The sequence below is a fragment of the Streptomyces sp. NPDC052299 genome (assembly GCF_040679335.1).
Classification (GTDB): Bacteria; Actinomycetota; Actinomycetes; order Streptomycetales; family Streptomycetaceae; genus Streptomyces.
On the sequence record NZ_JBFAUP010000002.1, the window covers coordinates 1 to 114542 of the forward strand.

General features: G+C 73.1%; 97 protein-coding genes (1 of these 97 running past the window's edge). 54 read left to right on the top strand and 43 right to left on the bottom strand.

Going from position 1 to position 114542, the window contains the following annotated elements:
• A partial coding sequence (locus AB0L33_RS03200; RefSeq protein ID WP_365677390.1) for a methylmalonyl-CoA mutase family protein occupies positions 1–524 on the bottom strand: 524 nt, incomplete at its 3' end.
• A complete protein-coding gene (mutA, locus tag AB0L33_RS03205; protein ID WP_365677391.1) occupies positions 524–2380 on the bottom strand; it encodes a methylmalonyl-CoA mutase small subunit in 1857 nt (618 codons plus the stop codon). The genes AB0L33_RS03200 and mutA, both read right to left, overlap by 1 nt.
• A gap of 195 nt (positions 2381–2575) precedes the next feature.
• On the opposite strand from mutA, the gene AB0L33_RS03210 reads away from it, so the two are divergent.
• From AB0L33_RS03210 to AB0L33_RS03220, 3 genes are all read left to right on the top strand, one after another.
• Entirely contained in the window at positions 2576–3004 is a 429-nt protein-coding gene (locus AB0L33_RS03210; RefSeq protein ID WP_365677392.1) for a DUF6325 family protein, read from the top strand.
• Between the two features lie 49 nt (positions 3005–3053).
• Positions 3054–3344: an SHOCT domain-containing protein gene (locus AB0L33_RS03215; RefSeq protein ID WP_365677393.1), complete on the top strand. Its 291-nt coding sequence runs from the start codon at positions 3054–3056 to the stop codon at positions 3342–3344.
• A gap of 242 nt (positions 3345–3586) precedes the next feature.
• The gene (locus AB0L33_RS03220) at positions 3587–4390 is read left to right on the top strand and encodes a tyrosine-protein phosphatase (protein WP_365677394.1); all 804 of its coding nucleotides are present in this window, start codon (positions 3587–3589) and stop codon (positions 4388–4390) included.
• Positions 4391–4466: 76 nt separating this feature from the next.
• On the opposite strand, the gene AB0L33_RS03225 is transcribed toward AB0L33_RS03220, so the two are convergent.
• Complete coding sequence (locus tag AB0L33_RS03225) at positions 4467–5015, bottom strand: hypothetical protein (RefSeq protein WP_365677395.1); 549 nt, start codon at positions 5013–5015, stop codon at positions 4467–4469.
• The gene (locus AB0L33_RS03230; protein ID WP_365677396.1) at positions 5012–5587 is read right to left on the bottom strand and encodes a hypothetical protein; all 576 of its coding nucleotides are present in this window, start codon (positions 5585–5587) and stop codon (positions 5012–5014) included. The genes AB0L33_RS03225 and AB0L33_RS03230 overlap by 4 nt, the downstream gene beginning before the upstream one ends.
• Positions 5588–5799: 212 nt before the next feature.
• On the opposite strand from AB0L33_RS03230, the gene AB0L33_RS03235 reads away from it, so the two are divergent.
• Positions 5800–6204 (top strand): DUF1992 domain-containing protein, encoded by a 405-nt coding sequence (locus tag AB0L33_RS03235; protein WP_365677397.1) that lies wholly within the window; start codon positions 5800–5802, stop codon positions 6202–6204.
• A 45-nt stretch (positions 6205–6249) separates the two neighbouring features.
• Positions 6250–6741, top strand: coding sequence for a GNAT family N-acetyltransferase (locus AB0L33_RS03240; RefSeq protein WP_365677398.1), 492 nt, complete (start codon positions 6250–6252; stop codon positions 6739–6741).
• A 9-nt stretch (positions 6742–6750) separates the two neighbouring features.
• Here the strand turns inward: AB0L33_RS03240 and AB0L33_RS03245 are convergent, their stop codons facing one another.
• Both AB0L33_RS03245 and AB0L33_RS03250 read right to left on the bottom strand, forming a co-directional pair.
• A complete protein-coding gene (locus AB0L33_RS03245; protein WP_365677400.1) occupies positions 6751–7569 on the bottom strand; it encodes a VOC family protein in 819 nt (272 codons plus the stop codon).
• Positions 7570–7695: 126 nt separating this feature from the next.
• Positions 7696–8028 carry a DUF6479 family protein gene (locus AB0L33_RS03250; RefSeq protein ID WP_365677401.1) on the bottom strand — a complete coding sequence of 111 codons (333 nt, stop codon included), beginning with the start codon at positions 8026–8028 and terminating at the stop codon, positions 7696–7698.
• Between the two features lie 206 nt (positions 8029–8234).
• Here AB0L33_RS03250 and AB0L33_RS03255 point away from each other — a divergent pair, with 206 nt between their 5' ends.
• The 7 genes from AB0L33_RS03255 (at position 8235) to AB0L33_RS03285 (ending at position 17095) form a co-directional block, all read left to right on the top strand.
• A complete protein-coding gene (locus AB0L33_RS03255; RefSeq protein ID WP_365677402.1) occupies positions 8235–8627 on the top strand; it encodes a hypothetical protein in 393 nt (130 codons plus the stop codon).
• 92 nt (positions 8628–8719) lie between these two features.
• On the top strand, positions 8720–9286 hold the full coding sequence (locus AB0L33_RS03260) for a 2Fe-2S iron-sulfur cluster-binding protein (protein WP_365677403.1): 567 nt from the start codon (positions 8720–8722) through the stop codon (positions 9284–9286).
• Positions 9283–10269: a xanthine dehydrogenase family protein subunit M gene (locus AB0L33_RS03265; protein WP_365677404.1), complete on the top strand. Its 987-nt coding sequence runs from the start codon at positions 9283–9285 to the stop codon at positions 10267–10269. Before AB0L33_RS03260 ends, AB0L33_RS03265 begins: the two co-directional genes overlap by 4 nt.
• Positions 10270–10287: 18 nt before the next feature.
• A complete protein-coding gene (locus tag AB0L33_RS03270) occupies positions 10288–12387 on the top strand; it encodes a xanthine dehydrogenase family protein molybdopterin-binding subunit (RefSeq protein WP_365677405.1) in 2100 nt (699 codons plus the stop codon).
• A 168-nt stretch (positions 12388–12555) separates the two neighbouring features.
• Complete coding sequence (locus tag AB0L33_RS03275) at positions 12556–13083, top strand: ATP-binding protein (protein ID WP_365677406.1); 528 nt, start codon at positions 12556–12558, stop codon at positions 13081–13083.
• A 177-nt stretch (positions 13084–13260) separates the two neighbouring features.
• Positions 13261–14673 (top strand): NADP-dependent succinic semialdehyde dehydrogenase, encoded by a 1413-nt coding sequence (locus AB0L33_RS03280; protein WP_365677407.1) that lies wholly within the window; start codon positions 13261–13263, stop codon positions 14671–14673.
• 43 nt (positions 14674–14716) lie between these two features.
• Positions 14717–17095 carry a phosphoketolase family protein gene (locus AB0L33_RS03285; protein WP_365677408.1) on the top strand — a complete coding sequence of 793 codons (2379 nt, stop codon included), beginning with the start codon at positions 14717–14719 and terminating at the stop codon, positions 17093–17095.
• Positions 17096–17167: 72 nt separating this feature from the next.
• Here the strand turns inward: AB0L33_RS03285 and AB0L33_RS03290 are convergent, their stop codons facing one another.
• Positions 17168–18283 carry a chemotaxis protein gene (locus tag AB0L33_RS03290; protein WP_365677409.1) on the bottom strand — a complete coding sequence of 372 codons (1116 nt, stop codon included), beginning with the start codon at positions 18281–18283 and terminating at the stop codon, positions 17168–17170.
• Positions 18284–18432: 149 nt separating this feature from the next.
• Here AB0L33_RS03290 and AB0L33_RS03295 point away from each other — a divergent pair, with 149 nt between their 5' ends.
• Positions 18433–18999 (top strand): hypothetical protein, encoded by a 567-nt coding sequence (locus tag AB0L33_RS03295; protein ID WP_365677410.1) that lies wholly within the window; start codon positions 18433–18435, stop codon positions 18997–18999.
• A 33-nt stretch (positions 19000–19032) separates the two neighbouring features.
• On the opposite strand, the gene AB0L33_RS03300 is transcribed toward AB0L33_RS03295, so the two are convergent.
• Positions 19033–19851: an endonuclease gene (locus tag AB0L33_RS03300; protein WP_365677411.1), complete on the bottom strand. Its 819-nt coding sequence runs from the start codon at positions 19849–19851 to the stop codon at positions 19033–19035.
• A gap of 248 nt (positions 19852–20099) precedes the next feature.
• On the opposite strand from AB0L33_RS03300, the gene AB0L33_RS03305 reads away from it, so the two are divergent.
• Both AB0L33_RS03305 and AB0L33_RS03310 read left to right on the top strand, forming a co-directional pair.
• Complete coding sequence (locus AB0L33_RS03305) at positions 20100–20300, top strand: hypothetical protein (protein ID WP_365677412.1); 201 nt, start codon at positions 20100–20102, stop codon at positions 20298–20300.
• Between the two features lie 84 nt (positions 20301–20384).
• Complete coding sequence (locus tag AB0L33_RS03310; protein WP_365677413.1) at positions 20385–21527, top strand: methyltransferase; 1143 nt, start codon at positions 20385–20387, stop codon at positions 21525–21527.
• Between the two features lie 76 nt (positions 21528–21603).
• Here the strand turns inward: AB0L33_RS03310 and AB0L33_RS03315 are convergent, their stop codons facing one another.
• Both AB0L33_RS03315 and AB0L33_RS03320 read right to left on the bottom strand, forming a co-directional pair.
• Positions 21604–23040: an MFS transporter gene (locus tag AB0L33_RS03315; RefSeq protein WP_365677414.1), complete on the bottom strand. Its 1437-nt coding sequence runs from the start codon at positions 23038–23040 to the stop codon at positions 21604–21606.
• A complete protein-coding gene (locus AB0L33_RS03320) occupies positions 23037–24254 on the bottom strand; it encodes a M20 family metallopeptidase (protein ID WP_365677415.1) in 1218 nt (405 codons plus the stop codon). The genes AB0L33_RS03315 and AB0L33_RS03320 overlap by 4 nt, the downstream gene beginning before the upstream one ends.
• A gap of 103 nt (positions 24255–24357) precedes the next feature.
• On the opposite strand from AB0L33_RS03320, the gene AB0L33_RS03325 reads away from it, so the two are divergent.
• From AB0L33_RS03325 to AB0L33_RS03335, 3 genes are all read left to right on the top strand, one after another.
• Complete coding sequence (locus AB0L33_RS03325; protein ID WP_365677416.1) at positions 24358–25422, top strand: Lrp/AsnC family transcriptional regulator; 1065 nt, start codon at positions 24358–24360, stop codon at positions 25420–25422.
• Between the two features lie 95 nt (positions 25423–25517).
• Positions 25518–26453, top strand: a complete 936-nt coding sequence (locus tag AB0L33_RS03330) for an oxygenase MpaB family protein (protein WP_365677417.1) — start codon at positions 25518–25520, stop codon at positions 26451–26453.
• Complete coding sequence (locus AB0L33_RS03335) at positions 26435–28483, top strand: tetratricopeptide repeat protein (protein WP_365677418.1); 2049 nt, start codon at positions 26435–26437, stop codon at positions 28481–28483. The genes AB0L33_RS03330 and AB0L33_RS03335 overlap by 19 nt, the downstream gene beginning before the upstream one ends.
• 61 nt (positions 28484–28544) lie before the next feature.
• Here the strand turns inward: AB0L33_RS03335 and AB0L33_RS03340 are convergent, their stop codons facing one another.
• Positions 28545–30374: a serine hydrolase gene (locus AB0L33_RS03340; protein WP_365677419.1), complete on the bottom strand. Its 1830-nt coding sequence runs from the start codon at positions 30372–30374 to the stop codon at positions 28545–28547.
• Positions 30375–30550: 176 nt separating this feature from the next.
• On the opposite strand from AB0L33_RS03340, the gene AB0L33_RS03345 reads away from it, so the two are divergent.
• Positions 30551–32050, top strand: a complete 1500-nt coding sequence (locus tag AB0L33_RS03345; RefSeq protein ID WP_365677420.1) for an acyl-CoA synthetase — start codon at positions 30551–30553, stop codon at positions 32048–32050.
• Positions 32051–32071: 21 nt separating this feature from the next.
• On the opposite strand, the gene AB0L33_RS03350 is transcribed toward AB0L33_RS03345, so the two are convergent.
• Both AB0L33_RS03350 and paaK read right to left on the bottom strand, forming a co-directional pair.
• Positions 32072–32848: an SAM-dependent methyltransferase gene (locus tag AB0L33_RS03350; protein ID WP_365677421.1), complete on the bottom strand. Its 777-nt coding sequence runs from the start codon at positions 32846–32848 to the stop codon at positions 32072–32074.
• A gap of 99 nt (positions 32849–32947) precedes the next feature.
• Positions 32948–34243, bottom strand: a complete 1296-nt coding sequence (gene paaK / locus AB0L33_RS03355; RefSeq protein WP_365677422.1) for a phenylacetate--CoA ligase PaaK — start codon at positions 34241–34243, stop codon at positions 32948–32950.
• Between the two features lie 182 nt (positions 34244–34425).
• Here paaK and AB0L33_RS03360 point away from each other — a divergent pair, with 182 nt between their 5' ends.
• Complete coding sequence (locus AB0L33_RS03360; RefSeq protein WP_365677423.1) at positions 34426–35946, top strand: alpha/beta hydrolase; 1521 nt, start codon at positions 34426–34428, stop codon at positions 35944–35946.
• Positions 35947–35965: 19 nt separating this feature from the next.
• On the opposite strand, the gene AB0L33_RS03365 is transcribed toward AB0L33_RS03360, so the two are convergent.
• Positions 35966–37594, bottom strand: a complete 1629-nt coding sequence (locus AB0L33_RS03365) for an FAD-dependent monooxygenase (RefSeq protein WP_365677424.1) — start codon at positions 37592–37594, stop codon at positions 35966–35968.
• Between the two features lie 199 nt (positions 37595–37793).
• Here AB0L33_RS03365 and AB0L33_RS03370 point away from each other — a divergent pair, with 199 nt between their 5' ends.
• From AB0L33_RS03370 to AB0L33_RS03400, 7 genes are all read left to right on the top strand, one after another.
• Positions 37794–38915, top strand: a complete 1122-nt coding sequence (locus tag AB0L33_RS03370) for a SchA/CurD-like domain-containing protein (protein WP_365677425.1) — start codon at positions 37794–37796, stop codon at positions 38913–38915.
• Between the two features lie 75 nt (positions 38916–38990).
• Positions 38991–39425 (top strand): cupin domain-containing protein, encoded by a 435-nt coding sequence (locus AB0L33_RS03375; protein WP_361030151.1) that lies wholly within the window; start codon positions 38991–38993, stop codon positions 39423–39425.
• On the top strand, positions 39422–40681 hold the full coding sequence (locus AB0L33_RS03380) for a beta-ketoacyl-[acyl-carrier-protein] synthase family protein (RefSeq protein WP_365677426.1): 1260 nt from the start codon (positions 39422–39424) through the stop codon (positions 40679–40681). Before AB0L33_RS03375 ends, AB0L33_RS03380 begins: the two co-directional genes overlap by 4 nt.
• Positions 40681–41919: a beta-ketoacyl synthase N-terminal-like domain-containing protein gene (locus AB0L33_RS03385; RefSeq protein ID WP_365677427.1), complete on the top strand. Its 1239-nt coding sequence runs from the start codon at positions 40681–40683 to the stop codon at positions 41917–41919. The genes AB0L33_RS03380 and AB0L33_RS03385 overlap by 1 nt, the downstream gene beginning before the upstream one ends.
• Before the next feature lie 48 nt (positions 41920–41967).
• Positions 41968–42225 (top strand): acyl carrier protein, encoded by a 258-nt coding sequence (locus AB0L33_RS03390; protein WP_365677428.1) that lies wholly within the window; start codon positions 41968–41970, stop codon positions 42223–42225.
• Between the two features lies 1 nt (position 42226).
• Positions 42227–42706 (top strand): SRPBCC family protein, encoded by a 480-nt coding sequence (locus AB0L33_RS03395; protein ID WP_365677429.1) that lies wholly within the window; start codon positions 42227–42229, stop codon positions 42704–42706.
• Positions 42707–42726: 20 nt separating this feature from the next.
• On the top strand, positions 42727–43059 hold the full coding sequence (locus AB0L33_RS03400) for a TcmI family type II polyketide cyclase (RefSeq protein WP_018524503.1): 333 nt from the start codon (positions 42727–42729) through the stop codon (positions 43057–43059).
• A gap of 68 nt (positions 43060–43127) precedes the next feature.
• Here AB0L33_RS03400 and AB0L33_RS03405 read toward each other — a convergent pair whose 3' ends face one another.
• Entirely contained in the window at positions 43128–44189 is a 1062-nt protein-coding gene (locus AB0L33_RS03405; protein WP_365677431.1) for a methyltransferase, read from the bottom strand.
• Positions 44190–44224: 35 nt separating this feature from the next.
• Complete coding sequence (locus AB0L33_RS03410; RefSeq protein ID WP_365677432.1) at positions 44225–45298, bottom strand: right-handed parallel beta-helix repeat-containing protein; 1074 nt, start codon at positions 45296–45298, stop codon at positions 44225–44227.
• A gap of 108 nt (positions 45299–45406) precedes the next feature.
• On the opposite strand from AB0L33_RS03410, the gene AB0L33_RS03415 reads away from it, so the two are divergent.
• Positions 45407–45814 (top strand): ACT domain-containing protein, encoded by a 408-nt coding sequence (locus tag AB0L33_RS03415; RefSeq protein WP_365677433.1) that lies wholly within the window; start codon positions 45407–45409, stop codon positions 45812–45814.
• Positions 45815–45927: 113 nt separating this feature from the next.
• Entirely contained in the window at positions 45928–46428 is a 501-nt protein-coding gene (locus AB0L33_RS03420) for a hypothetical protein (RefSeq protein WP_026171499.1), read from the top strand.
• Positions 46429–46484: 56 nt separating this feature from the next.
• On the opposite strand, the gene AB0L33_RS03425 is transcribed toward AB0L33_RS03420, so the two are convergent.
• On the bottom strand, positions 46485–48698 hold the full coding sequence (locus AB0L33_RS03425; RefSeq protein ID WP_365677434.1) for a terpene synthase family protein: 2214 nt from the start codon (positions 48696–48698) through the stop codon (positions 46485–46487).
• A 348-nt stretch (positions 48699–49046) separates the two neighbouring features.
• Between AB0L33_RS03425 and AB0L33_RS03430 the strand changes: the two genes are divergently transcribed.
• Positions 49047–50378: a peptidoglycan recognition family protein gene (locus tag AB0L33_RS03430; RefSeq protein WP_365677435.1), complete on the top strand. Its 1332-nt coding sequence runs from the start codon at positions 49047–49049 to the stop codon at positions 50376–50378.
• Positions 50379–50459: 81 nt separating this feature from the next.
• On the opposite strand, the gene AB0L33_RS03435 is transcribed toward AB0L33_RS03430, so the two are convergent.
• A complete protein-coding gene (locus AB0L33_RS03435; RefSeq protein WP_365677436.1) occupies positions 50460–51599 on the bottom strand; it encodes an aminoglycoside phosphotransferase family protein in 1140 nt (379 codons plus the stop codon).
• 232 nt (positions 51600–51831) lie between these two features.
• On the opposite strand from AB0L33_RS03435, the gene AB0L33_RS03440 reads away from it, so the two are divergent.
• Entirely contained in the window at positions 51832–53325 is a 1494-nt protein-coding gene (locus tag AB0L33_RS03440) for a hypothetical protein (RefSeq protein WP_365677437.1), read from the top strand.
• A 55-nt stretch (positions 53326–53380) separates the two neighbouring features.
• Here the strand turns inward: AB0L33_RS03440 and AB0L33_RS03445 are convergent, their stop codons facing one another.
• Positions 53381–54805 (bottom strand): SpoIIE family protein phosphatase, encoded by a 1425-nt coding sequence (locus AB0L33_RS03445; RefSeq protein WP_365677439.1) that lies wholly within the window; start codon positions 54803–54805, stop codon positions 53381–53383.
• A gap of 343 nt (positions 54806–55148) precedes the next feature.
• On the opposite strand from AB0L33_RS03445, the gene AB0L33_RS03450 reads away from it, so the two are divergent.
• Positions 55149–55409, top strand: coding sequence for a type B 50S ribosomal protein L31 (locus AB0L33_RS03450; RefSeq protein ID WP_365677440.1), 261 nt, complete (start codon positions 55149–55151; stop codon positions 55407–55409).
• A gap of 121 nt (positions 55410–55530) precedes the next feature.
• Here AB0L33_RS03450 and AB0L33_RS03455 read toward each other — a convergent pair whose 3' ends face one another.
• The 3 genes from AB0L33_RS03455 to AB0L33_RS03465 form a co-directional block, all read right to left on the bottom strand.
• Positions 55531–56190: a YoaK family protein gene (locus AB0L33_RS03455; protein WP_365677884.1), complete on the bottom strand. Its 660-nt coding sequence runs from the start codon at positions 56188–56190 to the stop codon at positions 55531–55533.
• Between the two features lie 23 nt (positions 56191–56213).
• Positions 56214–57587, bottom strand: coding sequence for a deoxyribodipyrimidine photo-lyase (locus tag AB0L33_RS03460; RefSeq protein WP_365677441.1), 1374 nt, complete (start codon positions 57585–57587; stop codon positions 56214–56216).
• A 66-nt stretch (positions 57588–57653) separates the two neighbouring features.
• Positions 57654–59183, bottom strand: coding sequence for an SDR family oxidoreductase (locus tag AB0L33_RS03465; protein ID WP_365677442.1), 1530 nt, complete (start codon positions 59181–59183; stop codon positions 57654–57656).
• A 129-nt stretch (positions 59184–59312) separates the two neighbouring features.
• On the opposite strand from AB0L33_RS03465, the gene AB0L33_RS03470 reads away from it, so the two are divergent.
• The 6 genes from AB0L33_RS03470 (at position 59313) to AB0L33_RS03495 (ending at position 63443) form a co-directional block, all read left to right on the top strand.
• Positions 59313–59993 (top strand): VanZ family protein, encoded by a 681-nt coding sequence (locus AB0L33_RS03470; RefSeq protein ID WP_365677443.1) that lies wholly within the window; start codon positions 59313–59315, stop codon positions 59991–59993.
• A gap of 94 nt (positions 59994–60087) precedes the next feature.
• Complete coding sequence (locus AB0L33_RS03475) at positions 60088–60879, top strand: DUF4389 domain-containing protein (RefSeq protein ID WP_365677444.1); 792 nt, start codon at positions 60088–60090, stop codon at positions 60877–60879.
• Positions 60880–60921: 42 nt separating this feature from the next.
• Positions 60922–61437, top strand: coding sequence for a DinB family protein (locus tag AB0L33_RS03480; RefSeq protein WP_365677445.1), 516 nt, complete (start codon positions 60922–60924; stop codon positions 61435–61437).
• 79 nt (positions 61438–61516) lie between these two features.
• Positions 61517–62230 (top strand): DUF4230 domain-containing protein, encoded by a 714-nt coding sequence (locus AB0L33_RS03485; RefSeq protein WP_365677446.1) that lies wholly within the window; start codon positions 61517–61519, stop codon positions 62228–62230.
• A 116-nt stretch (positions 62231–62346) separates the two neighbouring features.
• Positions 62347–62793, top strand: coding sequence for a nitroreductase family deazaflavin-dependent oxidoreductase (locus AB0L33_RS03490; protein ID WP_365677447.1), 447 nt, complete (start codon positions 62347–62349; stop codon positions 62791–62793).
• 242 nt (positions 62794–63035) lie between these two features.
• Entirely contained in the window at positions 63036–63443 is a 408-nt protein-coding gene (locus AB0L33_RS03495) for a DUF6221 family protein (RefSeq protein ID WP_365677448.1), read from the top strand.
• Between the two features lie 17 nt (positions 63444–63460).
• On the opposite strand, the gene AB0L33_RS03500 is transcribed toward AB0L33_RS03495, so the two are convergent.
• Positions 63461–63649, bottom strand: coding sequence for a DUF6381 family protein (locus AB0L33_RS03500; protein WP_365677449.1), 189 nt, complete (start codon positions 63647–63649; stop codon positions 63461–63463).
• A 153-nt stretch (positions 63650–63802) separates the two neighbouring features.
• Between AB0L33_RS03500 and AB0L33_RS03505 the strand changes: the two genes are divergently transcribed.
• Both AB0L33_RS03505 and AB0L33_RS03510 read left to right on the top strand, forming a co-directional pair.
• Positions 63803–64795, top strand: a complete 993-nt coding sequence (locus tag AB0L33_RS03505; protein WP_365677450.1) for a helix-turn-helix domain-containing protein — start codon at positions 63803–63805, stop codon at positions 64793–64795.
• 104 nt (positions 64796–64899) lie between these two features.
• Entirely contained in the window at positions 64900–65523 is a 624-nt protein-coding gene (locus tag AB0L33_RS03510) for a cysteine hydrolase family protein (RefSeq protein ID WP_365677451.1), read from the top strand.
• Between the two features lie 19 nt (positions 65524–65542).
• On the opposite strand, the gene AB0L33_RS03515 is transcribed toward AB0L33_RS03510, so the two are convergent.
• The 3 genes from AB0L33_RS03515 to AB0L33_RS03525 form a co-directional block, all read right to left on the bottom strand.
• Positions 65543–66142 carry a DUF4232 domain-containing protein gene (locus AB0L33_RS03515; RefSeq protein WP_365677453.1) on the bottom strand — a complete coding sequence of 200 codons (600 nt, stop codon included), beginning with the start codon at positions 66140–66142 and terminating at the stop codon, positions 65543–65545.
• A gap of 189 nt (positions 66143–66331) precedes the next feature.
• The gene (locus AB0L33_RS03520) at positions 66332–67810 is read right to left on the bottom strand and encodes a hypothetical protein (RefSeq protein ID WP_365677454.1); all 1479 of its coding nucleotides are present in this window, start codon (positions 67808–67810) and stop codon (positions 66332–66334) included.
• Positions 67811–67863: 53 nt separating this feature from the next.
• A complete protein-coding gene (locus AB0L33_RS03525; protein ID WP_365677455.1) occupies positions 67864–68634 on the bottom strand; it encodes a uracil-DNA glycosylase in 771 nt (256 codons plus the stop codon).
• Positions 68635–68766: 132 nt separating this feature from the next.
• Here AB0L33_RS03525 and AB0L33_RS03530 point away from each other — a divergent pair, with 132 nt between their 5' ends.
• Together AB0L33_RS03530 and AB0L33_RS03535 are read left to right on the top strand one after the other, a co-directional pair.
• Positions 68767–68973 (top strand): DUF2945 domain-containing protein, encoded by a 207-nt coding sequence (locus AB0L33_RS03530; RefSeq protein WP_365677456.1) that lies wholly within the window; start codon positions 68767–68769, stop codon positions 68971–68973.
• 11 nt (positions 68974–68984) lie between these two features.
• Positions 68985–69509: a DUF488 domain-containing protein gene (locus AB0L33_RS03535; RefSeq protein WP_365677457.1), complete on the top strand. Its 525-nt coding sequence runs from the start codon at positions 68985–68987 to the stop codon at positions 69507–69509.
• On the opposite strand, the gene sigJ is transcribed toward AB0L33_RS03535, so the two are convergent.
• Both sigJ and AB0L33_RS03545 read right to left on the bottom strand, forming a co-directional pair.
• Positions 69491–70450: an RNA polymerase sigma factor SigJ gene (sigJ, locus tag AB0L33_RS03540; RefSeq protein WP_365677458.1), complete on the bottom strand. Its 960-nt coding sequence runs from the start codon at positions 70448–70450 to the stop codon at positions 69491–69493. The two genes, AB0L33_RS03535 and sigJ, sit on opposite strands and share 19 nt — an antisense overlap.
• Positions 70451–70639: 189 nt before the next feature.
• On the bottom strand, positions 70640–70810 hold the full coding sequence (locus AB0L33_RS03545) for a hydrophobic protein (RefSeq protein ID WP_365677459.1): 171 nt from the start codon (positions 70808–70810) through the stop codon (positions 70640–70642).
• A 224-nt stretch (positions 70811–71034) separates the two neighbouring features.
• Between AB0L33_RS03545 and AB0L33_RS03550 the strand changes: the two genes are divergently transcribed.
• The gene (locus AB0L33_RS03550; protein WP_365677460.1) at positions 71035–71916 is read left to right on the top strand and encodes an RNA polymerase sigma factor SigF; all 882 of its coding nucleotides are present in this window, start codon (positions 71035–71037) and stop codon (positions 71914–71916) included.
• A gap of 24 nt (positions 71917–71940) precedes the next feature.
• Here the strand turns inward: AB0L33_RS03550 and AB0L33_RS03555 are convergent, their stop codons facing one another.
• From AB0L33_RS03555 to AB0L33_RS03605, 11 genes are all read right to left on the bottom strand, one after another.
• On the bottom strand, positions 71941–72387 hold the full coding sequence (locus tag AB0L33_RS03555; RefSeq protein ID WP_365677461.1) for an Asp23/Gls24 family envelope stress response protein: 447 nt from the start codon (positions 72385–72387) through the stop codon (positions 71941–71943).
• Positions 72388–72522: 135 nt separating this feature from the next.
• Entirely contained in the window at positions 72523–72801 is a 279-nt protein-coding gene (locus AB0L33_RS03560) for a gas vesicle protein K (protein ID WP_365677462.1), read from the bottom strand.
• Positions 72798–73025 (bottom strand): gas vesicle protein, encoded by a 228-nt coding sequence (locus AB0L33_RS03565; RefSeq protein ID WP_073865453.1) that lies wholly within the window; start codon positions 73023–73025, stop codon positions 72798–72800. The genes AB0L33_RS03560 and AB0L33_RS03565 overlap by 4 nt, the downstream gene beginning before the upstream one ends.
• 2 nt (positions 73026–73027) lie before the next feature.
• A complete protein-coding gene (locus AB0L33_RS03570; RefSeq protein WP_365677463.1) occupies positions 73028–73822 on the bottom strand; it encodes a GvpL/GvpF family gas vesicle protein in 795 nt (264 codons plus the stop codon).
• Positions 73823–73841: 19 nt separating this feature from the next.
• The gene (locus AB0L33_RS03575) at positions 73842–74192 is read right to left on the bottom strand and encodes a gas vesicle protein (protein WP_365677464.1); all 351 of its coding nucleotides are present in this window, start codon (positions 74190–74192) and stop codon (positions 73842–73844) included.
• Positions 74185–75240 carry an SRPBCC family protein gene (locus AB0L33_RS03580; protein WP_365677465.1) on the bottom strand — a complete coding sequence of 352 codons (1056 nt, stop codon included), beginning with the start codon at positions 75238–75240 and terminating at the stop codon, positions 74185–74187. Before AB0L33_RS03580 ends, AB0L33_RS03575 begins: the two co-directional genes overlap by 8 nt.
• Before the next feature lie 6 nt (positions 75241–75246).
• The gene (locus tag AB0L33_RS03585) at positions 75247–76200 is read right to left on the bottom strand and encodes a histone protein (RefSeq protein ID WP_365677466.1); all 954 of its coding nucleotides are present in this window, start codon (positions 76198–76200) and stop codon (positions 75247–75249) included.
• A 7-nt stretch (positions 76201–76207) separates the two neighbouring features.
• Complete coding sequence (locus AB0L33_RS03590) at positions 76208–76462, bottom strand: gas vesicle protein GvpG (RefSeq protein ID WP_365677467.1); 255 nt, start codon at positions 76460–76462, stop codon at positions 76208–76210.
• A gap of 1 nt (position 76463) precedes the next feature.
• On the bottom strand, positions 76464–77213 hold the full coding sequence (locus AB0L33_RS03595) for a GvpL/GvpF family gas vesicle protein (RefSeq protein ID WP_365677468.1): 750 nt from the start codon (positions 77211–77213) through the stop codon (positions 76464–76466).
• 3 nt (positions 77214–77216) lie between these two features.
• A complete protein-coding gene (gvpJ, locus tag AB0L33_RS03600) occupies positions 77217–77654 on the bottom strand; it encodes a gas vesicle protein GvpJ (RefSeq protein ID WP_365677469.1) in 438 nt (145 codons plus the stop codon).
• A gap of 33 nt (positions 77655–77687) precedes the next feature.
• Positions 77688–78008 (bottom strand): gas vesicle protein, encoded by a 321-nt coding sequence (locus AB0L33_RS03605; RefSeq protein ID WP_365677470.1) that lies wholly within the window; start codon positions 78006–78008, stop codon positions 77688–77690.
• A gap of 124 nt (positions 78009–78132) precedes the next feature.
• Here AB0L33_RS03605 and AB0L33_RS03610 point away from each other — a divergent pair, with 124 nt between their 5' ends.
• Genes AB0L33_RS03610 through AB0L33_RS03620 form a run of 3 tightly spaced genes read left to right on the top strand, consistent with a single transcriptional unit; the run spans position 78133 to position 81390 of the window.
• Positions 78133–78795, top strand: coding sequence for a TetR/AcrR family transcriptional regulator (locus AB0L33_RS03610; RefSeq protein ID WP_365677471.1), 663 nt, complete (start codon positions 78133–78135; stop codon positions 78793–78795).
• The gene (locus tag AB0L33_RS03615) at positions 78792–80228 is read left to right on the top strand and encodes an MFS transporter (protein ID WP_365677472.1); all 1437 of its coding nucleotides are present in this window, start codon (positions 78792–78794) and stop codon (positions 80226–80228) included. The genes AB0L33_RS03610 and AB0L33_RS03615 overlap by 4 nt, the downstream gene beginning before the upstream one ends.
• 40 nt (positions 80229–80268) lie before the next feature.
• A complete protein-coding gene (locus AB0L33_RS03620) occupies positions 80269–81390 on the top strand; it encodes a peptidoglycan bridge formation glycyltransferase FemA/FemB family protein (RefSeq protein ID WP_365677473.1) in 1122 nt (373 codons plus the stop codon).
• Between the two features lies 1 nt (position 81391).
• Here the strand turns inward: AB0L33_RS03620 and AB0L33_RS03625 are convergent, their stop codons facing one another.
• Positions 81392–82945 carry an FAD-dependent oxidoreductase gene (locus AB0L33_RS03625; protein WP_365677474.1) on the bottom strand — a complete coding sequence of 518 codons (1554 nt, stop codon included), beginning with the start codon at positions 82943–82945 and terminating at the stop codon, positions 81392–81394.
• A gap of 143 nt (positions 82946–83088) precedes the next feature.
• Between AB0L33_RS03625 and AB0L33_RS03630 the strand changes: the two genes are divergently transcribed.
• Positions 83089–83616, top strand: a complete 528-nt coding sequence (locus AB0L33_RS03630; RefSeq protein WP_365677475.1) for a hypothetical protein — start codon at positions 83089–83091, stop codon at positions 83614–83616.
• 46 nt (positions 83617–83662) lie between these two features.
• Here the strand turns inward: AB0L33_RS03630 and AB0L33_RS03635 are convergent, their stop codons facing one another.
• Both AB0L33_RS03635 and thpR read right to left on the bottom strand, forming a co-directional pair.
• Positions 83663–84223, bottom strand: coding sequence for a hemerythrin domain-containing protein (locus tag AB0L33_RS03635; RefSeq protein WP_365677477.1), 561 nt, complete (start codon positions 84221–84223; stop codon positions 83663–83665).
• 136 nt (positions 84224–84359) lie between these two features.
• Positions 84360–84989, bottom strand: a complete 630-nt coding sequence (gene thpR / locus AB0L33_RS03640) for an RNA 2',3'-cyclic phosphodiesterase (RefSeq protein ID WP_365677478.1) — start codon at positions 84987–84989, stop codon at positions 84360–84362.
• A 557-nt stretch (positions 84990–85546) separates the two neighbouring features.
• Here thpR and AB0L33_RS03645 point away from each other — a divergent pair.
• The 5 genes from AB0L33_RS03645 to AB0L33_RS03665 all read left to right on the top strand — a co-directional run bounded on the left by AB0L33_RS03645 (position 85547) and on the right by AB0L33_RS03665 (position 109824).
• Positions 85547–85765: an MbtH family protein gene (locus AB0L33_RS03645; RefSeq protein ID WP_073969135.1), complete on the top strand. Its 219-nt coding sequence runs from the start codon at positions 85547–85549 to the stop codon at positions 85763–85765.
• Positions 85766–86173: 408 nt separating this feature from the next.
• Positions 86174–100435, top strand: coding sequence for an amino acid adenylation domain-containing protein (locus AB0L33_RS03650; protein ID WP_365677479.1), 14262 nt, complete (start codon positions 86174–86176; stop codon positions 100433–100435).
• A complete protein-coding gene (locus tag AB0L33_RS03655; RefSeq protein ID WP_365677480.1) occupies positions 100432–107940 on the top strand; it encodes an amino acid adenylation domain-containing protein in 7509 nt (2502 codons plus the stop codon). The genes AB0L33_RS03650 and AB0L33_RS03655 overlap by 4 nt, the downstream gene beginning before the upstream one ends.
• 107 nt (positions 107941–108047) lie before the next feature.
• Positions 108048–108497: a spore-associated protein gene (locus AB0L33_RS03660; RefSeq protein WP_365677481.1), complete on the top strand. Its 450-nt coding sequence runs from the start codon at positions 108048–108050 to the stop codon at positions 108495–108497.
• Between the two features lie 130 nt (positions 108498–108627).
• The gene (locus tag AB0L33_RS03665) at positions 108628–109824 is read left to right on the top strand and encodes a TerD family protein (protein ID WP_365677482.1); all 1197 of its coding nucleotides are present in this window, start codon (positions 108628–108630) and stop codon (positions 109822–109824) included.
• An 18-nt stretch (positions 109825–109842) separates the two neighbouring features.
• Here AB0L33_RS03665 and AB0L33_RS03670 read toward each other — a convergent pair whose 3' ends face one another.
• Entirely contained in the window at positions 109843–113040 is a 3198-nt protein-coding gene (locus AB0L33_RS03670; protein WP_365677886.1) for a TIM-barrel domain-containing protein, read from the bottom strand.
• A 276-nt stretch (positions 113041–113316) separates the two neighbouring features.
• On the opposite strand from AB0L33_RS03670, the gene AB0L33_RS03675 reads away from it, so the two are divergent.
• Both AB0L33_RS03675 and AB0L33_RS03680 read left to right on the top strand, forming a co-directional pair.
• Complete coding sequence (locus AB0L33_RS03675; RefSeq protein WP_365677483.1) at positions 113317–113910, top strand: VOC family protein; 594 nt, start codon at positions 113317–113319, stop codon at positions 113908–113910.
• A gap of 153 nt (positions 113911–114063) precedes the next feature.
• On the top strand, positions 114064–114542 hold the 5' portion of the coding sequence (locus AB0L33_RS03680) for an alpha/beta fold hydrolase (protein ID WP_365677484.1). The gene runs 250 nt beyond the window's last position; only the first 479 of its 729 coding nucleotides appear in the window; it begins with the start codon at positions 114064–114066; its stop codon lies off the right edge, out of view.

The window sequence follows — 114542 nt, forward strand, 5'->3', positions numbered from 1 at the left end:
AGTACGGCGCCGTTCATCGTCATCGACACCGACATCCGGTCCAGCGGGATGCCGTCGAAGAGCTGGCGCATGTCGTAGATCGAGTCGATCGCCACCCCGGCCATGCCGACATCGCCCGTCACCCTCGGGTGATCGCTGTCGTAGCCCCGGTGGGTCGGCAGGTCGAAGGCGACCGACAGGCCCTTCTGACCGGCCGCCAGATTCCGCCGGTAGAACGCGTTGGACTCCTCCGCGGTGGAGAAACCGGCATACTGCCTAATCGTCCAGGGCTGGTTCACGTACATCGTCGGATACGGGCCCCGCAGGTACGGCGCGATCCCCGGGTACGTACCGAGGAAGTCCAGGCCCTCCAGGTCGCGCCCGGTGTACAGCGGCTTGACGCCGATGCCCTCGGGGGTCTCCCACACCAGGTCGCCCACCGAGCTGCCGGAGGACTCCTTGACCGCGGCGCGCCACTGGTCCTCGGTGACCTCGGGGGCGCTGCCCGGCCCGAGCCCGATGTCGGAGAAGTCGGGGATACGCATTACGCCACACCCATCCGGTCGAGAAGGGAAGAGAGCACCGCCACCGCGTCGCAGCCGGCGAAGACGTACTCGTCCACACCGTCGTACGCGCCGGGGCGCCCCGCCAGATACACGCGCCGCGCGCCCGCCGAGACCAGCGCCGCGGCGACCTCCGCCGCCTGTTCGACGTAGAGCGCGTCGCTGGAGCACAGGCACGCCACGTCGGCGCCCGAGGCGGCGAACGCCCCGGCCGCCGAGGAGGCGTCCACCCGCACCGGCTCGTGCACCGGCTCGATGCCGCCCGCCTGGAACAGGTTGGCGGCGAAGGAGACCCGCGCGGTGTGCGCCGCCGCCGGGCCCAGCGCGGCGATGAACACGCGCGGCCTGCTCCCGGTCGCCGCCAGATGAGCGTCCGAGCGGGCGCGCAGCGCCTCGAACGCCTCGTCGCGCCGGACGACCGGAAGGCCGCCCCGCGCCGGGGCCGCCGGGAACGGCTCGCGCTCCACCGGGCGCTCGGCCAGCAGCGGGAACTCGCTCACCCCGGTCACCGGCTCCTTGCGCCGCGCCAGGTCCTTGCTGCGCGCCGCCCAGGTCGCCGCGATCCGCTCCGCGACGAGACCCGAGGCCAGCGCTGCCGCCTGGCCGCCCGCACGCTCGATCTCCTGGAAGAACGACCAGGCCGCCTCGGCGAGTTCGTCGGTCAGCCGCTCCACGTACCAGGAACCGCCCGCCGGGTCGATCACCCGGGCGAGGTGCGACTCCTCCAGGAGAATCGTGGAGGTGTTGCGCGCGATGCGCCGGGCGAACGCGTCGGGCAGGCCCAGCGCGTGATCGAACGGCAGCACGGTCACCGCGTCCGCCCCTCCGACACCCGCGCCCAGGCTTGCCAGCGTGGTCCGCAGCATGTTCACCCACGGATCGCGCCGCGTCATCATGACCGGCGACGTCACCGCGTGCTGCCGCTGCGCCCCGGCGCCCGGTGCCCCGCAGACCTCGGCGACCCGCGCCCACAGCCGGCGCGCCGCCCGCAGCTTGGCGATCGTCAGGAACTGGTCGGCCGTCGCCGCGTAGCGGAACTCCAGCTGGCCCAGGGCCGCTTCGACGCCGAGGCCGGCCTCCGTCAACGCCCGCAGGTAGGCGACGCCCGTGGCCAGCGAGGCGCCCAGCTCCTCGGCCGCCGAACCGCCCGCCTCGTGATACGGCAGCGCGTCCACGACGACCGCGCGCAGCCCGGGATACTCCTCGGAGCACCGCCGCGCCCAGCGGACGGCCTCCGACAGGTCGGGCTCGGTGCCCTCGCGCGCGGCCCGCCCCAGCGGATCGGCGCCGAGGCTGCCCCGCACCTGCTCGGCCGCGACACCGCGCTCGGCGTGCAGCCGCAGCAACTCGGCGGCGGCGTCGTCCAGTTCCGCCCCGGCGTCCAGGACGATCGGCGCCAGGTCGAGCAGGACGCCCTCGAGTGCCCGGCCCAGACCGGACACCGGCACCCCCGCGGTGCCCCCGACGGCCAGCCACAGCGAGGTGACGCCGTTCTCCAGGTCCGCGAGCAGGGCCTCGTTGAGCCGGGCGGGATCGGTGAACGCGTGCCGCTGGCGTACGCCCCAGCCGCCCGCCGTACACCCTTCGGGCTTGCCGCCCCGGGTGAACGGGGCGAAGCCCGGGAGACCGGCGTCGGGCGCGTCGTCGCGCGAGGTGTAGAGGGGCCGGGTGATGAGCCCGTCCTCCACCGTGGTGGACAGTGCTTCCTCGGCGGCCGGTCCCGACGCGTCCTTGCCCGATTTGCGCAGCACACCTTCGACAAGGCTCTGCCACTGCTCGTGGGCGGGCTCGGGGAATCCGGCGGCCAGCGGAAGCCCGTCAGCAGGCTGGACCGTCATGGCCCAGATGCTAGGACAGCTCCCGGGGGAGGAGCAGTGCGTCGGCCTGTGACCTTGCACTCCCCCAGTGCACTTGATCCTTTACGTACTGTCGCGTAGCCGTGCGCCTTGATTTTGCGGGACTTTGTCGCAGTGCGGGGGCTAATGCCCGAAGTTATGCTGCTGCCAATCCATTCATGCGGAGAGGACGCAGCCGTGACCGTGGGACCAGTGGAATACCTCGTCGTCGCGTTTCCCGGTAGTCGGTTCACGGGCGCCATCGCGCCCGCGCTGGCCGACGCGGTCGCCTCGAAGGCGGTGCGCATCCTGGACCTGACCTTCGTGCAGAGGTCCGAGGACGGCACCATCCAGGCCGTCGAACTGGACGATCTCGACCCGGACGACCTGGTCTCCTTCGAGCCGGTCGAGGGCGAGGTCAGCGGCATGCTCAGCAGCGAGGACATCCGGCTGCTCGGCGAACGCGTGCCGCCGGGGAGCTCGGCGGCCCTGATCGTCTGGGAGGACCTGTGGGCCGTCCCGCTGGCCGAGGCCGTCCGCGCGTCGGGCGGGCAGGTCATCGCCCACGAACGGATTCCCGCCGAGGTCGCCGAGGCCGCCGCCTCCGCCGCCGGCCACGAGAGCTGAGCCCGTACCGGAAGGGGAACACGCCATGCCGATCTTCCGAGGACCCGGAATGAACCGCCGCGGACCCGGCCTCATCGGGGCCGCCGCGCGCACCGCCGTCATCGCCGGCACCGCGTCCGCCGTCACCGGGCGCGTCCAGCAGCACCAGCAGAACAAGTTCGCCGAGCAGGAGGCGGAGCAGTACGCCGCGCAGCAGCCGGTGCAGCCCGCCCCACAGCCGGCCGCTCCGCCGGGCGAGGACATGATCGGGCAGCTGGAACGGCTGGCCGCGCTGAAGCAGCAGGGCATCCTGACCGAGGCCGAGTTCGAGGCCCAGAAGGCGCGGCTGCTCGCCGGGTGAGAAAGGGGGTACGGGGCGTCAGCCCGTAACCCCTTCCGCCTGCGCGCACGACGGCGACGCCCGGCCGGCGACCACCGCGAACGGTGCGTGCCGGGAGCCGTTCCGCGCGGCTCCCGGCTGCCCTCGCGGCCGTTCGATGATCCCCGGCGTTTTACTTTGTCGATGTGACGACATCATGCGACTTTTGATCCGGCCAGGCCGAAATCATTTCGGATGCGCGCCGGGAAAAGAGGAAATCCATCGTGCAAACCGTCAGGGCCGTCCCGACCGTTTCCGCCCTCAATCTGCGCGATCTCGGCGGCATCACGCTGGGCCCGGGCCGGCACGTCCGGCCGGGAGTGGTCCTGCGCTCCGGCCGGCTCGGCGGACTGGACCCCGTGGACGCGGCGGCCGTGGCCGCGCTCGGCATCCGCACGGTCGTCGACCTGCGCACGGCGGACGAGCGGGGCTCGGCCCCGGACTCACTGCCGCCCGGCGCCCGGCTCTTCGTCGCCGACGTGCTGGGCGACAACCCGGGCGTGACTCCCGCCCGGTTCCGCGCGCTGCTCGCCGACCCCGTCGAGGCCGAACGGCTGCTGGGCAACGGCAAGGCGGAGGAAGCGGTCGCGCGATCGTACCGGCAGCTGGTGCTCTCGCCGGGGGCCGCGGCCGCCTACCGCGCCTTCATCGACACGGCCGCCGATCCCGCCGCGCGGCCGGTCCTCTTCCACTGCGCCACCGGCAAGGACCGGGCCGGCTGGGGGGCCGCCCTGCTGCTCCTGATCCTCGGCGCCTCGCGCGATGTCGTGCGGCAGGAGTTCCTCGCGGTGAACCCGGTGCTGCGGGTCGTCGGACGGCCCTACGTGCAGGGCTTCCTCGACGCCGGCGGCGACCCGGACATCGCCTCGGCCATCATCGAGGTCCGCCCCCGCTATCTCGAAACGGCCCTGGCCGCCATGGACGAGCGCTGGGGCGGCCTGGACGGCTACGTACGCGACTGCCTGCGCGTGCCCGGCCCCACGCTGCGCCGGCTGCGCAGCGAACTGGTCGTCTACACCGGCCAGTAGCGCGCGGCTCCCTCTCCGGACAGCACGCTGCCCCGGCACGCTCGGTGCCGGGGCAGCGGTCGTCCCAGTACTTGTGTCAGACCTTCAGGAGCCGTTCCGTGAGGTCGCGGTAGTGCTGGAGCGTGATCCGCAGCTCCTCGGTCCGCGCCCCGGGGTCGCCCCCGTCCCCCTCGCCGACGTGCAGGGAGCCGCGGCGCTCCTTGAGCGCGCTGGTGAGTCCCGCGACCACGGCGTCGAACGTGGACTCGGCCTCCCGCACCGCCCGGTGCGGGCTCTCCACGAAATCGGTCACCGCCTGGTGCAGCCGGTGGGCCAACTGGTCCTGTTCCCCCGCCGGGAGCAGGCGGTCGGCGCCGTGAGCGGTGTGCGCCCGGCCGTCGCGGTCCGGCGTGTGCGGCCGTTCCGTGACGCCCGTGTCCCTGTTCCCGTCCTTGCGTCCGAGGTCCTTCTCGGCGAGCGGGACCGGGGCGGCCGCCGGGGGAGCGGGGGGCGCCGTCCGGGGCGGACGGGCCGAGGCGTCGTCGGAGAAGTACGGGGAGCCGCCCGGGGCGGACCGGTCGTCGGGGGCCGGACGGCCCGTGGGCGCGGCGGGGGGCCGGGGGGTGGAGCCGGTGTCCTTGGTCATGCCGTACCACTTCCTTCCGCGTGGTGCTTGTCCCGGCGGACCGGGCGGTCCGTGCCGTTGGATACGAGGACGTCGAAGAGGCCCCGGGCCTCGACCAGCGCCGTCCGCAGCTGCTCCGTGTCGCCCTCGCCGCGCTTGGCGGCGTGCACGCGCCGATAGCCCTGGACCTGCTCGGCGTGGTGGACGGAGAGCGCGTCGCTCTGCTCCTCGAAGTCCTTGCCGTCGGGGAAGCCCATGTCCCGGGCCAGCTCCGCGAGGAGCGCGTCGGCCTCGGCCACCGCCTGCTGCGGCGAGTCCACGAACCGGTCCTGGACCCGCGCCCAGCGGGCGAGGTAGCGCTCGCGCTCCTCGGGCGTCAGCGCGCGCTCGTCCAGCGAGCCGTGCCGCTTCAGCCGTTCGTTCAGTTCGTGTTCGGCGGCCTTGGTGTCGCCGTCGTGCCGGGCCACGACACGCTCGTACTCCGGTCCGAAACGCCGCCGCAGTCCATGGCCGCCGTTCCTCCGGCCGAGGACGAGGAACGCTCCGGCGGCCACCACCACGACGACCGCGAGGATGATCACGAGGGTCGTCATCGTCACCACCCCCGGCGGCAGTCGGTCCGCGGGTCACTGTGTTCCACTCCCACCACCCCTTCGGGTTCGCTGCCCGGCGTGCCTTCCGGCCGGGCGTGACGCTCGTCTACCCCGGCGAACGCCTTCGAGACGCGCCGCGTCCGATTTCCGTCGCGGGGCCCCTCGGTAGGGTGGGGAGAGCCGCCACAGGCGTACACCGAGAGGGGATCACGGTGACCGAGCGCAAGCCCGCGGGTGTCAGCTTCGAATCATGGGTGGACCAGCAGATCCGGGAGTCCGAACGGAAGGGCGACATCTCGAAACTGCCCGGGTTCGGCAAGCCGATCGACGCGCTGAGCGCCCCGTACGACGAGGCGTGGTGGATCAAGTCGAAGATGCAGCGCGAAGGGGTGTCGGTGCTGCCGCCGGCGCTGGCGCTGCGCAAGGAGGCCGAGGACGTCGTCGCCGGGCTGCCGGAGATCCGGACCGAGGCGGAGGTCCGCCGGGTGCTGGACGAGGTGAACGAGAAGATCCGCGCGGCCGTGCGCAGGCCGCCGCCGGGCCCGCTGCTGAATCTGCGCCCCTTCGACGTGGACGCCCTGGTGGCGGAGTGGCGCACCGGGCGCGCCGCCCGCTGAAGGGCCCGGGGCCGCCCACCGACGGGGATGCGTAATACTCGCCCCATGAGATCAAGTGTTACGCCGACGGGCCGCCGGGCATCCGGCGGCCCGGTCCGCGTCAGGCGGGCGACCGCGCGCGACGCCAGACGCCTCACCCGGCTGGTCCGGTCCTCGCGCGCCTACGAGGGCCCCTACGCGCCGATGGTCGCCGGGTACCGGGTGGGGCCGGACTACATCGAGGCCCACGAGGTCTTCGTGGCGGTGCAGGAGGCGACGGAACGTGTGCTCGGCTTCTACGCGCTCGTCCTGGACCCGCCCGAGCTGGACCTGCTCTTCGTCGCGGACGACGCCCAGGGCACCGGCACCGGACGGCTGCTGATCGGCCACCTGCGGGCGGAGGCGGAGGCGCGAGGGCTGCCCGGTGTCCGCGTCGTGTCGCATCCGCCGGCGGAGGGGTTCTACCTGACCATGGGCGCCCGGCGGACCGGCACCGTACGGGCCGCGCCGCCCGCGGTGATGTGGGACCGGCCCGAACTGCTCCTGCCGGTCGCCTGAGCCACGCCCTCAGCCCTTCGCCGCGCGGTGCGCGTCCGTGACGGTGAAGAGCCCGCCGTCCGGGTCCAGGAGCGTCGCCTCCCGGCCCTCGGCGCCCGACAGCTCCTCCACCAGGGAGCCCCCGTGCTCGCGGGCCCGCTCCACGGCGAGGGTCACGTCGTCCACCGGGAAGTTCACCTGCCAGTGCGGGCGGACCAGCGGATCGGGGGCGGCCTCGACCGCGCCGGAGCTGATCCGGGCCAGCTGACGGCCTCCGCACTGGACGATCACCTCGTCCCTCGCGTACGACACCTCGCAGGCCCCCGGCTCCCCGCTCGCCCAGTCCAGCACCTCGCCGTAGAAGATCGCGGCGTCGAAGGCGCTCCGGGTGCGCAGCCGCAGCCAGGCGTGCGCGTGGCCGTCCGGGGCGGGCGGCGACGTCGCCGGTGCGGTCCGCTCCCAGATGCCGAACCCGGCCCCGTCCCGGTCGGCGGCCAGCGCGCCGCGCCCCTTGCCGAGCGACAGCGGACCCACCGCCACCGTGCCGCTGCGCTCCCGGATGCGGGAGGCGGCCACATCGGCATTCCGGACGGCGAAGTAGGGCGTCCAGGCCACCGCGACCCGGAAGGCGGTGGCCACGGCCCCGATGCCGGCGACCGGCACATCGCCGCGGCGGGCCACCGCGAAGTCGTCGCCGAGCCGGCCCGGGCGGAAGCTCCAGCCCATCACCGGGCCGTAGAACTTCTGGGCGGACTCGAGATCGCGGGTCATCAGATTGACCCAGCAGGGAGCGGCGGACCCGGTCAGGGCCGCACGCGCGGGCGCCGTGCCGGAGGTGCTTGGGGTCATGGTGCCACTGCCTTCATGGGGGACGCGGCGGATGTGCCGACGGGCTTCGGGACCGTCACCCAGCCTCGCCGGGGGCGGCCGCTCCCGCAAACGCGACGCCGCCGCCCGCGCCCCCTCCGGGCCGGGTCAGTCGCGCTTGTCGTCGTCCTCGTGGCGGATCGGCTCGTTCCCGTGCTCACCGAGCTCGTAGGGAGACAGGCCGCGGCCGTCCGCCGGGAAGCGGTCGTCACCGTGGACGTCCGGCTTCTCCTCGTGGCTGCGGTGCTCGGGGCCGACCGGCTGCTCGTCCGGCCGGGGCGGGGGCAGTTCCTGGTCGTGCCGCCGCTTGCCCAGCAGGAAGGCGCCGATCAGCATGATCACCAGGAGCACGCCGATCACGCCCATCACGACGCCCGTCGCGCCGCGTCCGTCCGCGAGAGTGACCGCCAGGGAATTAAGGGCTCCATCCGAAACGTCCATGCTTGCCGCATACCCCAGGACACAGGCGTCACTCGGTCCGGCGATCGAATTCATGTTTTAAGTGGATATGGGCGCCGAAAATGTTTCGAGGGTGTGAGCCCGGGCCGCACCGGGCACGCGGGGGAGTCCCGGGCCGCTCCTGTCGCCGCCGCCCGCGCGCGGGGTCAGCCTGGTTATGACGGCAATGCTCTTCGGAAGGAGCCGCGGTGAACAGCGCACAGGACAAGCGACAGGCCCCGGAGGACCACCACGACCAGGAGGTGTCGGTCGTCCTCAGCGAGTGCCCGGAGGAGGACGCGCGCACCGTCTTCGACGTGCTGAGGGCCGCCTTCACCACCGACCGCTCCTCCGCCGACGTGCCCCACGAGACCGAGGGCAGGCGGCCCACGGCGTGGGCGGCGACCGTGGACGTGTCCGAGGCCCGGGTGGTCTCGGGGTCCGTGACCCTCGGCGTCCCCGTCACGCTCGATGTGCAGGGCGGCTACCACGCGGTGGACCGGCTCAGGGCCGGGCTGGCCGACGCCTTCGCCGTCCGGGTGGTGGGCACGGTGTCGGGGGACCAGGAGGAGGAAGTGCGGCTGCGCCTGGAGAACAAGTAGGCCGAACGCCGCGTGCGGGGCCGCGAAGGACCGGAGGCGCCGCCGCATCTGGTAGAAATCGGACAAAGTGACCTCGTCGAAAGGTGTCGCGCGTGGACCCGGCCAGTTCGTGGGAAGGCGGCGCCGCAGAGGCGCCCGGCGACCTCCCCTCCGCCACCCTGACCCTGCACATCAACGGCACCGAGCGCACCGTCACCCTCGACCACCGCACCACCCTCCTCGACGCCCTGCGCCACCACCTGGACCTCACCGGGGCGAAGAAGGGCTGCGACCACGGCCAGTGCGGCGCCTGCACCGTCCTCGTGGACGGCCGCCGCGCCAACAGCTGTCTCCTGCTGGCCGTCGCCCACGACGGCTCGCGCATCACCACGGTCGAGGGCCTGGCGGACGGCGACCGGCTGCACCCGCTCCAGGAGGCGTTCCTGGAACGCGACGCCTTCCAGTGCGGCTACTGCACACCGGGCCAGCTCTGCTCCGCGGCCGGCGTCCTCGCCGAGGCCGGCCAGGGCCACCCCTCACACGTCACCCCGCACGACGCACCCGTCGCCACCCCCGCCCGGCTCGGCCCGGAGGAGATCCGGGAGCGGATGAGCGGCAACCTCTGCCGGTGCGGCGCCTACCCGCGCATCGTCGAGGCCATCGAGGACGTGGCGTCGTGAAACCCTTCGCCTATCTGCGGGCCGAGACCGTCACCGACGCGGTGCGCGCCTGCGCCGCCCACCCGGGTGCCAAGTTCCTCGGCGGCGGGACCAACCTGGTCGACCTGATGAAGCTCGGGGTGGAGACCCCCGGCATGCTGGTCGACGTCAGCCGGCTGCCGCTGGACCACATCGCGGACACCGCCGACGGGGGCCTGCGCATCGGCGCCACCGTACGCAACAGCGACCTGGCCGCCCACCCCGTCGTACGCACCCGCTACCCCGCCCTTTCGCAGGCGCTGCTGGCCGGCGCGTCCGGGCAGCTCCGCAACGTCGCGACCACCGGCGGCAACCTCCTCCAGCGCACCCGCTGCCCCTACTTCCAGGACACGTCCAAGCCCTGCAACAAGCGCGAACCCGGCACCGGCTGCCCCGCCATCGAGGGCAGCCACCGCGACCTCGCCGTCATCGGGCACTCCGAGGAGTGCGTCGCCACCCACCCCTCGGACATGGCCGTGGCCCTCGCCGCACTCGACGCGGACGTGGTGCTGCACGGGCCGGAGGGCGAACGGACCGTCGCGGTGACCGACTTCCACCGGCTGCCCGGCGACAACCCCGACGCCGACACGGTCGTCCGGCCCGGCGAACTCGTCACCGACGTCCTGCTGCCGCCCCTGGCCGACGGCACCGTCAGCCTCTACCGCAAGGCCCGCGACCGCGCCTCGTACGCCTTCGCCCTGGCCTCCGTCGCCGCCGTCCTGTGCGTACGCGACGGACACGTCGAGCACGCGGCCCTGGCGTTCGGCGGGCTCGCCCACCGCCCCTGGCGGGCCCGTGCGGCCGAGGAGATCCTGCGCGGCGCACCCGCCACCGACGCGACCTTCCTGCGGGCCGCCGACGCCGAGCTGGCTGGGGCCCGCCCGCTGCGCGACAACGCGTTCAAGGTGCGCCTGGCCCGGCACCTGGCCGTCGACGCCCTCGCCGAACTCACCGCCCGCACCTGAAGAGCCGAGGAACCCGCCATGAGCCACGCCCGCCAGCCGCTCGGCGCGCCCGCCGTCCGCCGCGAGGGCCGCGCCAAGGTGACCGGCACCGCGCGCTACGCCGCCGAACGCGGCCTGCCCGGCTGCCTGTACGCCTGGCCGGTGCCCGCCTCCGTGCCGTCCGGCCGGGTTACCGCCGTCCGCACCGTCGACGCCCTCGCCCAGCCCGGCGTCCACAGCGTCCTCACCCACGACAACGCGCCCCGCCTGGCCGAGCCGGACGACCCGATCCTCGCCGTCCTCCAGGACGACCGGGTGCCCCACCGGGGCTGGCCCGTCGCGCTCGTCGTCGCCGACAGCCTCGCCAGCGCCCGGGCCGGCGCGGCCGCCCTGCACATCACCTACGAGACGACCCCGCACGACGCTGTGCTCACCGAGGACCACGCGGGGCTCTACACCCCGGAACAGGCCAACGGCGGCTACCCCGCGGTCCGTGAACGCGGCGACTTCGACCGGGCGTTCACGGAATCGCCCGTACGCGTCGACGTGACGTACACCCTGGAGCCGCTGCACAACCACCCCATGGAACCGCACGCCTCGACCGCCCACTGGTCGCCGGCCGGGCACCTCACCGTGTACGACTCCAGCCAGGGCGCCACCAAGGTGCGCGACAGCCTCGCCGCCGCCTTCGGCATCGGGGCCGACCGGGTCACCGCCGTATCCGAGCACGTCGGCGGCGGCTTCGGCTCCAAGGGCACCCCGCGCCCGCAGGCCGTGCTCGCCGCGATGGCCGCCCTGCACACCGGCCGGCCCGTCGAACTCGCCCTGCCCAGGCGGCAGATGCCCGCGCTCGTCGGTCACCGCGCACCCACCGTGCAGCGCGTCAGGCTCGGCGCCGGGGCGGACGGCACGCTCACCTCGGTCGCCCAGGAGATCATCACCCACACGTCCCGGATCAAGGAGTTCGTGGAGCAGGCCGCCGTGCCCGCCCGCGTCATGTACGGCTCGCCGCACAGCCGCACCACGCACCGGGTCGCCGCCCTCGACGTGCCCACCCCGTCGTGGATGCGCGCCCCGGGCGAGGCCCCCGGCATGTACGCCCTGGAGTCCGCGATGGACGAACTCGCGGTGGAAATCGGCATCGACCCCGTCGAGCTGCGGCTGCGCAACGACCCGGCCGACGAACCCGACTCCGGCAAGCCGTTCAGCAGCCGGGGGCTGGCCGCCTGTCTGCGCGAGGGCGCCGAACGCTTCGGCTGGCGGGACCGCGACCCCGCCCCCGGCGTCCGCCGCGAGGGCGCCCTGCTCCTCGGCACGGGCGTCGCCTCGGCCACGTACCCCGTCTACGCCAGTGCGAGCCACGCCTCCGCGCACGCGGCGCCCGACGGCACCTACCGCATCGCCGTCAACGCCACGGACATCGGCACCGGCGCCCGTACCGTCCTCGCCCAGATCGCCGCCGAGGCGCTGGGCGCACCGCTCGACGACGTGGCCATCGACATCGGGGACAGCGACCTGCCCGACGCCCCGCTGGCCGGCGGCTCGTCCGGCACCGCCTCCTGGGGGTGGGCCGTGCACAAGGCCGCCTCCGGGCTCGCGGAAGAGCTCGCCGCGCGCAACGGGCCGCTGCCCGCCGAAGGGGTGACCGTCGCCGCCGACACCACCGAGGAGACCGCGGAGACCTCCCCGTACGCCCGCCACGCCTTCGGGGCGCACTTCGCCGAGGTCGCTGTCGACACCCGCACCTGCGAGGTCCGGGTGCGCCGGATGCTCGGCGTCTTCGCGGCCGGCCGCATCCTCAACCCCCGTACCGCGCGCTCCCAGTTCACCGGCGGCATGACCATGGGCATCGGGATGGCCCTGACCGAGGGCTCCACCCTGGACCCGGTCTACGGCGACTTCACCGAGTGCGACCTCGCCTCCTACCACGTCCCCGTCTGCGCCGACGTGGCCGCCGTCGACGCGCACTGGATCGAGGAGGACGACCCCCACCTCAACCCGATGGGCAGCAAGGGCATCGGCGAGATCGGCATCGTCGGCGCCGCCGCGGCCGTCGGGAACGCCTTCCGGCACGCGACCGGAGTCCGGCTGCGCACGCTTCCCCTCACACCCGATCGGGTGCTCACCCACCTGGCCTGACGCGAAAGCGCCGGTCACGCCGGGTGCCCGGCCCGATATGTTGCGCGACCGGCCCAGCCGGGTCACCCTGTGGAGTGACCCAGAAGAGACATCTGCTCACTCTTCGTATTCGGGGGTCGTTGGTTCAACGAGGCGAAGTCGTGGGCCTCGATGTGAGGAGCCTCGACGATGACCGTTCCACTCGACCGGCACTATCTGGTCGAACTCCAGGTGTCCGCAGAGCGTGTGGACCAGCTGCGACGCATAGTCGCGGCCCACCTGCGCCACTGGAGTCTCGAACTCCACGTACGGCCCGTGTGCCGTGCCGTGGAGGAGCTGCTGACCAATGTCCACCGGCACGTCGGTGACGACAACCGCTGCGTCGTCGAACTCCGGTGGTCCGGGCGGCACCTCACGGTCTCCGTCGCCGACAACGGCTCCGAGATGCCGCGGCTGCTCCACGAGGGCGGCGGCCTGAGCCGGGTCATGGCCCTCAGCGACAGCTGGGGCACCTGCCGGACCGCGGACGGCAAGGTCGTCTGGTTCACCCGGTACGCCCAGGAGCCCCAGCACATCGAGCTGGTGCCGCTGCCGCCGCTGCCCGGTGTCCGCGAGTCCCGCCGCCCGCCGGCCGCGGTCGCGGAGATCCCCGAGCCGGTCCCGGCCGCGGCCGACGAGACCGTCCCGGTCCCCGACGCCGCCCCGGCGCTCGTCTGAGACGCACGCCCCAGCCCCACCGCAGGCCCCCGTCCGGCGCGGATCGCATGTCCCGAGCATGCATGATCCGCGCCGGACGGGTATGCGGTGGCGGGGGCCGCACCCGGGCACGGCCCGCGTTGCGGGCGGGCCCGCCGCGCGGCACGGTCGAAGTACCGAGGCAAGGAGGCCACAGTCATGCCCATCGCGACGGTCAATCCCGCGAACGGCGAGACGCTCAGGACGTTCGACGCGCTGGAGGACGACGAGATCGAGCAGCGGATCGCCGCGGCCGACACCGCCTTCCGCGCCTACCGCACCACCACGTTCGCCGAACGGGCCCGGCTGCTCAACCGGGCCGCCGACCTCCTGGACGAGGACCAGCAGGACATCGCCCGCACCATGACCCTGGAGATGGGCAAACCCGTCAAGGCCGCCCGCGCCGAGGCCGCGAAGTGCGCCAAGGCCATGCGCTGGTACGCCGCGCGCGCCGAGGAACTGCTCGCCGACGAGCACCCCGCGGCCGCCGATGTGGAGGACTCCGGCGCGGTACGCGCGTACGTCCGCTACCGGCCGCTCGGCCCGGTCCTCGCCGTGATGCCGTGGAACTTCCCGCTGTGGCAGGTCGTGCGCTTCGCGGCCCCCGCCCTGATGGCCGGCAACACGGGCCTGCTGAAGCACGCGTCGAACGTGCCGCAGACCGCGCTGTACCTCGGTGACCTCTTCCACCGCGCCGGCTTCCCGGCCGGCTGCTTCCAGACCCTGCTGGTCGGCTCCAAGGCCGTCGAGGGCATTCTGCGCGACCGCCGGGTGGCCGCCGCGACGCTCACCGGCAGCGAACCGGCCGGCCGCTCCGTCGCGGCCATCGCCGGTGACGAGATCAAGCACACCGTCCTCGAACTCGGCGGCAGCGACCCCTACCTGGTCCTTCCCTCGGCGGACGTGGCCAAGGCCGCCCGCACCGCCGTCACCGCCCGCGCCCAGAACAACGGCCAGTCGTGCATCGCCGCCAAGCGGTTCATCGTGCACACCGAGGTGTACGAGGAGTTCGCCGAGCGCTTCACCGTCGGCATGCGCGAGCTGACCGTGGGCGACCCGCTGGAGGAGTCCACCGACGTCGGGCCGATCGCCATGGAGCAGGGCCGCGCGGACCTGGCGGAGCTGGTGGACGACGCGGTGAACAGGGGCGCCGAGACGCTGTGCGGCGGCGGACGCCCCGAGGGCCTGAGCGGCGGCCTGGAGAACGGCTGGTTCTACGCGCCCACCGTCCTCGCCGGCATCACACCCGAGATGCGCGTCCACCGCGAGGAGACCTTCGGCCCGGTCGCCACGCTCTACCGCGTGGACAGCCTGGACCAGGCCGTCGAGGTCGCCAACGACACGTCCTTCGGGCTCAGTTCCAACGTCTGGACCCGCGACGCCGACGAGGCCGAACGCTGCGTCCGGGACCTCCAGGCCGGCGGCGTCTTCTTCAACGGCATGACCGCATCCCACCCCGCGCTGCCCTTCGGCGGAGTGAAGCGCTCGGGCTACGGGCGCGAGCTCGCCGGACACGGCATCCGTGAGTTCTGCAACGCCACCACCGTCTGGTACGGCGCCGAGCCCCGGTGACCGTACGCGCGACGCCCCCGACCGGCCCCGCTGAGAGGTGACCATGAGCGACGCCCCACCGCCGTCCGGCCCGTCCGACCAGGAGCTCGACGCGCTGGACGCGCACTGGCGGGCCGCCAACTACCTGGCCGTCGGGCAGATCTACCTGATGGACAACCCCCTGCTGACCCGGCCCCTCGCCCCCGAGCACATCAAACCCAGGCTGCTCGGACACTGGGGCACCTCACCCGGCCTCAACCTCGTGTACACCCACCTCAACCGCCTCATCGGGGCGCGCGGAACACCGGCGCTGTGCATCTGGGGCCCCGGCCACGGCGGCCCCGCCGTCCTCGCCGGTTCCTGGCTGGAGGGCAGCTACTCGGAGGCGTACCCGGACGTCAGCAGGGACGCCGAGGGCATGGGCCGGCTGTTCAAGCAGTTCTCGTTCCCCGGCGGAGTCCCCAGCCACGTCGCCCCCGAGACCCCCGGCTCCATCCACGAGGGCGGCGAACTCGGCTACTCCCTCGCCCACGCCTACGGTGCCGCACTCGACCACCCCGAACTGCTGGTCACCTGCGTCATCGGCGACGGCGAGGCGGAGACCGGACCGCTCGCCGGTTCCTGGCACGCCAACAAGTTCCTCGATCCGGTCCACGACGGGGCCGTCCTGCCGGTGCTCCACCTCAACGGCTACAAGATCGCCAACCCCACGGTCCTCGCCCGCCTGCCGCACACCGAGCTCGACGCCCTGCTGCGCGGCTACGGACACGACCCCCTGTACGTGGAGGGCGACGAACCGCGCGCCGTGCACCGGGCGATGGCCCTCGCGATGGACCGCGCCGCCGACCGCATCGCGGAGATCCAGACCGCCGCCCGCACAGACGGCGAGACGGACCGGCCGCGGTGGCCGATGATCGTGCTGCGCACTCCGAAGGGCTGGACCGGGCCCGCCGACGTCGACGGGCTGCCCGTCGAAGGCACCTGGCGTGCCCACCAGGTCCCGCTGCCCGGCGTCCGCGACAACCCGGACCACCTGCGCCAGCTGGAGGCGTGGCTGCGGTCGTACCGGCCGGACGAGCTCTTCGACGCCGAGGGCCGCCCGACCGAACAGGTGCTGGCCTGCGTCCCCGAGGGCGCCGCCCGCCTCGGCGCCACCCCGTACGCCAACGGCGGCCTGCTCCTGCGCGATCTGCCCGTCCCGGACCTCGACGGATTCGCCGTCCCCGTGGACCGGCCGGGCACCACGCTCCGCGAGCCCACCCGCGTACTCGGCGGTCTCCTCGAAGCGGTGATGGCGGCGACGGCGCACCGCAGGGACTTCCGTCTCGTCGGTCCCGACGAGACGGCGTCCAACCGGCTCGACGCCGTCTACGAGGCCAGCGGCAAGGCATGGCAGGCCCGCACCCTCCCGACCGACGAGCACCTGGCGCGGGACGGCCGGGTCATGGAGGTCCTGTCCGAGCACCTGTGCCAGGGCTGGCTGGAGGGCTATCTGCTGACCGGGCGGCACGGGCTGTTCTCCTGCTACGAGGCGTTCGCGCACATCGTGGACTCGATGGTCAACCAGCACATCAAGTGGCTGCGCACGTCGCGCCGCCTCGCCTGGCGCCGCCCCATCGCCTCGCTCAACTATCTGCTCACCTCGCACGTCTGGCGCCAGGACCACAACGGCTTCTCGCACCAGGACCCGGGGTTCGTGGACCACATCCTCAACAAGAGCCCCGAAGTCGTACGCGTCTACCTGCCGCCCGACGCCAACACCCTGCTCTCGGTCGCCGACCACGCCCTGCGCAGCCGGGACTACGTCAACGTCATCGTGGCCGGCAAGCAGCCCGGCTTCGACTGGCTCACCCTCGACCAGGCCCGGGTGCACTGCGCGCGCGGCGCCGGGCTCTGGGAGTGGGCGGGCACGGAGGACGGCAGCCGCGAGCCCGACGTCGTCCTCGCCTGCGCCGGTGACGTACCCACGCTGGAGACCCTGGCGGCCGCCCAGCTGCTGCGGCGCCATCTGCCGGAGCTCGCCGTGCGGGTGGTCAACGTGGTCGACATGGCCCGGCTCATGCCGCACTCCGAGCACCCGCACGGCATGACGGACTCCGAGTACGACGCGCTGTTCACCCGGGGCAGGCCGGTCATCTTCGCGTACCACGGCTACCCGTGGCTGATCCACCGGCTGGCCTACCGTCGCACCGGCCACAGCGAGCTGCATGTGCGCGGCTACAAGGAGGAGGGCACGACCACCACCCCCTTCGACATGGTCGTCCGCAACGACCTCGACCGCTACCGGCTGGTCATGGACGTCATCGACCGGGTCCCCGGCCTGGGCGTGCGGGCCGTGGCGGTGCGTCAGGAGATGGCGGACACCCGGACCCGCCACCACGCCTGGATCCGCGAACACGGCACCGACCTGCCCGAGGTCGCCGACTGGTCCTGGGAGGGCTGACCCGCCCCAGGCCGTACGCCGAGGGCCCGGACGGGAATCCCGGTCCGGGCCCTCGGCGTGTGCCGCGGGAACTCAGAAGCGCAGTTCGGCCGCGATCCGGCCGTGCCCCTTGAGCGAGTCGTCCGCGACGAAGAACACCTCCGCGCCGCTGTCCAGCGCCGCCTCGACCAGCTCGTCCACGATGTCCTCGCGGACGCTCGCGTCGGTCGGGTCCACCACGTCGTCGGTCACCGGCTTCAGGTGCTCCTGGTCGACCCGTACCGTCTGCTGGTAGTGCTCCTCCACGGCCACCAGACCGGCGCGGCCCTCGCGCACCGCGGCCCACACCTCGTCCAGGCCGCCGGCGAACGCCTTGCGGCCGCGCGCCGAGTCCAGCCGTCCGTCGATCTCCTTCGCGAAGTGCGCGCGCCGGGCGTCCAGGGCCGGGCGCAGCTCGGTGAGCAGGTCGCGGGGCGCGTTGTCGGCCGGCGCGCCCTTGGTGACCCGGCCGACCGCGTCCTTCGCGCACTCGCTGACCTCGTCGAAGAGGGCGAGGGCCGGTGCGATGCCCACCAGGTACAGCGGGCGGGGATCGGTGGCCAGGACGGCGCGCAGCTTCTCGTCCACCGTGCGCAGGAAGTTACGGGTGTCCTCGCTGGCGAAGTTGCTCGCGGTGTCCCCGATCCGTTCCATGCGCTGCGGGTTGAACTCCTCGCGCGGGGCGGCCAGCGGGAAGCCGCCGGCGTGGGCCTCCTGCGCGGACTCGGTGGTGCCGCTGAAGAGGGCGGCGTGGTCGGCGGCCACGGTCAGCGCCCAGAAGGGGCGGGCCTGCGCCTTCGCGGCGACCAGGTTGCGGGTGAGGTAGCTGTCGCTCAGCACCACCCGTTCGGGTGTGGTGCGCGGCAGCCGCCAGATCTGGTACTCGTCGGCGGTGGCGAGCAGGACGAGCGCGTCCAGGGCCCGGCGCTGGTCGAGTTCGCCGAGCGCGCGGTCGAGCTGCTGCTTGATCGCGGCGCACGCCTCCCGGCCGACCTCCGGATCGGCATCCAGCCGGTTGTGGGCCTCGGACAGCAGGTTGCGCAGGCGTACGGCGTCCTGCGCGTTGTCCGGGGCGCGCCGGTGGGTCGGCATGGTCAGGGACAGGGCCGGATAGGGCCTGGTCCGGCGGAGCTCCTGCAGCAGGCCGGCGGTCAGGGCGTCCGTGTCCATCAGTTCCCTCCCGGGGAATCGCGCACTGCGTGCGGAGCGGGTGATTCAACGAGTCAATTCATACCTTTTGATCCTAATATGGGCGAGTTGGTCATTCCGGGTGCGGGAAGCGCTGCTTCCTCGTGCCCGCTTCAGTGGACGGAGCGTTTGTGAACCGGACCGGTCCCGCGCACAGCCCCTTCCGAGGCCGCGCCATCCGCAGCCTGACTCCCGCCGCACTCGTCGCGGTGCTCGTCGCCGGGGCGGCAGCCTGCGGCGACTCCGACACGTCGTCGGCCGGTACGGCCAGGAGCACCCGCACGATCTCCGCCGAACCGACGGCGAGCCCGAGCGCGACCCGTAGCGAGCGCACCCAGGACGAGTTCGCCGCCTCGGTGTCCGCCGACGTCGAGCGCAACCGGCAGAAGGCCGTGGCGACCCTCAAGGGTGTCGACGGCAAGGGCAACGCGATGGACGACGTCTCCGTCAACGGCATCGCGGTCCGGCCGGGGGAGCGGTTCCGCAGCGCGCTGGTGCGCGTGACCAACGGGAGCGACAAGCCGGCGTTCTTCGCCGTGCGCGTCGAGTTCGTGGACGCGTCGGGCAAGGTGCTGGACTCCGTGGTGCTCGGCTTCCCGGACGCGCCGACCGACAAGACCGTCAGCCAGCACGCCAACAGCCGCAAGGCCGCCGGCGTCAAGTCGTTCCCCTGGATCGCCCAGGCGGAGCGGAGCTGACGGCCGGCGGCCGGAGTCAGGGACGCGCGGTCCTCACCAGATGGCCTCCACCCACTCGGGGTGGTCCACGAACGGGTTCCGGTTGTGTTGGTAGTCCTCGTATATGACGTCGTTGCGCCGCTTCTCGAAGGCGTCCGGCGGGTCCTGCTCGCTCCAGGCCTTGAGCACGGAGAGCCGGCCGATGTGCGGTGAGGAACCGTTGGACACGCTGTCGTTGGGTTCCAGGTCGGGGAACGCGTCGTCGCCCTCGTAGCGCACGGCCATGTAGAGGATCATCCGCGCCACGTCGCCCTTGACCGCGTCGCGCGGTTCGAAGGAGTCGGAGTCGGTGTAGTTGCCCGGGGCGTCGCTCAGCTCCGTACCGCCGTTGTCGAAGTCCTTGTTGCCGCGGGTGGAGTTGACCTGGACGTCGGACGGACGGAGGTGGTGGATGTCGGTGCCCGGACCGGTGGCCGTGCCGAAGTCGCCGTGGGACTTGGCCCAGACGTGCTCGCGGTTCCACTGGCCGACGCTGCCGCCGTTGTTGCTCTTCGGTTCGGAGCGCCCGGTGTACAGCTCGATGATGTTCGAGGAGTCGGCCGGGTCCTCGTCGGTGTCCTTCAGGGCGTCCCAGACCTGGCTGTAGGTGAGCTTGCTCTGGTCGCTGATGATCGTGTGCAGGGCGCTCTTCAGTGCGGCGCCGGTCTTTCCGGTCGCGTCCTCGTAGTACGTGTCGTCCAGCGCCGAGAGCGCGGAGGCGGCGGTGGGCGGTGGCGTCGCGACGGGTGCGGCGGCGGCCGTGCCGCTGAACAGGGCCAGTGCGGCGAGCGCGGCCGGCAGTGCGTGGCGGGCGGGAAGGTGACGACGGGACATGTGGGGTGTCCTCTCCGGGAATACGCGCGCCGCGGCGCCGTCACGGGGTGGGGGACGGCTCCGCGGTGGTCGTGTCCGCTATGTGTACGCGGGAGCCTTCCATGCGGACCGTCACGATGTGTGAACCCCGCGTATCTATCATGTGCAGGTCAAGTGAGGGCCCGGAACCCGTTCCGGGACCCCGCCCCGGTCTCGGATGCGGGAGCGCCGGGGGCGGGCGAGAATGACGGGAAGGACAAGGAGGCGGCATGAGCGACGAGTCCGATTCCGTATCCAGCACCCGGGGCCTGACTCCGGACGACCTCTTGCACACCGGCGCCACCGACAACCCGTCCGCGGAGGACCTGGTGCTCGCGTCGGGCCGGGACCTGACCCCGGAGAACCTCAAGTGGGCGGAGCGCACCCTGGCCAGGGAGGGCCGGGCGGCCATCGACAAGCGACTGCCGTAGACAGCGGTACGGCGCGGCGGCCCCTGCCGTCGCGCCCCTCGCGGGTTCGGGTGCCGGGCGCCGCTCGGTTAGCCTGAACGCACAATGAACCGTTTGACGACGTCAGAGGGCGGTTACGACCTCGCCCGCTTCCCCGAGGACCCCCGCGACCCGTTCCGTGCCTGGGATGCGGCCGACGCCTATCTGCTCCAGCACCTGGAGGACGCGGTCGACGTCTCGGGCCACGTCGTCGTGACCGGCGACCGCTGGGGGGCCCTGAGCACGGTCCTGGCCGCGCACCGCCCCGTACAGATCAGCGACTCCTACCTCGGGCAGCGCGCCACCGCCGCGAACCTGGAGCGGAACGGGCTGCCCGCCGATTCGGTGCGCCTCCTGTCCCCGCGCGACACCCCGCCGGACCGCGTCGACGTGCTGCTCGTACGCGTCCCGAAGAGCCTGGCGCTCCTGGAGGACCAGCTCCACCGCATCGCGCCCGCCGTGCACGCCGGGACCGTCGTCATCGGCACCGGGATGGTCAAGGAGATCCACACCTCCACGCTCAGTCTCTTCGAGCGCCTCATCGGCCCGACCCGGACCTCCCTCGCCGTCCGCAAGGCGCGGCTCATCCACTGCACCCCGGACCCCGCCCTGCCCCGCACCCCCAGCCCCTGGCCACTGCGTTACGAGCTGCCGCCGGACGCGGGGGCCGCCGCCGGGCGCACCGTGACCAACCACGCCGGGATCTTCTGCGCCGACCGGCTCGACATCGGCACCCGCTTCTTCCTCAAGCACCTGCCGGACCGCAGCGGGCCCGACCGCGTCGTGGACCTCGGCTGCGGCAACGGCGTGCTCGGCCTCGCCGCCGCCCTCGCCAACCCCGACGCCACCCTCACCTTCATCGACGAGTCGTACCAGGCCGTCGCCTCGGCCGAGGCCACCTTCCGCGACAACACCGCGCCCGACGCCCCGGCGCGCTTCGTCGTCGGGGACGGTCTGGCCGGAGCCGAACCCGGGAGCGTGGACCTCGTCCTCAACAACCCGCCGTTCCACTCCCACCAGGCCACCACCGACGCGACCGCCCGGGCCATGTTCCACGGGGCGCGGCGCGCGCTGCGCCCGGGCGGCGAGCTCTGGGTGGTCGCCAACCGGCACCTGGGCCACCACACCACCCTGCGGCGCGTCTTCGGCAACTGCGAGACGGTGGCGGGCGACCCGAAGTTCGTCGTCCTGCGCGCGGTCAGGCGCTGAGGGCCGCCCACCCCGGAAGCGGCTCCCGGGCCGAGGACGGTGCGTCGGCCATCCTCGTGGTACGGCAGGGCTTCCGTCAGTCCGCCGCCCCGCGCCGCGCGGCCGCCGCCGCCATGGCCGCACCCGCGGAGAGCAGCGCGCACAGCAGCCAGACCGCGACGTACCCGGACTCGCTCGCCGCCTCCTGGGTGTCGGAGACGGTGCTCCCGGTCTCGGGCGCCGGGGTCGCCAGGATGACGGCGATGACCGCTCCGGCGACCGCCCCGCCCAGGGTCTTGACGTTGTTGTACAGCGCCGTGGTGATCCCCGTACGGGAGGGTGCGCCGGCCTCCGCGATCACCGTGGGCAGCGCGCCGAGCGCCACGCCGATCCCGGCACCGGCGAGCACCTTGGCCGCCACCAGCTGCCAGAGCGCCGTGTGGAACGCGGCGGTGGACAGGAAGCTCACGCCGATCAGGGCGAACGAGGCGATCAGGGCGGGGCGGTAGCCGACGCGCCGAGCGACGTGGGCGGTCAGGGAGGAGCCCACGACGGCGGCCACCCCGGCGGGCAGGGCGATCAGCGAGATGGCGAGGGCGGAGAGCCCGAAGCCGTAGCCGGTCCGCTCCGGGTCCGCCGCGAGGAACGTCGAGTCCGGAGCCAGGCTGCCGAAGTACACGACGCCGAACGCCGCCGCGCACAGGAAGTACGGGGCGACGCTGCGGTCGGCCAGCGCCCGCAGGTCCACCAGCGGATCGGGCACCCGCAGCTCGCGCACCGCCCAGACCGCGCCCGCCAGCAGGGCGAGCGGCACCGGGACCAGCACCGCGCCGGAGAGCAGGGGGCCGGTCTTCGCCGCGGAGATCCCCGCCAGCAGCAGGAGCACCGCCAGGCTCAGCAGGCCCACGCCCGGCCAGTCGAGCCGGGCGCCCGGCGTCCGGGTGGACTCCGGGATCGCGAGGAACGAGACCGGGACGCAGAGCAGGGCCAGCACGGCCGGGAGGAGCAGGGTGATCCGGACATCGCCGGTCGCCTTGTGCGCCAGGCCCATGACCACCCCGCCGAGCAGCGTGCCGAGGGTGAGCGCGCCGACCAGGCGCGCGATGGCTCCGCGGGCGCGTTCGACGGAGAGCCGGTCGCGTACGAGAGCGATCTCCAGCGGCAGCAGGGCGGCGAGCGGGCCCAGCAGCACCCGGCCGGCCAGCAGCACGGGCAGCGAAGGGGCGAAGGCCACGAGCAGCGAGCCGACGGCGACGCACACCAGCGAGACCCGCAGCATCCGGCGGTGCCCGTACACGTCACCGAGTCGGCCGAAGGCGGGCACCGAGACGGCGGCGGCGAGCAGTTGGGCGGCGACCACCCAGTTGAGGTCGGCGTCCGCGATCCCCAGCTCCGTGCCGATGTCCGGCAGCAGCGGGGCGATCCCGCCCTGAAGGAATCCGCTGGTCAGCTCGAAGAGGACGAGCAGGCCCACGACCGCGCCGACGGACACGGTCTCCGTGGGGGCGGATCTGCTGGACTCGGTCGTGCTCATGACGGCTGCTCCGTGCGTTCGGCCGCCTCCTGGAGGCGCCGCGCCGCGAGCCCGGCCAGCAGGGCGGCGGCGTCCGCCACCGCTCGGTCGTCGTAGACCGCCTGCGCGGAGTGGTTCATGGGCGCGGCCGACGGATCGAGGCCGGGCGGGCACGCGCCGAGGCCCACGTAGGCGCCCGGCACCTCGTGCAGCACGTACGAGAAGTCCTCGGAGCCGGCCATCGGGCGCGGTGCCTCGAAGACCTGCGCGGCACCGAGGACCTCGCGTGCGGTGCGCAGCGCGAACGCGGCCTCGGCGGCGTCGTTGACGGTGACCGGGTAGCCCTCGCGGTAGTCGGTCCCGGCGGTCAGGCCGTGCGCGTCGGCGATCCCCCGCACGGTCCGTTCCAGGGCGGCCCGGACCCGGGCGCGGGTCTCCTCGGAGAACGTCCTGATGGTGGCGGTGAACTCGGCGGTCCCCGGGATGACGTTGCCGGCCGAACCGGCGTGCAGCGAGCCCACCGTGATCACGGCCGGGTCGAAGATGTCGACGGTGCGCGTGACCAGGGTCTGGAGCGCGGTGACCATCTCGCAGACGGCCGGGACCGGGTCCTTCGCCAGGTGCGGCGACGATCCGTGGCCCCCTGCGCCCACGACGCGGACGGTGACCTCGTCGGAGGCGGCGAGCATCGGGCCGGGCCGTACGGCCGCGGTGCCGACGGGCAGCACCGCGGAGGTGACGTGGAGCGCGTACGCGGCGACGACCCGGGTCCCGGCCGCGTCGAGCACGCCCTCCTCGATCATCAGCCGGGCGCCGCCCATGCCCTCCTCGCCCGGCTGGAACATGAACACCACGTCGCCCGCCAGCTCCTCGCGCCGCCCGGCCAGCAGGCGCGCCGCCCCCACCAGCCCGGCGGTGTGCACGTCGTGGCCGCAGGCGTGCATCCGACCGGGCACCTCGGAGGCGTACGGCACACCGCTGTCCTCCCGCACGGGCAGCGCGTCCATGTCTCCGCGCAGCAGTACGGCGGGGCCGGGCCGGCCACCGCGCAGCACGGCGGTCACCGAGCTGAGCTGCCGGCCGGTCGTGATCTCCAGGGGCAGTCCGGACAGGGCGTCCAGAACGGCACGCTGGGTGCGGGGGAGGTCGAGGCCGAGCTCGGGCTGCCGGTGCAGCTCGTGGCGCAGCCGGACCAGGGAGTCTTCGACGGAGAGGGCGTCAGTGCGTGCGAACATGCCTGGTATGGTGCCGATCCGGCCGTTCGGGGCGCGCGTGATGCCGGTATCCTCCGATTCAGACAGATCATCTGCAGGAAACGGTCACCGGGAGGGCGGCCCCGTGCTGGACGAACTCGATCTGCTCCTCGTCACCGCGCTCCAGATCGCGCCGCGTGCGGACTGGCGGACCATCGGGGACGTGCTCGACATCGACGCCTCGACGGTCGCGCGGCGCTGGGCCCGGTTGACCCAGGCAGGCCACGCCTGGATCGGCGTGCACCCCTCGGTCGCGGCGAGCGGCCCGCACACCTGGACCCTCGTCGCCTTCATCGAGGTCGACTGCGTCTCCGGGCGGCTGCACGAAGTGGCCGGACACATCGCCGACGACCCGCACGTGTTCAATCTGGAGCACGTCAGCGGCAGCCGGGACCTCCTGGTCACCGCGGTCTTCACGGACCACGCCCAGCTCGCCCGGTACGTCGGCTTCCGCCTCGGCGCCCTCGACGGCGTCGCGGCCTCCCGCACCCAGGTCGCCACCACCCTGCACACCGAGGGCAGCCGCTGGCGGCTCGACCGCCTCACCGAGGAGCAGCGCCGCAGGCTCGCCCCGCCCGCCCCGAACCGGCAGCCCACCCACACCGTTCCCGAGCGCGACCTCGAACTCGTCCGCGTTCTCGGCGAGGACCCGCGCAGGCCCGTCGCCCACATCGCCGAACGCACCGGGCTCAGCCCCACGACCGTCCGCCGCCGCCTCGACCGGCTGGACGCCGACCGGGCGCTCGCCTACCGCTGCGAGGTGGCGCGGTCGCTCTCCGGCTGGCCGGTCTCGGTCTCGTACTGGGCGGCGGTGCCGCAGAGCCGGGCGCCCCAGCTCGCGAAGAGCATCAGCCAGATCCGCGAGATCCGGCTCTGCGCCTCGCTGACCGGTCCGCACAACCTGCTCCTGGCCGCGTGGCTGCGCTCGGTGGACGACATCGGCGCCTTCGAGTCCCGGCTCACCGCCCGCCACCCCGAACTGACCGTCGCCGACCGGGCGCTCACCCTCTGGCCGATGAAACTCGCCGGTCACCTCCTCGACCCGCAGGGCCGCCATCTGCGAGCCGTCCCCCTGGCCAGCTGGGAGGGCACGCACTCCGACACCGCGGAGGCGGCCCTCCTGGACCGCCTCCGGACACCGCCGGCCTGACGAGCGCCGAGGGGTGCCCGTCGCACCCGTCCCCGGCCACACTGGGGGAGTCGGGCGACTCCGCGTCGGACGCCCCGAGCGGGAGGGACACGCGCATGACGGAAGCCGACCCGGGGCTCTTCGGCCCCTCATCGGTCACCTGGCAGCTGCACGGTGACCCGATGATGTGGATCGCCGGGGTGCGGGCCCTCTACCTCCAGGCGCTCCACCCCCTCGCCGTGCGCGGCGTGATGCAGAACTCCGACTTCCGCGAGGACGCCTGGGGCCGGCTCATGCGCACGGCCGGCTTCGTCGGCACGATCACGTACGGCACCACCGAGGCCGCCGAGAAGGCGGGCGCCCGGGTCCGGAAGATCCACGCCCGTCTGAAGGTCACCGACCCGGAGACCGGGCGCGTCCACGGCGTGGACGATCCCGAGCTGCTGCTGTGGGTGCACTGCGCCGAAGCCGACTCCTACCTCCAGGTCCTGCGCCGCTCCGGCTACCCGCTCACCGCCCGGCAGGCCGACCAGTACATCGCCGAGCACCGGCACGGCGCCCGGCTCGTCGGCCTGGACCCCGCGGACGTGCCCGCGACGACCGCCGAGCTGGCCGGCTACTTCGCCCGCACGCGGCCCCGGCTCGCCCGGACCCCGGAGGCACTGGACGTCGACGGCTTCCTGCGCCGCCCGCCCGTGCCGCCGCTCCTCGTCCCCGCACGCGACCTGCTGTGGCGGCGGGTCGCCACCCTCGCCTACCAGTCGCTGCCGCCGTTCGCCCATGAGCTGTACGGGAGGACGGCGCCGCCGCCCGCCGCCGTGGACCGGCGGCTCCGCGCCGCCGGGGTGCTCCTCCGCGCCGTTCCGGCACGGCTGCGCTGGCGGCTTCCGCCCGGTCACATCATGAACGCGATGGCGCGGCTCGGACCCGGCAGCCGCCCCACCCCATACACACTGAAGAGGCAGGCAGCCATACTGGACGGACCTGGGAGGGTGCGGCGACAGCGGGCTGAACGACGGGGGCGGCAACAGGGATGGCGGAAACCAGGCTGATCCAGAGCCGGTACCGGCTGCTCGACCTGATCGGTCGCGGCGGGATGGGCGAGGTGTGGCGCGCCCGCGACGAAGCGCTGGGCCGCCAGGTCGCCGTCAAATGCCTGAAGCCCATGAGCGCCCAGCACGACGAGGACTACACCCGCATCGTCCGCGAACGCTTCCGCCGGGAGGCCCGGGTCGCCGCCGCCCTCCAGCACCGGGGCGTCACCGTCGTCCACGACTTCGGCGAGTACGAGGGCGTGCTCTACCTCGTGATGGAGCTGCTGGACGGCCGCAACCTCAGCCAGCTCCTGGAGGACAACGAGCAGCACCCGCTGCCGGTGGACGACATCGTGGACATCGCCGAGCAGGTCGCCGACGCCCTCGGCTACACCCACCAACAGGGCATCGTCCACCGCGACCTCAAGCCCGCCAACATCATGCGGCTCTCCGACGGCACGGTGAAGATCTGCGACTTCGGGATCGCCCGGCCGGGCCACGGCATCCCGGTGACCTCCCGGCTCACCGGCGTGGGCATCGCCATGGGCACCCCGCACTACATGTCGCCGGAGCAGATCAGCGGCGGCCAGGTCGACCACCGCAGCGACCTCTACTCGCTGGGCTGTGTGCTGTACGAGATCGCCACCGGCGCCCCGCCCTTCGACCTGGAGGACTCCTGGGGCATCCTCGTCGGCCACCGCGACACCCCGCCCGAACCGCTGCGCTCCCACCGCGCCGAACTCCCCGGGTTCTTCGACCGGGTCGTCCTCGACCTGCTCGCCAAGACCCCCGAGGAGCGCCCGGCCGACGCACACGACCTGCGCCGCCGCATCGCCGTCGGCCGCACCGGCGAGCAGCCCTCCCTCGGCCCGGCCGGCGAAGCGCCGCCCGCCCCGGTCACCCTCTCCGGCCGGACCCCCGCCGCGCCGCTGCCCGCCTGGGCGCGCTCGATGACCGGCGGCCACAAGGCGACGGGCACCGCGCACCCCGCGGTCCCGCCCGACCACTCGGCGGGCCTCACCCTCGCCTGGACCACCGGAACCGCCCCGCCCGGCACCCGGGAGGTCCTGAGCCCCGGCACCACCCGCAAGGGCCGCGCCGAGAACGCGCTGCGCGAGTTCGGCCGCATCGCCGAGGACCGCGCCCTCGCCCTCGGCCCCGAGCACAGCGAAACGCTCGCCGCCCGGCAGCAGATGGCGTACGCGCTCGGCCGCCTCGGCCGGCACACCGAGGCCCACGAACTGCACACCGCCGTGCTCGTGTCGCGGGAGCGCGCGCTGGGCCCCGACCACCCCGACACCCTGCGCTGCCGTCACAACCTGGCCTTCAGCCTCAGCAGACTGGGGCGCCTGGAGGACGCGTACCACCTGGCCCGCGACGTGGCCGCCGCCCGCGCCCGGGTGCTGGGGCCCGACCATCCGGACACCCTGGTCACGCTCTACGAGGTCGGTTACACGCTCGGCCGGATCGGCCGGTGGACGGAGGCCCTGCACACATACCGCCAGGTCGCCGAGGCACGGACCCGGCTGCTCGGCTCCGACCATCCGGACACCCTCGCCACCCGCTACGAGGTCGGCATCAGCCTGGGCCGCCTCGGCCGCAGCGCGGACGCCCTGGAGCTGTACCGCGCGCTCGTCGCCGACCGCACCCGGGTCAACGGCCCCACCGACCCGGAGACCCTGCGCGCCCGCCACGGACTGGGCGTGAACCTCGGCCGGCTGGCCCGCTGGGACGAGGCCCTGGCCGAGGCGCGGATGGTGTGCGGGGCCCGGGAACACGTCCTGGGCCCCGATCACCCCGACACCCTCGTCAGCCGCCGCGAGGTCGCCGTCGCCCTCGGCTGGCTGGGGCGCTGGACGGACGCGCTCGCGCTGTACCGGCAGGTCGCCGACGCCCGGACCCGGCTGCTGGGACCCGCCCACCCGGACACGCTCGCCGGCCGCGACGACGAGGCGCACTGCCTCGAACAGCTGGGCCGCGCCCGGGAGGCCGCCGACCTCTACCGCGAGGTGGCGGCCCTCCGGCAGCACGGCCACGCTGCGTCCTGACGGGGCCACGGGCGCCGCGGCGGGACGGCCGGGCCCGCCCCGCCGCGCGTCCCGGGGCGGGTCAGTCGGCCGACGCCGTCCAGCCGGTCGCCTCGATCCGTCCGGCGTCCGACGGCCGTCCCTCGTCGAAGACCGTGCGGCCGCCGTCCTCGACCTTGATGGCGTCCACGTACACGCCCCGGCCCACGTACAGCTGGTCCGTCGTGTAGCGCCACCTGAGCAGGACCCCGGCGCCGCGCACCCCGGCGAGACCGGCGTCCAGCCGGTGCCAGACCCGGCCCGACCAGCCGGACAGCGAGCCGTCCGGGTGGTCCTCGGGCCGGGAGCGCCCGCCCTGCCCGGTCGGCGTCGTGGTGAACGGGACGGGCCGCCAGGTGGCACCGGCGTCCGTCGAAGCCTCCAGGCGCAGGAAGTCCGAAGCGGGCTCGGTGTCCCACCACAGCGCGCAGCTCAGCCGGGCCCGCGAGGAGGCGAGCGACAGGGCGGGGAGCGCCAGGGTGGCCGTGGACGCGCTCGCCATGCCGGAGAACCAGGCCGTACGGCCCCGGGCCGGGCGGACGGCGACGGCCCTGGCCATCTGGTTGGCGGTGGCCACCCGCGGGGCGCTGCCGGACCGCCAGCTGCGCACCGGGTGAACGGAGTTGCCCAGCACGATCAGGAAGGAGTCCGTGGTCGGGTCCAGGACCAGGCTGGTGCCGGTGAAGCCGGTGTGCCCGGCCGTCCGGGGCGTGGCCATGGCCCCCATGTACCAGTGCTGGTAGAGCTCGAAGCCCAGACCGTGCTCGTCCCCGGGGAACGCCGTGTTGAAGTCGGTGAACAGCAGGTCGACCGACTCCTCCGAGAGGATGCGGGCCCGCCCGTAGACCCCGCCGTTGAGCAGGGTGCGGGCCAGGACCGCGAGGTCCCAGGCGCAGGAGAACACCCCGGCGTGCCCGGCGACCCCGTCCAGGCTGAACGCGTTCTCGTCGTGCACCTCGCCCCAGACCAGACCGCGGTCGAGCCCCGACCAGGGGAGCCGGGCGTCCTCGGTCGCGGCGATCTTCGGCTTCCAGGAGGCGGGCGGGTTGTACCGGGTGCGCCGCATCCCGAGCGGTCCGGTGATCCGCTCGCGCAGCAGGACGTCCAGGGTCCGCCCGGTCAGCTTCTCCAGGACGAGCTGCAGCGAGATCAGGTTCAGGTCGGAGTAGAGGTAGACCGTGCCGGGCGGGTTGGCCGGGACCTCCTTCCACAGCAGCTCCAGCTTCCCCTCCCGGGTCGGCGCGCTGTAGAGCGGAATCCAGGCGGTGAACCCCGAGGTGTGGGTGAGCAGCTGACGGATCGTGATGTCCTGTTTGCCGCCGCCCGCGAACTCCGGGAGATAGGAGGCGACCGTCGCCTCCAGCTCCAGCGTGCCGCGCTCGATCTGCTGCACGGCCAGGATCGAGGTGAACAGCTTCGAGACCGACGCCAGGTCGAAGACCGTGTCCTCGGCCATCGCGATCTGCTGGTCAGCGGGGAACTCCACCCCGGTGTCCGTCTTCTCGTCGTACGCGGAGTAGCGCACGGCCTTGCCGATCGGGTGGTGCAGCGCCACCGTCCCGCCCCGCCCCGCGAGCAGCACCGCGCCCGCGTACCACGGGTGCTTCGGCGAGGCGGCCAGATAGCGCTCCGCCTCGGTGACCAGCTGGTCGAGCGGTTCCTGCAACAGCCCGGCGCGGGCGGCCGGTCCGCGCCGCAGCGTCGGCTTCGCGCCCCTGCCCGCGTGCATCTGTGACGACCCCGTCCCCGGCTCCGTGGCGGACGCCGTGCCCGCGAACGGGATCGGCGCCAGGGCGAGTGCCCCGCCCAGGGCCAGCATCCCACCGCCGAGCTTCCGCCGGCTGATCTCCCCGGCCGCCGTGTCCTCCGTCATGCACAACCCCTTCTCGCTGCCTGAAAGTAACTTTCGAAATATCTTCCGAGTGTGAAACTTCCTGCCGAGCAGAGAGTACTGTCAGGCTCCGCCGTGCCGTAGGGGTGGGAGCGGGAAAGAATCTGATGTCGCGTCAGGCCCTTGACCGCGGCGTCCCGGCCGCCCAGGATCACGCCATGAACGGTGTACGCAGCAGCACAGTCGACGGCGTCCTGACCCGCAGCGCACGGCGCACCCCCGCACGGACCGCCCTGCGCTACGCCGGCCGGGCCTGGACCTACCGCGAGCTGGACGAGGCCGTCACCACCGCGGCCGCGGCCCTCACCGAGGGCCACGCCTTGCGCCCGGGCGACCGGGTCGCCGCCTACGCCCACAACTCGGACGCGTACCTGATCGCCTTCCTCGCCTGCGCCCGGGCCGGGCTCGTGCACGTGCCCGTCAACCAGAACCTCACGGGCGACGACCTGGCGTACATCCTGCGCCAGTCGGCCAGCTCACTGGTCCTCACCGACCCGGCCCTCGCGGACCGCGTCCCCGAGGGCTTCGCCGTACGGGCGCTGCGCGACGACGAGGGGTCGCTGCTGGCCGAGCTGGGCACCCCGCGCCCGTTCACGCCCGTACGCGAACCGGCCGCCGACGACCTCGTGCAACTGCTCTACACCTCCGGGACCACCGCGCTCCCCAAGGGCGCGATGATGACGCACGGCGCCCTCGTCCACGAGTACGTCAGCGCGATCACCGCGCTCGGCCTGCGCGCGGAGGACCGGCCGGTCCACGCGCTGCCGCTCTACCACTCGGCGCAGATGCACGTGTTCCTGCTGCCCTACCTCGCGGTGGGCGCCGAGAACACGGTCCTGGACGCACCGGACGCGGACCGGATCTTCGACCTGGTCGAGTCGGGGCGGGCCGACAGCCTCTTCGCCCCGCCCACCGTCTGGATCGGCCTCGCCAACCACCCCGACTTCGCCGCCCGCGACCTCGGCGGCCTGCGCAAGGCCTACTACGGGGCGTCGATCATGCCCGTCCCCGTGCTGGAACGCCTCCGCGACCGGCTGCCCGGGCTGGCCTTCCACAACTGCTTCGGGCAGAGCGAGATCGGCCCGCTGGCCCTCGTGCTCGGACCGGACGAGCACGAGGGCCGGATGGACTCCTGCGGCAGGCCCGTCCTCTTCGTCGAGGCCCGGATCGTGGACGAGCACGGCAAGGAGGTCCCCGATGGCACCGCCGGCGAGGTGGTCTACCGCTCGCCGCAGCTGTGCACCGGCTACTGGGACAAGCCGGAGGAGAGCGCGGAGGCGTTCCGCGACGGCTGGTTCCACTCCGGCGACCTCGCCGTCCGGGACGCGGACGGCTACTTCACGGTGGTCGACCGGGTGAAGGACGTCATCAACTCCGGCGGCGTCCTCGTCGCCTCCCGGCAGGTCGAGGACGCCCTCTACACCCACCCCGCCGTCGCCGAGACCGCCGTCGTCGGGCTGCCCGACGAGCGCTGGATCGAGGCCGTCACCGCCGTCGTCGTCCTGAAGGGCGAGGCCACCGAGGACGAGCTGATCGCCCACGCCCGCGAACGGCTCGCCCACTTCAAGGCGCCGAAGCGTGTCGTGTTCACGGACGCCCTCCCGCGCAACGCCAGCGGCAAGATCCTCAAGCGGGAACTGCGCGACCGCCTCGCCTGACGGCGTCCGGGCCGCGCGTGCCTACCCGCGCACGCGGCCGACCCCCGCGTAGATGGTGTCGGGGATCTGCCCGTGTTCCGGTGCGGGCACCCCGTGCCAGCGCGGGGCGGCCACCAGACCGGGTGCGACCAGGTCGAGCCCGTCGAAGAAGCGGGCCACCTCCGCACCGCTGCGGGGCTGCAGCGTGATGCCGCTCGACCGGTAGCGCGCCAGGGCCTCCTGGTGCCCGGCCAGGAAGTCCACCGTGAAGTGGGAGAGCACCAGGCAGCTTCCGGCGGGCAACGCGTCGACCAGCGTGCGGGTGACGCCGTACGGGTCGTCCTCGTCCGACAGGAAGTGCATCAGGGCGATCATCGAAAGCGCCACGGGCCGATCGAAGTCCAGCACCGTACGGGCGTGTTCGAGGATCTTCTCCGGCGACCGCACATCGGCTTCCAGATAGTCGGTGACGCCCTCCGGCGTGCTGACGAGCAGCGCCTCCGCGTGCCGCAGGACGATCGGGTCGTTGTCCGTGTAGACGATCCGGGCCGCCGGGTTGATCTCCTGGACGATCTGATGGAGATTCGGCCGGGTCGGGATGCCGGTCCCGATGTCGAGGAACTGGTCGATGCCCTCCCGCGCCGCCCAGTCGGCCGCCCGGTGCATGAAGGCCCGGTTCTGCGCGACCCCCACCTTCGCCGGCTCCGGCATCTGCTCGCCGAGCTCCTGGTCGACGGGGTAGTGGTCCTTGCCGCCCAGGAGGTAGTCGTAGACGCGGGCCGGATGCGGCCTGCTGGTGTCGACCGGGCCTGCTGTCATGATCTGCTCCCCACCCCTCGGCCGGAGAACACGAGTCCCTCCGGCGGACAATCGCTCACGCGGGTTCATCCTGCCACAGCAACCCCAAGACGCAGCAGGTCAGTTGGGTGCCGACCCGCGCTCGTCCACGATCCGCCGGAACTTGCCCACCGAGCGCTCCAGCGTCTCCGGATCCAGGATCTCGACGCCCACCGACACTCCGATCCCCTCCTTGACCGCCGCCGCGACCGAGGCGGCGGCCGCCGACCGCTGCTCCGGCGTCGCACCGGTCCTCGCCTCGGCACGCACCGTCAGCACGTCGAGCCGGCCCTCCCGGGTCAGCCGCAGCTGGAAGTGCGGCGACACCCCGGGGGTGCGGAGCACGATCTCCTCGATCTGCGTCGGGAAGAGGTTCACCCCGCGCAGGATCACCAGGTCGTCGCTGCGCCCGGTGACCTTCTCCATCCGCCGGAACACCCTGGCCGTGCCGGGCAGCAGCCGGGTCAGGTCCCGCGTCCGGTAACGGACGACCGGCATCGCCTCCTTGGTCAGCGAGGTGAACACCAGCTCGCCCCGCTCCCCGTCGGGCAGCACCTCGCCGGATACCGGGTCGACCACCTCCGGATAGAAGTGGTCCTCCCAGATGTGCAGCCCGTCCTTCGTCTCCGCGCACTCCTGGGCCACTCCCGGCCCCATCACCTCGGACAGGCCGTAGATGTCGACCGCGTCGATCGCGAACCGCTCCTCGATCTCCCGCCGCATCTCCTCCGTCCACGGTTCCGCCCCGAAGATCCCCGCCTTCAGAGAGGTCGTACGCGGATCGATGCCCCGCCGCTCGAACTCGTCCAGGATGGTCAGCATGTACGACGGCGTCACCATGATGACGTCGGGCCTGAAGTCCTGGATCAGCTGGACCTGGCGTCCCGTCATGCCCCCGGACGCCGGAATCACCGTGCAGCCCAGCCGCTCCGCCCCGTAGTGCGCCCCGAGGCCGCCGGTGAACAGCCCGTAGCCGTACGCCACATGGATCTTGTGGCCCGGCCGCCCGCCCGCCGCCCGGATGGAACGGGCGACCACGTCGGCCCAGGTCTCCAGGTCCTTCGCGGTGTAGCCGACGACGGTCGGACGGCCCGTCGTCCCGCTGGAGGCGTGGACCCGGCGCACCTGGTCCTCGGGGACCGCGAACATCCCGAACGGGTAGTTGTCCCGCAGATCCGCCTTGGTGGTGAAGGGGAAGCGGGCGAGGTCGGCGAGCGAGCGGCAGTCCTCCGGCTTCAGTCCCGCCCGGTCGAACGCGTCCCGGTAGTGCGCCACGTTCTCGTAGGCGTGGCGCAGGGTGGCCCGCAGCCGTTCGAGCTGAAGCGCCGCCAGCTCGGTGCGGCTCATCCGTTCCGCCGTGTCCAGCAGAGCCGTCATGTCGGGCCTCCCTCGTCCGTGCGCGCCGAGCGGGCGACCGATCATTCGGTCGCTGTCTCCGGGAGCAGTAATTCAGGATCTTGCGCCCCCTGGCAAGAGGGGGGACGCATCCGGCCCGGACGGCGAATACGCCCGTACCGAACACGGCTGCGTCACCCGGACGGCCCTGTTTGGATGGGGGCATGCCGACCTTCCACACGTACGACGGAACCGAGCTCGCCTATCACCTCGTGGGGGAGGGGACCCCGCTGATCTGCCTGCCCGGCGGTGCCATGCGGGCGAGCGCCTACCTCGGCACCCTCGGCGGCCTCGCGTACCGCCGGCAGCTGGTCCTCCTCGACCTCCGGGGCACCGGCGGATCGGCCGCCCCCGAGGACCCCGCCACCTACCGCTGCGACCGGCAGACCGAGGACGTCGAGGCCCTGCGCGCCCACCTCGGCCTCGACCGCGTCGACCTCCTCGCCCACTCCGCGGCCGGTGAACTCGCCGCGCTCTACGCCGCCCGCCATCCGGACCGGCTGCGCAACCTGGTCCTCGTCACCCCCACCACCCGGGCCGTCGGCCTCCCCGCCCCGGTGCGCGAGTCCCGCGAGGCGGCGGCACTGCGTGCCTCGGAACCGTGGTACGAGGACGCGCTCGCCGCCCTGGAAGAGGTCTGGGCCGGCCGGATGACCGACGAACTGCGGGCCAGGACAAGGCCGTTCTCGTACGCCCGCTGGGACGCCGCCGCCCAGGAGCACGGCGCGGCGTCGCCCGCGCAGATCAACGCCGAGGCAGCTGCGTGGTACGCCGGGGATGGCGCCTTCGACCCGGCCGCGACGGTCCCCGTCCTGCGCACACTGGCGGCTCCGGTCCTCGTCCTGGCGGGGGAGTACGACACCATCACCACGCCCGACCGGGCCGCCGGACTGGCCGCCCTCTTCCCGCACGCGGAGTTCGCCGTGCAGCGCGGGGCCGCGCACTTCCCGTGGATCGACGACGCGGGGGCGTTCGCCCGGACCGTCGAGGCGTTCCTCGATCCGGGGGTGCACAGCGTCCGGGCCGGCGGGACGCGGCTCGCGTACCGGGCGTGGGGCGACCCGGCCGCCCCGCCGGTCGTCCTGGCCCACGGCCGGTGCGGCAACAGCGACGACTGGGCGGACGTCGCAGCCCGACTGGCCACCACGCACCGGGTGTACGCCTTCGACTTCCGGGGCCACGGGCTCAGCGACTGGCCCGGCCGCTACAGCTTCGAGCTGTTCCGCGACGACCTGCACGGCTTCCTGGAGGCCCGCAATCTCGCCGGCGCCACCGTGGTCGGGCACTCCATGGGCGGGGCCGCCGCCTGTCTGCTCGCCGAGCGGCACCCCGGGCTGATCGGCCGCCTGGTCCTCGAGGAGGCGCCCCCGCTCATCCCGCTCGACCCGCCCCGCCCCGTGCCCCAACGCCCCGACGAAAAGCTGGACTTCGACTGGCCGCTCGTCCCCGCCATCGACGCCCAGCTCAACGACCCGGACCCGGCCGGCCGCGAACTCCTGGGCGACATCACCGCCCCCACCCTCGTCATCGGTGGCGGCCCCAGCAGCCAGATCGCCCAGGAGGACCTGGCCCGGATGGCCCACGCCATCCCCGGCGCCGAGTTCGTCACCATCGACGCGGGCCACCTCGTACACACCGAACGACCGGAGGAATTCGTCGCCGCCCTCCGGTCGTTCGGCATCTGATCACCTGGCTGACGAACCGTCAGTCACGGTGCAGCAGCGTCACCAGGACGTCGTGCAGCGTCGCCTCGGCGTCCGCGGACCCCGACTCCGTACGCCAGGCGACGAAGCCGTCGGGGCGCACCAGGACCGCGCCGTCCCGGCCCGTCCCGTGCGCCTCGGCCCAGTCCACCCCGTCGTCCGGCTCCAGCTCGGCGCCCGGACCGATGCCGAACGCGTCGAGCCGGACCCCGAGCCGGTCGGCCACCCGGGCCGCGGCCCGCCGCCACACCGGGTCCGCGCCGTCCGTCAGCAGCACGAACGAGCGCTCGTACAGATCCAGGGTCGAGATCCGCTCCCCGGCCCGGCGCACCCAGAGGTGGGGCGCCCTGCTGCCCGGTTCGCCCGTCAGTCGCATCCCCTCCGGGACCACCGGCGCGTCCGGCGCCACACCCAGCACCGCACCCGCCGTGTAGCGGTAGCCCAGCGCCACGTTCAGCATCCCGCCCCGCTTCCCGCCTCCCACCGAGGGCGGGGGAGCGTAGCCGGGGTGGCTGTGCTCCTCGGACCGGGCCGACGCCCGCTCACTCGTCGCCCGGGCCACCGGCAGCCGCTCCTGCCCGTACGTCTCCAACAGCCCGCGGCCCGCCTCGCCCCGCAGCACCGCGGCCAGCTTCCACGCCAGGTTGTGCGCGTCCTGGATGCCGGTGTTGGAGCCGAAAGCCCCGGTCGGCGACATCTCGTGCGCCGAGTCACCGGCCAGGAACACCCGCCCCCGGGCGTACCGCTCGGCCACCCGCTCCGCCGCGTGCCACGGCGCCTTGCCGGTGATCTCCACGTCGATGTCCGGCGCGCCGACGGCGGTACGGATGTGGCGGACGCACCGCTCGTCCGTGAAGTCCTCCAGCGTCTCGCCCCGTTCCGGCTGCCACGGGGCGTGGAACACCCACTCGCGCTCGTTGTCCACCGGCAGCAGCGCGCCCTCAGCCTGCGGGTTCGTCAGGTAGCACACGATGAAGCGCCGCTCGCCCAGCACCTCCGCCAGCCCGCGCGACCGGAAGGTGATGCTCACGTTGTGGAACAGGTCGCCGGTCCCCGACCGGCCGATGCGCAGCTGCTCGCGGACCGGGCTGCGCGGCCCGTCCGCCGCGATCAGGTAGTCCGCCCGCACCGTCGTGTGCTCGCCGGTCTCCCGGTTCTTCAGAGCCGCCGTGACCCCCGAGGCATCCGGGTCGAACGACATCAGCTCCGTGGAGAAGCGCAGGTCGCCGCCCTGCTCCCGGGCCCGCTCCAGCAGGACCGGCTCCAGGTCGTTCTGGCTGCACAGGCACCAGCCCGTCGGGCTGAACCGGGCCAGCGCCCCGCCCGGGTCGATCTCCTTGAACAGCCACTCCTGGTCCTCACCGGTCAGCGAGCCCGCCTGGAGGATGCCGTGGTTGTCCGCCAGCACCGAAGCGGCCGCCCGGATCTCCTGCTCGACACCCGCACGGCGGAACACCTCCATCGTGCGGACGTTGTTGCCGCGGCCGCGCGGATGGGTCGACGTGCCGGCGTGCTTCTCGACCAGCAGGTGCTCGACGCCGAGCCGGCCGAGGAAAAGGGACGCGGACAGACCCACCAGCGAACCGCCCACGATGAGGACCGGTACATGGAGGTCGACGTTCTCGTTCATCAGTTGCTCCAGCTCCGACGCCGTACAGATGCTCTGTCCATGCCCGGGCCGGAGCGGGGTCGGAGCCCTTCGGACGCGTGCTCACCTGAACGGTTCATAAATCTCGCGTCGGGCGGACCAGCGTTTCACGATCGGTCACGGAGACGGCCGGGTCTCCCCGCACAGCTGCTCTCCCCCCACCGTCGAAGGAGTTCGCCAGATGACCACCACCCTTTCGGAACGGATCTCACAGTCCGCCTTCGACGGATCCCGGCTGCGCGTCGTGCTGCTGCTGGACCTGCACGAGGGCGCCCAGAAGCAGTTCCTGGAGGCGTACGAGCACATGCGCAACCAGGTCGCGTCCATCCCGGGGCACATCAGCGACCAGCTGTGCCAGTCCATCGAGAACCCCTCCCAGTGGCTGATCACCAGCGAGTGGGAGAGCGCCCCGCCCTTCCTCGCCTGGGTGAACAGCGAGGAGCACGTCGCCACCGTGCAGCCCCTGCACAGCTGCGTACGCGACACCCGGTCGCTGCGGTTCAGCGTGCTGCGCGAGACCGGCAAGGGCTTCGAGGCCGTCCCCGAACCGGTCAAGGGGGGCCTCCAGACGTCCCCGCGCCTCGGTGACGGCGTCGTGCGCCACGCGCTCACCTTCACCGTGAAGCCCGGCACCGAGGACATCGTCGCGGGGCTCCTCGCCGACTACGAGTCGCCCCGCTCCCGCGTGGACGACCACACCCGGCTGCGCCGCACCTCGCTCTTCATGCACGGCAACCGCGTCGTGCGCGCCGTCGAGGTCGAGGGCGACCTGATGGCCGCGCTGCGGCACGTCTCCCGCCAGCCCGAGATCCGCGCCGTCGAGGAGGCCATCAACCCCTACCTCGAACAGGACCGGGACCTCGCCGACCCCGACTCCGCCCGGATGTTCTTCACCCGCGCGGCCCTGCCCACCGTGCACCACGTCTCGGCCGGCCGCCACGCCCCCGAGAACCTGCGCCGGCACGCCGTGTTCTACCAGGCCAAGGAGGGCTGCGGCATGGCCCTGGCCCGCCTGCTGGCCGGCCACGACGAGGAGGCCGCCGACGACACCGGCAGCCCCATCGACAGCAGCACCATCTTCCAGCGCGACGACGTCGTCGTACGCCTCCTGGAAGCCGACGGCCCGCTCGACGCACAGCCCGCCCAGGCCCTCGGCATCCACGGCCCCGGCAAGGCGGCCCGTCTGGCCCGCCTCCTCGACGGCGAGGCGAACACCGTCCCCGCCACCGACGAGGACGCCGCGCGCTTCCTCGCCCGGTCCGAGATGCGGCTGATCACCGACCGGCGCGCCGCGGATTCCTGAACCGCGCTCCGGCACCCGGGCCCTCGCCCGACCCGTCACCACCACGCGCCCTGCGCCCCAGGAGGAGAAGCAGAGATGACCACCCACCGGCCACGCATCGTGGACCTCAGTGAGACCCAGCCCAACACCAGGCGCGGAGGCGACCTGCGCGCCATGCTCACCCCCACCGCGGTGGGCGCCACCAGCGGCTTCATGGGCCTCGCCCTCGTCGACCCCGGCGACCGCATCGGCGAGCACTACCACCCGTACTCCGAGGAGTTCGTGTACGTCGTGCAGGGGCACCTGGAGGTCGACCTGGACGGGGAGACGCACACCATGCGCCCCGACCAGGGCCTGCTCATCCCACCGCACGTGCGCCACCGCTTCCGCAACGTCGGCGACACCGAGGCCCGCATGGTCTTCCACCTCGGCCCGCTCGCACCCCGCCCCGAACTCGGCCACGTCGACACCGAGGTGACCGAGACCGCCGAGCGGGGTGCCCCGCCAGAACGAACCGAGGCCGCCTCATGACGCGGCGTGTGGCGGTCACCGGAGTCGGCGTCGTGGCCCCCGGCGGCATCGGGGCCCCGGCCTTCTGGGACCTGCTCTCCAACGGCCGCACCGCGACCCGGGGCATCACCCTCTTCGACCCGGCGGGCTTCCGCTCCCGGATCGCCGCCGAGTGCGACTTCGACCCGGCCGCGCACGGGCTGGACGACGAGGACACCGCACGCGCGGACCGCTATGTGCAGTTCGCGATGGTCGCCGCCCGCGAGGCGCTGGCCGACGCCGGGCTGGACCCGGAGCGCACCGACCCCTGGCGGATGGGCGTCTCCCTCGGCACCGCGGTCGGCGGAACCACGCGCCTCGAGCACGACTACGTCGCCGTCAGCGAGAAGGGCGCCCGCTGGGACGTCGACCACCGCCGGGCGGGCGCCCATCTGGAACGCGCCTTCTCGCCCAGCTCGCTGGCCTCCGCCGTCGCCGAGCAGGTCGGCGCCCACGGCCCCGTGCAGACCGTCTCCACCGGCTGCACCTCGGGCCTGGACGCCATCGGCTACGCCTTCCACTCCATCGAGGAGGGCAGGGTCGACGTCTGCATAGCCGGTGCGTCGGACTCGCCGATCACCCCGATCACCGTGGCCTGCTTCGACGCCATCAAGGCGACCTCCCCCAACAACGACGACGCGGAACACGCCTCCCGTCCCTTCGACGCACGCCGCGACGGCTTCGTCATGGGCGAGGGCGGAGCCGTACTCGTCCTGGAGGAACTGGAACACGCCCGGGCCCGCGGGGCGACGGTGTACTGCGAGATCGCCGGCTACGCCACCTTCGGCAACGCCTACCACATGACCGGGCTCACCCCCGAGGGCCTGGAGATGGCCGAGGCCATCAACCGCGCACTCGGCCACGCCCGGATCTCCCCGCAGGACATCGACTACGTCAACGCGCACGGCTCGGGCACCAAGCAGAACGACCGGCACGAGACCGCCGCCGTCAAACGGGCCCTCGGCGCACACGCCCACAAGGTGCCGATGAGCTCCATCAAGTCGATGGTGGGCCACTCCCTCGGCGCGATCGGGGCGATCGAGATCGCGGCCTGCGTCCTGGCCCTGGTCAACCAGACGGTGCCGCCGACGGCCAACTACGAGTCCCCGGACCCGGAGTGCGACCTCGACTACGTGCCGCGCACCGCCCGCCCCCTGAAGCTGCGCAGCGTCCTCTCGGTCGGCAGCGGCTTCGGCGGCTTCCAGTCCGCGGTGGCCCTGACCCGAGGGAGGACATGATGAGCACCGGAAAGGCCCGGCGCACCGTTGTCACCGGCATCGGCGTCGTCGCCCCCAACGGCACCAGCACCGAAGCCTTCTGGAAGCGCACCCAGGAAGGCATGAGCGTCCTGGACCGGGTCACCCGCGAAGGGTGCGAGCAGCTGCCGCTGCGCGTCGCCGGCGAGGTCCGCGGCTTCGACCCGGTCGCGCTCATCGAGGAGCGCTACCTCGTCCAGACCGACCGGTTCACGCACTTCGCGATGGCCGCCGCCGACATGGCGCTGGACGACGCCCGGCTCGGCCGCGCCGACTACGAGGACCGGCCGTTCGGCGTCGGCGTGGTCACCGCGGCCGGCTCCGGCGGCGGCGAGTTCGGCCAGCGCGAACTGCAGCGGCTGTGGGGCCAGGGCTCCACGTACGTCGGCCCCTACCAGTCGATCGCCTGGTTCTACGCGGCGAGCACCGGCCAGATCTCCATCCGCGGCGGCTTCAAGGGCCCCTGCGCGGTGGTGGCCAGCGACGAGGCGGGCGGCCTCGACGCGCTCGCGCACGCCGACCGCTCCGTGCGGCGCGGCACCGACGCGGTCGTGGTCGGCGCCGCGGAGGCCCCGCTCGCGCCGTACTCCGTGGTCTGCCAGCTCGGCTACCGCGACCTGAGCGCGGCAGAGGACCCGACGCGCGCCTACCGCCCCTTCACCTCGGACGCCTGCGGCTTCGTGCCCGCCGAGGGCGGCGCGATGTTCGTGGTCGAGGAGGAGGAGTCGGCCCGCGAGCGCGGTGCCCGGGTCCGGGCGGAGATCGCGGGCCACGCCGCCACCTTCACCACGGCCGCCCACTGGGAGGAGTCCCGCGAGGGCCTCGCCCACGCCATCGAGGGCGCGCTGCGGGAGGCCGGCTGCGCCCCCGACGAGGTCGACGTCGTCTTCGCGGACGCGCTCGGCTCGCCGGCCGCCGACCGGGCCGAGGCGCTGGCGCTGGCCGACGCGCTCGGCCCGCACAGCCGGCGCGTCCCCGTGACCGCCCCCAAGACCGGCATCGGCCGGGCCTACTGCGGGGGTCCGGTCCTGGACGCCGCCGCCGCCGTCCTCGCCATGGAGAACGGCCTCGTCCCGCCCACGCCCAACGTCTTCGAGGTCTGCCACGACCTCGATGTCGTCACCGAACGGGCCCGCCCCGCCGAACTGCGCACCGCCCTCGTGCTCAGCCGCGGCCTCATGGGCTCGAACGCGGCCCTGGTGCTCCGGCGCCCCGCGTGAGCCCGTCCACCCCTCGCGTCCACCCCTCGTGAGAAGGAGAAGTCCCTCATGACCGAACGACTGACGTACGAAGAACTCGCCGCCCTGATGAAGAAGGGCGCCGGCCTCTCCGTCGACCCCAAGGAGATGGAGAACCGCTCCGACGCCGCCTTCGACGAGTACGGCCTCGACTCCCTCGGGCTGCTCGGCATCGTCGGCGTACTCGAGAACCGGCACGGGCGGCCGCTGCCCGCCGACGCGGACCGGTGCAAGACGCCCCGCGAGTTCCTCGACCTCGTCAACAACAGCCTCATGACAGGAGCCTGACGTGTCCGGACACACCGAGAACGAGATCGTCATCGCCGCCCCCCTGGACCTCGTCTGGGACATGACCAACGACCTGGAGAACTGGCCGCAGCTCTTCAGCGAGTACGCGGCCGTCGAGGTCCTGGAACGGGACGGCGAGCGCACCACCTTCCGCCTCACCATGCACCCCGACGAGAACGGCAAGGTGTGGAGCTGGGTATCGGAGCGCACCACCGACCGCCCCGGCCGCACCGTGCGGGCCCGCCGCGTCGAGCCCGGACCGTTCCAGCACATGGACATCCGGTGGGAGTACGCCGAGGTCCCCGGCGGCACTCGCATGCACTGGCAGCAGGACTTCGCGATGCGCCCCGACGCGCCGGTGGACGACGCCTGGATGACGGACAACATCAACCGGAACTCCAAGGTCCAGATGGCGCTGATCCGGGACAAGATCGAGCAGCGCGACCGCGAGCGCCGCTCCGCCACCGTCCCGGCCAACTGACCGGCAGAAGGGCACCACCCATGCACCACGCACTGATCGTCGCCCGGATGGCGCCGGGGTCCGCCCCGGACATCGCGGAACTGTTCGCCGCGTCCGACAACAGCGAACTGCCGCACCTGGTCGGCGTCACCCGCCGCAAGCTCTTCCAGTTCGGCGACGTCTACCTGCACATGATCGAGTCCGAGCGCCCGCCCGGCCCGGAGATCGCCAAGGTGACGGAGCACCCGGAGTTCCGGGCCATCAGCGAACGGCTCACCGCCTTCGTCAGCCCGTACGACCCCGAGACCTGGCGCGGGCCCAAGGACGCCATGGCCCAGGAGTTCTACCGCTGGGAGCGCGGCGCCACCGCGTGAGCGACGCCAACCGCCCCGGTCCCCCTCCGCGGAGGGGGACCGGGGCGGTTTTCGCGCACGCCCGGAGGTCAGCCGGGCACCACGCACTCGAAGGCGTGCAGATACGGATTGACCGGCCGGACGCCCTCGATCCGCAGCCCCGCCTCGGAGAGCCGGTCCACCAGACTCTGCCGGGTGTGCTTGGCGCCGCCCACGTTCAGGAGCAGCAGCAGGTCCATGGCGGTCGTGAACCGCATGGACGGGGTGTCGTCCACCAGGTTCTCGATCACGACGACCCGGGCACCGGGACGCGCCACCCGGACGACGGCGGCGAGCGCCCGGCGGGTGGACTCGTCGTCCCACTCCAGGATGTTCTTGATGATGTACAGGTCGGCGGCGACCGGAATGCCCTCCCGGCAGTCCCCGGCCACGATGGACGCCCGCCCGGCCAGCGCGCCGCCGTCGCGCAGCCGCTCGTCGGCCCGGGCGATCACCCCCGGCAGGTCCATCAGGGTGCCGCTCACCGACGGGTGCTTCTCCAGCAGGCTCGCCAGCACGTGCCCCTGACCGCCGCCGATGTCGGCCACCGAGGACACACCGGTGAGGTCGAGCAGGGCCGCGACGTCCAGCGCCGACTGCACGCTGGAGGTGGTCATCGCCGCGTTGAACACCTGCGCCGACTCGTGGGCGTCCTGGTGGAGGTAGTCGAAGAACTCCTTCCCGAACACGTCCTCGAAGACGTTGCCGCCGGAGCGCACCGCGTCCTCGAGACGGGGCCAGACCTCCCAGGTCCAGGGCTCGGTGCACCACAGCGAGATCGCCCGCAGACTGTCCGGGGCCTCCTCCCGCAGCAGCCGGGACATGTCGGTGTGCGCGAAGGTGCCGTCGGCGTTCTCCGTGAAGACGCCGTAGCAGGCCAGTGCCCGCAGCAGCCGCCGCAGCGGCCCGGGCTCGCACCCCACCGCCTCGGCCAGCCGCTCCGCGGTCTCGGGGGTGTCCCCGAGCGCGTCGGCGACACCCAGCCGGGCGGCGGCCCGCACGGCGGCGGAGCGGGCCGCGCCGAACACGAGCTCGCGCAGCCGCATCGCCGGCTGCGGGGTGGGAAGGGGCTGGACGGGAGTGGTGCCGGGGGTGGTGCTCACGGTGGTCATGCCGTCTCGCTTCTCCTCGTGCGGGGGGTCACCGGTCAGCACATCCCGGCCGGTGCGGAGGTCGTGCAGACATTGCCGGTGAACCGGTTGCCCGTACCGGTGTCGCGGTTCGCCAGGTCCGCGGGCTGATTGCCGAGGACGACGTTGCCGCTGACGGTGTTGTCGGTGTTCTTCGCGCCCACGAAGCTCTTGAACAGCACGACACCGCCCGACAGCGGGGTCGCGCCCACGTTGTCGCGGATCACGTTGTTCCGCACCTCGGTGGACGCGGTGCCGGTCAGCACGATCCCGGAACCCTGGATCGCGGGCAGCCGGTCGGTGGCGGCGCAGAACTTGTTGTTCCCGGTGATCCGGTTGGAGCGGACCGACATGGCACCCGCCTGCGGGGTGCCCTCGTCGCCCACGACGAACACCCCGCTGCAGTTCGCGGTGAAGGTGTTGTCGCGCACCGACAGGTTGCGCACCCGCCGCGCGGTGAACCCGATCCGGTTGCCGGTCAGGGTGTTGCCCCGGACCCGGGTGCCGCCGGTGTCGGTGGCACCGCCCTCCTCGTCGACGCTGTTCGCGACGAAGACGCCCGCGTCCCCGTTGGAGCGGGCGGTGCTGTCCCGGATGTCGGAGCGGGTGGACCGCTGCTGCGCGATGCCCCAGACACCGTTGGCGTCGGCGGTCACCGAGCGGACGGACAACCGGTCCGTCCACGACGCCCACAGGCCGCTGCGGGCGAAGCCGGTGACGCGCAGGGACCTGACGGTCACCCCGTCCACGGTGCCGTCCGCCGTTCCCAGGACGCAGATCCCGTTGCCCGCACCCGCGCAGTCGTCACCGGAGGCGGCCCGGCCGGCCGCGGGCATGATGACCGTGTCGTCCCCGGAGCCGCGCAGGGTCAGACCCGGTGTGCTGATCCGGACGCTCTCGCGGTAGGTCCCGGGCCGGACGACGACGGTGTCCCCGGGCCGTGCGGCGTCCACTGCCGCCTGGATGGACTGCCCCGGTGCCACCACGCGCGTACCGGCCGCGGCGGCCGGTACGGGCGGCGCGGCCGCGACCAGTCCGGCGGCCGACGCGGCTGCGATGCTCACGAGGTGTGTGATGTGTCGTTTCCTCATGAGCCGAAGCTATGGGCGATCCCGGCCCGGTGCCACGCACGGTGACCGGTTGAGCGCGGGACGTGCCCGAATGGCTCACGCCCGCACCCCCTCGCTAGCGTGGTGACCGTGACAGCCGAACGTGACCTCCGAGTCCTGCTGAGCGACCTGAGCCCCGAGCGCCGCCCCGGCCGGTACGTGTACGCCACGGTGCCCGACGGCACCCTGCCCGGCGGTGTCGCCCCCGTCGTCACGGTCCGCGAGAGCGAAGGGCTCACCCTCGTGCTCCTCGAGGCCGAGGCCGCGGCGGCCGGGCTGACGTACACCTATGTCGCGGGCTGGATCACGCTGCGGGTGCACTCGGCGCTGGAGGCGGTGGGCCTGACCGCCGCGGTGTCCCTCGCGCTGACGGATGCGGGGATCAGCTGCAACGTGGTCGCGGGCTTCCACCACGACCACCTCTTCGTGCCGTACGAGCGGGTGGACGACGCCGTCGCCGTGCTGGAACGGCTGGCCGCCGAGTCGCGCACCGGGTGAGAGGTGTGCCCACGAGGTACGTGCGTGGTGTACGGAGGTGTGCCCCCGGGCCTGGGCATATGCCGGTCCGGGCCCGGCTCTGCGAGGTGAGCTGGGACACGTAACATATGTGCATGTCCTTCCTCCGCCGCCGCAGCGCCGCCACACCCGCGGGCCCCGACTTCGACGTCCTGGCCATGGACCCCGGTGACTGGCCCGGCAACCTCGGCGCCGGTCTGCTCCCCGCACCCGACGGCAGCTGCCAGGGTGTGTTCCTCCGGTACGACCTGTTCGGCGGGCGGGGCCCCGCGATGATCATCGGCAACCTGCCGGAGGGCTCGCCCGCGCGCGAGACCGAGGAGGGGCAGGTTCCCTTCGAGGTGGCCCAGCTGCTGCTGGCGCTGGAGAACGACGAGCCGGTCGAGGTCACCGGCACCGAGGACATGCCGGTCATGCAGGGCGACAACCTCATGATCGTGCGCCGGGTGAAGCTCTCGGAGAGCCGCATCTCCTGTGTGCAGTTCGACCGCAGCGACGGTGTGCTCGTCACCATCGCCAGCTGGGACCGGCCCATCACCGACGACCTCTACGCCCTCCTCAAGCCACTGCCCGCCGAACTCTTCCAGCAGGGCTGACCACCCGCCCCGGTCACCGCGCCACGCCGCCCGGTGACCGGGGCACACCGGTGGAGCTACACCTTCACCGCCGGCGGCCGGCCGAACAGGGCCGCCACCTTCGACGCCGAAGTGCCCAGCCCTGTCGGGCCGTTGAGGTGCCACGGGGCGCCGGTGCCACGCCGCAGATCCTCCTCGCGGTACCGCCGGCAGCCCCGGTGCCAGATCAGGATGCCCGCGAGCCAGTGCTTCAGCTCCTGCACATAGCCCGCAAGGGTTTCCCTCGCCTCCGCGTCCAGGCCGAAGTCGTCGTACAGCACGGGCAGTTCGTTCTCCGCGACATGCAGGAACTGCCGCAGCCGCGACTTCATCAGGTCATAGAGGATCGCCATCCCCGTCGGGTAGTCCACCCCGAAGAAGTTCTGCACCACCAGGACCCCGTTGTGCACCTCACCCTCGTACTCGATCTCCTTCTGGTACGAGAACAGGTCGTTGAGCAGCGCCGCGTAGTCGGCCGCCGCGTTCTCCAGGGAGCGCAGCGGGCCGCTCTCGTAGATCTCCCGCGGCACCTTGCGGCCGTGCCCGATCCGGCACAGGCTCATCGTCAGGTCCGAGCCGAACGTCATGCGCCGCATCTCGACGTAGTCCACCGGGTCCGGAATCCGGTGCTGCGCCTGGTTGGCCAGCTCCCACAGCCAGCTCTCCGTCATGTCCTCGACCGACTTGCGGAAGGCGCGCCGCCCGGCGTCGTCCATCGGGCCCGCCGTACGCTCCCAGAGGTCGCCGAGCCCCCGCTCCAGCGCGTTGACCGGCTCCGGCACCGGGCTCCCGTCCAGCGGCATGAACAGCGACAGGCGCTCGTTGGCCAGCCGGGCCCCCGCCAGATCGCGCGACCGTCCGTGCACCACCGGGAACCAGTCGTCGCCGTACGTCCCCCAGGCCAGCCACCCGGAGGACAGGTCGAGCCCGTCCGGCGTCGCGTCCGGGTGGATGCCGGCCGCACACAACGGCAGGTCGATCGCCCGCAGCCGCTCCTCGTCCCAGATGTGCGAACCCGGCACCCCGGGCTGCGGCCCCAGGATGCCCATCCGGTCGGCCCAGACCACCATCCGTTCCCGGGCACCCTCCAGATGCGGGCTCAGCGTCGTGTCGAAGGGCAGATCGAAGTCGGGCAGCAACGACGGACCCACGTGCTGGAAGAGCACGTGGCTGTGGCTGCGCAGCCGGGCCGACTCGGAGCGCCGGGTGAAGCGGATCGACGCGGCGGACATCCCGAAGCCCGGCTCCGCCTCACCGGCCCCGCCGTCGTTCATGTACCGGCTGGAGCGCATGTGCCACTCATGGCCGCCGGACTGCCAGTCCTGCAACCCCTTCACATACGCCCCGACCGCGGCCGTCTGCGCCGCGTCGAGACCCCTGGCCGCGCAGAGCGGGCCCACCTCGGTCAGCGCCGTGTTCTCGAACTGCTGGAGCCTGGACGTCAGCAGGTCGTTCACCGCCTCGGCCGCCTCCTGGGTCGAGCAGCCGAGGAAACGCTCAAGGACCAGTACCCCGTTGCTGTTCTCACCCTCGTCCTCCACCTCGCGCTGGTACGAGAAGAGGTCGTTGCGCAGATGGACCCCGTCCGAGAACGCGTCGCGCAGCACCCGCAACGCCCGTTCACCGGCGACCGCCTCCGGCACCTCCGCCCCGGCCGCGTACTCCACGAGACCGGCCGACCAGGGGGCCCCGCCCACCTTGCGGCGCATCTCGATGTACTCGACGGGGTTCGCGATGCGGCCCTCGTTGATGTTGGCGAGCTCCCACAGCGACTCGTTGAGCAGGTTCCGCGTCGACTCCGCGAACCGCACCCGCCACGCGTCCGACATCGCGGGCACCGTACGCGCCCACAGATCCGCGAGCCCCGCCTCCACCGGGTTCTCCGGCTCCGGCACCGGCGCGCCGCGCTCCATCGGCATGAAGGCGGGCAGCCGGTCCAGATACCGCTTCCCGCCCTCGCGGTCCGGGGTCCGTTTGAACAGCTCCAGGAAGTGGTCGTCGAAGAAGAACACCCACACGTACCAGTCGGTGACCAGGGACAGCGCCTCCGCCGAGCAGTCGGGATGGGTGTACGCGCACAGCAGCGCGTAGTCGTGCGCGTCGAGGTCCTTCTCCTCCCAGATGCCGGACCCCTCCAGCATCCCCATGGACCGCGCCCACGCCTTCGTGTGCTGCCGGGCCTCCTCCACATGGGGGTTGAGACGCGCCGGATACGGAACATAGAAGTCCGGCAGGGTGAACGGCTGAGCCATGTGCGTCCGGCCTTTCCGAGAGCCATCGCGTGAGTCCCACGCGCATCGGTCCTGTCGGCGCCAGCACTACCCTTGGTCCGTTCGGGGCACGCACAGCCGCGATTAGTCACACCGCAGAGCGCCCGTTCGAGGGACACCCGTGCCGGTCCTGACGCGTAAAACCCTGGTAACGCGTCGGCGCCACACCCCGCCCGTTCCCCGCCCTTCGCAGGTCACAGGCCCTGTCAGTGGTCTGGTCCAGTGGCTCAACGCGCGTCCCGCCCAACACTCTTGACGCCCCTTCACCTCAGGTCACAGAGTGTGCGCGCACGTCCGCAACGGCTCCACCCGGCTCTACGAAGGGTTGTCATGACGTCCAAGCAGAGGACCAGGCTCGCACTCGCCTTCACCACCGCCGGGGCACTGAGCCTCGCGCTGCTCAGCCCGGCCGCCCAGGCCGGCGCGGACGGGGTCCGGCCCGAGTGCCCGCGCGGTCTCGCCTGCGACTGGGTCCCGGCCGCCTACCAGCAGACCGGCGACCCGGCCGACAAGGAGACGTACGGCAACTACGACACCGCCGACCGGCCGCACACCAACAAGATCAAGTTCATCGTGCTGCACGACACGGAGGAGGACTTCGACACCACGCTGAAGATCTTCCAGAACCCGCTGAAGCAGACCTCGGCCCACTACGTCGTACGCTCCGCCGACGGCCACGTCACCCAGATGGTCAAGAACAAGGACGTCGCCTGGCAGGCCGGCAACTGGTACGTCAACAGCCACTCCATCGGCATCGAACAGGAAGGCGTCGCCGTCGACGGCGCCCAGTGGTACACCCCCGAGATGTACCGCTCGACCGCCACCCTCGTGCGCTACCTGGCCGCCAAGTACGACATCCCGCTCGACCGCCAGCACATCATCGGCCACGACGGCGTCCCGCCCACCAGCGCCGCCGGAACCAAGAACATGCACTGGGACCCGGGCCCCTACTGGGACTGGAACCACTTCATGACGCTGCTCGGCAAGCCCACCGTGCCGACCGCCCGCCCCGGCAGCCAACTGGTCACCGTCAGCCCCGGCTTCGAGAAGAACAAGCAGGCGTTCCGCGACTGCGAGAAGAAGGTGGACCTGCCCGTCCAGGGCTCCAGCGCCGTCCCGCTGCACACCGCCCCCTCCGACGACGCGCCCCTCTTCTCCGACCCCGGCATCCACCCGGACGGCTCGCCCGGCACCAACTGCGCGGCCGACTGGGGCAGCAAGATCAGCGCCACCCAGCAGGCCGTCGTCGCCGACCGCGCCCCCGGCTGGACGGCCATCTGGTGGTACGGAGAGAAGGCGTGGTTCCGCACCCCCGCCCACACCCGCACCACCGTCCCCACCTCCGGCTACGTCGTCCGCCCGAAGGCCGGCAGGGCCGAGGTGCCGGTGTACGGGGTGGCCTACCCGGAGAAGTCGGAGTACCCGGCGGACTTCGCCGACAAGCGGGTCGGCGCGCCCCTCCAGTACACGATCAAGGCGGGCCAGTCCTACCCCGGCGGCGGCGAGGCGCCCACCGGCTTCTTCTACGCACCGACGATCGACGCCTCCTACCCGCTGGACCACTCGTACTTCCAGGGCAAGGAGAAGTACGTGACGGTCCAGATCGGCCACCGCGTCGCCTTCGTCAAGGCGTCCGACGTGGACATCGTGCGCGCCGGCTGACCGGCGCCCGCACACAACAGCGCGCCGCGGGCCCGGTGTGTCGGCACCGGACCCGCGGCGCGCCCCGCGGGGGCCGGCCGGTCAGCGCGTGCCGACCGCCGCCCGCACGGCGTTCCGGGCCATCGCGCAGTCGTCGTGCAGCCGGCGCAGCAGCAGCCGCTGCTCCTCGCCCGGCGCGAGCGCGCCCGGCCGCTCCTGCACGGCTGCCCGGGCCGGCCCGGCCTCCCGCATGGCCCGCTGCACGGCCGTCTCGTACCGGCGGATCTCCCGCGTGAGCACGAGCATCAGGTTGACCAGGAACGCGTCGCGAGCCGCCGGGCCGGCGACCTGCGCCAGCTTGCTGATCTCGCGCCGTGCCACCGGGGCGTCACCCAGCACCGTCCACAGCGTCGCCAGGTCGTACCCCGGCAGATACCAGCCCGCGTGCTCCCAGTCCACCAGCACCGGTCCCGTGGGCGACAGCAGGATGTTGGACAGCAGCGCGTCGCCGTGGCAGAACTGCCCCATCCCGTGGCGCCCGCCGGAGTGGGCGATCCCGTGCAGCAGCTTCTGCAGGTCGCCCAGGTCCCGGTCGGTGAAGAGACCCAGCTCGTGGTAGCGGTTGATCCGGGCCGCGTAGTCCAGCGGCGCCTCGAACAGGCCCGCCGGCGGACGCCAGGCGTTCACCCGCGCGACCGCCCCGAGCACGGCGCGCAGGTCCGCGCGGGGCGGCGCCTCGGCCGGGTGGCGCGTCAGGGCGGCCACCCGCCCCGGCATCCGCTCGATGACCAGCGTGCAGTTCTCCGGGTCGGCGGCGATGAGCCGGGGCACCCGTACCGGCGGGCGGTGCCGGACGAACGCCCGGTATGCCGCTATTTCGTGCCGGAACCGCTCCGACCACGCGGGAGAGTGGTCCAGTAAACACTTCGCGACCGCCGTCGCGCGCCCTGTGGAACCGACCAGCAGTACCGAGCGCCCGCTGCGCCGCAGCACCTGCACCGGATTGAACTCCGGGCAGATCCGGTGCACGGACGCGATCACCATCCTCAGCTGGGCGCCCTGCGGGCCCGACAGGTCCAGCCGTCCGCCGAGCGAGGGGGCACCGGGCCCACCCGGCCGCCGGGGCCGCCCGATGCCGGGGGCCGGGAGGGTGGCGCGCGGGTCGAGATACGGTCCGCCGCCCGCCTGGAGGGGACGGAGCGGCCGGGGCGGGGCGGACACGGAGGACGATGCTGTGTACATGGGCGATACAGATCCCTTCGTGCGCCGACTAGTTGCGTGCGCCACCCCGGCCGGCGGCCGTTCGGCACCCTGGGGAGTACCTAGGGCTGCCGGGCGGGGTTGCGCTTTCCTACCTGACACCGGGGAGCGGGTGTCTCTCGACATAGCGCACCCTGGCGAAAGCCTGGCGAATAGTCGCAAGGCATCTGACACGGGGTTACTGTCAACACAGCCGAGAACCTGGGGGCTTGACGTGACCGGAGAACCCAACACCCGCCTGTCGGACCTGTTCGGCCTTGCCGGCTGGTCCAAGGGCGAACTCGCGAGAATGGTGAACCGGAAGGCGGCGGCCATGGGCCACCCGCAACTGGCCACCGACACCTCGCGCGTGAGGCGCTGGATCGACATGGGGGAGTCCCCCCGCGATCCCGTTCCGAGGGTGCTGGCGGCTCTGTTCACCGAGCGGCTCGGTCGTGTCGTGACCATCGAGGACCTCGGGTTCGGCCGACGCGGGCGTGCGGGGAAGCGGCGAGAGGCCGGGACGCAGGACAATCCCGAGCAACTCCCGTGGCCGCCCGAACGGACGGCAGCGGTCCTCACCGAATTCACGGGAATGGACCTCATGCTCAACCGACGCGGCTTGATGAGCGCGGGCGCCGTGCTCGCCGCCGGCTCCGCCATCGCCGGCCCCATGTACGACTGGCTGCACACCGACCCCGCACTGGCGGCGGGGGCCCCGCACACCGGAGACCCCCTGCACGCGGATCCGGCCGGCTTCGACCGGTACGAGGCAGCCCCCATCGGCTCCGAGGAGATCGAGGCCCTGGAGCGGTCCGTCGAGGTCTTCCGCGCCTGGGACGCCTCCCGGGGCGGCGGCCTCCAGCGGAAGGCCGTGGTGGGCCAGCTCAACGAGGTGGGCGGCATGCTCGCCTACCACCACCCCGCCCACCTCCAGAAGCGGTTGTGGGGCGTCGCCGCCAACCTCGCCGTCCTGGCGGGGTGGATGTCGCACGACGTCGGCCTCGAACCCACCGCGCAGAAGTACTTCGTCATCGCCGCGCACGCGGCACGCGAGGGCGGCGACCGCCCGCGCGCAGGGGAGGCCCTGTCCCGCGCGGCCCGCCAGATGGTCCACCTGGGCCGGCCCGACGACGCGCTGGACCTGATGAAGCTCGCCAAGTCCGGCTCGGGCGACGCCGTCCTGCCGCGCACCCAGGCGATGCTCTGCACCATCGAGGCGTGGGCGCAGGCGTCCATGGGCCGGGGACAAGCCATGCGGCGCACCCTGGGCCGGGCCGAGGAGCTCTTCGTCTCGGACAAGGCCGATGTGCCCCCGCCCAGCTGGATGCAGATGTTCGACGAGGCCGACATGCACGGCATGCAGGCCCTCGCCTTCCGCACGCTCGCCGAACACGACCCCTCGGCGGCGGTCATCGCCCAGCGGCACGCGAAGCAGGCCCTGCAGCTGCGGGTCAACGGCCGCGAGCGGTCCAAGATCTTCGACTACATCTCGCTCGCCTCGGCGTGCTTCATCGCCGACGACCCGGAACAGGCCGACCGCTATGCGCGGCTCGCCCTGGTCACGATGGGGGAGACCTCCTCCCACCGCACATGGGACCGGCTGCGCGAGATGTACCGGCTGACCGGGCAGTTCTCCGGCTACGCGAAGATCGAGGACCTGCGCGAGCAGATCCAGCTCGCCGTGCCGCCGAGCCAGCGGAAGAAGTCGGGGAGCGCCGAGATCTGAGGAGCCCGGGGACGCGACGAGCGCCGGGTGGCCGCCACAGGCGTCTGCCGCTTCCTCACGCCCCGACGCGGGCGATCAGCAGGCAGGCGTCGTCCAGTCGCTCGGCCGCGCCGAACGCCTCGACGACGATCCGTACGCACTCCCGCGCCGAGCGGGCCTCGGCGAAGCGAGGGGCCAGCCCCAGCAGCGTCTCCGTGCCCGGGCGCGCACCGCCGTGCCCGGCGGCATCGTTGCGCGCCAGTCCGTCGGTGTGCAGCACCAGTACGTCGCCGGGGAGCAGGTGTGCCTCGACCTGTTCGTAGGCGACCCCGGAGGCCGCGCCGAGCAGGACCCCGTCCGGCAGCGGCAATGGGCGTCCGGTGCCGTCGCGGAAGAGCAGGGGTGCGGGGTGTCCGGCCTGCGCCCAGTCCAGGGTGCGGGTCGCCGGGTCGAACGTGCCGCACACGGCGCTGCCCAGCGCCGGCTGAATGGAGGTGTCCAGCAACTGGTTGAGGTGCCCGAGGAGGGCGCCGGGCTCGATGCCGGCCATCGCCATGCCGCGCACCGCGCCCATCACCACCGCCATGGCGGAGGTGGCCTGGACGCCGTGGCCGGTGAGATCGCCCACGGTGAGCATCGTCCTGCCGTCGGGCAGCTCCATGGCGTCGTACCAGCCGCCGCCGACCAGGGCGCTCGTCTCGGACTGCAGATAGTGGGCGGCGATGTCCAGGGCGCCGGGCCCGCTGTCCGGGAGGCGGAGGGAGGTCTGCCACGGCGGGAGCACGGCTTCCGCCGGCTCCGCCGCGGCCCGGTGCCTCGTGCCGGGCCGTTCGCGGCGCAGGGAGTCATGGGTGCGGCGCACCACCTGCTGGCTGCGCCGCAGCGCGCTGACGTCCCGCAGGACGGCCCACATGGAGGCGGTGCAGCCGTCCGTGTCGAGCACGGGCTCGCCCATCATGTGCAGGGTCCGGACGCGCCCGTCGGTGTGCCGGATGCGGAACTCGCCGTCTATCGGCTTGCCGTCCACCAGGCAGTCCGTGACGAGCGCGGTGAGTAACGGCTGGTCCTCGGGGAGCAGCAGGGAGGGCAGGGCGTCCAGCGAGAGCCCGCCCGCCTCCGGGTCCCGGCCGAAGATCCGGAACAGCTCGTCGGACCAGCTGACCTCGTCGGTGAGCAGATTCCACTCGGCGCTGCCGACCCGGCCGATGAGGGAGCCCGTGGGCTCGTCGGCGGTGTCCGCGGGCCGGGCGGCGGGCTCCGCCGGCAGGCCGTCCCGGAGCTGTCCCAGATGTGCGCCGAGGTCGTCCAGGTGGTGCACCGCCAGCTCGCACAGCGCCCGCTGCCACCGCGTTTGCGGGTCGTCCTCGTCCACGCGCACGGCGTCGCGCCGCACCGCGTCCACATCGCCGCGCAGCCGGCGCGTGCGGTGGATCAACGCGTCGACGGCATCGCGTTCGGGTGGTTGCGGGGCGGATCGGTCCGCGGAGAGAGGGGACGGCATGTCGTACTCCGATGCAGGGCGGTACAACCAGTGACGAAGGGTGGACCGCATACGACTTTCGCACAGCCGGAAGAGGCCCGTAAGTGGTTTGGCAACACTCGATGCGTTCTTGCATCCGGCATATGCCAGCGGCTGACTGTAGCCCATCTCATTTCGAACAGCCTTGCTGTTGGCGGCGGTTGGTGCAAGTCGCGAGGCGAGCGGCGGGCGGGAGCGGGCGGGGAATGCGGGGGAGGGGTGCCGTGTTGTACGGGCAGAACGAAAACGAATCCCGTTCCCGTGAAGGTTCGGAGTCCGTGATCGTCGCCCCGTACGACCGTCCGCGTCCAGGAAGGAACGCCACATGAAGTCCCGTATCCACCCCGTCTCCCGTCCGGTGGTCTTCCGCGACCGCGCGGCCGGGACGGCCTTCCTCACCCGTTCCACCGCCGACTCCGAGCGGCGCGTGACGTGGGAGGACGGCCGCAGCTATCCCGTCATCGACGTCGAGACCTCGTCGGCGAGCCACCCCTTCTACACGGGGGCCCGGCAGGTGCTGGACACGGCGGGCCGGATCGAACGGTTCCGGCGCCGTTACGGCCACGAGGCCCCCGGTGCCCGGTGACCGGGCACCCGCGGGTCGTCCGCCCGTGCCCTGGATCACAGTCCGGGGCACGGATTGCGGGGAACAGACCGTGATGGTTTATCGTTCATCTATATGCGGATGACGCCCTGAGCGCCCGCGTTCAAGCCGCCCCGGCTGGATTCCCCCGATCCGGCCGGGGCTTCCCCTTTTCCGCCCCGGGCACCGCCTGCCCCGGTCCGGCCGCGGCCTCCAGCAGCAGCGCGGCCACCGCCGGCGCCACGGCCGCCACCGCCCCGCCCTCGGGCCACAGCCGCACGGCCAGCGCCGCGAGCGCTGCCCCGGCCACCACGGCGGCCAGCCTCCCCGCGGCCCAGCCGTCGTCGCCCCGCCCGGCCCTCACCACGAGGCGGCCGATGAGCGACGTCAGTGTGCCGGTGAAGTAGTTCGTGGGCGTCGCCCGCACCCGCCCCTGGATGCCCATCGCGAGACCCATGAGCACCAGCAGACCCAGCCGGTCCGCTTCCGACGCCACCAGCCCGGCCGCCCACAGTCCCGCCCCCGCCGCGAGCAGCACCACCTCGGCCAGCAGCATCAACGGCACCCGCCGCCACATCCGCTCACCGGCCAGCGCGGCACCGGCCACCCCACAGCCGTACGCGACCAGCGCGGTGACGACGCGCAGCGCCACGCCCTCCTCGCCCGCCCCGGCGGCCGAGGCGCCCAGCAGCACCAGGTTCCCGGTCATCACCCCGGCGAAGACCTGGCCCACGCAGAGGAAGACGAACGCGTCCGCCGCCCCGGACGCCGCCGACAGCAGCAACAACGCCACGCGCTCCCGCCGTGTCACTCCAGCCCACGCGCCTGCCGGAACCGGGCCAGGCCCTCGGCCAGCCGCACCACGGGCTCCGGGTAGTCCAGCCGCTCCCGCTCCTCGTCGGGCAGCTTCCACGGCTCGTGCACGGCGGACCCGGAGACCGGCGAAAGCTCCGGCACCCAGCGCCGGACGTACTCCCCGTCCGGGTCGAGCCGCTTGCCCTGCACGACAGGGTTGAGCACCCGGTTGGGGCGGCTGTCGGTGCCCGTGCCCGCCATCCACTGCCAGTTCATCTGGTTGTTGGGGATGTCGCCGTCCACCAGGAGGTCCAGGAAGTGCCGTGCCCCGACCCGCCAGTCCACGTACAGCGTCTTGGTCAGGAAGGAGGCGGTGAGCAGCCGGCCCCGGTTGTGCATCCAGCCCTCGTGGCGCAGCTGGCGCATCGCGGCGTCGACCATCGGATAGCCGGTCCGCCCCTGCCGCCATGCCTCGACCTCGTCGGCCGCGTCCGCCTCGGACCGCCAGCGGTCCTGCTTGTCGCGGTAGTTCACGTGCGAGGAGGCGGGCCGCGCAGCGAGGACCTGGTAGTGGAACTCCCGCCAGCACAACTGCCGCACGAACGCCTCGGCCCCCGCGCCGCCCGCCTCCCGCGACCGGTGCACCAACTCGACGGGGGACAGGGTGCCGAAGTGCAGATGCGGGGAGAGCCGGGAGGTGCCGTCGGCCGCCAGGTCGTCGTGCCGGTCCTCGTACGCGTCGAGCCCGCGCCGCCGCCAGGCCGCGAACGCCTTGCGCCCCGCCTCCTCGCCCCCATCGGCGAGCCCTTCCGACACACCCGGGACGTCGTCGCGGGAGGGCACCTGCTCGGAGCGCGGCCCCTCCGGGACCCGGACCGTGCGCGGTGCGCCGAACACCTCGCGCAGCCCTTCCTGCGACCAGCGCCTGAAGTACGGCGTGAAGACGGCGAAGTGGTCCGAGGAGGCGGGCGTCACCGCGCCGGGCGCCACCGCGGTGATCACGCCGTCGTGGACGCGCAGCCGGCGCCCGTCGGCCTCCAGTGCCTCCCGCAGCCGCTCCTCGCGGCGACGGGCGTACGCGCTGACGCCCGCCGCCACGTGCACCTCGTCGGCGCCGGTCTCCGCGGCGACCGCGCACACCGCATCGGCCACGTCCCCGGACCGGATGACCAGCCGCCCGCCCCGCTCGCGCAGACCGGCGTCCACGTCGCGCAGACAGTCGGCGAGGAAGGCGCGCCGGTTCGGGGCGTCGAACCCCGCCTCCTCGATGGCCCTGTCCCGGACGAACAGAGGCACGATCTCATCGGCCGACGCGAGTGCGGCGTGCAGCGGCGGATGGTCGTGCAGACGGAGATCGGCGGTGAACAGGACGACCGCAACGGCCATGGCGCAACTCCAGATGAGGCGGGGACAGCCATGCTGCCGTCACCCGGCCCGCCCGGGACGCACCGCTCAGGGCGACACCGCCGGTATCGCCCGTCCGGGTGACGTCCGGCTCTCCGCCGCCCGCGCGATGTTGCGCGCCATCCCGCCGAACACCACGGCGTGGAACGGCGAGACGCTCCACCAGTACACGTGCCCGAGCAGCCCGCGCGGATGGAACAGAGCCCGCTGCCGGTAGCGCGACCGGCCCTTCCCGTCCCGCTCCACGTACATCTCCAGCCAGGCCGGGCCCGGCAGCCGCATCTCCGCCCGCAGCCGGAGCAGGCGCCCCCGCTCGATCTCCTCGACCCGCCAGAAGTCCAGCGAGTCGCCCACCCGCAGCCGGTCCGTGTCGCGCCGGCCGCGCCGCAGGCCGACCCCGCCCACCAGCCGGTCCAGCCAGCCGCGCACCGCCCAGGCCAGCGGGAACGAGTACCAGCCGTGCTCCCCGCCGATGCCCTCCACCACCCGCCACAGGGCCTCCGGCGACGCGTCCACCGCGCGCTCACGCACATCCGTGTACAGGCTGCCGCCCGCCCAGTCGGGGTCCGTGGGCAGCGGGTCGCTGGGCACGCCCGGCACCGAGGCGGAGGACCACCGGGTGGTGACCCGGGCCTCCCGGATGCGTTGCAGAGCCAGGCGCAGCGCCGTGTCGAAGGGGAACGGCTGCCCCGCCCCGTCGGGGACGTATCCCGCGATGTCGTGCTCCCGGCACACCACCTCGTACCGCAGGGACTCCGCCAGCGGCCGGGCGATCGACGCGGGTACGGGTGTGATGAGCCCGACCCAGTGGCTGGAAAGACCCGGTGACAGCATCGGGACGGGCAGGATCAGCCGGTGCGGCAGCTCCGCCACCTCCGCGTAACGCTGCATCATGTCCCGGTACGTGAGGACGTCGGGACCGCCGATGTCGAACGAGCGGTTCACGTCCCGGGGCATGCGGGCGCTGCCCACCAGATAGCGCAGCACATCGCGGACGGCGATGGGCTGGATGCGCGTCGACACCCAGCTCGGCGTCACCATCACCGGCAGCCGCTCGGTGAGGTAGCGCAGCATTTCGAAGGACGCGGAGCCCGAGCCGATGATGACGGCGGCCCGGAGCGCGGTCGTCGGCACTCCGGAGTCCAGCAGGATGCGTCCGACCTCGGCCCGGGAGCGCAGATGCGGCGACAGCTCCCGCTCGGACACGCCTTCGGGGGTGAGGCCGCCCAGATAGACGATGCGGCCGACCCCGGCGGCCCGTGCCCGTTCCGCGAAGGCCGTGGCGGCCCGCCGGTCGGTCTCCTCGAAACCGGCCCCGGTCGTCAGCGCGTGCACCAGGTAGTACGCCACGTCGATGCCGTCCATGGCCGGGTCGAGCGAGGCCGCGTCCGTGACATCGCCGCGTACGGTCTCCACCTCGCCGGCCCACGGGTGGTCGCGCAGCTTCTCCGGGGTGCGCGCCAGGCAGCGCACCCGGTGCCCTGCCGCCAGCAGCTCCGGGACCAGGCGGCCGCCGATGTAGCCGCTGGCTCCGGTGACCAGGCAGTTCAGGGGCGCGTCGGCGTGGTCGTCCGTCATGGGACCTCCGCATCGGTCCGGATGCGCCGGGCCGTGCGGGACCGGCCTGTCGCGACCAGTCTGACGCCGGGAGGCCCGCCCCGCACGGCGCGCGGGTGTGGCCCGGCGCTCGCGGGGCATCCGTGGCCCATGGACGCAGCGGCGGCAAGACCTCAGCGGGACACGGCCCGGCGCAAGGGATGGGGGCGGCTCCTGCTGCGCGTCTCCATCCTGGTGCTGGCCTTCGTGGCCATGGTCGGATTCTCGGTGGTGCTGGCGAAGGTGACGCTCACCCCGTCGCCCGCCTCCGAGGAACTCGTGAAGTCGAACCTGCACCCGGGCCGCTCGCTGCGGCAGTACGCCGAGGACTACACGTTCCTCGCGGCGTGCAAGCAGGCCGGCGGCAACCTGATACTCGGCATGCCCTTCGGCATCCTGCTGCCCATCCTCGTCCCGCGACGGCTCCGGATGCTCCGCATGTTCCTGCTGACCGTGGCGGTCATCGTCCTCGTGGAACTGGTGCAGGGAGCGGTCGTGCGGGGCCGCGCCTTCGACGTGGACGACGTCATCCTCAACACGGCGGGCGCCCTCCTGGCCTATCTGCTGGTGGGGCGGCGCCTGAGCCACCGCTACCACGTCCTCGCCGAGGCCCCGGAGCGAGAGGCGGTGAACCGGCCGAAGGCCGCGCCCCGTGCCAAGGCCGCCGGGACGAAGCCGAAGCCCCGTCCCAAGGCCGCGCCCCGCCGCACCGGCCGGTCCGCGTCCGTCTGGTCGCGGCTGCGCCAGGGCGTCCGCCGCAGGGCCGCGCGCGGCCGGCTCCGCAAGCGCTGACCTGCGGCGGTACGGCTACCCGATCGGCCCGTGGCCGATTGCGGACCGGGTCCGGCGGGCCGACGGTGGAAGGCCACCGCCGAAGAGGAGCGACATGAGCGACGCCCAGTGGAGCCCGGGGCCGCGCGCCGGGGACGCCGACGAGTTCCGGCCCGTGCTGGACGTCGTGGAACCCGCCCGCCAACGGCGGCTCACCGTCCTCTTCCGGCTGCTCCTGCTGATCCCGCACTTCATCGTGCTGTTCTTCCTGGAGATCGGGGCCTTCTTCACCGTCGTCTTCGGCTGGTTCGCCGCCCTGGCGCTCGGCCGGCTGCCCGGGCCCGTCTACCGCTTCCTCGCCCAGGTCCTGGCCTACCGGACACGCGTCGGCGCGAGCGCCATGCTCCTCGTCGACCGCTATCCGCCCTTCAGCCTGTCCCAGCCGCCCGACCACCCCGTCCGCATCGACGTCCGCCCGACACGGCTGAACCGGCTCGCGGTGTTCTTCCGGCTGATCCTGGTCATCCCCGCCGCCGTCGTGCAGGGCCTCGCCACGTCCGGCTGGTCCGTCCTGGCCGTCCTGTGGTGGCTCATCACCCTGATCCTGGGGCGCATGCCCCGCCCGCTGTTCGAGGCCACGGCGGCCACCCTGCGCTACGAGATGCGGGTCTCCGCCTACTTCTCCCTGCTCAGCCCCGCCTACCCCAAGGGCCTCTTCGGCGACGACGACCTCTCCGTACCTCCGGGACAGCCGCGCTCCGCCACCAGGCCGCTGGTCATGAGCACCGCGGGCAAGGCGCTGGTGGTCCTCTTCCTGGTCCTCGGGCTCGTCGGCGGTGCCACGACCTCCGTGACCCGCTCCGGTTCGGACGGCGACGACTACGGCATGAGCGCGATGGGCGCGTAAAACCACTCGTACGAACAGCCGTTCAGGGTGCATGATCGCCGGATGACCTGGACCGCACCCGCTGCCACCCGTACGCCCGGCTCGCTCGTCGCCGCCGAACGCGAGATGCTCACCGGCTATCTCGGCTGGTTCCGCTCGACCCTCCTCCAGAAGTGCGCCGGACTCACCGGTGAACAGCTCGCCGAACGGACGGTCGAGCCGTCGAACCTGTCCCTGCTGGGGCTCGTACGCCACATGGCCAAGGTCGAACGCACCTGGTTCCGGCAGCGGTTCGCCGGGCAGGAGCTGGAGCCCCTGTACGACCCGGCCAAGGGCAAGGACGCGGATTTCGAGGACCTGGACCCCGCCACGGCCGCCGAGGACTACGCCCGGCTGATCGAGGAGTGCCGGCTCGCCGACGAGATCGTCGCCGGCGCCTCGCTGGACGACACCTTCACCCACGACGGGGAGGTGTACTCGCTGCGCCTCGTCCACGTCCACATGATCGGGGAGTATGCGCGCCACATCGGCCACGCCGACCTGGTGCGCGAGCGGCTGGACGGGGTCACCGGGGCCTGAGGGGCCCGGGAAGTGCCGGGAAACGGGCCGGGCGCGGACCGTCCTGCGTGAACCCGGCGGGGCGGGTCATACGGACCCTATGACGTCCACCGACCCGGCGACAGAACCGTCCACGAAGCCCGGCCCGGCCGACGACGGCCGGCGCCGCCGTCACTGGGGGCGCGCCGCCGCCTTGTGCGCGGCCGCGCTCGCCCTGCTGCTCCTCGGCACCCGCCTCAGCCTGCTGCCCGGCCTGGGCGACCTCTTCGGCGAGGAGGCCCACGACCGCACGGGCCCGGCGGTGCTCAAGTCGATCCAGGACATGAGCAGGTACGAGGCGGCGGCCGGCAATTTCCAGGTCGTGGTCGACCTGGAGAAGGACACCAAGTACGTCCCCGACGTGATCCGGGGCAGCCGCACGCTGTACGTCGGCGCGGGCACCGTGTCCGCGTACGTCGACCTCGGGCGGGTGACGAGCGGGGGAGTGGTCGTGAACGAGGACCGCACCACCGCCGAACTCCGGCTCCCGCACGCGGTCCTGGGCAAGCCGGCGCTCGACCCCGACCGCTCCTACGCGGTGTCCAAGCAGCGCGGCCTCCTCGACCGGCTCGGCGACTTCTTCTCCGACAACCCCGGCAGCGAACAGGCCGTCAACAAGCTGGCCGCACGCCACATCGGGGACGCGGCGAAGGAGAGCGGCCTGGCGCGGCGCGCCGAGAGGAACACCACCGCGATGCTCAAGGGCCTGCTCGAGTCCCTGGGCTTCGAGCAGGTCACGGTCCGCTACGGAACCGAGGGCACCGGCCGCTCCTGACCGCGACACGACGGCCGGGGCGGATTAGCCCGGCCGCAGAAGTCGTTGAAGCCATGATGAGATGCCGCGGCCGACGAGGTGCCACGGCCGGACAGACCGACGACGGGACAGAACACATGCCTCTCCAGGGCGAGTACGAGCCGAGCCCCTCCCAGTGGGTTCGCGACCAGGTCGAGCAGTACGAGAGCTCGGGTGGCACGGAAGGGACGACGATGCGCGGCATGCCCGTCATCGTCCTGACGACCGTGGGCGCCAAGAGCGGGAAGATCCGCAAGACGCCCCTGATGCGCGTCGAGCACGACGGCCGGTACGCGGTGGTCGCCTCCCAGGGCGGCGCCCCGACCCACCCCGTCTGGTACCACAACCTCAAGGCCGACCCGCGCGTCGAGCTCCAGGACGGCCCGGAGCGCCGTGACATGACGGCGCGTGAGGTCACCGGTGCCGAGAAGGAGCAGTGGTGGGAACGCGCGGTCGACGCGTTCCCCGACTACGCCGACTACCAGAAGAAGACGGACCGGCAGATCCCCGTGTTCGTACTGGAGCCGGTGGACGGGAGCCACTGAGGCGCGAGGGCGTGTCCGCGAAGTCCCGTCCGGCCCGCGACGCCTGGCACGCACTCTCGCGCACCGGCCGAAATCCCAAGTACATCCAGTACGGGGGATGTCGGCCGGCACGCCAAGAGCAGGCACCAGACGCCGCAGGCCACGCCCTTCGGGCGTACGACGGGACTTCGCGGACACGCCCTCGGGATAGTGTCCAGCTCGGCCCCCAGGGGGTGGGGCCGAGCGGAAGGATGCGAAACCAGATGACGACAGACAACTCCGACCTCGTCGCCTTCGTCAGGGCGCGCCTCGACGAGGAAGAGGACCTCGCGCGGGCGGCCGGCGGCGAGGCATGGCGGTGCCCCGCCGAGTCGCCCGGCGAGATCCACGACCGGGGCGGCGCGATCGCCTTCACCCTGCGCACGCACGGCCACGCCTACGACCGGCACATCGTCCGCCAGGACCCGGCCCGCACGCTCCAGCGCATCGAGACCAACCGGGTCCTGCTGGACGAGTACGCCGAGGTGGCCGCGCTCGACGTGGACCGCCCGCAGCGCGACTTCGCCTCCGGCCGGGCCTTCGGCCTGGGCTTCGCGGTCCGGCAGCTGGCCGCCGAGAACGCGGGTCACCCCGACTACCTGGTGAAGTGGCTGCCCCGGTTCACCCAGTAGCGGACGGGCCCGCCGGCTCAGAGCGCGTTCGTCCCGTGGTCGCCCTTGGTGGTCACCTGGTCGCTCCGCTCCTGGAGCCGGCGGGCCTTGTCCCGCAGGCGCTGCCGCTCCTGGGGGTCCGATGTGCGCTCGGCGGTCTCCCGCATCTCCTCGGCCTTCGCCCGGATGCGCTCGGCCCGGCCGCCGGTCTCGTCCGCAACGCTCATGATCACTCCAGGTTCTCGGTGGAGAGCCGTCCATCCCAGCGAACCAGTGCGCCCGCGCGCCCGCATCTCGGACGCGGGGCGGACCCCGCCGATGTCCGAATGTGACAGGGAACCGTCATTGCGGCCATCCGCACGGCTGACGAGGATGGAGACATGTCCACCACACACCGCGTCGTCATCGCGGTCTTCCCCGGCGTCGATCTCCTCGATGTCTCGGGCCCCGCCGAGGTCTTCGCCCTGGCCAACAGGGTGACCGGGGGCCGCGACCGCTACCGGGTCCGGCTCGCCGGTCCCGAGGCGGGCGAGGTCCGGACCTCGGCGGGGGTGCGGCTGCTGACCGACCTCACCTTCGACGAGGTGGGCCGGGAGGTCGACACCCTGCTGGTGCCCGGCGCGGTCGACCTCACCGACGACGGGCCCGTCGCCCGGATCGACCCGGACATCGTGGCCTGGGTGCGGCAGACGGCCCCGCACGCCCGCCGGGTGGCGTCCGTGTGCGTCGGCGCGCATCTGCTGGCCGCCGCCGGGCTCCTGGACGGGAAGACGGCGACCACGCACTGGTCGACCGCCGCCCAGCTCGCCGCCGCGCACCCGGAGGTCACGGTCGACGCGGACCCGATCTTCGTACGCGCCGACCGGGGGCGGGTGTGGACCGGCGCCGGCATCAGCGCCTGCCTGGACCTCGCGCTCGCCCTGGTGGCCGAGGACCTGGGCGAGGACACCGCGCTCGCCGTGGCACGCCAGCTGGTGATGTACCTCAAGCGGCAGGGCGGACAGAGCCAGTTCTCCGTCCCCCTGAGCAGACCGGCCGCCTCCCGGCGCGAGATCGACGTGCTGCGGCTGTGGATCGCCGACCACCTCGACGAGGACCTGTCCGCACCGGTGCTCGCGGCGCGGATGTGCCTGAGCGAGCGCCACTTCGCCCGGGTCTTCAAACAGGAGACCGGGGTCTCACCGGCCGCCTATGTGGAGTCGGCCCGCGTCGAGGCGGCCCGCCGGCTCCTGGAAACGACCGACGACCCGCTCGACCGGGTGGCATCCGCCGCCGGACTCGGGTCGGCGGAGACCCTGCACCGCGTGTTCCGGCGGCAGATCGCCACCACACCGGCCGCCTACCGCCGCCGCTTCCGTACCCACGCGGCCTGACCGCTCGAACACTCCGACAACCCCGCCGGGCAGGGCGGAGGCTCCGCCCTGCCCGGAGACCTTCCGGCGAACCCCGGAAGACAACCCCGAGAAAGGCACCACCCATGACCACGAACCAGCCTTCCGCGACCCTTCGCGAGGTCTCCGGCCTCGACGCCCGGCTGCCCCGGCTGAGCGAATCCGTCCTGATCCTCATCGACGTCCAGAACACCTACCGGACCGGCGTCATGGCCCTGGAGGGCGCCGAGGAGGCCGTCGCCGCCTGCGCGCGTCTTCTGGACCGGGCCAGGGCCGCCGGCACGCCGGTGATCCATGTCATCCACGACGGCGGCGAGGGCTCCCCGTACGACATCCGCGAGCACATCGGCGCCCTCAGCGACGAAGTGGCGCCCCGGGAGGGCGAGGCGGTGGTCGTCAAGCAGTTCCCGAACTCCTTCCACCGCACGGAGCTGGAGAAGACCCTCACCGCCCTGGGCGCGGAGCCCGGCAGCGGCAAGGACCTGGTGCTCGCCGGATTCATGGCCCACATGTGCGTCACGCACACCGCGCAGGGCGCGTTCAACCTCGGCTACCGGCCCACTGTCGTCGCCGAGGCCACGGCCACCCGCAGCCTGCCCGCGCCCGACGGCACGGTCGTCCCGGCCGGAACGCTCAAGACCGCCGCGCTCACCGCCGTGGGCGACCTCTTCGCCCCCGTCGCCGCCACGGTGGACGACATCCCCGCCTGACGGGCCCCGGGCGGAGGCGTCAGCGTTCGACCGACGTGGTCGTGAAGCGGTCGCCGCAGACACGGATCTGCGGGTCCCGCAGGGTCAGCGCCTCCTTGGAACCCGGCGGGTACACCCGCAGGTAGTCGCCCTGCTTCCAGCAGCCGCCGTCCGCGATGCCCTGGTTCAGCGTGTGCAGCACGACGTGCGCCGTCCTGCCGGGAGCCAGGGTCGTCGCCCCGTGCGAGGCGCCGTCACGTTTGGCCGGCGCGCCGATGACGGCGCCGTCGCGCTGGATCAGGGACACGCCGGGGAAGCCGTTCAGGACGCAGGAACGCCCGGACTTGTTCACGAACGTGAGCTCGTAGTAGACCTGCCCGGCTCCGCCGTCGCCCCGCTTCACGCTCATGCCGAGGCCCCCTGCCGTGCACCGGCCGGTACCGGAGGCGTCGGCCCCCGAGCTGCCGGCCGCGGCGGGGGAGGACGGCGCCGCCGCCGGGGGCGAGGAGGCCGGTCCGGACGGCTGCGGCGAGGTCCGGGCGGGGCCCGTCGTCCCGGCTTGGGCCGCGGGTGACGCCGCGCCCTCCGGTCCGGAGCCGTCGTCGTTGCAGCCCGCCGCGACGAGGGCGAACGACATCATCGCGACGGGCACGATGAGGCGTCGGCGGAGCGTTCGCGCTCTCCCGGCCGCCTTGCGCCCTCGCGGACGGGGCGCGGGTCCGAACGGTGCGGGGGTCGCGGTGGTGCGAGAAAGTGAGCCCATAACGGACGCGTGCTCGATTTTCTGTGGATCCAACCTGATGATCTGGCAAAAAATAGGCGGGAAACGTCAGTCGTCCTCGAACTCCTCCGCGTCCTCGTCCTCGTCCAGCCCCTCCAGGTCCGCCAGGAACTCCGCGGCGGCCGCCGCCGCGAACGCCGGGCAGGTCCAGACCTCCACGCGCAAGGGCTCACCGCCCGCCGGGAACTCCTCGGGGGCGTAGAAGTGCGGCAGCCCGGGCACGAACGCGGCGTCCGCCACCGAAGGGTGCCCGCCCTCGTGCCCGCACACCGGGGGCAGGGGCGCGGCGGTCACGTCACGCAGGACCGCGAGTACGTCCCGGGCCACCGGAAGCGGCGGGTCCGGGTACGCGTTCTTCAGCGCCTGACCGGCGGCGAGCAGCAGCACCGCGCGCTCGCGGCCCTCCGCCCGCCCGAGCCGGCGGGCCGCCCACATGCCCAGGTCGTTCGCGTACTCCTCGTTCCGGCTCTCCGGGGCGAGCCGTTCCGCGATCGTCGCCACGTCGAGCCGCCCGTCCGGGCGCAGGTACACGGCGTCGAGCCCCGTGGTGTCCCGCTCCCCGAACAACTGCTCGCGCTTCTCCCGGAGCAGCTTCAGCGAACCGGCCGCCGTCTCCGCCATGAACGCCGGGCACACCACGGTCTCCAGCGCCGCCGTCCGCCCCGCCCGGTGCCTGCGCTCGTACAGTCCGCGCCCGCCGCGGCTGCTCAGCATGATGCCCAGCTCCGCCGCCTCCGGACCGCTCCGGGGCAGCTCGGCGTGGAACTCGTGGGCGCACGTGGCGTCGGCGAAGAACGGCAGGGTCCGCTCCAGCGCCTCGACCAGGTCGTCCAGCACCGACTTCTTCCTGACCATGCCGGAGACGGCGTACCAGGTCACGGCCCGCACGGTCAGGAGGTGCCCGGCGCGGTCCTCGGGCGCCGCGGTCGACAGGCCGAACGCCTGCCAGGTGATCTCGTCGTACACGTCCGTCCACGGCTTCGGATAGCCGTGCAGCAGGGCCGATACGTCGGCCATGGTGTCCACGGCCTCCAGCGGCAGCCGCGGCGGCACGTCCGGCACGGACCCCGGCTCCACGATGTCCAGGGCGATCCTGGCGAACCCGGCCGTGTTGAGCGGGCACAGCCACTCCTCGCGCGGGCGGTCGTCCGGCCACCCCAGCGCCGGGTCCGCGAGCGGCACCGCCCGCCCGGCCAGCGCGCGGTCGTCCGCCGCGTCGTGCTCCTCGTACGGATGGGAGGGGTGCGGGCAGGGCCCCTCGCGCAGCGACGCGTCGGCCGCCCGCAGCGCCTCGGTCACTCGGGGGACGACCCCCTCGCCCGGCCGGTACGTGAGGTAGGGGGCCATCAGGACCAGCCCCAGCGCCCACACGGTGGCGGGCACACCCGGCGGTGCGGCGGCGAGCCGGGCCGCGCAGTCCAGGGCCTCCCGGTCGTAGCGGTCGTCCCTGGCGGCCCGGGGATTCTTCCGGACGCCGTCCCAGAGGGCGACGAGTCCGGGCAGACGGGCGGAGTCGGTGTCGTGCATGCCCACGACGACGCGTGGGGGGTGACCGTGGTTCCTGGGCGTCCCGGGCCGCGTCACTCCGGACCCGGCCGGACCACCGGCAGCCCCGCCGTGCCCGCCGCCTCGGTCAGCACCTCGCGGAGCATCGCCGGGGTGAGCCGGCCGGTGAAGACATTGCGCTGGCTGACGTGGTAGCAGCCGAACACCGTCAGCGGGCCGCCCGCCCCGTCGGCCGGTTCCAGCACCGTACGGGCGCCGTGGCCGAACACCGGCCTGGGCCGGGGCACCCGCCACCCGGCCTGTTCCAGGGCGGCCAGGGTCGCCTGCCAGCCGAAGCCGCCGAGCACGACGACCGACCGCACCGTGGGCCGCAGCAACTGGAGTTCCCGGGCCAGCCACGGCCGGCACGTGTCGCGCTCGCCCGGCGTGGGGCGGTTGGCGGGCGGCGCGCAGTGCACGGGGGAGGTCACCCTGACCCCGTACAGCTCCAGCCCGTCGGCCAGGTCCGTCACCGTGGGGCGGGAGGCCAGCCCGAGCTCGTACAGCGTGGCGTACAGCAGGTCCCCGGCCCGGTCGCCGGTGAACATCCTGCCGGTCCGGTTCCCGCCGTGCGCGGCGGGCGCCAGGCCCGTGATGGCCAGGGAGGCATCCGGGGGCCCGAAGCCGGGTACGGGACGCGCCCAGTACTCCCAGTCGCGGAACGCGGGACGCTTGACCCGGGCCGCCTCCTCGCGCCACTCCACGAGGCGGGGGCAGGCGCGGCAGGCGACCAGCCGCCCGTCGAGCCCGGCCAGGGTGCGGGAGCGGGCGGCGGCCCGTAGGGGGTAGTCCTCGGCGGTGCTCATGATCGACCCGCTTCCGCGTTCCTGATTCCCGCCCGGTGGCGCGCTCACCGGAATGAGCGTACCCAGGGCGCAAGGGACCACGGCCGTGGAAACGGCCCGGTCCACGACGAGAAACGAAAGGAAACCCGGACCATGAAGGACTTCGCCGTCGGGGACCACGTGCGATGGAACTCCGAAGCCGGTCACGTCGAAGGCGTCATCACCCGGAAGCACACCAGCGACGTCGAATTCAAGGGCCGCACCCGGCACTGCAGCAAGGAGGAACCGCAGTACGAGGTCGAGAGCGACAGGACCGGCCACCTCGCCATGCACAAGGGCAGCGCGCTGAAGAAGACCTGAGGACCGGCGCCGTGCACCGGATCTGCACGATCGGCCACTCGACCAGGGAGTTCGGCGAACTGGTGGAACTGCTGCGCCGCAACGACGTCACCCTGCTGGCCGACGTGCGCTCGTATCCGTCGTCGCGGAAGCTTCCGCAGTGGAACCAGCGGAACATCGTCGATTCGCTGCCGGCCGGCATCGGATACCGGTGGCTCCCGAAGCTGGGCGGCCGGCGGCACACCCCCAAGGGCGTTCCGACCGAGAACGGCGCCTGGCGGGTGAAGGCATTCCGCGACTACGCCGACTACATGGCGACGGACGCATTCCGGGAGGGGCTGGACGAACTCCTGGAACTCGCCGAGCACACCCGGCCGGCCATCATGTGCAGCGAGGCCGTGCCGTGGCGCTGCCACCGCAGACTGATCACCGACGCGCTGATCGTCGCGGGCGCCGAGGTCGTGGACATCCTGTCGCCCACCTCGACGCGGCCCGCGGTCCTGAACGAGGACGCGCGGGTCCGCGGCGGACGGCTGACCTACCCGCCCCACGACTGAGAGGGCGCACCCGGTCCGCCGTGCCCGGGCCACGGCCGCAGCTTCTCCGGATTGCGCACCGCCCAGATGCGGTGCACGCGGTCCCCGGCGACGCCGAACGCGGCCACGGTGACGGTGATTCCGGCGTGCTGGGCGACCAGGCCCGGCCGCCCGTTCACCGTGCGTTCCAGCAGCAGGAGTTCGGGCACCCTGTCCGCGAAGTGGACCAGGTACTGGGCGACCCGCTCGGCGCCCTCGACCGGGCGAAGGGCCGCCCCGGCGAGGCCGCCGCCGTCGGTGACCATCGCCGCCTCCGGGTCGAGGAGGCCGATCAGTGCGCCGATGTCCTTGGCCTCCCAGGCGTCCTTGAACGCCCGCACCAGGACCGCCTGCCCGGCCACCGGGGCCGCCTCGGCGCGGGCGTCCCGGAGGCGCCGGCGGGCCGAAGCGGCGAGCTGCCGGCAGGCCGGGGCGCTCCGGCCGACGATGTCCGCCACCTCGGCGAAGGGGTACCGGAACACGTCGTGCAGGACGAACGTCACCCGCTCGGCCGGCGTCATGGACTCCAGCACCACCAGGAACGCCATGTTCACGGACTCGTCCAGGGTGACCCGGTCCGCGGGGTCCACACGGTCGGCGCGGTCGCCGGCGGCCCGCCCGCCGCCCCACTCGGAGCGGTCGGGCAGCGGCTCCGGTATCCACTCGCCGACGTAACGCTCCCGCCTGACCCGCGCCGAGCCCAGCACATCGAGGCAGACCCGGCTGGCCACCGTCGTCAGCCACGCCCCGGGCGACGCGACGGCGTCCCGTCGCGCCGGTGGCATCGCGTACCACCGCGCGTACGTCTCCTGCACGGCGTCCTCCGCCTCGGCGACCGAACCGAGCATCCGGTAGGCGAGGTTCATCAGCTGCCGCCGCTCGCCGATGACGGCGCCGAGGTCCGGCTCGGAAGGTGTGCTCATGTACGTGACCGCCCCTGACTGTCTTCCGTGGATCCACGTCGTCGGATCGTGGAGACAGTACCGAGCCGCCAGGAAGACAGGGGAGCGGTGCGCAGCGAAGAAAGGGCCGTACGCAAAAGTGAGGGTCGGCCGGGAATTCCCGGCCGACCCTCACTCCATGTGCCGCTGCGACGTATCGCCCGGCCGTATCTACCAGCGATACCAGCGGCCTCGCTTTCCACCGCCGCCCGCCGGGCGGACGACGAACCCGAGCAGCCACACCACAAGTACGGCGACGGCTATCCACCACAGGGCCTTCAGGGCGAAACCCGCCCCGAAGAGAATGAGCGCAAGCAGAAGAACCAGAATCACGGGAACCATGGGTATCAACCTCCGAAGCATCGGATGCCCCGGCCCTCCGCCTCTATTCCTGAAAAACTCCTGAGCTTTCCGGGCCGAGCCGGCGACCGACGAGGACGGTGCCTGCCTCCGCGCCTGACGGGGGACTCGTCACGGCTTCTGTCGCACAGGTGTGTGTGGAACGCGTGGCTCCGGGTAGTCGCAGCTTCGCGCACGCGCAAGCAGTCGCTGTCCGACGGAAGGGAATGATCGCCATGCCGACATCCGTATCTGCGCAGGTGCCGGGGACCACGACTGGTGCTCCGGCCGAACTCCCGCAGATCGCCGATCCGTTGAAGGTCGCGCCCAAGGACGCCCGGGCACTCAGCAAGCTGTTCTTCGACCGGTTGCAGACCCTCGAAGAGGGTACGGCGGAGTATCAGTACGCCCGCAATACGCTCATCGAAATGAACCTCACCCTGGTGCACTTCGCCGCGGCCCGGTACCGAAACCGCGGCAACGGCCAGATGGAAGACATCATCCAGGTGGGAACCATCGGCCTGATCAAGGCCATCGACCGCTTCGAACTCAGCAGGGAAGTCGAATTCACCTCGTTCGCCATTCCCTACATCGTCGGTGAGATCAAGCGCTTCTTCCGGGACACCACCTGGTCCGTCCACGTGCCCCGGCGGCTCCAGGAACTCCGGGTCACCCTCGCCAAGGCCAAGGAGGAACTGGCCACCTCGCTCGGTCGGGAGGCCACCGTCGCCGAACTCGCCGAACGGCTCGGCATCAGCGAGGAGGAGGTCATCGAGGGCCTGGTCGCCTCCAACGGCTACACCGCGCACTCGCTGGACGTGCCCCTCGACGGGGCGGAGTCCGACAGCCCCAGCGGGGTGAGCCGCACCCACGCGGACATCACCGGCGAGTGCGACCCCGGAATCGAACTGGTCGAGAACCTGCACGCCCTCGCGCCCCTCCTGGAGACGCTGGACGAACGGGAGCGCGCCATCGTCCAGATGCGCTTCGGTCAGGAGATGACGCAGTCCCAGATAGGTGAACGGCTCGGACTGTCCCAGATGCACGTCTCACGGTTGATCGCCCGCATACTGGCCAGGCTGCGCGAAGGCATCCTCAGCGAGGACTAGGGGCCTTTAGCCGGGCAGGGCTCGTCACTGGACGCGCGAACCGCGCGAGGACGATTCGTCCTCGTCCTCGTCGTCCGACCCCGGCACGCGGACGTCGGTGACGTTGATGTTGATCTCGACCACTTCGAGACCGGTCATCGTCTCGACCGCGTCCGTGACGTTCGTACGAAGGCTGCGTGCGGTGTCCACGATGGGTGCGCCGTACTCCACGACGATGTCGACGTCGATGGCGGTCTGCTTCTCGCCGACCTCCACCTTGACGCCCCGCCCCGGGTCACTGGAGCGGGAGACCTTGTCCTTGACGGCTCCGAGCGCTCGCGACGGGCCCTTGCCGACGGAAGCGACCCCGTCGGTCTCCCGTACCGCGATGCCGGCGATGGTCGAGACCACGTTGTCCGCGATGGTCGTCGTGCCTCGCGTGCCGCCTGCCGAGCCGCCGTCCAGTGTGGTGCCGCTTTCGTTGGTCGCCATGAGTTCCTCACACGGAAAGAGCTGGGTGGGATGGGGGGCGCCCGGCGGAAGCCGTTCCGCCCCTCATCCCACTCTCCTCCGGCTCCCGCGGCCCCGCCATTCGGGTGATCGGCGTCCCAGGGGGAGACCTCCGGCTCAGTCGCGCGGGAGCAGCGTCCCCAACGGCCCGAGGTCCAGATTCAGGTCCTCGGGCCGCACCCCGTGCTGCTCGCACAGCTCCGTCATCCGCTGCTCCAGGAGCATCAGCGTCGTGCCGATCTCCTCGGTCTGCTCCTCGGTGAGGTCGCCCTCGTCGATGCGGCGGATCGCCTGGCGCTCCATCAGCTGGCGCAGCAGCTCGACCACGGTGAGCACCAACGTGACCAGGTCCTGGCCCACCTTGCCGGAGTCCAGATCCACTCGCGCCCCCGTCACAGCGGCCCCCCGTCGGCCCAAGGAGCCGGCACCCGCTCGCTGACCGACGACAGCAGCGCGTGCAGCGACAGACGTACGAGGGGCACATCGGCGATCGCGATGACCAGGTCCCCGCTGATGACCACCCCGGTCGCCAGCACCCGGTCCAGCAGATCGACCAGAGGCACCCCGATCGGCCCGCTCAGCGGTTCGGGCTCGTCCCACGGCACGACGGAACGCTCCACCTCTACACCTCACCGACGAAGGAGTACGGGACCCAGGGCCCCGACAGCTCGACCTGTGCCCCGGTCCGCTCGCGGAGGCTCTGCGCCAGCCGCGCCAGCTCCGCCGCCCGGTCCTCGGCCACCAGATACGTGGCGTTGAGCACCTGGGTGCGCCGCTCGTCAGGAACCCGGGCGCCGTGCGAGGGCAGCCTGCGCGAGGCGGCGGCCAGGCCGCTGACGTCCGCGTCGACCACCTCGGCGATCCGGAGCGCGTCCGTCCGGTGCCGTTCGCGTCGGTCCCGCAGGTTCCGTTTCCGGTCGAGATAGGCGCGGCCGGCGCCGGGCGCGGGCCGCCGCGCTTCGGTCTCCGCCGGCTCGCGCGCCGGTGCGTCGGCCACGTACACCTTGACGCCCCACTCGGAGTGGTGCGCCGTACGTTCCAGCGCGGCGTGGAAGCGTGGCGCCTCCTTGGCCAGCGCCGCCCGGGCCCGCTCCTCGTCGTGGTACAGCGTGGCCAGGGGGAGGGGCACCGTCGGGTGCCGGGCGGCCGTCGCGCACACGACCTCGTGATGGGCCCGTGCGTACCGTTCGAGTTCGGGCTCGTCGGCGAGCCGGGCCTGCCATGCCTCGTCGGTGAAGTCAGCCGCCCGTACGGTCTGGACGACGGCGGCGAGCGTCGGTCCGAGGGGCAGGGACCGCAGCGGACTCTCGCGCGTGACACCCGCCGGGCCGCTGGGGGCCGGCTCCCCATCGGTGCGGCACACGGCGTAGACGTACACGGCACGGGCATCCGCGGACGAGCGGGTGTCCTCGGTCATGTGCGGGGGTCTCCTCGGTTCAGTTCCGCGACTCTGACGACTGATTCGGCCCGGACGCCTGTGACTCGAGAGCGTCGAGGCGGGCCCGCAGCTCCCGGTTCTCGTCCTGCAGCGCGTTGCGCGCCGCGTGCGAACTGAGCGCCGGATCGGTCTCCCACCAGTCGATCCCGGCCTTCTTCGCCGTGTCGACGGAGGCGACGAACAGGCGCAGCCGAATGGTGAGCAGTTCGATGTCCAGCAGATCGATCTTGATGTCACCGGCGATGACGATGCCCTTGTCCAGGACGCGTTCGAGGATGTCGGCGAGGTTGGTCGTGTGCGGGCCGGCGGGCGCGTAGGCGTCGTCCTGCCGGAAGTCGAGATCAGTCACGACGGGACCTCCGCGCGCGCCGCCTGCTCGGGGCGGGCTCCTCTTCCTCCTCGTCCTCTTCGTCCTCTTCCTCGGGCTCCTCCTCCGGTTCCTCCTCGTCCTCCCACTCGTCCTCGTAGTCCTCCCCGTCGTCCTCGTCCTCTTCGCCTTCCTCGTCTTCGCCCTCGTCCTCGTAGTCCTCGTCCTCCGGCTGCTCCTCGTCGTCGCCCTCGGACTCCTCCTCGGCCACGGCGTCCTCGTGGGAGACGACGACCTCGCCGTCGCGGATCTCGCCGCGCCACGGGTCGGGCTCCTCGTCGGTGAGGGTGACGTACCGCTGGAAGTGCTTGAAGTCCAGACGGATGCGGCGCCCCTGGGCGCGCCAGAGGTTGCCCGTCTTCTCGAAGAAGCCGGACGGGTAGTACTCGACCACCAGCACGATGCGGGTCAGGTTCGGCGTCAGCTCATGAAAGCTGACGGCACCGCGCGTCGTGCCCTTGGAGCCCTCAGAGGTCCAGACGATGCGTTCGTCGGGGATCTGTTCCTGGACGGTCGCCTTGAAGCTGCGCGAGGACGGTCCGATCTTGACCTTCCAGTCGCTCTTGGCCTCGTCCTCCGCCGAGACGTTCTCGACGCCCTTCGCGAAGCTGCTGAAGCGGTCGTACTGGGTCCAGTAGTCGTACGCCGTACGCAGGGGCACGCCGACGTCGAGGACTTCCACGATGTTCATCGACTTGCCGCCACCGCCCGACTTGCCCTTGCCCTTGCCCTTGCCGCCGCCGAACGCCTCCTTGGCCTTCTCCGTGACGTTGTCCTTCACGCCCTTGGCCTTCTCCGAGACGAACGACTTCAGCGGCGATTCGCCCTGGAGGACCCGTGAGGCGACGGCGGGAAGTGAGCCGCCGTCCTCCGCGGAGTCGGTGAGCTGCTGGGCGACATCCGTCAGCTTGCCGCTCGCCCTGCCCGCCAGGTCCTCCACCTTCGCGCTGAGGAAGCCCGACAGCTCCTCGCGGAGCCGGTCGAGACCCGACCCCTGTCCCCCGGACCCGTCCTGATCTGTCCTGGCCATGGTTCGCTACCTCCGACGGTCGGTGCGCTTGGAAGCGGTCCGCTTGGACGACGAGGACGTCTTCTTCTTCGCTGCGGACTTCTTCGCCGGAGCGGTCTTCTTGGCCGCGGCCTTCTTGGCGGGCGCCGATTTCTTCGGCTCCGCCTTCTTGGCCCGGGCCGCCTTCTTCGCGGGTGCGGACTTCTTCGCCGCGCTCTTCTTGGCCGCGCTCTTCTTTGCGGGCGCCTTCTTCGCGGGCGCCTTCTTGGCCGGGGCGGACTTCTTGGCGGCCTGCTTCTTCGCGGGCGCCTTCTTCGCCGCCGCCTTCTTGGCCGGTGGCTTCTTGGCCGGCGGCTCGGGCTCCTCGCGATCTTCCTCGGCCTCGGCCTCGGCCTCGGCCTCGGCCTCGTCCTCGTCTTCGGCCTCCTCCTCGTCTTCGTCCTCTTCCTCGTACGGTTCCTTGCCCTCGTCCTCGTCCCAGGGCTCGTCCTCGTCCGGCTCCTCTTCGTACGCGTCTTCGTCCTCTTCCTCGTACGGTTCCTTGCCCTCGTCCTCGTCCCAGGGCTCGTCCTCGTCCGGCTCCTCTTCGTACGCGTCTTCGTCCTCGTACTCGTCCTCGTACGGTTCGTCGTCGTACTCGTCCCGGTCCTCGTCCTCCTCGCGCCGGCCCGCGGAGAGCCGGGCGGTGCGGTCGCCGATCGCGTCCGCCAGCGAGGACATGCTGCGGTTCGCCGCCGCCGTCACGGCCTTACGGCCCGCGTCCATGACCTCGCCCCGCAACTGCTCCTGGAGCTCGGCGACCTGGGGGACACCGCCGAGACGGCGCATGCCCTCGGCGGCGAGCTGGCGGGGTTCGAGCCCGAATCTCCGGCCCGCCAGATACGTCGCGACGGTCAGGGCCATCCGGCCCTTCTTGGTCCGGCCCAGCACGTAGCCGCCGACCACCGCGGCTGCGAGCGCTACCTTGGCCTCGTCATCCATGAGCTCGTCACCTTCGATCGTTTGGCACGCGGCCCGCCCGAACGGCGTGCAGCCGGTCGAGCAGCCGCTCCTCTTCCCGTTCGAATTCCTCGATCGTGATGTCTCCGGCCTCCAACTCCTGGTTGAGTACGGCCAGTTGCGCGCGCAGTACGCGGGGGTCGTGCAGTTCCCGCTCGGCGGCGTCGTTCAGCCGCTCCGCCACCCACACCACCCCCCGCACGGGGGCGACGGGCAGCGTCAGCAGACCCGTGATGAGGCCCATCTCAGCCCCCGCCCACGGGGACCGGCCGGGCCTCGGCGGAGACGAAGCTGTAGCACGGCAGCGGCCCGGCGAGGCGGAGCTCCACATGGCCGCGGTTCTCGTCCGCGAACCGGCGCGCCTCGGCCAGGAACGCATCACCGGCCTCCCGCTCCACCAGGAACGACACATTGAGCGCGCACCCCTGCACCTCCGGGCCCGCCGACACCGCCCGGGCCCTCGGCGTCAGCTCCCGCAGCACCCGACGCCCCGCGTCGGCGGCCCGGCGCGCGAGGGAGGCGGCCACCGCCTCGCCCAGCCGCAGACTGGCCTCGTAGCCCGGACGACGGCGCGCGGCCTCACGCAGCCTGCGTACGGTGCCGTCCTCGGCGACCACGTCGGCGAGCGCGTCCTGGGCCGCGAGCGCCTTCACGTTGATCTCGTGGCACCCGGAGAGCCGCTTCAGAGCCGCCAGGCAGCCGTCCTCATCAGCGGCCAGCTGCCGCTCCACGGTCTCCTGTCCGGGGGCCACCATGCCGAACCGCATGGGCAGCACGGGCCCCTCGTCCATCAGGCGCAGCAGCAGATCCTGGTGGGCGAGCAGATCACGGCGGCGCGCCCGGAGGTCCGGGGGAGCGTCGCTGACGACCGCGGCGAGCCGGCCCCGCCGGACGGTCCGCAGCCGTGCGGGCGGGCCGCCCACGCCGCGCTGTCCGTCCGGGAGCACAGTGCCCGCCCGGGTGATCGCGTACACGTACACACCGTTGGCCGTCACGGCTCACGCCTCCACACGGCGGCGCCGGCTCTCGCTGTCGCGTGCCGGGGCACGCCGCTTCCTCGGCCGTTCCTCCGCCGCCTCGTCGTCGCCGCCGACCGCCTTGCGCACGGTGTCGCCCACCGACTCGGCGGCCCTGCGCACCTTCCGCTTGCCGATGGACTTGACGGCGCCGCCCCCGATCAGCTCCGGCACCGTGGTGCTGCCGGAGTCCCGTTCGAGGTCCAGCCGGTTGCACGCCTCGGCGAACCGGAGATACGTGTCCACGCTCGCGACGACGATGCGCGCGTCTATCTTCAGGATCTCGATGCCGACCAGGGAGACCCTGATGAAGACGTCGATCACCATGCCCCGGTCGAGGATCAGCTCCAGGACGTCGTACAGGGTGCCGGCGCGCGGCGGGCAGGCGACGACTTCGTCGGAGTAGGTGGTCGCGGTCATGGAATGTCCTTCCGGCAGGGGAGTGGACGCCGCTCACTCGTCGGCGGCGCCCCGGCGGTACCGGCGGACCCTGCGGTACTCCAGGAGCTCACCGGACCGGTCGAGCTGCACCTCGTAGGAGGCGAGGAGGCTCGTCGTGTCCGGAATCCGGGGCACTTCGAGCACGTCCACGACCACGCACCAGCCGTCATCGGTGCGACGGACGGCGGACACGCCCTCCGCGTGGTGGTCGATGAGACCCTCCAGGCTCTGGACGGCGGCGCGGGCCGCGTGCTCGGGGCCCTGTGCGGACGGGGCGTGCCGCTTGGTCGCCGTTTTCGTGGTTCCGGCCCGGGAGCGCCGCTGATCTGCCATGGCACCCAGTCTGCTCACTCCCGCCACGCCCGCATCTTGGGCGACGGCATCGGGGCGTGTGCCTCGCGGTGAACCGGGCGCAGGTGCGTAGACAGTGTCTACGTCGAGCTGATAGACACTGCCCATGGATCAAGCGAACCAAGCAGAACGAGCGAACTCCTTGCGGGAGCGCCTGATCGACGCGGGTGTCGACCTCGTCACGGCCGAGGGTTCCGCGGCGCTCGGACTCCGTGAGATCGCCCGCCGCGCCGGGGTCTCCCACGGCGCCCCGCGCCGCTACTTCCCGACCCACCACGCGCTCCTCTCCGCCATCGCCCGGCGCGGCTTCGCCGAGCTCACCGCCCGGTTCGAGGCGGTGAACGAGGCGGCCGGAGCACCGCGCGACCGACTGCGGGGCCTCGCCGACGTCTTCCTGGACTACGCGGGTGAGCACGGCGGCATGTTCGAGCTGATGTTCCGCCACGACCTGCTCGACAGCGAGGCCCATGCGAGTGACGCGGACGCGCACGGGCCGCGCCTGCGCGACTCGACCCTCCCGCTGTTCGCGCGGCTCGTCGAGCTCGTCGCCCAGGACCGCGCCCACCGCGCGGAACGCGGCACCGGACCCTCGCACGACTCCGCCCCGCCCCCGGCCCTGACCGCCGCCGCCCTGTGGACCAACCTGCACGGCATCGCCGTGCTGCGGGCGAACGGCAGCCTGCGCCTGGTCCTGCCCGGCGCGAGTGACGGACCGGACCCGCTCGTCACCGCCGCTCTCGACGCCCACCTCGGCCGGGCGGACGCGTGAACCGCACCGCCGCACGGCCCCGCGCCGCGCTCCTCGCCTCGGTGGCGGGCGCCATGATCGTCGCCCTGGACGGCACCGTGCTGCTCGTCGCCCAGCCGGACCTGCGCGGCGACCTCGGAGCGACCGTCACCGAGGTCCAGTGGACCAGCACCGCCTACCTCCTCGCGGTCGCCGCCCTCCTCGTCATCGCCGGCCGGCTCGGCGACCGGTACGGGCACCGGCGGCTGCTCTGCGTCGGCGTGCTGGGCTTCGGCGCCGCGTCGGCCGGCATCGCCCTCGCCCAGGACATCGGCCTCGTGATCGCCCTGCGCGCCGCACAAGGGGTCTTCGGGGCGCTCCTGCAGCCGGCGACGCTCGCCCTGCTCCGACTGGTCTACCCCGCCGATCGCATCGGCCGGGCCGTCGCCTTCCGGACCAGTGCCATCGGGGTGGCCGCCGCGGCCGGTCCGGTGCTCGGCGGAGTCCTCGTCACGCACTGGGGCTGGCGCGCCGTCTTCCTGATCAACATCCCGGCCGCCCTGGCCATCGCCGCGCTCACCCTCGCCGTGCGGACCCCGGACGTGCCGCCCCCCGCACACCAACGGTTCGACCTCACCGCCGGCATCCTCCTCGCCGCCGCGCTCGCCGCCCTCGTCCACACCCTGGCCGGCATCCCCGACGAGGGATGGACCGGCACCCGGACAGGGCTCGGGCTGCTGCTGAGCGTGCTCCTCGCAGCGGCGCTCGTCGCGTACGAACGCCGCAGCGTCCAGCCGGTCGTGCCGCCGGCGGTCACGCGCTCGGTGCCCGTGACGGCCTCGATGGCGCTGCTCCTCACCACCTCCGGCGGCCTGTTCGGCGCGCTGTTCGTCGTCACGTTCTTCCTCCAGCAGGGGCTCGGCCTCGATCCGCTCGCCACCGGGCTGCGCTGCCTGCCGCTGACCCTGCTCATGATCGCCGGAGCGCCGGTGGCCTCGGCCGCGCTCGGCCGTTACGGGCCGCGCCGCACCGCGATCACCGGCCAGCTGTGCGTCGTACTCGCCGTCCTCGGTCTCTCCCGCCTGACCCCGGAGACCTCCTGGCAGGTGACCGGCCTCGTCCTCGCCGTGCTGGGCGCGGGCTTCACCGCCGTCATGGTCACCGCCACCGGGACCGTCGTCGGGGACGCACCGCCCGGTTACGCCGGGGTGGTCGGCGGCCTCAAACAGACCGCCATGAACGTGGGCCCCGCCCTCGGGATCGCCGTGGCCGCCGGCCTGATGCCGCTCACCCCGTCGGCCGCCAGCGAGCCGGGGCACGGGCTCCTCCCCGTAACGGATCTCGCGCTGGGCCGGGCCCTGCCCGCGGTGGCGGTGCTCGCCGCGCTCGGGCTGATGCCGGCGTCCTTGCTGCCCCGGCGCGGAGATCTCGCTCCAACGCCCGCTCGCGTCGTGGGGTACGACCACCGCCAGTAGGCTGCCGGAGGATCACGACCCGTGGACGAGGAGAAGACCGATGGACCTCCGCCTGAGGACGATCAGCCGGGACGAACACCTGGCACACGTCGGCAGTCTGCCGTCCGCGAGCCACATGCAGGTCCCCTCCTGGGGGGACGTGAAGCCCGACTGGCGGGCGGAGAGCCTGGGCTGGTTCGACGGCACCGGCCGGATCACCGGAACCGCCCTGGTCCTGTACCGGCCGCTGCCGAAGACCAGGCGCCACCTCGCCTACCTCCCCGAGGGGCCCGTCATCGACTGGTACGACGACGACCTCGGCCGGTGGCTGGACCCGCTCCTGCACCACCTCAAGGGGCAGGGCGCGTTCACCGTGAAGATGGGCCCGCCCGTGGTCGCCCGCCGCTGGGACGCGGCCACCGTGAAGGAGGCCATCGCCGACCCGTCGGCCCACCGCCTCGGCGAGGTCGCACCCACCGAACAGGACCCCAGGGCCTTCGCGCTGACGGAACGTCTGCGGGCCATGGGTTGGCAGCGGTCCGGGGGCGACAGCGAGGACGGATTCGCCGCCGGCCAGCCCCGTTACGTGTTCCAGCTCCCTCTCGCCGGCCGCTCGCCCGACGACATCCTGGCCGGCTTCAACCAGCTGTGGCGGCGCAACGTCAAGAAGGCCGAGAAGGCAGGCGTCAAGGTCGTCCAGGGCGACTACGCCGACCTGGACACCTTCTACGCGCTCTACACCGAGACCGCCGAGCGCGACCGGTTCATCCCCCGCCCCCTGGCGTACTTCCAGCGCATGTGGAAGGCGCTCACCGCCGAACACCCCGACCGGATGCGGCTCTACCTCGCCGCGCACGACGGCGAGGTGCTGGCCGCCGCCACCATGCTCACCGTCGGCGGGCACGTCTGGTACTCGTACGGTGCCTCCACCAGCCGCAGGCGCGAGGTCCAGCCCAACAACGCCATCCAGTGGCAGATGATCCGCGACGCCCACGCGATGGGCGCGCACGTCTACGACTTCCGGGGCACCACCGACACCCTGGACGAGTCCAACCACCTGCTGGGGCTGCTCCGCTTCAAGGTGGGCACCGGCGGACAGGCCGCCGAGTACGTCGGAGAGTGGGACTACCCGCTCAACAAGGTGCTGCACAAGGCGTTCAGCCTCTACATGGCGCGGCGGTAGCTCACCCCTCGTCGCCGGGGTCAAGCGCCTCCAGCGGCCGCACCGCCGGGCCCTGGAGCACCGAGCCGTCGACCCCGAAGCGCGAACCGTGGCACGGGCACTCCCACGCCGTCTCCGCCTCGTTGAACGCCACCAGGCACCCCAGATGCGTGCACCGCGCGGACACCGCCCGCACCGTGCCGTCCGGCTCCCGGTACACGGCGCAGCGGCGGCCGTTCACCCGGACCACCGCCCCCGTGCCCGGAGCCACCTGGCTCACCGAGTCCAGGTGGCTGACGCGCAGCCGGTCGCCGACGAAGTGCTTCGCCACCTCCGCCTGCGCACCCAGCAGCGACCCGGCCTCCCGCACCGCGCTCCCCAGCCTCCGGGGGTCGTACAGCTCCGCCCACGGCAGCGGCGGGACGCCGTCCGCGACGAGGGAGGTCAGCAGCCGGCCGGCGAGCACCCCGCCGGTCATCCCCCAGCCGCCGAAACCCGTCGCCACATAGGTGTGCCGGGCCCCGATGTGGAACGGCCCGATCAGCGGGACCGTATCGCTGGGATCGTTGTCCTGCGCCGCCCACCGGTACGCGGTCGGGCCCGCCGCCGGGAACCGCTCGTGCATCCACGCGTCCAGCCGCCGGAACCGCTCGCCGGGATCGCCGGTGCCCGGAGTGAAGCTCTCCCCGGTCACGATCAGCAGCCGCCGGCCGTCGTCGAGCGGGGTGGAGCGCACCGAGCGCTTCCCCTCGTCCTCGGTGATGTACATGCCCTTCGGCGCCAGGTCCGCGGCGATGGGCGCGGCGACCACCAGTTCCCGCCGGGGCGAGAGCCGGGCGAACAGCATCGCGCGGTCGAAGACCGGGTAGTGCGTGGCGACGACCACGTCACGGGCCGTCACACTCCGCCCCGACTCGGCGGTCACCCGGCACGGCGTCCCCTCGGACAGCCCGGTCACCCGGCTGCGCTCGAAGACGCGGCCGCCCCGCGCGACCAGGTCCCGGGCCAGCGCCAGCAGGTACTTGCGCGGGTGGAACTGGGCCTGGCCGTCCGCCCGGACCGCCCCGCCGATCGCGAACGGCAGTTCCGTCTCCGAGACGTACGCGGCGTCCAGGCCCGCCTCCGCGGCGGCGCGCGCCTCCGCCTCGACCAGATGCCGGGACTCCTCGCCCGCCGCGTAGCTGTACGCGCTCACCCGCTCCAGGTCGCACGCGATGCCCAGCTCCTCCACGATGCCGGCCACCCGGTCCACCGCGTCCAGTTGCGAGGCCGCGAACAGCCGGGTGGCATCCACGCCCCGGGTCCGCCGCAGCCGGTCGTACACCAGCGACTGGAGGGCGGACACCTTCGCCGTCGTGTAGCCGGTCACCCCGGAGGCGATGCGGTCCGCCTCCAGGACCACGACGTTCCGGCCCGCGCGACTGAGCTCCCACGCCGTGCTCAGGCCCGCGATTCCACCGCCGATCACGACGACGTCCGCGTCGGTGTCCGAAGCCAGCCGCGGGTGCTCGGGCGCCTCGGTGCTGTCCATCCAGAAGGACTCGTCCAGCCCGGGAAGAGGGCGGGGGTCGTTCATCGTGTGCTCTCCCAATCGTTCGGGGCCCGGGATGGCTCGCCGGTCATGACCATCACCACGGCCGGATGGTGCTCTGCGTCATACGGGGGACGGGGAGGGGCGCAGTACGCTGCACGGCGATCCAGCACCCGAGGGGACGCCCGATGCCCGCAGACCTTGCCCCGCTCATCGCCGCCACCACCCAGTGGCTGACGCGCGCGTTCCCGGCCGGCGGAGGCCCGCTCACCGCAGCCCTCGCCGAGGCACAGGCCCGCCAGGCCGTCACGGTCGCCACCTGGCTCCGCTATCCGACCGACCTGGACGCCGCCCTCGTGGTGCTGACCGGCCCCGGCGGATCCGCCCGCCTGGACGAGGTCACCGGCGGCCACGGCCAGGTGCCGGCCGGTCCGGCGGACGTGGCCTGGCGCAGCTGGGTGGACGAGGTCGTCGCCAGCTGGGCCGCGCATCTGCTCACCGCGCCCGACGCGGCGCGGGAGGCGGTGAAGGCGCTCGAAGAGACGGAGCACCGGCTGACCGGACCCGCCGAGTTCCGGCGCCTGACCGACCCCAGCGCGCACGACCTCGTCGCCACCGCACTGCTGCGCCACCCCGACCTGCTGGAGCCGATAGCCCGCCTCCACCACGCGGACCTGCTCGACCGGTTGCGCCTCGGTCCTGCCCGCGCCTGCTGAGACCGCGGGGCCGCCAGGGGGCTTTCCGGGGGACGCGCCAGGTGGTTCAGCCCTTGCCGCGACCGCTCAGGAGGTCGCGGGCCCGGTCGACCAGACCGGCGCCGGGGCCGAGGATCTTGTTCCCGGGCGGGGTGTCGGGGGCGGAGGGGTGCGGACGCGTCGGGGCGGTCTTCTTCGCCGTGCGCACCTTCTCGCCGAGCTGGTCCAGGGCCTCGGGGGAGACGGCCGCCGCCAGGAGCGGGAAGAGGCGGTTCTCCTCGTCGCGCACGTGCTCGCTCACCTCGAGCTTCAGCTTCGCCACCAGATGGTCGAACTGCGGGTCGTCCGCGGGCAGCCCCTCCAGCTCCTTGAGGTGCTGCTCGACCTTCGCGTGGTCCTCGAGCTCCTTGTCGGCCATGTCGTCGCCGTCGTCCACGAACCGCCGCACCGCCGGGTAGAGGTGCATCTCCTCCGCCACCGAGTGCCGGACCAGTTCGATCGTGAGCTCGTCGGCGAGCTTCCTGCGCTGCTCGTCACCGACCGGCTGGGCCTCGATCTTCGCGAACAGTTCGTCGACCTCGCGGTGGTCCGTGGTGAGCTCCGCGATCACGTTTCCGCCGTGTCCCATCAGTGCAACCCTCTCCGCTGTGTGTGGTGCGAGCCGAAGTCAGCTCACCGTTCCACAGGGGTACCCCCGAACCTCACCAACACACGGAGCCGCGCCCCACTCCGGTCAGGCTGGCGTAACCCCGGCGGGCCCGCCCTCAGGGACGGGCGGGCGGCGCCGCGGCACCGGTAGCCGTGCCGAGCGGCCACGCCTCGATGTCGCGGTAGCGGAGCTGCCCCGGGCCGCTCCCCGCGTTGCTGCCCACCAGATGCAGGCGTTCGGCGGGCCACGTGCGGCCCCGGAACTCCGTGAGCAGCGCGGCGATCTCCCCGGCCGAGGTGTGGTCGCCCCGGCGCACCCGGGCGAGGGTCAGATGGGGACGCAGCGGCCGGTGCTCCAGGACGATCCCGCAGTCGTGGACCACGGCCCGTACACCCTCGGCGAGCCGGTGCAGTCCGTCGAGGTCACCGGCGATCCCGCTCCACGCCACCCGCTCGTCGAACGTGCCGCTGCCGTGCAGCGCCAGGCGCGGAGCGGGCCGGGACGCGGCGAGGGCGGCGAGCGGCGGACGCAGCAGCGGGACGGTGTCCAGCGGGAGGGCGCCCAGGAACGCCAGGGTGATGTGCCAGTCCTCCACCCGGTTCCAGCGCACCTGGGGGTGCGTCGCGTAGGCGGGGTGCAGCACCCGGGCCAGCTCGTCCTTCGCCGGGTCGGGCGGAGCGAGGGCGATGAACACGCGCACGGTCGCGGGCGAGGTCTCTTCGGTCACCCGGCATTCGTATCGCATGCGGGGCCGGCGGCCCCCGGCGGGTGCCCGTCGGCGCCGAAGCCCCTGGAATTACACAGGGTGAGGGGAATGGCCATTGATTTCGAATGGGGCGCGCACCCGGCGCACGGGAGCGCGATGTGTTCGGCGCGTGCCCGTAGATGAGGGGGTGTACGCCGGCGGTTATCCGAATGTGCGCGGGTCGTATGAAGTGAAATGCGAACAATCAGGACATCGGGTGGCCGAAAATTCCCGGGTGAGTGGGCTTGGCATATGTCTCCGGCCGGCCTTCCTGTACGTAACCGACGCGCGAGCCGATAAGTAATGGGCCGAATTCGTCTCTGGCGCCTTCGGTGGTCCTCTATGGTGATTGGCGTGAACGGGTGAAGCCGGACGCCGGCCGACCATCGGCGTCACTCCCGTATCCCCAGGCGTAACGTATCTCCGGCCCATGCGGCCGTACTTGCGCGGCAGGGGCGGGCGGTGCGATGGCGGGGGAGCGGTGAATTCGTGCGGCAGGCCCGGGTGTATCTGAAGAACATGCGGTGGCATGTGGGAAAACAAGTGGGGGGACGGTCGTGACCAATCCTTTCGATGACGAGTCGGGTCGGTTCGTGACGCTGGTGAACGGCGAGGGCCAGTATTCGCTGTGGCCCGCGCACATCGAGGTTCCGGGCGGCTGGAGCGTCGGCGGTCCCGAGGGTTCACGGCAGGAGTGTCTCGACGCCATCGAGGCCGCGTGGACGGACATGCGGCCCGCCGGCCTGGTGCGGGCGATGGAGGCCGACGCCGGGTAGGGCGCCGCGCGGGCCTGCGGGCCGGCCGGTTCGCGGGTCCGCGCACGCCCCATTCGATCGACGTCGTTCCTGTACGGGCACATTCGATCAGCCCGGGATGGCGATCGATCACGCTTCGGCGAGAAATGTTCATTTCGCTGTCACGCGGCTTTATTTCTTCATCGATGTACTGCATTGATGCGCCGCGTGCCACATTGAAGGACCGTGCGTCGTCCTGTCCTCGATAAGCGAGCTCGCGCCCGGTTTCCGGAACGGGAAGCCGGTCCTGTGATGCCCGACGCCGGGGGCCGGTGACGTTCTCCCCGTTCTCATCCGCCCGTTGTCGGCCTTGGCTGCCGCACCGGCAGGGCCGACTTCGTCCTGCCCTCTTCGTCCCCCCGAAAGCTCTCCCCGAAGGTGTGTCCCGGCATGCGCGAAAACGGCTCTGTATCCCCGGAATCCGCTCCCGAAGAGTTCTTCGGGGCGACCGCAGCCCAGCAGGGCGTCTGGTACGGGCAACTGGTCGACCCCGACAGCCCGAAATACAACATCGGTGAATGCTTCGAGATCCGGGGCGACCTGGACGAAACGCTGTTCGCCGCCGCCGTCGACCGGGCCTGCGAGTGGTGCGACAGCATGAACCTGGAGTTCGTCACGGAGGGCGACACCCTCCTCCAGCGCGTCGTCCGCGAGCCCGGCGCCCGCAGGCTCCGGATCGTGGACGTGTCCGGGGCCGCCGACCCCGCCGCCGAGGTCGAGCGCTACCTGGCGACGGACATGGCCACCCCGGACAGCCCGCACCGCCCCCGCCACCACCTGGCCCTGCTCCGCGCCGGTGACGGCCTGCACTACTGGTACGTCCGCTTCCACCACATAGCCGTCGACGGCCTCGGTGGCGCCGTCTTCACCCGCGTCGTGGCCGACCTCTACGGACGCGCGGTCCGGGGCGAGGACCTTGCCGGGGTCACGCTGCCCGCCGCGCCCCTGCGCGAACTCGTCGCCGACGAGACGGCCTACCGGGAATCCGGCCGCCACGAGGCCGACCGCGCCTACTGGACCGGCAGGTTCGCGGAACGGGCCCCCGACACCACCGGGGACGACGGCACGCACAGCGGCCGGACGCTCATCCGCCGCCGCACCGACCTCCCCGTACCGGCGGACGCGGCACCGGCCGCACCCGGCACCCGGCTCCACACCGGCGAGTCCCTGTCCGCCGAGGTCTTCGAGGACCTGCGACGCCTCGCCGCCGCCCATCGCACCACGTGGAGCGCCGTCCTGGTCGCCGCGGTCGCCGCCTACACCGCCCGGGTCACCGGCACCCGCGAGGTCACCGTGGGCCTCGCCTCCAACGGCCGGCACGGCGGCCTGCGGCACATCGTGGGCATGACCGCCAACATCCTGCCGCTGCGCCTGAAGCCCACCGCCGACATGTCCGTCGGCGATCTCGTCCGTGAGGCCGCGGCCGAGATGCGCGGCGCCCTGCGTCACCGCCGCTTCTCGCGCGAACAACTCGCCCGCGAACTGAACACGGTCGACGACGCGGACCGCCTCACCGGCATCGTCGTCAACATCATGGGCTACGACTACGACCGGGACTTCGCCGGAATCCCCGCGCCCTCCCGGGTGCTGTCGGTCGGCCCGGTGGACGACGTGTCGCTCTTCGTCTCCGAACGCGCCGAGGGCAAGGGGCCGTTGATCGGGTTCGACGCCCGCCCCGACCTCTACCACCCCGACGACGTCCGGCTCCACGAGCAGGCCGTCGTGGCCTTCGTCTCCGCCCTGGCAGCCGCCGACCCCGGGCTGCCCCTGGGCGACCTGCCGCTCGTGGACGGAGCCACCGAATCCGCCCTGCGCGCCCAGGGACTCGGCGCCGCCCTGCCCGAGCCGGACCTCGCGCGCACCCTGCCGGAGGCCTTCCGGGACCAGGCGCGCCGGACCCCGGACGCCCCCGCCGTCGAGGACGGGGCGCACACCCTCTCGTACCGGCAACTCGACCGGGCGGCCGATGACCTGGCGGGCGCGCTGACCGGCTGGGGCATCGGTGCCGAGGACGGCGTCGGGGTGCTCCTGGGGCGCTCGGCCGCCGTCCCCGCCGCCACCCTCGCGACCGTCGCCGCGGGCGCCGCCTACGTCCCGATGGACGCGGCCTGGCCCGCCGAACGGCTCGCCCGCGTCACCGAGTCGGCCCGCGTGCGCGCCCTGATCGCCGACGAGAGGACCGCTCGCGAACCCTGGGTCCGCGAGGCAGCCGACCGTCTGCCGCTCCTCGTCGTGGACCGCTGCGGCCGGGTGGTCGACGGAGCGCCGGAACGGCCCGGACCGCTGCCCCGGATCAGCAGACCCGACCGGCTCGCGTACGTCATGTTCACCTCCGGCTCAACCGGACTGCCCAAGGGCGTCGGCGTCACCCACGCCGACGTACTGGCCCTCGCCGCCGACGGCGCCTGGACCGACGGGGTGTCCGGGGCGGTCCTCATGCACTCCGCGTACGTCTTCGACGCCTCCACCTTCGAGCTCTGGGTGCCGCTCCTGAACGGCGGCCGGGTGGTCGTCGCCCCCGGCGGCGTCCTGGAGGCGCGCGCCGTCCGCGAGGCGGTCGAACACCACGGCGTCACCGCGATGTTCCTCACCACCGCCCTGTTCAACGTGCTGGCCGAGGCCGACCCCGCGGTCTTCGCGGGACTGCGCCTGGTCGCCGCCGGGGGCGAGGCCGCGACCCCCGGCCTCATGCAGCGCGTGGCCGCCGCCTCACCGCGCACGACCGTCCTGCACGTGTACGGCCCCACCGAGACCACCACCTTCGCCACCCGGCACCCCGTCACCGCCCGAACGCCCGGTGCGCCGCCCATCGGCCGCCCGCTGGACGGGATGGGCCTGTACGTCCTCGACGGCGCCCTGGACCTGGTGCCGCCCGGCGTGGTGGGGGAGCTCTACGTGAGCGGGCACGGCGTCGCCCGCGGCTACCAGGGCCGCGCCGCGCTCACCGCCGCCCGCTTCGTCGCCGACCCGTACGGTCCGCCCGGCAGCCGGATGTACCGCACCGGCGACCTCGTGCGCTGGACCGGCACGGGCGACATCGAGTACGTCGGGCGCGCCGACGGCCAGGTCAAGCTGCGCGGCTTCCGCATCGAACCGGCCGAGACCGAGCACGCCCTGCTCACCGACCCGGACGTGCGCGGCGCCTGCGTCGTCGTCCGCGAGGACACCCCCGGCGACCCGAGGCTCGTCGCCTATGTGGTGCCCGCCCCCGGAACCCGCGCGGACACCGCCGCGCTGGCCCGCCGGGTCGGGCGCACGCTGCCCGCGTACATGGTGCCGTCCGCCTTCGTCGTCCTCGACGCCCTGCCCCTCAACCCCAACGGCAAGGTCGACCGCCGCGCCCTGCCCGCTCCCCGGACCGCCACCGGCACCGGACGGGCACCGCGCACCGCGTACGAGGAAGTGCTCGCCGGGCTGTTCGCCGACGTGCTGGGCGTGAGCGCGGTCGGGGCGGACGACAGCTTCTTCGCCCTGGGCGGCCACTCGCTGCTCGCCACCCGGCTCACCGGCCGGGTCAGGGCCGCCCTCGGCGTCGAACTCGCCCTGGCCACGCTCTTCGACCACCCCACCGTCGCCTCCCTGGCCGCGGCCCTGGACACCGCCGGCGCCGCCCGGCCCGTCCTCGTACCGCAGGCCCGGCCCGAGGTGCTGCCGCTGTCCTTCGCTCAGCAGCGCCTCTGGTTCCTCAACCGGTCCGAGGCGCCCGGCGACACCTACAACGTTCCGCTCGTCCTGGAGCTCGACGGCCCCATGGACGCCGAGGCGCTGCGCCGCGCCCTGGCCGATGTCGCCGTCCGGCACGAGAGCCTGCGCACCGTGTTCGCCGAGCACGACGGCGTCGCCCGGCAGCGGATCACCGACGCGGACGATGCCGCTTCGCTCCTGCCCCTCCACGTCGCCCACCCCCCGGCGGACGGGGACGCCGACGCCTGGGAGGCGGAAACGGTGCGCCGCCTGAGCACCGCCCCGTTCGACCTGAGCCGGGACCCCGCCGTCCGCGCCCACCTGCTCCGGCGCGGGCCCGCCCGGCACGTCCTGGTCCTCGTGCTGCACCACATCGTCGCCGACGGCTGGTCCCTCGCCCCGCTCTGCCGCGACCTCTCCGCCGCCTACCTGGCCAGGACCCGGGGCGACAGCGCCCCCGACTGGGCGCCGCTGCGCGTGCAGTACGCCGACTACACCCTCTGGCAGCGCCGACTGCTCGGCGACGACGGCGACCCGGACAGCCTCGCCGCCCGGCAGACCGCCTACTGGCAGGAGGCGCTGCGCGGCGCCCCCGGCCTGCTCGACCTGCCGCTCGACCGGCCCCGCCCCGCCGTGCCCAGCCACCGGGGCGCGTCCGTCCCCTTCGACCTGCCCGCCCCGGCGCACGCCGCGCTCGTCCGGCTCGCCCGTACCGCCGGATGCACGCCGTTCATGGTGCTCCAGGCGGCCCTCGCCGTGACGCTCGGCGCCCACGGCGCGGGCAGCGACATCCCGCTGGGCACCGCGGTGGCCGGGCGCACCGACGAGGTGCTCGACGAACTGGTCGGCTTCTTCGTCAACACCGTCGTCCTGCGCACCGACCTCACCGGCGAGCCGACGTTCCGTGAACTCCTCGACCGGGTCAAGCAGTCCGACATCGCCGCCTTCGGCCACAGCGACCTGCCCTTCGAGCGGATCGTGGAAGCCGTCAACCCGGAGCGCTCCGGCGACCACCACCCCCTCTTCCAGACGATGCTGGTCCTGCAGAGCCAGGACCGGGCCGAACCGGAGCTGCCCGGCATCACCGTCCGCGACCGGTCCCGCCATCAGGGCGGCAGCAAGTTCGACCTCACCTTCTCGCTGACGGAGACCCATGAGGGCACGGACGCCGCCGGGGGCATCGGCGGCTACCTGGAGTACGCCACCGACCTCTTCGACGCCGCCACCGCCCGCGCCCTCTGCGCCCGCTTCGCTCACGTCCTCACCCAGGCCGTCACCGAACCGGGCCGCCCCATCGGCGAACTGGACCCCCTGACCCCGGCCGAGCGGAACGAACTCCTCGCCCGGGGAATCGGCGCACCCAGGCCCCTGCCGGTGCTCACCGCCCCCGAAGCGGTCCGGGAACAGGCCCGGCGCACCCCCGAAGCCGTCGCCGTGCGCGACGCGCACACCCGCCTCACCTACGCCGAGCTCGACGCCCGGGCCGACGCCCTCGCCCACGCGCTGCGCGAGCGCGGCGCGGACCGGGAGACCAGGGTCGCCATCGCCGCACCGCCCTCCGCGCACACCGTCGTGGCGATGCTGGCCGTGCTGCGGTCGGGCGCCGCGTACCTGCCGGTCGACCCGGCCTACCCGCCCGCCCGCATCCGCCACATGCTGGACGACGCGCGCCCCGTCCTGGTCCTCACCGCCGGTGAGGTGCCCACCGGCGACGTCCCCCGGCTCGCCGTGGACGCCCCGTACGTGAAGCCCGCCACCCCGCTCCCGTACACACCCCGCCCGGCGGATGCCGCGTATGTCATCTACACCTCCGGGTCCACCGGCCGCCCCAAGGGCGTGGTCGTCACCCACGGCGCCCTGGCCAACCACATGGCCTGGATGGCGGGACACCTGACGGTCGCTCCGCGGGACCGGGTGCTCGCGAGGACGTCCACCAGTTTCGACGCCTCCGTGTGGGAGGTGTGGCTGCCTCTCATGCACGGCGCCGAGGTGTGCGTACTGCCGTCCGGAGCCAACACGGAGCCGGACACCCTGGTCTCCTGGATGAGCCGGTTCGGCGTCACCGTCGCCCAGTTCGTGCCCTCGCACCTCGCCCTCGTCCTCTCCGAGGCGGGCGACGCCGCGCCCCTGCCGGGCCTGCGTGCCGTCCTGTGCGGCGGAGAGCCCCTGCCGCGCGCCCTCGCCGAAGAGACGGCCGCGCTGTGGCGCGCGGAGGTGCACAACCTCTACGGCCCGACCGAGACCACGATCGACGCGACCGCCCACCGCGTCCCCGCCACCCCGGACACCCCGTACGAGACGGTGCCGATCGGCAGGCCCGTCGACACCATGCGCGCCTACGTCCTGGACCACCGGCTGCGGCCCGTTCCGCCCGGCGTCACCGGTGAGCTCTACCTCTCGGGTCCCAACCTCGCCCGCGGCTACCTGAACCGGCCCGGGCCGACCGCCGCCCGCTTCGTCGCCGACCCCTTCGAAGGCAGCGGCGCCCGCATGTACCGGACCGGTGACCTGGCCCGGTGGAACGCGGCCGGACTCCTCGACTACGTGTCCCGCGCCGACGACCAGGTCAAGCTGCGCGGCTTCCGCATCGAACTTGGCGAGATCGAGGCCGCCCTGCTGGCCCGCCCCGGCGTCTCCGCCGCCTGCGCGGTGATCCGGGAGGACGTGCCCGGGGAGCGCGGGCTCGTCGCCTACGCCGTCACCACGGACCGGGGGCCGCGCCCGGCCGCCCTGCGCGACGCCCTCGCCCAGGCGCTGCCGCACTACATGGTGCCCGCCGCGGTCGTCGTCCTGGACGAACTGCCGCTCCTGCCCAACGGCAAGACGGACCGGCGCGCCCTGCCCCGGCCCGAGGAGGAGGCCGCGACCACCGCCGAGGGCTCCGGCGCGCTCAGTCCCCGTGAGGACCTGCTCGCCGGGATCTTCGCCGAGGTGCTGGGCCGCCGCGGCGTCGGCCCGCACGACAGCTTCTTCGACCTGGGCGGGCACTCGCTCCTCGCGATGCGCGTCGTCAGCCGGGTCCGCACGGTCCTCGGCGCCGACCTCGCCGTGCGCACCCTGTTCGAGCACCCGACCGTCGCCGGGCTCGCCCGGGCCCTGGACACGCGGGGGCGGTCCCGCCCGCCGGTCCGCCCCGTGGCCCAGCGGCCGGACCCGCTGCCCCTGTCGTACGCGCAGCAGCGGCTGTGGTTCCTCAACCGGCTCGACGGGCTCAGCTCCTCCTACCACATCCCGCTGGTGCTCGACATCGACGGGCCGCTGGACACCGACGCCCTGCGCGCCGCCCTGCTGGACGTCGTGGAGCGGCACGAGGCGCTGCGCACCGTCTTCCCCGAACGCGACGGAGTGCCGCACCAGTTGGTGCTGCCCGCCGAGGTCGTCGCGCCCCCGCTGCCCGTCGAGAGCACGGCCCCGGCCCGGCTGGAGGAGGCCGTCACGGACGCCGTGGGCGCGCCGTTCGACGTGTCCGCCGATCCGCCGCTGCGGGCCAGGCTGCTGCGCACCGCGCCCGGCCACCACGTCCTCGTGCTGGTCCTGCACCACATCGCGGGCGACGGCTGGTCGCTCGCCCCGCTCGCCGGCCACCTGGGCGCGGCCTACCGGGCCCGCCTCGCCGGGCGGCGGCCCGAGGCCGGCGACGGGATCCAGTACGCCGACTACACCCTGTGGCAGCAGGCCGTCCTGGGCGACCCGGACGCCCCCGGAAGCCTGCTGCGCGAGCAGCTGGACCACTGGCACACCGCGCTCGCCGGACTGCCCGGGCTCATCGACCTGCCGCTCGACCGCCCGCGCCCGGTCACCACCGACCCCTCGGGGGCCGTTCACACCTTCGACGTACCGCCGGACCTGCACGCCGGACTCCTGCGCGTGGCAAGGGAGTCCGGGACCACGCTGTTCATGGTGCTGCAGGCGGCCGTCGCCACGCTGCTGCACCGGCACGGCGCGGGCGACGACATCCCGCTCGGCACGCCCGTCGCGGGCCGCACGGACGAGGCGCTGGAGGACCTGGTCGGGTTCTTCGTCAACACCCTCGTCCTGCGCAACGATCTGTCCGGCGCCCCCACCTTCGGCGAACTCCTGCGGCGCGTCAGGGAGTTCGACCTCGCCGCGTACGCCCACCAGGACGTGCCGTTCGAGCGGCTGGTCGAGAGCGTCAACCCGGTCCGGGCCCGCAACCACCACCCCCTGTTCCAGACCATGGTCGTCCTGCAGAACCAGGACGCCGTGCGTCCCGAGCTGCCGGGGCTCGACGTCGAGGACCGCCTCGTCCACAACGGCCTGAGCAAGTTCGACCTCACCTTCGCCTTCGGCGAGGAGCGGGACGGGCAAGGACTCACCGCCGGGATCGAGTACGCCACCGCCCTCTTCGACCACGCCACCGCCGAGGCCCTGGCCGCGCGCCTGCTGAGGCTGCTGGAACAGGTGGCGGCCGACCCCGCCCGGCCCCTCGCGGACTACGACCTGCTGACACCCGACGAGCGCACCCGCACCACCGGGTGGGGCACCGGCCGCGAACTCCCCGCCCCCGCACCGGACACCACCCTCCCCGCGCTCTTCGCCGCACAGGCGGGCCGCACCCCGGACGCCGTGGCCGTGACCGGCGACGGCACCGCGCTCACGTATGCCGCACTCGACACCGTCTCCGCCGAGCTGGCCCGCGCCCTCACCGCTCTCGGCGCGGGCCCCGAGACCGGCGTCGGCGTGCTGCTCTCCCGGTCGCCGGCGGTCGTCTCCGCATCCCTCGGCGCGGTGCGGGCCGCCGCCGCGTATGTGCCGATGGACGCGCGCTGGCCCGGGGAACGGCTCGACCGGGTCGCCGAGGTGGCGGACGTGCGGGTCCTCGTCGTGGACGAACCGGCCGCCGCCTCCGCCTGGGTGACCGAGACCGCCCGCCGCATCCCGGTCCTCGTCGTGGACCGCACCGGCCGCGTCCTGCGCGGCGCGCCCCCGGCCCCCGGCAGGACCGCCGCCGTCCCGGGCCCGGACGCCCTCGCGTACATCATGTTCACCTCCGGCTCGACCGGGCTCCCCAAGGGCGTCGGGGTCAGCCACGCCGACGTGGCGGCGCTGGCCCAGGACTCCGCCTGGCACGACGGCGCGGCCGACGCGGTCCTCATGCACTCCGCGTACGTCTTCGACGCGTCCACCTTCGAAATGTGGGCGCCACTCCTGCGCGGCGGCACGGTCGTCGTCGCGCCCGAAGGCGTGCTGGAGGCCGGGACGCTCCGCGACGCCGTCCGCGACCAGGGCGTGACCGCCGTCTTCCTGACGACCGCCCTGCTCAACGTGATCGCGGACACCGACCCCGGCGCCTTCGCCGGACTCCGCCTCGTCTGCGCGGGCGGCGAACTCGCCTCGCCCGACGCCATGCAGCGCGTCGCGGGCGCCGCGCCCGGTGTCCGCGTCCTGCACGTGTACGGCCCCACCGAGACCACCACCTTCGCCACCCGCTACGACGTGGCCGCCGACCTGCCGGCGGGCCCGCCGCCCATCGGCCGGCCCCTGGACGGCATGCGGCTGTACGTGCTCGACGGCTCGCTGGGCCCGGTCCCGGCCGGGGTCACGGGCGAGCTCTACCTCGCCGGGCGCGGCATCGCCCGGGGCTACACCGGGCTGCCCGCCCTCACCGCCACCCGGTTCGTCGCCGACCCCTTCGACCCGGACGGCGGGCGCATGTACCGCACCGGCGACCTCGTGAAGTGGACCCCGGACGGGCAGATCGCCTACGTCTCCCGCGCCGACAGCCAGGTCAAGCTGCGCGGCTACCGCATCGAACCCGGCGAGATCGAGTCCGTCCTCGCCTGCTGCGAAGGGGTCGCCGACTCCTTCACCCTCGTACGCGAGGACGTCCCGGGCGACCGGAGGCTCGTCGCCTACGTGGTGCCTGCCGAGGCCGCCCGCCCCGATCCGGCGGAGCTGGCCGAAGCCGTCGGCCGGTCCCTGCCCGCCTACATGGTGCCCTCCGCGTTCGCCCTGGTGGACGCGCTGCCGCTGACCGTCAACGGAAAGGTGGACCGGCGCGCCCTGCCCGCGCCCGAACAGCACGCCGCGCCCCGGGGCCGCGCCGCCCGCACCGCGCGGGAGGAGATCGTCTGCGGTCTCGTCGCCGACGTCCTCGGCCTCCCGGCCGTGGGCGCCGACGACGACTTCTTCGCCCTGGGCGGCCACTCCCTGCTCGCCACCCGGCTCGTCGCCCGCATCCGGGCCGCGCTCGGCGTCGAGGTCCAGGTCAAGGCGGTCTTCGAGCACCCCACGCCCGCCGGGCTCGCCGCCGCCCTCGACGGAGCCGGAGCCGCCGCCCCGCCGCTGGTGCGCGCGCCGCACCGGCCGGACCCGCTGCCGCTGTCCTTCGCGCAGCAGCGCCTGTGGTTCCTCAACCGGTTCGAGGGTCCCAGCCCCACCTACAACGTGCCGCTGGTGCTGCGCCTGGACGGCAGACTCGACGCCCCCGCCCTGGAACGCGCCCTCACGGACGTCGTGGAGCGGCACGAGAGCCTGCGCACCGTCTTCCCCGAGACCGGCGGGGTGCCGCGCCAGCTCGTCCTCGCCGCCGACCACGCCGACCTGGACCTGACCCCCCGGGAGATCCGCCCGGACGCCCTGGACGAGGCGCTGGCCGCCGAAGTGGCGCACGCCTTCGACGTCACCGCCGACCTCCCCGTACGGGCCCGGCTGCTCAGCCCGGGCGCCGAGACCCATGTGCTCGTCCTCCTGGTCCACCACATCGCGGGTGACGGCTGGTCGCTGGCCCCGCTGGCCCGCGACCTCGGCGACGCCTACCGCCGCCGCAGCCGGGGCGAGGAGCCCGGCCGACCCGAACTCCGCGTCCAGTACGCCGACTACACCCTCTGGCAGCGCTCCCTCCTCGGTGACGAGGACGACCCGGACAGCAGGGCCGCCCGCCAGCTGGACTGGTGGCGCACCGCGCTGGCCGGCAGCCCCGGACTGCTCGCCCTGCCCCTGGACCGGCCGCGCCCCGCGGTCCTCACCTACCGGGGCGACGCCTTCACGTTCCCCGTGGACGCGGACACGCACCGGGCGCTCGCCGAGCTGGCCCACGCCCAGGGATGCAGCCTGTTCATGGTGTTGCAGGCGGCCCTGTCCGTCCTGCTCTCCCGGCACGGCGCCGGGGAGGACATCCCCCTCGGCACCGCCGTCGCCGGACGCACCGACGAAGCACTGGACGATCTGGTGGGCTTCTTCGTCAACACCCTCGTCCTGCGCGCCGACCTGACCGGCGACCCCACCTTCACCGAAGTCCTGCACCGGGTCCGGGCGTTCGACCTGGCCGCCTACGCCCACCAGGACCTGCCGTTCGAACGGCAGGTGGACGCCCTCGCCCCGGACCGGGCGCAGGACCATCACCCGCTCTTCCAGACCATGATCGTCCTCCAGAACCAGGCGGACACCGCGCTCGTCCTGGACGGGCTCGACGTGACCGAGCAGCCCGTGCGGACCGGGATCAGCAAGTTCGACCTCACCTTCACCTTCACGGAGACCCGCGACGCCGCCGGCCGGCCCACCGGGCTCGACGGCCATCTGGAGTTCTCCACCGACCTCTTCGACCCCGCCACCGCGCACGCCCTGGCCGCGCGACTGACCCGCCTCCTCGCCTCGCTCGCCGCCGACCCCGGAGCGCGCGTCCGCACCGCCGCGTTCCTGGACGCGGCCGAACGCGCCGCGCTGGACCGGGCCGCGCCGGGCCCCGTCCGCCCGGTCCACGCCCGTACCGCCCCCGAGGCGTTCCGTGCCCAGGCCGCCCGGACCCCCTGGCGGACCGCGGTCCGGGCCGGTGCCCAGCAGCTCACCTTCGCCGAGCTGGACGCCCGCTCCGACGACCTGGCCCACCACCTCCACGACCGGGGCGTCGGCCGCGGTGACCTCGTCGCCCTCGCCGCCGAAGGCACCGCCGACCGGGTCGTCGCGATGCTGGCCGTCGCCAAGGCCGGGGCCGCCTGCCTGCCCGTCGACCTGGACTACCCCGAGGCCCGCGTCACCCACATGCTCGACGACGCCCGCCCGGCCCTGTTCCTGGCCCACGACGTGGTGCGCGCCGGCCGGTTCACGTCCGTGCCCCGCCTCGCGCTCGGCGACCGGTCCGCCTGGCCGGCCGGACGCGGGGCGCCGCCCTCCGCCGCCGCGCCGGGCCCCGACGACGCCGCGTACGTCATCTACACCTCCGGCTCCACCGGCCGGCCCAAAGGCGTCGTCGTCACCCACGGCGCGCTCACCAACCACATGGCCTGGATGGCGGGCCACTTCGGCCTCACCGACGACGACCGCGTCCTCGCCCGCACCTCGCCCAGCTTCGACGCCTCGGTGTGGGAGACATGGCTGCCCCTGCTGCACGGCGGGGCCACCTGCCCCGTACCGGCCGCGCTCAACCACGACCCGGCCGGGCTGCTGGCCCGGATGCGCGACGAGGGCGTCACCCTCGCCCAGTTCGTCCCCTCCCACCTCGCGCTCCTGCTCACCGAGACCCGGACCGAGGCGGCGCCCCCCGCGTTGCGGGCCGTCGCCTGCGGCGGCGAGCCCCTGACCCAGGCCCTGGCGGCCCGGGCGGCCAGGGCCTGGGGCGCTGAGGTGCACAACCTCTACGGCCCGACCGAGGCCACCATCGACGCCACCGCCCACCACGTCACCGCACACGGAGAAGAAGGGGGCGTTCCGCTCGGCCGCCCGGTCGACAACACCCGCGCCCACGTCCTGGACTCCGCGCTCCAGCCCGTCCCCGCGGGTGTGACCGGCGAGCTGTACCTCGCCGGTGACGGTCTCGCCCGCGGCTATCTCGGCCGCCCCGGGCTCACCGCCACCCGCTTCGTCGCCGACCCCTCCGGCCCGGCCGGCAGCCGCATGTACCGCACCGGCGACCTGGTCCGGCGGGACGGCGACGGGCTCCTCCACTACGTCTCCCGCGCCGACGACCAGGTCAAGCTCAACGGCTTCCGCGTCGAACTCGGCGAGATCGAGGCCGCCCTCACCGCCGTCGACGGGATCACCGCCGCCTGCGCCCTCGTCCGCGAGGACCGGCCCGGCGAACGGCGCCTGGTCGCGTACACCGTGGGCGCCCGCCTCACCGACGACGCACTGCGCACCCGGCTCACCGAGGCGCTGCCGCCGTACATGGTGCCCGCCGCCTTCGTGGCCCTGGACGCCCTGCCGCTCCTGCCGAACGGCAAGACGGACCGGGCCGCGCTTCCCGAACCGGAACGCCCGGACGCCGCACGGCCGGGCCGGGAGCCGCGCACCGCGCCCGAACGCGTCCTGTGCGAGGGGTTCGCCTCCGTGCTGCGCGCGCCCGCCGTCCGTCCCGACGACGACTTCTTCGCGCTCGGCGGCGACAGCATCCTGTCCATCCAGCTCGTCAGCCGCGTCCGGGAAGCCGGGCTCGCCGTCACCCCCCGGGACGTCTTCGTCCACCGCACCCCCGAGGCCATCGCCGCCGTCGCCGCGCCGCTGGACGGCACCACCGGCGAAGCGGACGACCACGGCACCGGCACCATGGAACCGACGCCCATCGCCGCCTGGTTCCTCGAACGCCCCGGAACCACTGACGGCTACAACCAGTCCGGTGTGCTCAGCACCCCCGCCGGTGCCCGCGAGGACACCCTCGTCGCCGCGCTCCAGCTCCTCGCCGACCACCACGACATGCTCCGCCTGCGCGTCACCCGCACCGCCGGGGGCGACCCCGTACTCGAAGCGCTGCCGCCCGGCGCCGTCACCGCCCGGCGCCGCTTCACCCGCATCGACATCGCCGGGCTCGACGCGGAGGCGGCCCGGGCCGCGCTCACCGAGGCGGGCGAACGGGCCCGCAGACGCCTGCGGCCCTCCGTCGGCGCCGTCTTCGAGGCGGTCTGGGGCGACGCCGGACCCGGTGCACGCGGACGGCTGCTGCTCGTCGTGCACCACCTCTCCGTCGACGCCGTCTCCTGGCGCATCCTGGCCGACGACCTCGCCCACGCCTGGCAGGTGGCCACCGGCACCGCGGCCGCGCTGCCCGCCGCCACCACCTCGTACCGGCGCTGGTCCCAGCTCCTCGCCGAACAGGCCCGCACACCCGCCCGCACCGGCGAACTGCCTCTGTGGGAGGAAACGCTGAGGACAGCGGACCCCCAGCTCGGCTACCGGCCGCTCGACCCCTTCCTGGACACCGCCGACGGCACCCGCACCCTCACCACGCACCTGCCCGCTACCTGGACGAAGCCCCTCCTCACCAGCGTTCCCGGCGCCTTCCACGCCGGAGTTGACGACATCCTGCTCACCGCGCTCGCACTCGCCGTCAACGCCTGGCGTGACCGCTCGGACACCGCGGTCCTGCTCGACCTGGAGAGCCACGGCCGGGAACAAATCGCCGACCACGTCGACCTGTCCCGCACGGTCGGCTGGTTCACCAGCCTCTACCCCGTCCGGGTCGACCCCGGGCCCCTGGACGTCCGCGACCCGGCACGCTTCGGGCCCTCGCTCGTTGAGCGTGCAGTGAAGCGCGTCAAGGAACAGCTGCGCGCCGTCCCCGACCACGGCGTCGGCCACGGCATGCTGCGCCACCTCAACCCGGCCACCGGCCCACGCCTGGCCGCCCCGGCGCCCCAGATCGGCTTCAACTACCTGGGTCGGTACGCGGCCCCGGGCCGGGCGGCGGACGGCGACTGGGAGGTCCTGCTCGACGCCGGCGGACCGCGCAGCCAGGACCCCGGCATGCCCGTGCACCACGTCCTCGACATCAACGCGCACACCGAGGACCGGCCCGAAGGCCCCCGCCTGGTGGCCCGCTGGACCTGGCCCAGCGACCTGCTGAAGGAGGAGGACGTGGGCGCACTCGCCGAGGCGTTCAACCGCGCCCTGCGCGCCGTCGCGGAACACGCCGAACAGCCCGGAGCAGGCGGCTGGACGCCGTCCGACCTTCCCCTGGTCTCGCTCAACCAGGCCCAGATCGACCGACTGCAGAACAAGTGGGGTGGACGCAAGTGAACGGGTTCCAACTGGAGGACGTGCTCCCCCTGACGCCGCTGCAGGCCGGGATGTACTTCCACGCCCTGTACGACTCGCACGCCGTGGACGTCTACACCGCGCAGTTCGTCTTCGACCTCGAAGGACCCGTCGACGTCCCCACCCTGCGCGCCGCCGTCGCCGGCCTGCTCCGCCGCCACGCCAACCTGCGCGTCGGCTTCCTCCACGAGGACCTGGACGAACCCGTGCAGGCGGTCGCCGCCGAGGTCCCCGTACCCCTGGAGGAACTGGACCTGACCGGTGCCGACGAGGTGCCGGACCGGCTCACCGCCTTCCTCGCCGCCGACCGCACCCGCCGCTTCGACCTGGCCACCCCGCCGCTGATGCGGTTCACCCTCGTGCGGACCGCCCCGGAGCGCCACCGGCTCGTCATGACGAGCCACCACATCCTGTTCGACGGCTGGTCGCTGCCCCTGCTCGTACGGGAGCTCTTCGAGCTGTACGCGGCCGGCGGCGACGACAGCGCCCTGCCGCGCGTCACCCCGTACCGCGCCTACCTGGTCTGGCTCTCCCAGCAGGACCGCGCCGCCGCCCTCGACACCTGGTCCGCCGCCCTCGCCGGCATCGAGGCGCCGACCCTCCTCGCGGAGCGGGACGGCCCCGACGGCGCCGCCGAACTGCCCGAGACGCTCGTCCTCGACCTGGACGCGGCCGTGACGGCCCGGCTGCGCGAGACGGCCCGCGCCCACCGCCTCACCCTCAACACCCTGGTCCAGGGCGCCTGGGGCCTGCTGCTCGGCCACCTCACGGGGCGGTCCGACGTGGTGTTCGGCACCACCGTGTCCGGGCGCCCGCCGGAGCTCCCCGGCGTCGAGTCCATGGTCGGCCTGTTCATCAACACCGTGCCCGTGCGCACCGGGCCCGTGCCCGGCGAGACCCTGGCGGAGTACCTGGCCCGGCTCCAGGCCGAACAGGGGCGGCTCCTCGGCAGCCAGCACGTGGGCCTCAGCGACATCCGGGGCGTCACCGGCCTGGACGAACTCTTCGACACCCTCGTCGTGTTCGAGAACTACCCGATGGACGCCGAGGCGCTGCGCACCGCCCAGCGCGGACTGCCCGGCCTCGCCGTCACCGGCTTCAGCGGCACCGACGCCGCCCACTACCCGCTCACCCTCACCGTCGCCCCCGGCGACACCCTGAGGATCACCTTCGGCTACCGGGCCGCCGTGCTCGACCGCCAGGAAGTGGCCGAGACCGTCTCGCGCATGCGGCAGCTGCTGACGGCCATGGCCCAGGACCTCGGCCGACGCGCCGACACCGCGCCCTTCCTCCTCCACGGCGAACGCGAGGAGCTGATCGCCCGGGGGACCGGCGCCGCCCTCCCCGACGGCACCACGGCCCTGAGCGTCCCGGCGGCCGTCGCCGAGCGGGCGGCCCGCCACCCGGACGCGGTGGCCGTCTCCGGCGCCGGAGAGCAGCTGACGTACGCACAGCTCACCGGCCTCGCGGACCGGCTCGCCGCCGCCCTGACCGGGCTGGGGACCGGAGCCGAGGACGGCGTCGGCATCCTCCTCGCCCGCTCGGCCGCCACCGTCACCGCCTCCCTGGCCGCCCTGCGCGCGGGCGGGGCCTATGTGCCGCTCGACCCCCGCTGGCCCACCGAACGGCTCAACCGGGTCACCGACGTCGTCCCCCTGCGCGTCCTCGTCGTGGACGGGACGACCGCCACGCTGCCCTGGGTCCGCCAACTCGGCCCGGACACCGCCCTCCTGACCGTCGACGGCGCCGGGCGCGTCCTCACCGGCGGCCCCGCCACGCCCGGCCCGCTCCCCGCCGCACCGGGCGGCGACCGGCTCGCGTACGTCATGTTCACCTCCGGCTCCACCGGACTGCCCAAGGGTGTCGGCGTCAGTCACGGAGACATCGCCGCGCTGGCCGCCCACCACGGCTGGGACGACGCCGCCGACGCGGTCCTGCTGCACTCCGCGTACGTCTTCGACGCCTCGACCTTCGAGCTCTGGGCCCCGCTCCTGCGTGGTGGACGCGTCGTCGTCGCCCCGGACGGCCCGCTCCAGCCCGACACCCTGCGGGACCTGGTGACCCGGCACGGCGTCACGGCCGCCTTCCTGACGACGGCCCTCTTCAACGTACTGGCCGAGACCGACCCCGGCTCCCTCGGACAACTGCGCCTGGTCGCCGCCGGCGGCGAGGCCGCCGCCCCCGGAGTCATGCAGCGCATCGCAGCCGCCCACCCCGGCACGACCGTCCTGCACGTGTACGGCCCCACCGAGACCACCACCTTCGCCACCGCCCACCACGTCGGCCCCGACCACACCCCCGGCGGTGCCCCGCCCATCGGCCACCCGCTCGACGGCATGCGCGCCTACGTCCTGGACGCCGCCCTGAGCCCCGTACCGCCCGGCGCCGAGGGCGAGCTGTACCTCGCGGGCCCCGGCGTCGCCCGCGGCTACCTCGGCCGGGCCGCCCTCACCGCGACCCGCTTCGTCGCCGACCCCTTCGCGGGAGACGGGGCCCGCATGTACCGCACCGGCGACCTGGTGCGCCAGGACGCCGACGGCACCGTGCGCTACGTGGCCCGGGCCGACCAGCAGATCAAGCTGCGCGGTCACCGCATCGAACCCGCCGAGATCGAAACGGTCCTGCGCGACCACCCGGCGGTACGCGCCGCCTGCGTCCTCGTCCGCGAGGACCTGCCCGGTGACCGCACCCTCACCGGCTACGTGGTCCTCGCGCCCGGCGAGGCGCCCGAGCCCGGACTGCTCGCCGCCCACGTCGGCCGGCTGCTGCCCGCGTACATGGTCCCGGCCGTCATCCAGCCGCTGGACGTCCTGCCCCTGACCCCCAACGGCAAGATCGACCGGGCCGCCCTGCCCGCGCCCACCGTGCCGCGCACCGCGGCGGGGCGGGCGCCGCGCAGCGCCATGGAGGAGATCCTGGCCGGGCTGTTCGCCGACGTGCTCGGCGTGGACCGGGTCGGCACCGACGACAGCTTCTTCGCCCTCGGCGGCCACTCCCTGCTCGCCACCCGCGTCGTCGGCCGCATCCGCACCGCCCTGCACACCGAGACCGACATCCGCACCCTGTTCGAGCACCCCACCGTCGCCGCGCTCGCCACCGTCCTGGAAGGCGCGGAGGGCGGCACCCGCCCCGCCCTGGTCCCGCAGCCCCGCCCGGCCGAACTCCCGCTGTCGTACGCCCAGCAGCGGCTGTGGTTCCTGCACCGGCTCGACGGGCCCTCCGCCACGTACAACATCCCTCTCGCCGTACGCATCGACGGACCGCTCGACCCCGACGCCCTGTGCACCGCCGTCGCCGACGTCATCGCACGGCACTCCGCCCTGCGCACCGTCTTCCCCGAGGGCGAGGACGGGCCGTGCCAGCACATCACCCCACCCGGCGACGTGGTCATCCCGTTCGCCATGGAGAGCGTCGAGGAGGCGAAGCTGCGCCACCGCGTCGCCGCCGCCACCGCCGAGACCATCGACATCGAACGCAGCCTGCCGCTGCGCGCGACCCTGCTCCGCCTGGCGCCCGACGCCCACGTCCTCGTGCTCGTCGTCCACCACATCGCCGCCGACGGCACCTCACTGCCGCCCCTCGCCCACGACCTCGGCCTCGCCTACCGCGCCCGGGCCCGGGGCGAAGCGCCCAACTGGGCCCCGCTGCCCGTCGACTACGCGGACCACACCCTCTGGCAGCGCGACCTGCTCGGTGACGAGAAGGACCCCGACAGCCTCGTATGCCGACAGCTCTCCCACTGGCGGCACGCGCTGGACGGGCTGCCCGAGGCGATCGAGCTGCCCTGGGACCGGCCGCGCCCCGCCACCTCCCGGCACACCGGCGCCACCCTCGGCTTCTCGGTGGACCGGGCCACCACCCGCCGCGTCACGGAGCTCGCCCGCAGCTGCGGTTCCAGCGCCTTCATGGTGCTCCAGGCCGCCCTGGCGACCGTGCTGTCCCGGCACGGCGGCGGCGAGGACATCCCGCTGGGCACGGCCGTCGCCGGACGCACCGACGAGGCGGCGAACGGTCTCGTCGGCTTCTTCGTCAACACGCTCGTCCTGCGCACCGACCTCTCCGGCGATCCCACGTTCCGCGAACTCCTCGGCCGCGTCCGTGAATTCGACCTCGCCGCCTACGCCCACCAGGACGTGCCCTTCGAGCGGCTGGTCGAACTCCTCAACCCCGCGCGCGCCCAGAGCCACCACCCGCTCTTCCAGACCATGCTGGTCCTCCAGAACCAGGCATCCGCCGCCATCGACCTGCCCGGCCTCACCGTCACCCCGGTGCCCGCCGAGGCGGAGGTGAGCAAGTTCGACCTGTCGTTCGCGCTCACCGAGACCTACGACGACACCGGCGCCCTGGACGGGATGCGGGGCACCGTCGACTACGCCACCGAACTCTTCGACGCGCCCACCGTCCAGAGCCTCACCGACCGGCTCGTGCGGCTCCTCGGCGCCGTCACCGCGGACCCGGACCGCCCCCTGCACGCGTACGACCTGCTCACCCCAGCCGAGCACGGCCGACTCACCGCCCTCGGCACCGGACCCGCCGACGACCTGCCCGCCACGACGGTCCCCGCGCTCTTCGACGAATGGGTCCGGCGCACCCCCGCCGCCCCGGCCGTGCGCGACGCGCACACCACCCTCATCTACGGCGAACTCGGCGCCCGGGCGGACGCGTTGGCCCGGCACCTCGCCGAGCGCGGGGTGGGCCCCGAGGACCGGGTGGCCGTCGCGCTGCCCCGGACGTCCGAACTCGTCGTCGCCCTGCTCGCCGTCCTCAAGGCGGGCGCCGCCTATCTGCCGCTCGACCCGGACTACCCGGCCCAGCGCCTTTCCTACATGCTGGACGACGCCCGCCCCCGGCTGCTCCTCACCACCCCGGAACTCCACCGCCGCCTGCCCGGACACCCGGTGCCGCACCTGTACACCGACGACCTCGGCGCGAGCGACGCGCCACCCGCCCCGGTCCGCATCGACCCGGCCAACCCGGCGTACGTCATCTACACCTCCGGCTCCACCGGCCGCCCCAAGGGCGTCGTCGTCACGCACCGGGGGGTGCGCGCCATGGCCCGGACCCAGAGCGAGCGGCTGCGCGTCGGACCCGGCAGCCGGGTGCTGCACATGGCGTCCGTCAGCTTCGACGCCGCGTTCTGGGAGCTCTCCATGGGGCTGCTCACCGGCGCCTGCCTGGAGATCGACACCCGCGAAGCACTGCTGCCGGGCCCGGCCCTCGCGGGCCTGGTCCGTGACCGGGGCGTCACCCACCTCACCATCCCGCCCGCCGCCCTCGCAGTGATGCCCCCGGACTCCCTGCCCACCGGACTCACCATGGTCCTCGCCGGAGAGGCGTGCCCGCCCGCTCTCGTCCACGCCTGGGCCCGGGACCGCTTCCTCGTCAACGCCTACGGCCCGACGGAGACCACCGTCTGCGCCACCATGAGCGCCTTCCAGCACGCGGAGGGGCCCCTCGCCCCCGACCGCACCGTCCCCATCGGCACCCCCGTCGACGGCACCCGCGTGTACGTCCTGGACGACCGACTGACCCCCGTGCCGCCCGGCGTCACCGGCGAGCTGTACGTCGCGGGCGAGGGCGTCGCACGCGGCTACCACGGCCGGGCCGCCCTCACCGCCACCCGCTTCGTCGCCGATCCCTCCGACCGCGCGGGCGGCCGGATGTACCGCACCGGGGACCTGGTCCGGTGGACGCCCGACGGCCGCCTGCTCTACGTCTCCCGCGTGGACGACCAGGTCAAGCTGCGCGGCTTCCGCATCGAACTCGGCGAGATCGAGGCGGCGCTCACCTCGCACCCCGGGATCGCCGCGGCCTGTGTCACCGTCCGCGAGGACCGCCCCGGCGACCGGCGCCTCGTCGCCTACACCGTCCCCGCCACCGGCCAGCCCGCCCCCGGCTGGGCCGAACTGCGCGTCCACCTCGCCGCGACCCTGCCCGAACACATGGTGCCGGCCGCCCACGTCCGGCTGGACGCCCTCCCCGTGACGCCCAACGGCAAGACCGACCGGCGCGCGCTGCCCGCCCCGGAGAGCGCGGCCCCGGCCGGCGGGCGGGCCCCGCGCACCGCCCGTGAACGCGTCCTGTGCGAGGTGTTCGCGCAGACCCTCGGCGTGCCCGAGGTCGGTGTCACCGACGACTTCTTCGCGCTGGGCGGCCACTCCCTGCTCGCCGTCACCCTGGCCCGCCGGATCGGGGAGCGCTGCGGGGTGCGGCCCTCCCTGCGCGCCCTGTTCGCGACGCCCACCGTCGAGGGCGTCGAGCGCCTGCTCGGCCGGGAGCCGGGGGAGGAGGAGCGGGCAGAGGCGGCCCCGGACTTCGCCGCCGAGGTGCGGCTCGCGCCGGACATCACCGGAGAGCGCCGGGCCCGCCGCCCCGTGCACCCCTCCGCGCGGCCCCTGCTCACCGGGGCCTCCGGCTTCCTCGGCGCGTTCCTGCTGCGCGACCTCATCGAGGCCACGGACGGCCCGGTCGACTGCCTGGTCCGGGCCGCGAGCCCCGAAAGCGCGGCCCAACGCCTCCGCGCCAACCTGGAGCACTACGGCCTGTGGCAGTCCCGGTACGCCGACCTGATCCACCCCGTCCCCGGCGACCTCGCGGCCCCCGGCCTCGGCCTCGACCCCGGGGAGCGGGCCGCCCTCGCCCGGCGCCTGGGACCCGTCCTGCACAACGGCGCACGCGTCAACTTCGCCGCCCCGTACGGTGATCTGCGCGCGCCCAACGTGGGCGGCACCGAGGAGCTGCTGCGCCTCCTCGCGGACTCCGGCTCGCCCGGCCTGCACTACGTCTCCACCACCGGCGTGTACGCGCCGTCGCGCGGGGCGGACGCCGCACCGCTCACCGAGTCGTCCCCGACCGGTCCGGCGGTCGGCCTGCCCGACGGGTACGCGCAGAGCAAATGGGTCGCCGAGCAACTGGTCGGCCTCGCCCGCGAGCGCGGCCTCCCGGTGACCGTCCACCGCCCGGGCCGCATCAGCGGCGACACCACCACCGGTGCCTGCCAGGACCGCGACCTGCTCTGGCAGCTCATCAAGGGCTGCCTCCAAGCCGGAGCGGTGCCCGACCTCGCGCACGGCACGACCGACTGGGTGCCGGTGGACTACGTCAGCGCCGCCGTGGTGGCCCTCAGCACGGCCGAAGGTCCCGGGGCACCGGCCTACCACTACACCAACCCGGACGCGCCGGGCCTGGACCGTGTCTTCGGGGCGGCGGCCCGCCTCGGGTACGAGCTGCGCCCCGTGACGCCCGAGGAGTGGCGGGCCTGCGTGGCCGAACACCCGGACAACGCGGCACAGTTGTTCCTCGGCGAAGACGGGGCCGGCGAGGACGAGGCGGACCACCGCCGCTTCGACTCCGGCCGCACCGCCCGGGCGGCCGCGGAGGCGGGCGTGCGCCAACGGCCGCTCACCGACGAGGTACTGACGCGCTATCTGACGTACTTCCAGGTCACGGGCTTCCTGCCGGCCCCCGGAGCGCTGCCGGGAGCCTGAACGATCACCAACCGTCAGGTCCCCGGCAATTCGCATACAACCATCCGTGCCCCCCGGAGGTCCTAACAAGTGGGAGCAAAACGCTCCTGGAACTACAAGGGGGAAATATGCGAAACATCCGCACTCTCGCCACCGCCGGGGCCCTGACCACCCTCATGGTGGGCGCGACGGCAGCCTTCGGCCCGACCGCGTCCGCCGCACCCAACACCACCCCGCAGAAGGTCTGCGGCAGCGCGTACAAGACCGTGAACTCCGCCGCCATCGGCTCCCTCGGCACGGTCTACCTGACGTACAACGCGACGAACGGCAAGAACTGTGTCGTGACCATCCGGTCCACGCCCGGCACCGCGAAGGACATGTCGGCGTACATCTACGTCCCCGACACCGACGCGTCGGCGAGCGACTACGGGAGCTACACGTCGTACGCCGGTCCGGCCTACGTCTACGGCAAGGGCCACTGCGTCAGCTGGGGCGGCCACATCGCCAACGTGTACGTCTCCGTGGAGAACTCCAACTGCGCCTCGTTCAAGGAGCAGCGGAGCCTCGAAGTCCGCTGATCCGCGCCGCTCACCGGTCCCGCCCCGGCTCGTACCGGGGCGGGACCACCCAATTCCCCGCTTCCCACCTGACGACCGCCCCGCATTCCGTACGCTGCCGGGAACGGGCGCACTGCCGAGGGGGAGCCACATGTCGTTGCGCAAGGGAGCCAACACACCGGTCGCGAGTCCGGGCGTACGGGTGGAGGTCGGCTGGCGCACCGGCCCCGGAGCACCCGACGTCGACGCATCGGCACTGCTGCTCACGGCGGGCGGCAGGGTGCGCTCGGACGACGACTTCGTGTTCTACAACCAGCCCGTCCACCCTCGTGGCGCCGTGCGGCACGAAGGGCGCCGGCAGGACGGCGCCGGGGTGGTCGAGACGATTCAGGTGTCCCTGGCGGCGGTGGAGCAGGACATCACGACCGTGGTCCTCGCGGCCTCCACGGACGGCACGTTCGGCAGGGTCTCCGGCCTGTACATCCGGGTGCTGGACGCCGCGACCGGGGCCGAGACGGCGCGGTTCGATCCCGTGGACGCCACCACGGAGACGGCGTTCGTGCTGGGGGAGCTCTACCGGCGCAACGGCGCGTGGAAGTTCCGGGCCGTCGGCCAGGGCTATGCCTCGGGCCTCGCCGGTCTCGCCACCGATTTCGGCATCTCCGTGGACGAGCCGGCCACCCCCGCGCCCGTCGCCGCGCCCGCGCCCGTACGGCTGACGAAGATCACTCTCACCAAGACCGCGCCCTCGGTCTCCCTCACCAAGCAGGGAGCGACGTCCGGAGCCATGCGGGTCAACCTCTCCTGGAGCGCCCGCACACCGCCACGCGGCTGGATGAACAAGGGCAGTGGCGCCGTCCGCCTCGAAGACGTCGACCTCGACCTCTCCTGCCTGTGGGAGCTGCAGAACGGGGCGAGCGGCATCGTCCACCCCATCAACAACCAGTTCGGCTCGTACGACCAGCCGCCCTACGTCCAGCTGGACCACGACGACCGCACCGGCGGCAGCGAGGAAGGCGAGAACCTCACGATCAACCTCGACCACACCTCGGAGATCAAGCGTCTCCTGGTGTTCGTGGTCATCTACTCCGGCGCGTCCAGCTTCGCCGGTCTGCACGGCGTCGCCACCCTCCAGCCACCCGCCGGACCGCCGATCGAGGTGCAACTGGACGAGTGCACGGTCCCCGCGCCCGTGGCGGCGATCGCCCTCATCGAGAACATCAACGGCGAGCTCATCGTCCGGCGGGAGGCGAAGTACATCATCCTCCCGCCAGGCGTCTTCAAGCAGCAGGCCGTCGACCTCGCCTACGACTGGGGCCTGTCCTGGCAGTCGGCCAGCAAGGACTGACCGACTGCCGGACCGCTGCTACCAGTACGTGACGGTCACCGGCGCATGGACGTTGCGCTTCGGCAGGGTGACGGTCAGCGTCCCGGACCCCGCGTCCCACGTGTACGCCTGAGCGGACAGGCGCGTCCCGCTCGCGGTGACCCGCTCGGGCGCGTGGTCGGCCTTGACCGACAGGGTCCACACCCGGTCCTTCGCCTGGCCCGCGAAGGACCCCTTCGCCGGGGCGACGGACACGGTGTGGCGTCCGCCGGACTCCTTGTACGAGACCTTCGTCGTGGTGCTCCGGGCCTTGCCCGCAGCGCCCCCGTCGTCCTCGTACAGGCTGAACGAACCGGAACCGCCCGGGGCGATCGTGAGCGTGAGGTCGTCCGCGCCGGCCGCCCCGTCGTGGGCGACGTCGTGCGTGCGGCTCGGGACGATCCCGCCCGCCCTGACGAACACGGGCATGGTGTCCAGCGTCGTCGTGACGTCCTGGGTGGTGCCGCCCTCGTAGGTCTTGCCGGTGAAGTAGTCCGTCCACTGCCCCGGCGGGAACCACACCGACGTCTTCGCGGAGGCGCCGGGCGTGGTGACCGGGGCGACCAGCATGTCGGAGCCGTAGAAGTACTCGCTGCCGGCCCTCTCGTACGCCCGCTGCTCCTCCGGGTACTCCAGATACAGGGGCCGGACGATCGGCACACCCGTCCGGTTGGCCTCCTCGGCGAGCGTGTACGTGTAGGGCAGCAGCTTCTCACGGAGGTTGAGGAACTTCTTCGCGGACGCCGACGCCTCGGGGCCGTACTGCCAGGGCAGCCGGTCGCTGTGGTTGCTGTGCAGCCGGTCGACGGGCTGGAAGGTGCCGAACTGCACCCAGCGCGCGTACAGGTCGTCGGGCAGCTTCGTCGTGGTGTGCGTGCCGCCGCCGTCGGTGTACGTCTCCGAGCCCTTCAGGCCCGTCGTGTCGTTGTGGCCCCCGATGTCATGCGTGACGTTGGCCATGCCCGTCGCCGCCGACTCGGCCGGGGTGTATCCCACCTCGAACTTCAGCGTGCCCCAGGTGGACGACGTGTCGCCGGTGAAGTGGACCGTGGTGCGCTTGTCGGCCCAGGGGCCGGTGGGCACCGACTGCTGGCCGCTGTAGCCGGCGGCCTGCAGCGAACCGTAGGCGCGCGAGAGGACGAACGGCCGGTCGAGGTGGCGGCCGGTGGTGTCCGCGTACTGCTGGTTGATCCACGCGTCCGGGGTCACACCCGGCAGCGACGACTGGGCCGCGTCGCAGCACCAGTCCAGCCACCAGAAGTCGTTGCCCTGATCGTCCATGGCCCGGTGCAGGTCCATGTACGCCTGCAGCTGGTCGGGGTCGCCGAAGTCGAAGACGTAGCAGTCCGGCCCGGCACCGCCGCCGCAACTTCCCTTCTTCAGCTTGCCCTTGGCGGTCTTCTGCGCCTGGGCGAACTGCGGGTCGGCGGCGAGGATGCTGGGGTGCACGTTGAGCGTGTTGTGCAGGCCCTGGGACTCGGACCAGTCGAAGAACCCCTTCGGATCGGGGAACTTGGCCGTGTCGATCTCCCAGCCGCTCCACGCGTTGACGGCCTTGTAGTCGGTGTCCGTCACCAGCACGTCCAACGGCACGCCCTCGGAACGGAACTTCGGCAGGATGGTGTTCCGGTAGTCCGCGTCCGTGCGGTCGATGTACTCCGAATACCAGACGCCGTACGCCCAGGAGGGCAGCAGCGCTGGGGGTCCGGTGAGCTTCGCCAGGTCGCCGAGGCCCTGCTTGTAGTCGTGCCCGTAGCCGAAGAGGTAGCCGTCCTGGTACGGGGCGCCGCCGTGTCCGGAGCGCTGGGTCACCTTGCGGGTGGCGGTGTCGTAGAGCGCGGACGGGGTGTCGTCCAGGAGGTACCAGCCGTCCCGGTTGAGCAGGCCGGGCGTGGTGACGGGCGGCGCGCCGTTGCCGGTGACGCCGTCGAGGCCGCGCCGGTAGCCGCCGAGGGCCAGGTGCGGCTGCGGAGCCGGGGCGCCGGTGGCGGCGACGGACACGGTGTCCGCGTTCACATGGCAGCTCCCCGCGTCCGGGCAGGCGAGGGTCACGTCATTGGCGCCCGCCTCCAGGTGCACGGGCAGGGTGGCCGTGGACCAGGTGTCCCAGTCGTCCGTCGCGGGGAACGACAGGGTGCCGGTGGCGCCGCCCGCCGACACGGCGGCGGTGCGCGTCTCGTGCCGGCCGTCGCCGCCCGGACCGTTGGCGTAACGGACGCGCAGGGTGTACGTGCCGGCCGAGGGGACCTCCACCACGTGCGTGGTCAGCGAGGAGCCCTGGTTGAGCTCCGCGACGAAGCCGTTCCCGGCGAAGCCCTGGTGATCGGTGGCGGCGGCCGCCGTGCCGACGACCCGTCCGGCCTCGGCCTCGCAGCTCACCCCGAACCGGCAGTCGGCGATCGCCGTGCTCGAGGCGGGCGGGAACGCCTCGTCCGCGCCCAGCAGCGCGACGCTGTCCACGTTCACACTGCCGGAGTCCGACGCGCCCCGGGTCAGGGCGACCGTGTGGTGTCCGGCGTCCAGCCGGACGTCGGCGAAGGCGGTGTCCCAGCTGTCCCAGTCCGCCGTAGGCGGAAGCGTCACCCGCTGCTCGTCACCGCCGTCCACCGACAGGGTGAGCGTGCGCGGCTCGGTCTTGCCGTCGCCGCCGCGCGCATTGGCGTACCGCACGGCGAACCGGTAGGAGCCCGCTGTCTTGACATCGATGTCAGAGGACAGGGAGGCGCCGGTGCTCTCGAACCCGGCGGCGAATCCGGTCCCGGTGTAGCCGTCGTGGTCGGACGCCACGGAGACCCCGGCGGCCCGCAGGTTCTCGGCCTCGCACAGCGCGCCGGGCGGGCAGCTGATGCGGTGCCAGGGCGTGGCGGTGACGGGGGAGTCGCCCGCGTTGAGCCGGACCGAGAGGTTGCTCGCGTCGAAGGGCCCGGAGCCGACCTTGTACCGCAGCGTCACCGCGCTCGTCCTGAGGGTGAGCCAGCCGTCCGCCGTCTTCGCGGTGTACGCCGCCGGGCTGAAGGAACCGCGGCCGATGGCGTTGAACGTCGCCTCGTCGGTGAACTCCCCGTCACCCGCGTACTCGGTCCGGATCAGCGTGGGCGACAGGACCTGGAACCGGGCGTCGCCCGAGGTCACCGTCGGGACGGCGTGGCTGCGCGGAGCGCCGGCCGAGGCCGGACCCGCCGTGCCCGTCACCGTCATGGCCGCGGCGGTCCCGAGGACGACGGCCCCACCGATCCACCGCCGCACCCCTCTGCGGCGCCTCGTGGAGGGAGGTTTCATGTGCGACTCCGTTCTCACCCGACCGGCCGGCCCGTCCGTACCGAGCCGCTCGCTGTGCATCGTTGGAAAAGTGCAAGAGGCATGAGAGCACGCCCATGACGCGGTGTCCATAAGTCCGACGCCGGAACCGAGTTCACGCCTGGGACGTGCGGCGGCACACTGGACGGACGAGTGGGGCTGGGAAAGGGGGACGGGATGCTGACCGGGATCGTGATCGACGCCTGCGACGTGAGGGGAGCCGCCCGCTTCTGGGCCGACGCGACCAGGGGCCGCACCGGCGGCCTCCGGCTGCGCTTCGAACGCTGCGACCGGCCGAAGCCGGCGCACAAGAACCGCCTCCACCTCGACCTGGCCGGCGGACCGGACTGGGAGGCGGAGGCCGAGCGCCTGCTCGCGCTCGGAGCGACCCGGACCGACATCGGTCAGGGCGATGTGCCGTGGGACGTGCTGGCCGACCCGGAGGGCAACGAGTTCTGTCTCCTGCGGCCCGGGCACCCGGGCGTGCGCGCCGGCTCCGGGCTCGTCGCGGTCTGCCTCGACGTCACCGAGGAGGAGCGCGACGCCCAGCGCGACTTCTGGGCGAGCTGGTCCGGCTGGCCCGTGGAGGAGGACCACGACCGGTGCGTGCGTCTGCGCCGGACCCCCGACGCTCCGGTCTCGTTCGTGATGGGACCACCCGCCGCGCCGCGGGCCGAGCGGGACCGGATGCGGCTCGATGTCCGACGGCCCGGTGTCGAACCGGGCGCACACCGCGATCCCGGCGGGAACACCTTCCACGTCGGCGGCTGACCGCGGTGGGGTCGTCCCGCGGCCGCGGGGCGCTCGCCATCCGGCCCGACCGGAGGACGACACCGGTGAATTAGCCGATGGCGCGGGCACACCCTGCCCGGCACCGTGTCCGGGCAGGCAACCACATCCCCGCGTTCCCCTCAGGAGTGCCCCATGCCCCGTCGTTCACCGCGTCGCCTCCTCGGCGCCCTCGCGGCCGTCACGGTCGCGTTCACCCTGTTCTCCTCGGCGTCCGCGGCCGGTGCCGCCGAGACGCCCGCACCGGCCGGCGCGGCCGCGGTCCAGCCGCTGTCGACCAGCACCCCGGTCGTCTTCGTCCACGGCTACACCGGCAGCGCCTCCAACTGGGTCACCGCCATGGGCGTCTTCCGCCTCAACGGCTGGTCGAGCTCGAACCTGTTCGCGTACGAGTACGACTCCTACGGCAACAACATCACCAACGCCCAGGGCCTCGCCGCCTTCGTCGAGAACGTGAAGTCCCGGACCGGGGCGAGCAAGGTCGCCATCGTCAACCACTCCATGGGCGGCCTGGTCAGCCAGTACTACCTGAAGGTGCTCGGCGGCAACACCAGCGTCAGCCACCTCGCGTCCATCGCCGGCGCCAACCACGGCACCACGGCCGCCGGGGCCTG

What these genes read in the sequence shown, in the direction of transcription:
- AB0L33_RS03490 (WP_365677447.1), top strand. Translation starts at nt 62,347, where the DNA reads ATGCCTCTCCAGGGCGAGTACGAGCCGAGCCCCTCCCAGTGGGTTCGC.
- AB0L33_RS03650 (WP_365677479.1), top strand. Translation starts at nt 86,174, where the DNA reads ATGCGCGAAAACGGCTCTGTATCCCCGGAATCCGCTCCCGAAGAGTTC.
- AB0L33_RS03250 (WP_365677401.1), bottom strand. Translation starts at nt 8,028, where the DNA reads ATGGACGTTTCGGATGGAGCCCTTAATTCCCTGGCGGTCACTCTCGCG.
- AB0L33_RS03315 (WP_365677414.1), bottom strand. Translation starts at nt 23,040, where the DNA reads ATGAGCACGACCGAGTCCAGCAGATCCGCCCCCACGGAGACCGTGTCC.
- AB0L33_RS03465 (WP_365677442.1), bottom strand. Translation starts at nt 59,183, where the DNA reads ATGACGGACGACCACGCCGACGCGCCCCTGAACTGCCTGGTCACCGGA.
- AB0L33_RS03360 (WP_365677423.1), top strand. Translation starts at nt 34,426, where the DNA reads ATGCCGACCTTCCACACGTACGACGGAACCGAGCTCGCCTATCACCTC.
- AB0L33_RS03460 (WP_365677441.1), bottom strand. Translation starts at nt 57,587, where the DNA reads ATGGCCGTTGCGGTCGTCCTGTTCACCGCCGATCTCCGTCTGCACGAC.
- AB0L33_RS03340 (WP_365677419.1), bottom strand. Translation starts at nt 30,374, where the DNA reads ATGACGGAGGACACGGCGGCCGGGGAGATCAGCCGGCGGAAGCTCGGC.
- AB0L33_RS03215 (WP_365677393.1), top strand. Translation starts at nt 3,054, where the DNA reads ATGAACCGCCGCGGACCCGGCCTCATCGGGGCCGCCGCGCGCACCGCC.
- AB0L33_RS03370 (WP_365677425.1), top strand. Translation starts at nt 37,794, where the DNA reads ATGACCACCACCCTTTCGGAACGGATCTCACAGTCCGCCTTCGACGGA.
- AB0L33_RS03520 (WP_365677454.1), bottom strand. Translation starts at nt 67,810, where the DNA reads ATGCACGACACCGACTCCGCCCGTCTGCCCGGACTCGTCGCCCTCTGG.
- AB0L33_RS03475 (WP_365677444.1), top strand. Translation starts at nt 60,088, where the DNA reads ATGAGCGACGCCCAGTGGAGCCCGGGGCCGCGCGCCGGGGACGCCGAC.
- AB0L33_RS03585 (WP_365677466.1), bottom strand. Translation starts at nt 76,200, where the DNA reads ATGGATGACGAGGCCAAGGTAGCGCTCGCAGCCGCGGTGGTCGGCGGC.
- AB0L33_RS03495 (WP_365677448.1), top strand. Translation starts at nt 63,036, where the DNA reads ATGACGACAGACAACTCCGACCTCGTCGCCTTCGTCAGGGCGCGCCTC.
- AB0L33_RS03385 (WP_365677427.1), top strand. Translation starts at nt 40,681, where the DNA reads ATGAGCACCGGAAAGGCCCGGCGCACCGTTGTCACCGGCATCGGCGTC.
- AB0L33_RS03375 (WP_361030151.1), top strand. Translation starts at nt 38,991, where the DNA reads ATGACCACCCACCGGCCACGCATCGTGGACCTCAGTGAGACCCAGCCC.
- thpR (WP_365677478.1), bottom strand. Translation starts at nt 84,989, where the DNA reads ATGCGATACGAATGCCGGGTGACCGAAGAGACCTCGCCCGCGACCGTG.
- AB0L33_RS03555 (WP_365677461.1), bottom strand. Translation starts at nt 72,387, where the DNA reads ATGGCGACCAACGAAAGCGGCACCACACTGGACGGCGGCTCGGCAGGC.
- AB0L33_RS03345 (WP_365677420.1), top strand. Translation starts at nt 30,551, where the DNA reads ATGAACGGTGTACGCAGCAGCACAGTCGACGGCGTCCTGACCCGCAGC.
- AB0L33_RS03405 (WP_365677431.1), bottom strand. Translation starts at nt 44,189, where the DNA reads ATGACCACCGTGAGCACCACCCCCGGCACCACTCCCGTCCAGCCCCTT.
- AB0L33_RS03590 (WP_365677467.1), bottom strand. Translation starts at nt 76,462, where the DNA reads ATGGGCCTCATCACGGGTCTGCTGACGCTGCCCGTCGCCCCCGTGCGG.
- gvpJ (WP_365677469.1), bottom strand. Translation starts at nt 77,654, where the DNA reads ATGACCGCGACCACCTACTCCGACGAAGTCGTCGCCTGCCCGCCGCGC.
- AB0L33_RS03580 (WP_365677465.1), bottom strand. Translation starts at nt 75,240, where the DNA reads ATGGCCAGGACAGATCAGGACGGGTCCGGGGGACAGGGGTCGGGTCTC.
- sigJ (WP_365677458.1), bottom strand. Translation starts at nt 70,450, where the DNA reads ATGAGCACACCTTCCGAGCCGGACCTCGGCGCCGTCATCGGCGAGCGG.
- AB0L33_RS03675 (WP_365677483.1), top strand. Translation starts at nt 113,317, where the DNA reads ATGCTGACCGGGATCGTGATCGACGCCTGCGACGTGAGGGGAGCCGCC.
- AB0L33_RS03570 (WP_365677463.1), bottom strand. Translation starts at nt 73,822, where the DNA reads ATGACCGAGGACACCCGCTCGTCCGCGGATGCCCGTGCCGTGTACGTC.
- AB0L33_RS03635 (WP_365677477.1), bottom strand. Translation starts at nt 84,223, where the DNA reads ATGGGACACGGCGGAAACGTGATCGCGGAGCTCACCACGGACCACCGC.
- AB0L33_RS03445 (WP_365677439.1), bottom strand. Translation starts at nt 54,805, where the DNA reads ATGCCGTCCCCTCTCTCCGCGGACCGATCCGCCCCGCAACCACCCGAA.
- AB0L33_RS03485 (WP_365677446.1), top strand. Translation starts at nt 61,517, where the DNA reads ATGACGTCCACCGACCCGGCGACAGAACCGTCCACGAAGCCCGGCCCG.
- AB0L33_RS03670 (WP_365677886.1), bottom strand. Translation starts at nt 113,040, where the DNA reads ATGACGGTGACGGGCACGGCGGGTCCGGCCTCGGCCGGCGCTCCGCGC.
- AB0L33_RS03425 (WP_365677434.1), bottom strand. Translation starts at nt 48,698, where the DNA reads ATGGCTCAGCCGTTCACCCTGCCGGACTTCTATGTTCCGTATCCGGCG.
- AB0L33_RS03335 (WP_365677418.1), top strand. Translation starts at nt 26,435, where the DNA reads ATGGCGGAAACCAGGCTGATCCAGAGCCGGTACCGGCTGCTCGACCTG.
- AB0L33_RS03630 (WP_365677475.1), top strand. Translation starts at nt 83,089, where the DNA reads ATGCCCGCAGACCTTGCCCCGCTCATCGCCGCCACCACCCAGTGGCTG.
- AB0L33_RS03380 (WP_365677426.1), top strand. Translation starts at nt 39,422, where the DNA reads ATGACGCGGCGTGTGGCGGTCACCGGAGTCGGCGTCGTGGCCCCCGGC.
- AB0L33_RS03610 (WP_365677471.1), top strand. Translation starts at nt 78,133, where the DNA reads ATGGATCAAGCGAACCAAGCAGAACGAGCGAACTCCTTGCGGGAGCGC.
- AB0L33_RS03300 (WP_365677411.1), bottom strand. Translation starts at nt 19,851, where the DNA reads ATGTCCCGTCGTCACCTTCCCGCCCGCCACGCACTGCCGGCCGCGCTC.
- paaK (WP_365677422.1), bottom strand. Translation starts at nt 34,243, where the DNA reads ATGACGGCTCTGCTGGACACGGCGGAACGGATGAGCCGCACCGAGCTG.
- AB0L33_RS03225 (WP_365677395.1), bottom strand. Translation starts at nt 5,015, where the DNA reads ATGACCAAGGACACCGGCTCCACCCCCCGGCCCCCCGCCGCGCCCACG.
- AB0L33_RS03365 (WP_365677424.1), bottom strand. Translation starts at nt 37,594, where the DNA reads ATGAACGAGAACGTCGACCTCCATGTACCGGTCCTCATCGTGGGCGGT.
- AB0L33_RS03665 (WP_365677482.1), top strand. Translation starts at nt 108,628, where the DNA reads ATGTCGTTGCGCAAGGGAGCCAACACACCGGTCGCGAGTCCGGGCGTA.
- AB0L33_RS03320 (WP_365677415.1), bottom strand. Translation starts at nt 24,254, where the DNA reads ATGTTCGCACGCACTGACGCCCTCTCCGTCGAAGACTCCCTGGTCCGG.
- AB0L33_RS03240 (WP_365677398.1), top strand. Translation starts at nt 6,250, where the DNA reads ATGAGATCAAGTGTTACGCCGACGGGCCGCCGGGCATCCGGCGGCCCG.
- AB0L33_RS03390 (WP_365677428.1), top strand. Translation starts at nt 41,968, where the DNA reads ATGACCGAACGACTGACGTACGAAGAACTCGCCGCCCTGATGAAGAAG.
- AB0L33_RS03280 (WP_365677407.1), top strand. Translation starts at nt 13,261, where the DNA reads ATGCCCATCGCGACGGTCAATCCCGCGAACGGCGAGACGCTCAGGACG.
- AB0L33_RS03420 (WP_026171499.1), top strand. Translation starts at nt 45,928, where the DNA reads ATGTCCTTCCTCCGCCGCCGCAGCGCCGCCACACCCGCGGGCCCCGAC.
- AB0L33_RS03480 (WP_365677445.1), top strand. Translation starts at nt 60,922, where the DNA reads ATGACCTGGACCGCACCCGCTGCCACCCGTACGCCCGGCTCGCTCGTC.
- AB0L33_RS03660 (WP_365677481.1), top strand. Translation starts at nt 108,048, where the DNA reads ATGCGAAACATCCGCACTCTCGCCACCGCCGGGGCCCTGACCACCCTC.
- AB0L33_RS03605 (WP_365677470.1), bottom strand. Translation starts at nt 78,008, where the DNA reads ATGGCAGATCAGCGGCGCTCCCGGGCCGGAACCACGAAAACGGCGACC.
- AB0L33_RS03330 (WP_365677417.1), top strand. Translation starts at nt 25,518, where the DNA reads ATGACGGAAGCCGACCCGGGGCTCTTCGGCCCCTCATCGGTCACCTGG.
- AB0L33_RS03270 (WP_365677405.1), top strand. Translation starts at nt 10,288, where the DNA reads ATGAGCCACGCCCGCCAGCCGCTCGGCGCGCCCGCCGTCCGCCGCGAG.
- AB0L33_RS03510 (WP_365677451.1), top strand. Translation starts at nt 64,900, where the DNA reads ATGACCACGAACCAGCCTTCCGCGACCCTTCGCGAGGTCTCCGGCCTC.
- AB0L33_RS03500 (WP_365677449.1), bottom strand. Translation starts at nt 63,649, where the DNA reads ATGAGCGTTGCGGACGAGACCGGCGGCCGGGCCGAGCGCATCCGGGCG.
- AB0L33_RS03430 (WP_365677435.1), top strand. Translation starts at nt 49,047, where the DNA reads ATGACGTCCAAGCAGAGGACCAGGCTCGCACTCGCCTTCACCACCGCC.
- AB0L33_RS03400 (WP_018524503.1), top strand. Translation starts at nt 42,727, where the DNA reads ATGCACCACGCACTGATCGTCGCCCGGATGGCGCCGGGGTCCGCCCCG.
- AB0L33_RS03515 (WP_365677453.1), bottom strand. Translation starts at nt 66,142, where the DNA reads ATGATGTCGTTCGCCCTCGTCGCGGCGGGCTGCAACGACGACGGCTCC.
- AB0L33_RS03290 (WP_365677409.1), bottom strand. Translation starts at nt 18,283, where the DNA reads ATGGACACGGACGCCCTGACCGCCGGCCTGCTGCAGGAGCTCCGCCGG.
- AB0L33_RS03310 (WP_365677413.1), top strand. Translation starts at nt 20,385, where the DNA reads ATGAACCGTTTGACGACGTCAGAGGGCGGTTACGACCTCGCCCGCTTC.
- AB0L33_RS03450 (WP_365677440.1), top strand. Translation starts at nt 55,149, where the DNA reads ATGAAGTCCCGTATCCACCCCGTCTCCCGTCCGGTGGTCTTCCGCGAC.
- AB0L33_RS03525 (WP_365677455.1), bottom strand. Translation starts at nt 68,634, where the DNA reads ATGAGCACCGCCGAGGACTACCCCCTACGGGCCGCCGCCCGCTCCCGC.
- AB0L33_RS03550 (WP_365677460.1), top strand. Translation starts at nt 71,035, where the DNA reads ATGATCGCCATGCCGACATCCGTATCTGCGCAGGTGCCGGGGACCACG.
- AB0L33_RS03470 (WP_365677443.1), top strand. Translation starts at nt 59,313, where the DNA reads ATGGACGCAGCGGCGGCAAGACCTCAGCGGGACACGGCCCGGCGCAAG.
- AB0L33_RS03435 (WP_365677436.1), bottom strand. Translation starts at nt 51,599, where the DNA reads ATGTACACAGCATCGTCCTCCGTGTCCGCCCCGCCCCGGCCGCTCCGT.
- AB0L33_RS03530 (WP_365677456.1), top strand. Translation starts at nt 68,767, where the DNA reads ATGAAGGACTTCGCCGTCGGGGACCACGTGCGATGGAACTCCGAAGCC.
- AB0L33_RS03505 (WP_365677450.1), top strand. Translation starts at nt 63,803, where the DNA reads ATGTCCACCACACACCGCGTCGTCATCGCGGTCTTCCCCGGCGTCGAT.
- AB0L33_RS03625 (WP_365677474.1), bottom strand. Translation starts at nt 82,945, where the DNA reads ATGAACGACCCCCGCCCTCTTCCCGGGCTGGACGAGTCCTTCTGGATG.
- AB0L33_RS03545 (WP_365677459.1), bottom strand. Translation starts at nt 70,810, where the DNA reads ATGGTTCCCGTGATTCTGGTTCTTCTGCTTGCGCTCATTCTCTTCGGG.
- AB0L33_RS03410 (WP_365677432.1), bottom strand. Translation starts at nt 45,298, where the DNA reads ATGAGGAAACGACACATCACACACCTCGTGAGCATCGCAGCCGCGTCG.
- AB0L33_RS03275 (WP_365677406.1), top strand. Translation starts at nt 12,556, where the DNA reads ATGACCGTTCCACTCGACCGGCACTATCTGGTCGAACTCCAGGTGTCC.
- AB0L33_RS03350 (WP_365677421.1), bottom strand. Translation starts at nt 32,848, where the DNA reads ATGACAGCAGGCCCGGTCGACACCAGCAGGCCGCATCCGGCCCGCGTC.
- AB0L33_RS03245 (WP_365677400.1), bottom strand. Translation starts at nt 7,569, where the DNA reads ATGACCCCAAGCACCTCCGGCACGGCGCCCGCGCGTGCGGCCCTGACC.
- mutA (WP_365677391.1), bottom strand. Translation starts at nt 2,380, where the DNA reads ATGACGGTCCAGCCTGCTGACGGGCTTCCGCTGGCCGCCGGATTCCCC.
- AB0L33_RS03230 (WP_365677396.1), bottom strand. Translation starts at nt 5,587, where the DNA reads ATGACGACCCTCGTGATCATCCTCGCGGTCGTCGTGGTGGTGGCCGCC.
- AB0L33_RS03285 (WP_365677408.1), top strand. Translation starts at nt 14,717, where the DNA reads ATGAGCGACGCCCCACCGCCGTCCGGCCCGTCCGACCAGGAGCTCGAC.
- AB0L33_RS03620 (WP_365677473.1), top strand. Translation starts at nt 80,269, where the DNA reads ATGGACCTCCGCCTGAGGACGATCAGCCGGGACGAACACCTGGCACAC.
- AB0L33_RS03305 (WP_365677412.1), top strand. Translation starts at nt 20,100, where the DNA reads ATGAGCGACGAGTCCGATTCCGTATCCAGCACCCGGGGCCTGACTCCG.